Source organism: [Clostridium] aminophilum DSM 10710, assembly GCF_000711825.1.
In the GTDB taxonomy this organism is placed as follows: domain Bacteria; phylum Bacillota; class Clostridia; order Lachnospirales; family Lachnospiraceae; genus Clostridium_R; species Clostridium_R aminophilum.
This window is the reverse complement of record NZ_JONJ01000004.1, coordinates 57,672-173,014: the sequence shown is the minus strand read 5'-3', so window position 1 is coordinate 173,014 and position 115,343 is coordinate 57,672. Positions and strand designations below refer to the sequence as shown.

Here is a 115,343-nt window from a genome sequence, read left to right as displayed (position 1 = left end):
ATGGAGACCGGAAGGGTGATGCTGTATTTCTTCTCCATAAAAGAGAGAAAATGGACATCCGGGCACAGAATCGAGAGAACGTCGGAAGATTCCTCATACGCAACCGGTTTCATCGGCAGCAGCCATGTCTGGACGGAGACCTGACTGATCCCCTGCGTTTCGATCATATGGTCCAGAACATCCTGCCATTTCGAATTGATTTGTTCTAATTTTCCCATGTCTAACTCCTGACAATTTGAAATATACGAAATAAACGCAGGCTCCGGTTTCGGAACTGCGTGGGAGGACACTTACCCAATCTAACGAGTATTCTATCGTACTGTCCACAATTTTTCAATGAGTTTATCCACATTTTGGGGATAAACTGTGGATAAGTTGAGTAAAAAACGGTGGATTAATGGTGGAAACCCGCGAAAATAAATTATTTCTCGAAAGAGTGGATAATGTTAATACATTTCAAAAAAATGTGAATTCTGATGTGAAAAGAGGTGGAAGAATCCACCTCGTGTTATGTTAAGGCTAATAATACAAAAAGCAATGTTGCTATTTTTTAACATTGCTTTTCTCTCGGCTGATCTTTTCTGTTTTCCTTTGGAGCAACTATCAAGAATCTCCGTCGGTATCCGTTGGGGCTGTGTTAAATACATCACTTAGTATAGTCTTTGCTGAATCAAGCGAAACAGTCGGCCTATAAAGTGCCAGATAAGCTACCAAACTCGTTAAAGCACCATCTATCTCGCTCACATTCGATCCTACATTTTCAGAAATATACTCTACAACATCGTCGGATAATAGTATGTCGCGTTCATTCGCTTTCATTCGTATGACATTTTGCCTCATGGAAATGTCTGGAGCCTTGAGTTCCGCAATTAAACCACTGGACAATTGCGTTTTCATATGAGCGCTTACCTTGAGGGTTCTAGGAGGTTTATTTGCAGCAAAGACAAGTTGGTTCCCATCTCCTAAAATGCTGTCAATAGCAGATGAGAGTTCAGAAAGTGCTATCTCTTTTCCTATCAGGAATTGAAGATTATCAATCAAAAGAACGTCTTGTGTCCGATATAAATCCCGAATATCCGCCATGGCCCAAGAAATTCCACTATTTGTTGCAGCAATAATATCGTTATAAAATGATTCTGCCGTAACATACATAATGTTCATATCGGGAAATGATTTAGTAGCGAAATCTTCAATCGCTTTCAAGAGATGAGTTTTCCCCGTTCCGCCTTTTCCATATAAAAAAAGAGGATTATATGCGGTTTTCGGATTCCGCGCTACTATCTTTGACGCTTTAGCAGCTATCATGTTTTCATCAAAAGTGATAAACTTTTCAAAGCTGAAAACAGAGCTATTGAATGATTTATTCTTGTCTTCTAAAATATCCTTTGATTCCTTTAACATTTGTTAGGCCTCCTCTGTCCAATCGTCTTCTACAGGAAGCGGGTGCGTAGAGAGACTATAGCTGTATTTTTTCTCAATTATGTCTATAGCTTTGGTTTTCTTTTTCCATTGTCTGTTTCCTTTCGATTAAAGAATAACAAAAACTATGTGCTAAAAAATGCACATGGTTCAAAAAGGATAAAACTCAATACTACAGGGAGCTAAAATGACAAAGTGCGGGAAGATTAAGTTCTTTATTTAATGATTGACGAATCCGGGTATCTCCTATATAATTGGGAAGATGTTTAATCCGCAATAGAATAGAGAAAATATGTGGATATGACGCGAACACGCCCGGACTGAAGCAGAAATGCGCTTCAGTATATAAGGGGTGCGCGACAGTACGGCCGCCAGGGCCGGCGAAAGAGAAATATAAGGAGGTGTAAAACCCATGAGCAAGATGACATTTCAGCCGAAGAAGAGACAGAGATCCAGAGTCCATGGCTTCAGAGCAAGAATGAAGACTGCAAACGGCAGAAAAGTTCTGGCTGCAAGAAGAGCTAAGGGCAGAGCTTCTCTTACTGTTTAATCAGCAGAAAAAAGGGAATACATACGATAGGTCTGCTATCCCTGCAGGCCGAGCAACAAGAGGCCGCAATGAATCATTGTGGCCTCTTGTTAGTATAAAATGTAAAACAGGGAAAAAACGAAACGGGATAGAAACGGAAGGCACATGAACAGATTTCATTCAATCCGAAAGAACAATGACTTCAAAAAGGTGTACAGGACGGGCAGGTCATACGCAAACCGTCTTCTGGTGATGTATGTCCTTCCGGCCGATCACACGGAATCCAGAATCGGTATCTCCGTAAGCAAAAAAGTAGGTAACAGTGTTGTGCGTCATCACATTACCAGACTTCTTCGTGAAATTTTCCGACTCCGCGAGGATAAGCTCACGAAAGGATTAGACATCGTCGTGGTTGCCAGAGTGGCCGCGAAAGACGCGGATTACAGACAGATTGAGAGTGCATTCGAGCACTTATGCGGACTTCATAACATTTTATCAGAATTGTAAGCCGGGAGTGAAAGGAATATGGTCAGGAAAATCATGCTGGCGGCGATCCGGGGATATCAGCTCTTTATCTCCCCGATGACCGGACCTCACTGCAGATACACACCTACTTGTTCGCAGTATGCTATCGAAGCGATCCAGAAATACGGCGCTTTAAAAGGCGGTTTTCTTGCTTGTAAAAGGATATTGAGGTGTAATCCTTTTTCAAAAGGCGGTTATGATCCGGTCCCATAACAGGTAAAATCTGCCGCAGGCAGATAAAGAGGAGGTTCCCTTTGGAATTATTTGTAGCCACAAAGACAGGATCCATTCTTAGTCCGATTGCGACAATCTTCGGATATATCATGGATTTCCTGTTCAAAATCACCAGCAGCTTTGGAATTTACAACCTTGCACTGTGTATCATCCTGTTCACCGTGATCACAAAGCTGATTCTGTTCCCGCTGACCGTAAAACAGCAGGAATCCTCCAGACTCATGAGTATCATGCAGCCGGAGCTCAAAGAAATCCAGAAGAAATACAAAGGAAAGAAAGATCAGGCTTCCATGCAGAAGCAGCAGGCGGAGATGAATGCCGTCTATGCAAAGTACGGATACAACATGACGGCGGGATGTCTGCCAATGCTGATCCAGCTTCCGATCATCTTTGCTCTTTATCGTGTGATCTACAACATTCCGGCGTATGTTCCGTCCGTAAAGAGCATTTACCAGACCGTAGCGGATTCCCTCGGCGGAACTTCTGCCGCTCAGGCTCTGGTTGATTTTGCGAATAATAACGGATGGGAAAAGCTTCTGACGGGTCTCTCCAACCTTGGTCTGGATGATCCGGAAAAATACGGCAATACGGAAATCAACAATTTTATCATTGATTTCCTTTATAAAATGACGGACACACAGTGGACAGCTCTGAAAGATGCTTTCTCAGGCGCATTTGCATCCGCTGACGTTGCCGAGGCGGCTGCACACATCGGAGAGATGAACACCTTCCTCGGAATCAATCTGGCGGAGGCTCCGTTCCAGGGATTCACCGCCATCAGCCTTGCGTGGCTGATTCCGCTGCTTTCCGGTATTACACAGTACGTTTCCACGAAGCTGATGACAGCCAATCAGCCGAAGGCGGATCCGGATACTCCGGGAGCCGGTATGATGAACCAGATGACGGTAACCATGCCGCTGGTATCGGTATTTATCTGTTTTACACTTCCGTGCGCGATCGGTATCTACTGGGTGGTTCAGGGATTTGTCACTCTGATCCAGCAGATCCTCGTCAATAAGTACATGGAAAAAATTGACATCAATAAGCTGATTGAGAAGAATCTCGAGAAGACAAACCGCAAGAGAGCAAAGCAGGGACTGCCGCTTCTGAATGCAAACAGCAACGTCAAAGTCAGCGCATCCAGAAATGATTTCACGGAAGTTGAGAGACCGTCTCTTGCAAAGAATGCTTCCAAGAAGAATCAGAAGGATTCTTCCGCATATTATCAGAAGGGTGAAGCAAAACCGGGAAGTCTGGCTTCAAAGGCATCCATGGTGAAGAAGTTCAACGAAAAGAACGACGAAAACAAAGCGAAGTAATCAGGAGGCAGAAGCATGGATTTTATTACAGTTACCGCAAAGACGGTAGATGAAGCGGTCAATGAAGCCCTGATCGAGCTTCAGGTCACCAGCGATAAGATCGAATATGAAGTGATTGAAAAGGGAAGCGCCGGTTTCCTCGGTTTCGGTGCTAAGCCGGCAGTCATTCGTGCAAGAAAGAAGCCAGAATCGGACGAAGTGGAGAAAATCGAAAAAGAGATTCTGAAGAGTGTTTCCCCGAAGGCAGTCAATGATGATATTCAGGCAGAAAAGGCTCCGGCAGAGAAAGAGGAGCGGGCAGCATCCCCGAAGCCGATAAAGGAAGAGAAGAAGCCGACGGTTTCTGCTCCGGAAAAGAGAGAGGCCGTATCCGAGGAGAAGGCACCGAAGAGTGAGAAGCCGAGAAAAGCGGCAGATCCGGAGACCGTGATCCGTGATGCCGAAAAGTTCCTGAACGATGTGTTCCATGCGATGGGATTTACCGCAGAGGTGAAAGCGGAATTCCGTGCTGAGGAAAAGGAACTTGCGGTTCTGATCAGCGGCGATGACATGGGCGTTCTCATCGGCAAGAGAGGACAGACACTGGATTCCCTTCAGTATCTGGTAAGCCTTGTGGTAAATAAGAGCGGTCAGGAATACATCCGCATCAAACTTGACACCGAAAACTACCGCGAGAGAAGAAAAGAGACTCTGGAGACACTGGCGAGAAATATTGCCTATAAGGTAAAGCGATCCCGCAGACCGGTATCCCTTGAGCCGATGAATCCGTATGAGAGAAGAATCATTCACTCCGCACTTCAGAATGACCAGTACGTCATGACCAAGAGTGATGGCGAAGATCCGTACCGTCACGTTACCATCTTCCCGAAGCGGAAAGACCACGGCGACGGAGAGCGCGGCGACCGCCGCGACGGCCGTCCGGACAGAGGCGACCGCAGACCGAGAAGAAACGGGAATGGCGGACGCAGCTGGAACAATGCCGGAAGAAGAGGCAGCAGCTTCCGCGGCGGATATTCTCACAATGCCGCGGGCGAAACTCTCGAAAAGGATTCCGTTCCGGCTGAGCAGACCAAAGCGCCGGAGGTAAAAACCGCGCCGGCTGCGCCGGTAAAGAACGCAGAGGAAGAGATTCCGAAGTGGAAGAGAGATATGCAGAAATACGGAAATTCCGTAAAATCCAATTCCTGATCACTTAGACAGGGACAGGAGGCAGGAGCCATGCCGGTCACGGCATGGCTCTTTTCAGAAGGAAGGATAATATCATGCAGACGACACAGACGATCGCTGCCATTGCGACAGCATTGACCAATTCCGGAATCGGAATCATCCGCGTGAGCGGAGAAGACAGCCTGGAGATCATGGATCAGATCTTTCGTCCGGCAAAAAAGGATTTAAAGCTTTCCGAGTGTAAGGGATATACGGTTCATTACGGACATATCGAAGAGAACGGCGAAGTGATCGATGAGGTTCTGGTCATGGTGATGCGGGCACCTCACAGTTATACGACGGAGAATACCGCAGAGATTGACTGCCACGGAGGCGTTCTCGTAATGAAACGGATTCTTCAGGCCGTGCTGAATCACGGGGCAAGGCTGGCAGAACCGGGCGAGTTTACAAAGCGCGCTTTTCTCGGAGGACGGATCGACCTGTCACAGGCGGAAGCGGTCATGGACCTGATTGAGGCAAAAAACGATTACGCGATGGAGAGCTCGATCGCGCAGCTTCGCGGAACACTCTCGGAGAAAATCCGGAAACTCCGCGAAAAAATTCTGTATGAGACCGCATTTATCGAGACGGCGCTCGATGATCCCGAGCACATTTCGCTGGACGGATATCCGGAAAAACTGAGAAGCCGCCTCCTTCCGCTGATTGCGGAGATGAAAGAGGCGGAGAAGAATTTCGGCAGCGGCCGGGTGATCCGGGAGGGGATCAAAACCGTCATTTTAGGAAAACCGAATGTCGGAAAATCCTCTCTGATGAATGCCCTTCTCGGCGAGGAGCGGGCGATCGTTACCGATATCGCGGGAACGACGAGAGATACGCTGGAGGAAAATCTCCGTGTCCGGGGAATCAGCCTCAATATCATTGATACGGCGGGCATCCGTGATACGGACAACACCGTGGAGAAAATCGGCGTGGAGAAGGCAAGAGATCTGGTGGAAAAAGCCGATCTCATCCTTTATCTTATTGACGGATCGAAGGAACTCGACGATAATGACCGGGAGATTATTGAAATGATCCGGGACCGAAAGTGCATTGTGATCCTGAATAAGACGGATCTGGATCTGAAGATCACACAGGAAAGAGCGGAGCAGGAGACCGGACAGTGCGTGATTCCGGTATCGGCAAAGGAGAAGACCGGCATTGAGAAGATCGAAGACCGGATCGAGGAAATGTTCCTCTCCGGAGGAATTGATTTTAATGATGAGGTGGTCATCACGAATGTCCGCCATCAGAATGCGGTCCGTGAGGCGAAAAACAGCCTGGAAATGGTTGTGCGGAGCATCGATGACGGAATGCCGGAAGACTTCTTTACCATTGACCTGATGAATGCCTATGAGCAGCTCGGAACCATTCTCGGAGAAGAGTTGGGAGATGATCTGTCCAATGAGATCTTTGCCCGATTCTGTATGGGAAAATAATCAAAAATTTTTAAATAGACGAATAGAAGAAATTATTGATAAAAAGGAAATAGTCATGTCAAGTGTAGTAGAAGAAACCTATGACATTGCCATCGTCGGCGCGGGACATGCCGGCTGCGAGGCGGCGCTGGCCTGTGCCCGCATGGGATTTGAGACCATCGTCTTTACGGTCAGTGTCGACAGCATTGCGCTTATGCCGTGCAATCCCAATGTCGGCGGAAGCTCCAAGGGGCATCTGGTCCGGGAGCTGGACGCGCTGGGCGGTGAGATGGGAAAAAATATCGACAAGACCTTCATTCAGTCCAAAATGCTGAATACATCCAAGGGACCGGCGGTTCATTCCCTCCGCGCACAGGCGGATAAGCGCGAGTACAGCGAAGCCATGCGCACGACCATGGAGAATACGGAACACCTGACGATCCGTCAGGCGGAAGTTGCGGAACTGATCGTGGAGAACGGTGTGGCTGCCGGCGTAAAGACATGGTCCGGCGCCATTTACCATACCAGAGCGGTCGTTCTCTGTACCGGAACCTATCTCCGTGCGCGCTGCATCTACGGCGATGTCAGCAATTATACGGGGCCGAACGGACTTCAGGCGGCCAACCATCTGACGGAATCCCTTGAGAAAGCGGGAATTGAGATCCGACGCTTCAAGACCGGTACCCCGGCGAGAGTCGATAAGCGAACCATTGATTTTTCCAAAATGGAGATTCAGCCGGGAGACGAGCATGTTCAGCCGTTTTCCTTCTCGACTGATCCGGAATCGGTTCAGAAAGAGCAGGAACCGTGCTGGCTGACTTACACCAATGAGGAAACTCACCGGATTATCCGCGAGAATATCGACCGTTCGCCTCTCTATTCCGGCCGGATCAAGGCAAAGGGACCGAGATACTGCCCGTCCATCGAGGATAAGGTGATGAAATTCCCGGATCATGACCGTCACCAGGTGTTCATTGAGCCGGAGGGCCTTTACACCAATGAGATGTATGTGGACGGCATGTCCAGCTCCATGCCGGAAGATGTGCAGTATGCGATGTACCGCACGGTTCCGGGACTGGAACACGTCCGCATTGTCCGCAACGCCTATGCCATCGAGTATGACTGTATCGATGCGAATCAGCTGACCCCGGCGCTGGAATTCAAGAAGATTCCGGGACTTTTTGCGGGAGGTCAGTTTAACGGAAGTTCCGGTTACGAGGAGGCGGCGGTACAGGGATTCATCGCCGGCGTCAATGCGGCGAGAAAGCTTCAGAAAAAAGATCCGGTGATTCTGGACCGTTCCGAAGCCTACATCGGCGTTCTGATCGATGATCTGGTCACCAAGGAAAACTTTGAGCCGTACCGGATGATGACAAGCCGGGCGGAGTACCGGCTTCTTCTTCGACAGGACAATGCGGATCTCCGACTTTCGGATATCGGCCACGAGATCGGACTGGTCAGTGACGAACACTGGGAGCGCGTATGCGAGGAAAAACGGCAGATCGCGTCGGAGATCGCAAGACTGTCCTCCATCAAGGTGGGAGCATCCGCAAAGACCGGCGCCTTTCTGGAGCAGGCCGGAAGCACGCCGCTCTCCACCGCAGCTTCTCTGGCAGAGCTGATCCGCCGGCCGGAACTCAGTTATGAGGCGATTGCGCCGATTGACCCGGACCGTCCGGAGATCACCGATCCGGAGACCATCCGTCAGATCAATATCAACATCAAATATGAGGGATATATCCGCCGGCAGCAGCGCCAGGTAGAGCAGTTCCGGAAGATGGAACACCGGAAACTCAGCCCGAATATGGATTACAGTCAGATCAAGAGCCTTCGGATCGAGGCGGTACAGAAACTGAACGAGATGAAGCCGGAAAATATCGGTCAGGCATCCCGTATCGCCGGCGTATCACCGGCGGATGTGTCGGTCCTGATGGTATGGCTGGAACAGAACCACCGGAGTGGGGACCACGAGAACGGATCCGAAGAGTAAAGAGGACGAAGAAAGCAGAAGAGAGAAAAAGAGACCATAGCCCGGAAAACTCTCCTGTGATGAACAAAGAAAATTTCAAATATATATAAATAAAAATGAATCTTCTTGAATAAATATTCAACAATGACAATCCTTTTTTTGAAGTGATCCGTTGGAAAACGGATGAAACAGATCAACAAAAGACTGCAGAAGCGTCCCGCAGGACGACAGGATGAATCAATGAACGAAGAATTTGTGGCCCGCCTGAAGCGGGAAATGTCGGAGATGGGAATTTCGCTTACCGGAAAGCAGACAGAGCAGTTTTATCACTACTTTGAAATGCTGGTTGAGTGGAATAAGGTCATGAACCTCACGGCCATCACCGAGATGAACGACGTAATAACAAAGCATTTTACCGACAGTGTATCGCTGATTTCCGCCGTAAAGAACCCGGCGGAAATCAGCGGAAGTCTGGTGGATGTCGGGACCGGAGCCGGCTTTCCGGGTATTCCGTTAAAAATTGTTTTTCCGGATCTGGATGTGACACTGGTGGATTCTCTGGGAAAGAGAATCCGTTTTCTGGAAACCTGCGCCGAGGAGAACGGTCTTTCCGGAATTCGTGCCATTCACGCCAGAGCCGAGGATTTCGGACGGATGAAGGAACACCGTGAGGTCTATGATATCTGTGTTTCCAGAGCGGTTGCCAATCTTGCAACGCTGTCGGAGTACTGTATTCCGCTGGTGAAAAAAGGCGGATTGTTTGCTCCGTACAAATCCGGAAAACTGGAAGAAGAGATGCAGATGGCGGATGGTGCGGTGAAAAAGCTGGGAGGAAAAATCGAGAATATCACGGAATTCCGACTCCCGAACGGAGATGAACGAAAAATCGTGATGATCCGGAAGATGACTGCTACGCCAAAGATCTATCCGAGAAAGGCCGGAACCCCTTCCAAAGATCCGCTGCACTGAAAGCACTGGTTTCAGTAATTGCGCTGACAGGTGATTGAATATGTGATTAGATGTTTCACGTGAAACGTTCCTATGGTATAATCAATAAACATAGGGTAATGTTTCACGTGAAACATTTATTTGTTTCATGGGAAAATTCTCCGAAATTCCCTATGAAACAAAAACGCTCCGCGAGGATGCGCACGCCGCTGTAAGCAAATTCACTAAGCTCGAGAAAACCAGCCGCAGCACGCTATTTCACTAAGCAGCATAGCTACCAAGTGAAATATGTGTCGCTAAGAGCTTCGCCAAGGAAGCTGTCACCTAACGGTGACCAGCGGCGGCGCGCAAAGTCTCCGGGGCGCTCTCGGGATTGCGGAGATGAAGAAAACGAAGTACGCTTGCGGACGGCATTCTTTTACCGCAATGGACAGGAACACAGCAAAACTGTTCCGGGAAGACGAGCGGATCTTTTGAAATAACGGTTATGATTTTAAACGGATTAAAAAAAGTAAAATGCATAATATGCATAAAAGACGATGAGCGCGATTGAGCACGATATGTCTTTGAAAGAAAAAAGAGAAAAAAGAGATCCGAAGAGACAGTCGGAAGAAAAACAGAGAGAGAACGGAAGGATAACATGAGCAAGATCATTGCGATAGCGAATCAGAAGGGCGGCGTCGGAAAGACGACGACAGCGATCAATCTGTCGGCCTGCCTGGCAGAAAAGAAAAAGAAGGTCCTGGCGGTAGACATGGATCCGCAGGGAAACATGACAAGCGGCCTCGGTCTTCCAAAGGGAGAAATCGACAATACCGTGTATGAGTTGATGATGGGAGATGCTTCCTTTGAAGAGTGCGTGCAGAGGGGAGCAGAGGATTCTCTTGATGTCATTGCTTCTGACAGTGATCTGGCCGGTGCGGAGATCGAACTTCTCAGCACGGAAAAGAAGGAAAAGCGCCTGTCGGAAGTTCTGGAGAAGGTTCGGGACCGGTACGATTTCATTGTCATTGACTGTCCGCCGTCCCTGAGTCTTCTGACGCTGAATTCCCTTACCGCGGCAGACAGCGTGCTGATTCCGATCCAGTGTGAGTATTATGCACTGGAAGGTCTCTCCCAGGTTCTGCGCACGGTGGAACTGGTATCCAAAAAGATGAATCCGAATCTGAAACTGGAAGGAATTGTCTTCACGATGTTTGATTCCAGAACAAATCTGGCTTCGGAAGTGGTGAATAATGTGCACGAGAATTTCCAGGGACACATTTTCAAGACACTGATTCCGAGAAATGTACGGCTTGCGGAGGCACCGAGCTTCGGTCTTCCGATCAATCATTATTCTTCCCGATCCAGCGGCGCGGAAAGTTACCGCAGTTTGGCAAAGGAAGTTATCCGTCTGAACCGGTAATCACCCGGGAATTCAGCGAATTCTGATCAGAAAGTTATCGGAGAAAGGAAGGATCGGACATGTCAAAAAGAAGGGGACTCGGAAGAGGACTGGAATCATTTTTCGGAGATATTGAAGAAAAAAAGGCGGAGCAGCGCGAGGAAAAAGTCAATTCCGGGGAGAAAACGGAAGCGAAGGAAATAAAGAATGAAAAGAAGAATGAAAAGAAATCCGCTCCGGCCGTGAAAAAGGCGAATACAGAGCCAAAACGGAAAAAAACAGCGGCATCAAAAAAGAAAAATGAGAGTTCCTCTGCCCAAAAGACCGCAAAAAAAACAGAATCCGGCAGAACGGAACCAAAGAATATCGAGCCGGTTCTCACCGATCCGGAGATTCCGGTTTCGAAAAAAGAAAAAACTTCGGAGAGAACCGCGGAACCGCAGAAGAATTTTATCGGGCTGACGGAAGAGGGAATGGCACAGAAGGTAAGCCTTGCGCTGATTGATGCCAATTCGGAGCAGCCGAGAAAGAAATTCAATGAAGAGGAACTGGCGGAGCTGGCCGCTTCCATCCGTACCTACGGGGTACTGCAGCCGCTGATTGTCACCAAAAAGAATGAGCGGTATGAAATCATCGCCGGAGAGAGACGATATCGTGCCTCCAAACTGGCCGGACTGCGTGAAGTTCCGGTGATTGTGCGGGATTACAGCCGTCAGGAGATGATGGAGGTTTCTCTGATCGAGAATATTCAGCGGTCCGATCTGAACGCGATTGAAGAGGCAAAGGCTTATCATACGCTGATCACGGACTTCGGACTGACACAGGAGGAGATCTCCACCAGAGTGTCCAAGAGCCGTGTCGCGGTTACCAACAGCATGAGACTGTTAAAACTGGATGAAAAGGTTCAGAACATGCTGGTAGACGGTAAACTGACCGCCGGACATGCGAGAGCCCTTCTTGGGCTGACCGACCGCGAACAGCAGGCAGCGGTCGCGGAAAAGATCGCAGCAAAAGAACTCAGTGTTCGCGAGACCGAACAGCTGGTGAAGAAGCTGACGCAGCCGGAACCGGATACAAAGAAGGAGCCGGCTGAAAAAGAAAATGACAAACTGGGGATTTTTTACCGCGAGCTGGAAGACCGGCTGAAAGAGGCGATGGGGACAAAAGTTCAGATTCGCAGGAAAGAACAGGGCCGCGGCAGAATAGAGATTGAATACTACTCTGCGGATGAGCTGGAGCGGATTTCAGAGATGCTTCAGTCCCTTCGTGATTAAGGAGATATCGAAAAATGGAAAACAGCATTTTAAACCATTTTCCCGTTGATCCGGGAATTATTCTGATTACGCTGATGGTGATTACGGTGATCTCTCTGGTGATCATGGCCGGAGTAATCTTTCAGTACCGGAGACTTTACCGGCGCTATGACGTTTTTATGAGAGGAAAAGATGCCGAGACACTGGAGGATGTCATTCTGGATCTGGTGGATGAGACGGAGGATCTCCGGAATTCTGCCAATGCCAATCAGGAGAAGATGGATTATGCGATGGAGATCGTAAAGTCCAGTTTCCGGAAACTTGGCATGGTAAAATACAACGCATTTAAGGGAATGGGCGGAAACCTCAGTTTTGCCATCGCTCTTCTCGATGAAAACAACACCGGATTTGTTCTGAATTCGGTTCACTCCAGAGACGGCTGCTATCTCTATATGAAGGATGTTCTGGAAGGTCGGACGGAGGTTCTTCTCGGAAATGAGGAGAGAGAGGCCCTGGAGCAGGCACTCGGATATATCGGAAAACCGGGAAGAAGCAGAAGAAAGGAAAATCCGCAGGAGGAAGAAGAGGCGGAGGAGGAAATCTGAGTCACGCGAGTAATGATCTCCGGGGGTGCGCTCGCAGGGCCGCAGGGATTCTGATTTATGCGGCTGATCCGCCAAAGCCCACACCCCGGTGAGGCCCTCGAGACTGCCGCGAAACGATCAAAATCCGCGTAGCGTGTTTCGACTTGTGACTGCAGCAAAATGGTTTTTCTGCGAAAGATTTTCTAAGAAAGTTCTTTCGAGAATCCTGTGGTTGTTAAGATTTTTCCCGATACGGGGAAGAATGCAAGATATCATTTTGATGGTCACCCGTGAAATTGTCGTAGTGGAAGGAAAAGTATGCATAAGTTTCTGAGAACCATCGGTTTTTCCAATTACAGACGGGAAAATGAAGTGAAAGCGCTGTTGGAAGTCCTGTCCAGAGAATCGGACAATGCCCGTTTTTTCCAGACGGATCGCGACAGCACGCTCTGTGAGATCCGGAATGAGGTCGCACCGGGACTCGGCATCGCGATGTTCGGACAGATGAATGATCGGGATGAGCTGGATATCCGCTATTATTACCCGTATATTGAGAGCGGACTGGTTTCCTCCAAAGAGCAGTGTACGATTCAACGTCATGCCGAGAAGGAGACATTTGCAGGCATGCTGGACGAATATGCGGTCGGAGTGTCACTGATTTTTTATCTGCTGAATCCAATCGAATACCGGGATAAATTCATGAAATACGGTCCGCGTCTGGATGTTTCGGGCGTCCGGCTTTCCGCACTGGCGAGTGAGGGAACAATTCTTCTGCCGATTCAGTTTACAGAGAAACAGAAAGAGAAGGATATCATTCTGACATCCAAGAGAAATGAGATGCTGAAGGCGGCCCGTGACGGCGATGCGGAGGCGATGGAAGCGCTGACGTTCAGCGAGTATGATCTCTTTAATCAGATCATCAAGCGGGTGGAAAATGAAGATATCTATTCGATTGTCGATTCCACGTTCCTTCCGTCCGGTCTGGAGAGTGACCAGTATCAGGTGCTCGGCATGATCGAGGATCTGAAAGAAAAAAAGAACCGGATCACGGAGGAAATCGTCTATGATATGCTGATCCGCTGCAACGGAATCCGTTTCCGCGTTGCGGTCAACCGAGAGGATCTTCTCGGAGAGCCGGCAGTCGGCCGCCGTTTTAAGGGGAAAATCTGGATGCAGGGCATCGCGAATTTTACCGTGGCGTGATTTCGATGGAATGTGATTTGTTAATTTGGAGCTCAATTGGAGTTTTATTGGCGTCTTATTGGAACTTTGGAATTTAGTTTTTGAAATCTCCGGCCTTTATTTGACGGAAATATAAAAAGACAGTATAATAATCGGGTGGCTGCAGGAATTGCAGTCGCCCGATCATTTTCTTTTTGTTTGCGTAGCTCAGCTGGATAGAGCGTCCGCCTCCTAAGCGGAAGGTCGCGCGTTCGAATCGCGTCGCGAACAGGATTTACAGGCGGAATTTCGTTGAAAGACGGAATTCCGCTTTTTTACGTGGCTAACTCGCCAAAGCCTGTGCCTGCAGTCGCCGACCGGAAAATGCGGTCAAATATGTTTTTACTAAAGCTGCTTATGAAAGTACTTCTACTGCCGGTTATGCTGGTTCTCTTCGTGCTGAGAGTGCTTGTTAAGATCGGTATCGAACTTTCTTCCGTCATTGTTGGCGGATTGATTCTGATCATCCTTGGCTGTATCATCTACGTCATCGTTCAGCAGATGTGGCCGTCCATGTGGATCCTGATTGCCATGGTAGCCGTTCTGATCATGGTGACTGCCGGTGCCGGCATACTGGATGTACTTTTGGAGGAAGCCAGTATCAACCTTGGTTTATTGATGCAATCTTGAAGTTTTCTTGATCCTAACACACTTTGTTAATGATCTTGTGGTATGATTGCGGAAAAGTCAGAATGAAATGGTCCCGACAACTCGGGATTTGTAGGGGCTATGGATATGGACTGGAAAGACCGGGAGAAAAGCCAGGATCAGGATTCCTGATGATACAGAGCTAAGATTGAGATCGGATTAGGATTATTAGGAGAAAACAAAATGGACTATGAGTATGCTAAAGAGAAGGATATAAAAGAGCTGTATGATCTCCAGCTGCGTGCATTTGAAAGCGAAGCTGAGATGATCAACAGCAGGAATGTGCCTGCCCTGATGGAGTCGTATGAGGAGAACCGCGCAGACTTCATCAACTGGACAGTCCTGATCAAGCGGGATGATTCAGGGAAAATAATAGGTGCTGTAAGATGCAGGGAGAACGGCGATCACATCGAAATCGGTCGTCTTATGGTTGCGCAGGAACACAGGAACAGGGGTATAGCGACTGACCTGATGACAGCAGTTGAAGAACTGACACAGGCAAAAGCTTTTGAGCTTTATACATGTACAAAAAGCTATATCAATATCAACCTGTACGAGAAGCTAGGCTATAAGATATATAAGGTGGAGCAAGGTCCCAGCGATCTTTCATTTGCATATATGAGAAAAACGCTTGATTAGGCTGACAAATTCGAATTTATCAGAAAATGAAGAATAGTTGAAATGGAGGCGCTATAATAACATGAAGATTGAAGGGAACCAGAAAGAACTGGATGCAATGGTAGAATTTCATAAGGGAAACCGTGTCGAGGGACTGAGACTGCAAGAAGAATTTGCAGCGGAATTTCGTAAGGAGTATAAAGACAAAGATCACTGTCCTTGCCTGAAAGCCTGTCGTTATCACGGAAACTGTAAGGAATGTGTAGCAATCCACAGAGCGCATCAGGAACATGTTCCTAATTGTATGCGACCATTGATTAATAAAAAATTGAAATTGATGTCAGAATTAACAGAGCATACCTTGGCAAATGAAATAGAAGCTCCACATGAGATTTTAAGAAAATAGGCAAGTCAAATTCAAGTTTATGGAGAGTCACCGTTATGATTAGAGAATTTCAAAGGGAAGATATAAATAAAGTTGCAAATATATGGTTGGATACAAATATAAAGGCACATAATTTTATCCCCGCCGAATACTGGAAAAGCAATTTCCAATCAGTAAAAGAAGCGTTGTTACTAGCAGAGGTTTATGTGTATGAGTATGATACAGAAATACAGGGTTTTATAGGGTTAAATGATGAATATGTTGAGGGTATTTTTGTTTCTGGTGAAATGCAATCGCAGGGTATAGGTAAAATTCTGCTGAATTATGCAAAGGATAAAAGGAATAAGTTGCACTTGAACGTATACCAAAAGAACGCACGGGCAATATCTTTTTATAAGAGAGAAGGATTTGAGATTCAGCATAGTGGCTTAGATGAGGCTACCGGAGAAAAAGATTATGTAATGACATGGCAACACAAATAGAAATTCCAGTTTGTCGTCCTCTTAAAATGCATATGACTCTTACATAGCCAGGTGCTTACCCAGTGTCCTGGCTATTTTGCTGCCCTTTTCCTGCAGGTGCACATGTAGGTGAAGGGCTTTTTTTATTTTCCGCGGCTAACTCGCCAAAGCCTGTGCCTGCAGTCGCCGACCGGAAAAAGCGACTGTGAAATACAAATCAGATTTTGAGAAAAACCATCCCCGCAAGGATTCCCACGATCAGAACCGCAAAGAAGACGATATCGTACCATTTCACCGAAGGGATCCGGTAAAAGGTGCGGTTTCTTTTTCCGCTAAACCCCTTGGATTCCATGGACATGGCAACGGAGGAAGACCAGCGGATGCTGTTGACCAGCATGGTGAAGAGAGGCTTCATGGACAGCGGGCCGGCAGGAATCCCACGCACCGCAAAGGCAGTGCGAACCTGCTGATATTCCCGCATCATATGAGGCATGAGATTGTATGCGGCAAGAATGCTGTAGGCAAACTTCGGGGAGAGACGGCATTGATGCATCAGTGAAAAGATAAAGTCTTCCCCATTGGTCGACAGCGCAAAGAAAATGCCGAGGCCGGCAAAAGCGAGAAGTCTGGTCGACAGCTGCAGCGCCGTGCGCAGATTCTGTGACATGGCCGCGCGGACGGCGTAGGGAACACCGGAGATTCCGGTCAGTTCCGCATCCGTGACCGAATTTCCTTTTGCGTACAAAAGTCCCATCATAAACAGCCCGAACGCGGCAAGAAATGCCGGAATCAGGATCTTTCCGATCCGGGAAGGACGGGCGTCCGAAAAGAGCAGAAGACCGGCAAGGCAAAGCATAAAAAGAATCAGATTCAGGCTGATCAGATAGGAGAAAGAGAGCAGGATCGCGCCGATCATGACAGCCGCAGCCTTGACGGATGGGTTCAGGTTTTCCAGTTTCATTGAGTCATCTTTCCTTTCTGTCTTTATAACAGTGAGAGCGGATCCACCGGAAGAAGCCGGCGATCGGTCAGTTCATAAACCCGATCAGCGTACATTCCCGCAAGTGTCCGGTCATGGGTGATGAAAATGACGGTAAGGCCGTCTTCTTTTATCCGGTTTTCCAGATGCTCCATGATTGCCGCGGTTCCGCGATAATCCTGTCCATAAGTCGGTTCATCCAGAAGAAGGATTTTCTGCCCTCCGGTAAGAACGGAGAGAACGGCAAGACGACGCTGCTGTCCCTGGGAGAGCATATACGGCGAGTAGCGCATTTTGTCGGAAAGACCGTAGAGCTCAAGGAGTTTTTCTGCTTTTTCCTTTAATGACGTTTCGGAAAGTCCTTTATTCCAGATGCGGAGTCCTTCCACCACTTCCTCATAGACATTCTGGGTGATAAACTGGTTTGCCGGATTCTGAAAGACAATGCCGATTTTTTGGTAGAGATCTTTTTTCCGCAGCGATCGAAGCTCCCGCCCCTCAAGAACAATTTTTCCAAAGTAGGGATGCTGCTTTAGGACAGAAAGAAACGTGGTGGTCTTTCCGATGCCGCTTTTTCCGAGAACCGCGGTCATAGTGCCTTTCTCAAACGAAACGCAGGCATTTTCCAGAAGAAGGTGAGAATCCTCTCGAGAATACGGGATGGAAAGATCCTCAAAGCGCAGGATCGTTGATTCATCCGGTGCGGAGATCTGCGGAGAGAACGTCGGAGCGGAAGAACGGGGGGAAGAATCGAGAAATTTTGCATCTCCGGTCGGATCGGAGAAGGAACCGGAATGATTCTTTCTTTTCCGGTCCCGGATTTCAAAGAGTCCTTCCCGGTCAAAGAGATCCCGGAAAGAATCCAGATTATCCCGGTGGATGCCCCGTGCCAGAATCCGGGCGCCCTCTCCGAGGACAATGAATTCGTCGGCAGTGTCTTTCCAGAGATCAATCCGGTGATCGATGGCGACAATCGTAGTCCCCCTTTCCCGCAGGCGGCGGATGAAGGATAGAAGCTGCAGCGCATTTTCCCGGTCCACATTGGCAAAGGCTTCGTCGAGAACGAGAATCCGGCTTTTCAGCGCATCAATGCAGGCCAGAAGCGCGATCTGTTTTTCGCCGCCGGAGAGGAAACACAGCTTACGGTCTAAAAGATCTTCCACAGAGAAAACTCTGGCGGTTTCCTGAATGCGCCGGTCCATCTCTTCCGGTAGAATTCCAATGTTTTCCAGACAGAAGATCAGTTCCGAGCGGAGCGTATCCATGCAGAACTGTAAATCCGGGTTCTGAAAGACAAATCCGAGATATTTCGCCCGCTCATTCACCGCCAATTCCGATACTTCCTTTCCGAAAAGACGGATGCTGCCGGATTCAAGATAACCGCCATTTTCCGGATAGAGACCGGCGATGAGCGCCGAGAGGGTGCTTTTCCCGCATCCGCTGGCGCCCATGAGAACGGTAATCGTTCCTTCTTCAACGGACAGACGGGCATGGTCGATCACATTCCGTTTTCCATTCCGGAAATAGCGGAAAATGACATCGCTCAGATCGATTGCGGTGTTGGAAGTCGTCATTTGCTTCTCCTTATTGCAGTATGGCCCGCGACTGCGGAAGTTCGCAGTGCGGGCTGTTTACAGCAAAAGACCGGAAGTCATCTGCTGGGATAAGGAAAGAGAAAATGTATCGTGTTCTCCTTCCTGTTTTATCATGGAATATTCCGAAACTTATGCCAGCGCGTCCTCGTCATCGCAGATCGCATAACCGCGAAGAACCCCTGCCTTTGAGAGTCTGTCACCGAGGATCGGTGTGAGGATACCGCAGAAAAAGACGGCGCTGATGATGCGGACAATTAGCATTACTCCCAGAACCGGGAGGGCAATCATATTATATCCGCTGACAAAGCAGTTGTAGATCAGTGTGAGTACGGAGCAGACCACTGCGGACGTGATCATGACCGGACGGCTGAAAACGAGATATTTTTTCAGCGCGATCGGAAGTTCGATGCCGATGCCCTGAACGACACCGGACAGGATCACGATTGGTCCGAAGAAGTTTCCGAGGAGCGTTTCAATGATGGCGGCGAGAATCTCCGCGATCATGCCGGTTCCGGGTTTTCTCATGATGTAAATGCAGAATGCCGCCGGCATGAAATAGATTCCGTAGAACGGTTCATAGCCGAGCGAGCCCATTCCGGCCGGGGCAAGGAGACCGTACAGAATGCCGCCGGCGTAGGTCGCACCGAGAAGCAGGATGCCGAAGAGTACCGCGCAGATGGCGATCATCAGCGCATCTTTTAATTTCCATTCATTGTTCTTTGTCATGATCATCACTCCTTTGTCGGGCTGTTGCAGTTAACGGTAAAATGCAGAATATAATGGGGCACGGCGGATTCATCCATGAGAGCGCAGACATCCCGGAGATAGTCAAAGACCTCATGCACATCCCCGCTGATCCGTGTTGCGTAATGGATGGTGGTTGGCTCAAGGCCGCGGTCCTGTGCCATGTACCATACTTTGGCAATGTCGTCGATATAATTGCCGACGCCCATCGGATAGAGCGCAAGTTTGCATTTTACCGGAAAATGGATTCCTTCCGCCGATTTCGCATTCGGCGCTTCGCCATCCTTTTCCAGCAGGCTGTCACCGGCAATATCTCCCGGGCATCCCTTGGAGAACTGTCCTTCCAGCGCCATATGCACGCCGGAACGGTAGGCGTTGACAAACAGTGCTTTCACCGCATCTGCAACGTACGGAAGTTTTCCGCGGTAGACGGTCGAGAGAGCGTCTGTTTCGCTCCAGACATAAGAGGTATCCGTCTTTTCAAGAGAACCGAGAATGATGTCAACGTAGCGGTCCGTCATCGGATACAGTGTGAATCGGCATCCGGCGATCGGAAGATCGGTTCCTCTTCCTTCCCAGGGAAGATCCTCTCTTGTACTGCAGACATTGCATCCGCAGGAATTGTTATCCATGTGTTGTCTCCTTTCTTTCGGCAGGACCGCGTATTTTGCGGTCCGGTTGAGGTGATGAGTCATTGCAGCATTTTGAGAGAAACGCTATTCCGGTGAAGTAAAGTAAAGAAAAAAAGGAGCCTTCTTACTCGTAAGAAAGCTCCGAAAAATAGCCTGCGGCTGATATCGAATTTCTTCCCTACGCCGGTATTAGCCGGATCAGGTTCAAAGGGTCAGACGGTTTGTCCTCTCAGCTCCGAAGAGTTCCCCCAAAATTGCGATTCCTATAAAAAATGTTGCTTTTGTTGCATTATATTTTGAAATTTATGGATTGTCAACGCTGAAATCAAGAAATATAAAGAAAATTTAATGGAATTTTCTCATTTATTGATGAATAAAATATCATGTTGGAGCCTTGCGGATGAAACGAAAAAGGAGAGGAGTGAAAATACCAAAGAGGAGAAGGAAGCGGTTTCGAATGGTATAATAGCTTCTACTTAGCGAGCAAAGCGAGCTTAGTAGAACTAATACCAAACCCTTAACGAGATCAAGTCGGAGACGCAGATCGAGTTTAGTTGTTGTGGTAAAATAGAAATAGAGCAGAACCGGCTGAGAAAAGAATAGGAAAGATGCATCATCAGTCCGGAATAAATGACGGAAGAAAAGGTTGGAAGAAGATGAAAGAATACAAGGGGAAAAATCTGGAGTTTGACGGGCAGACACTGTTTATCGGATATCAGCTGGAATATGCCGGGAAAACAGTCCTTTCGGGCATCAATCGAAAAGCGGAGCGGCCAATGCCGATCTGGCTGGAGATCGATCCAGATGTGGAACAGAAGGAAGAAAGATCGAATTGTTTTGAACATAAAGAGAGCGGTGAGCGTGCAGAGAGTAGAGGGAACGGGAAGTTTCGCCTTATTTCTTCACCGCAGGAAATCCATGTGCTTCAGCTCTTTGTTATGAATGAGATGATTCAAAAAGGGGAGATTCCGGAGAACTTCTTTCAGAAACCGGATCCGGAGGATAAGATCATCGGAAAATGGATATCGTCCATCCAGTTCTGGAAGAAAGAAAAGAAACATACCGATGCCATGATCTTGAATCTTCGGGAGAATGGCACCTATGAGATGACATGGCAGCCGGAAATGATTCCGGGGGAATTTGCGATGGAGAGAGTCGGAGAGGCATTCCGGAAACCGGAGTCGGACCGGAGGATGGTGACCGGAAGATGGAGAAAACTGGACGATCATCTTCAGAGAGTAAAAAAGCCGGACCCATATGCGAACCGGGATTACCGGCTTATGGAGGAAGCGGACGCTCCTTATGGGAAGGTGCCGGTGGTGGCAGTTCTTCACAAAAGTCTGATCACGCATAAGCCGGCGCTCACCGTGACCTTCTATTCCGCGGAGGGAATGGAGGAGACGCTGCAGGTGACATTTTACCGTCCGGATATGGTTTGACGGAAGCGGTGACCCGCGGTTGGAGGAAAAAACGCTTATGCTTTTTCTTTTTCGGAGCAAGATGGAATCTTCATGGATCACACCATGCGATAGGGCAGTTTGAAGACATTACACAGAACATGAAAAAAGTGCTGTAAACGGCTTGACTGAGCGGCTTACAGCACTTTTTGGATTCTAAAATGGCGCGATTTTATTGCCTAAGGGGTGGATTTGTCCGGTTAAGAGGAAAAATATCGCGTCTGAGAGCCTGTTTGAGACGGAATATTTTCGTTCCGTCTGTTTATCATGAGATTGACGGCGGCACAGAGCAGGATGGTGATGACCATGTCCGGAAGCGTATTTCCGACAACAATATCCACCCGCATCAGAATGCGATACAGGATAAAACCGATCAGCCATAAAAACAGATTCGGAAGGTTGAAGGAGCGGTGCTCGTCTCTCTTTTTTAAAATAAAGAAATCCGCAATCTGGATCGCAATCATCGGAGCAAATACCGATCCGATGAAATAGAGGAATTCGGTGATATCATAAAGCGGAAGAAATATTGCGCCCAGAGTACCGATCACTGTGACGGCGATGGCAACGGCTTTTCCGTTGATTTTTCCGGGAAGCGATTCACTGGACACACCGGCAGAGTAGGCATCCAGAAAGGTTGTGGTAACGGTGGAGAATACGATGATCAATAGCCCCGCGATGCCGAGCCCCGCTTTCATCATGATCTGTGCCACGTCGGATTCAGCTGTGAAAATCGCAGCACCCATGCCGATCACATACATCCAGCAGCTCACGAGCCCATAGGTAACCGCACTGACGGCAGTTGCTGCAGCCGGCTTTTGAGCCTCACGGGTATAATCGCTGATCAGCGGAAGCCAGGACAGCGGCATGGCAACGGAAAGCTCGACCGCCGCACCAAAGGTCATATCTTCGCCGCTGACGTTCGGGACACTGCTGTTTTGAAAAATGACGAAGCAAAGCACAATGGTCAGAAGGAAGAGTGCGGTCATGGCGGCGGTATTCACCTTGCCGAGATTCTTGATTCCGATCAGAATCCAGAGAATAATCAGTGCGCCGATGACCGTACACCATATCCAGTTTCCGATGGGAAAGATCCCATTTACCGCGAGGGCTCCGTCAAAAATCATGATTGCTGTCCAGCCGGCAAGCTGAAGGATATTCAGAACGGAAAAGAGCAGGGCACCTTCCGTTCCGAAGCTCATCTTTGCGGTTTCCATTGCGCTTTTTCGCATGCTTCCGCCGATCAGACCGGCAAGAAAAAGCATGATGCATCCGATGACATGACCGATCAGAATGGCAAGGAGTCCCTTGGTAAAACCAAGGGGAGCCAAATACGTTCCGGTGATGATCTCCGCGATGGAAACGGCAGCGCCGAACCAGATTAAGCCGTTCTCAAAAACCGATGTGCGTTTCTCTTCCATCTATTTTCCCTCCTTTGCGAATTCACCTGTGAGGTCAAATGCATGGTTCATCGGTCCGGAACCGGCTCCCAGATTCAGCATGGCTGCCAGTGCACCGGAGATATAATCCTTTGCTCTTTGTACCGAGTCCGCAAGCGAAAAGCCTTTGGCAAGATTGGCGGCAATGGCACTGGAGAGCGTACATCCGGTTCCATGGGTGTTGGGATTATCAATTCGTTTTCCCTCAAACCAGATCAGTTTGCCGTCGGTATAGAGCAGATCATTTGCATCATTGATGCTGTGACCGCCTTTGAGAAGAACGGCGCAAGAACAGCTTTCTCCGATTTTCCGGGCTGCCGCCAGCATATCGTCCTTTGTGTGAATGGTCATCCCGGAGAGAACTTCGGCTTCGGGAATATTCGGCGTGACAAGGGCCGCGACGGGCAGCAGTTTTTCGGTCATGGTCATAACCGCATCCGTCTTCAGCAGAGAAGAACCGGAGGTTGCTACCATAACCGGATCCACAACGATGTTTCTGGCGTCATAATGCCGCAGCCGATCTGCAATCACACAGATCAGTTCGCTGGACGACACCATGCCGATTTTTACGGCATCGGGATAAATGTCTTCGAATACCGCGTCAATCTGCTGTTTCAAAAAATCAGGTGTGGATTCCTGAATGGCTCTCACACCGGTTGTGTTTTGTGCGGTTAAGGCCGTAATGGCACTCATGGCATAGACACCATTCATTGTCATGGTTTTGATATCTGCCTGAATACCGGCGCCTCCGCTGCAGTCACTTCCTGCAATGGTCAATGCTGTTTTCATGATCATTTTTCTCCTTTCGTTGTTTCAGCATCGTTTTCTATAGCGGCAGAAGGTGGTGCTCCCAATCTGTCGCTTGTGATAAGCCCGGGACGCATTTGGCGCCGCGGGCCTTTCATCGGATTTCGTTGTGGTAATTCTGTGTTTTCGTTTTGGCTGTTCATACTCTGCCGTTTGGAAACAGAGATATCAATGGCCTTATCTCGCATCGTTTTGCGGTTTTATGCATTTTAAACCGGTTGTCATATTAACTCATGGCCGGTCAAGTGTCTCCTGCATGGTATGGAGAATGCCGGCATGTTTCAGGCTGCAGATCAAAACCGCGGAGATTGCGGCTCCTCCTGCCGTGGAGATGAAAAACGGCAGGACAAATGCATAAAATGCAAGACCGGCTGCGCTCTGCCCCATAAATAAAACGGCGATCGGGTATGCGCACAGGCCGCCCAAAACGGCGGTGCCGAATACTTCACCGGCCAGTGTCTCGCCGGTTTTTTTCGTTTTGGCATAGATGACACCGCACACCAGTGCGCCGAACATGCTGCCGGGAAATGCCAGGAGACTTCCGAGACCAAGAAAATTCCGGATCAGGGAGGCGGCAAATGCGGCACATACTCCATAGACGGGGCCGAGTAACACCGCACACAGAATGTTGACCATGTGCTGAACCGGGGAACATTTGCTCCCGAAAACCGGGAACGAAAAGAGGCTCCCGACAACCGCAACGGCGCAGAATACACCTGCAATCGCTAATTTTCTGGTATTTGTCTTATTCATTCTTTTTCTCCTTTGATTTACGCGAACAACGGGTCAAAGTCTTTTATGTTTGGCACCTCGCGCTGATTATGGAAACGTCTGTTTCAGCGGCGATTCCTCGTGGCGCAGTGATTTGGCAATAACTGCATGGAAGTTCGGTCGATGCTTTATGGCATCCTCTCACGCCGGAACACGGCTTCCCATCGCTGATCTACAAGACTCAGGGCGCTCCCCCTCAGTCCGCCACAGATGTGGATTACGTTTCCTCCTTTCTCAAAGGATGAGCAAAACGGCAGATCCGCTAAGCTCGAAAACACAGTTTCCGCGATATTTCGCGGGTTTCCCCTCAGTGCCCCATGTTCTTACGGCCGGAAAATGTCGGTTCATGCAAGCATGACAGCCGCCTGCCGGTCTTTTGCAGCAAAAACAGGAGGATACCTTTTGCGGTATCCTCCTGTAACAGAGCGAAAGTGTTTCCTACGGCGGCATTATCCACATCAGGTATAAGGGTCGAAGGTGTTTCCTTCCTCTCAGCCTGTCCATACAAGCTCCCCTGAATTTATTTTTGGTCAATAGTACACCTTGATTTAAAGAAATACAATAGTTTTCAGAAAATCAGCAAAAAAACATCAACGCATGAGAAAAATAAATAAATCGATCTGCGGATGCTGCAAAATGACAAAGGTGGATTTCGTTCTGTTCCGCTGTGACAGGAAAAAGAGAACCAAAATGTTTCACGTGAAACATTTTAAGCAGACAGATGCACGGAAGAAAAAAATGGCATGCACGCATAATCTGTGTTAGAATCAACGCTGCGAATCAAAGAAAGAATGAAGAAAAAATCAAAAAGAAAGAATCAATTTGGAGGAACCATGTCAGAATACTCAATCGGAGAGGTCACAGCAAGTGATTCTTACAGCCGGGCAGCGGTAAAAGCGCTTCTGGAAAAAGAGGGAATCCGTCTGGATGCCAATCTGGATTACACCTGTGCCATGTATGATGAAGATATGAATGTCATTGCGACAGGAAGTCTTTTTATGAATACGCTTCGCTGCATGGCAGTGAGCAGCGATCATCAGGGAGAGGCACTGATGAATGAGATCGTGACTCATCTGGTACAGAAACAGATGGAGCGAGGAATGATGCATCTGTTTTTGTATACCAAATGCGATACGGCGAAATTCTTTGCCACGATGGGATTTTATGAGATTGCCCGGATAGAGGGACACCTTGTGTTTATGGAGAACCGCAGAGATGGATTTTCTTCTTATCTGAAACAGCTTCGCTCCGAGACGGAAGCGCAGCTCACGGAAAAAGGAGGAGAATTTGCCGGATGGGCGAAGGAAGATACGGACGAAAAAACGGAGAAAAAACGGGAAGATAAATCGGACGAAAAGCAGGACGAAAAGACAAAGAAGATTGCGGCGGTCGTCATGAATGCGAACCCGTTTACCCTCGGACACCGGCATCTTCTGGAAACGGCATCCAAAGACCATGATCTGGTACATGTGTTTGTGGTCAGTGAGGATGCCAGCCTCTTTCCATTCCATGTGCGGAAAAAACTGGTGATGGAGGGAAGCCGGGATCTTTCGAATCTCATCTATCACGAGAGCGGACCGTATATCATCAGCAATGCGACATTTCCCAGCTATTTCCAGAAGAGCGGAGAGGATGTTATCCGCGGACACGCGCTGCTGGACCTGAATATTTTCGGTCATATCGCGGAGGAACTCGGGATTACCGAGCGATTTGTCGGAGAGGAACCGCGAAGTCAGGTGACGGGAATCTACAATGAGATCATGCATGAAGAACTGCCGAAACTGGGGCTTCGATGTGTGGAGATTCCCAGACTCAGGAACTCCGAAACGGATGAGGTGATCAGTGCATCGGATGTCAGAAGTGCGCTGAAAAGCAGTGACGTTCAGTCGCTGGAGAGACTGCTTCCGAAGACAACACTCGATTATGTAAAGAGTGAGGATGCAAAGCCCGTGCTTGAGGCAATTCGCGGAGCACAGGATGTGATTCATTACTGATGGAAAGTCTTAAATGTAAAAAGATGTCATCGGGAAATGTCAGTTGAATAAAAAGATACAGAAAAGCGTCTGTCTGAGAAAATCGGGCAGGCGTTTTTTATGTCATAGGGAAGTGCTCCGCGAGGATCCGTGATGGAGCAGGATGGAGGCAGACCAAAAAGCATACATGGTATAAAAGACTACATAATGAAATAAAGATAACCGCAAAACATTGACACAATAGCCCTGATGAGTATAATACAAAAAGTAGTTAAAATATTTTAAATGAAATTCATTTGGGAAAGGACGCGATCACGGCGAGGAATCGTGCGTAAATCGCATTTTGGAGGCTGAACGAATATGTTGATTCGCGGTATCAATCTGGAAATTCCACTGATTCAGGGGGGAATGGGCGTCGGTGTTTCTCTTGGCGGGTTGGCGGGAGCCGTCGCCAGGGAAGGCGCGATGGGCTGTATCAGCACAGCGGATTCCGGCTATCTGGAGCCGGATTTTGACCGCAATCCGTTTGAGGCGAACATCCGCGGTCTTCGAAAGGAGATTCGGAAAGCGAAGGAAATCCGGGGAGAGAAAAAAGGGCTGATTGCGATCAATGCGATGGTTGCAACGACGCAGTTTGAGGAATCAGTCCGTGCGGCGGTGGACGAGGGAATTGATGCCGTGATCTCCGGCGCGGGACTGCCGCTGGAACTGCCGGCATTTGTTCCGGAGAACGGACCGCTGATCGCGCCGATCGTATCGTCTGCGCGGGCTGCCAAGGTTATTCTCAAATCATGGGAGCGCAATTACGGCCGGTATCCGGATTTTGTGGTTGTCGAGGGATATAAGGCCGGCGGTCATCTGGGCTTTAAAAAAGAGGATCTTTTAAACGGAAGCTGTGAGGAGAATACGGCGATTGTCCCGGCAGTCCGGGAAGTTCTGACCGCATATGAAGAGAAAAAAGGCTGCCGCATTCCGGTCTTTTCCGCCGGAGGTGTCTGGGATCACGAGGATTTTCTGAGAGAGACCGGAGCCGGCGCAGACGGTGTGCAGGCCGCAACCCGCTTTATCGGGACATACGAGTGTGATGCGGATCAGAAATATAAAGACGCCCTGATCCGGAGCGGAAGAGGTGATCTCCGGATTATCAAGAGTCCGGTCGGAATGCCGGGAAGAGCCGTGATGTCGCCGCTTCTTGAACTGGTGGAAAAAGACGGAAGAAAACCGCCGGTAAAATGCAGCCGGTGCATTAAAACCTGTGATCCGAAGACGACGCCGTACTGCATTACACAGGCGCTGATTGCGGCGGTAAAGGGTGATTGGGAGAACGGCCTGTTCTTTTCCGGTGACAACGCTGAACGGCTTACGCGGATGGAACATGTGTCGGATGTGATTCGGGATATTGTCTGCGGTGCGTAAGAAGTTTTTTTTGCACAGGAGAACGGCAGGCTTTTTGCGGGCCTATGCGGAGAAACGGTTTCGATCGGCACAGAATTATGGTATTCTCATGATAGTGGAGCACGAATTTGCTTCAAAAGGAGTGAGAAAAAATGATTCCGAGCCAGATTTTCTGCTGTCATTTTCAAAATCAGAATAACGGAGAACTGGAAGTCCGGGCGCTGGAAATGAGCCCGGACTATTTTTCGTTTCGTCTGAGCAGGAAGCGGGACGGAGAGGTTGGAAAAATGCAGCATTTTCCTGCAAAACTGATCTTTTATCGACAGGAAGGGTCGCAGGAAGGACTGCAGGAAAACCGGACGAATGAGCCGTGGGAAGGACTTCAGGAAAACCGGACAGAAGGGTCGCAGGAAGGACTGCAGGAAAACCGGACGAATGAGCCGCGGAAAGGACTGCAGGAAAACCGGACAGAAGGGTCGCAGGAAGGATTGCAGAAAAACCGGATGAATGAGCCGCAGGTAAATGAGCCGCGGAAAAGTTCACCGGAGAATTCTCAGGAATTCGATATTTTCCGCGAGGTATCTGTTGCAGAATACCGCATCATGAAGACTGCGGTGAAAGAATTCTGGACGGAATACCGGTTTGAAACATCCGATCCGGTGTACCGGATGGAGGCAACCCGGCTTCTGAAGGAGTACGGGTCTTATATCAGGCTGAGACTCGAGGAGACGGATGCAGAGACGGCGCGGGCACTTACCGGATATCCGGTGGATGAGACGAAGATTTCGAAGACATTTGCTTTGCAGAAGGCGGCATGGGCGGAAGGGCTGAAGAAAGCCGACGGAATCCGGGAGATTCTGGCCACGAACTGCGAAATCGGCTTCGCGCTCGCTGAACCGGCACTCTGGGAGGCATACCGGGATTCGGAATCATGGAACGAATTTGTCGAGTGGTACTGTCGGAATCGTGTGCCGGAAAGGGCGCCGGGGGAGAAGAAGAATCCGTTCCATCGAGAGTTATCGGACTTGCTGGCGGAAAAATGCCGCTATCTCTATGTCGGCAATTCCTTCTGCCCCCATCTATATCCGGATTCCGCCACATTGCAGAAGCTTCGGAAGCGGGCAGATCGGGATCGGAAAACGATCGTCTATGTATTCAGCACGATGAGCGAGCATATGATCCCGATCTATCGGGAACGGCTGGAAGAACTGAAGAGATGGCCGGCTGCGGACCTGCAGAGGAGCCGGTATATCGGAAATCATCGGAATGAAGATGCATGGAGCGAAAAGAGAGAAGCGGACCGGATGAACACCGGACAACAGACCGGGATATCAAATGACGATGAGCGGAATAGAGAAAACGCCGATGGATGTCCGGAAATTGTGGTCAATGATGCCGGTATGCTGTCCATGCTTCGGGAAAGCGGAGAAACCCGGCTTTTCCACATCACTTACGGTGTTATCCCCATTCGGAGGCGGAAAGACCCCCGGCTTTTGTGGAAAAAGGAGCCGGAGCGGTGGAAAATCCACAGAACAACGGTGAATGACGGAGCATTTTTAAGGGAATTACAGGAAGCCGGCGTGGACCGGCTTTCGTTTGAAACCTGCGGCTATGTGCCAGATCTTCCGAAAAATAGCGGAGAAAAGACGCAGAGGGGAAACATTACGGTGTATTTTCCGTATTATCAGATGAACACATCCACCTGGTGCACAACCTACGCGATGTGTCATAACGGGAAGAGAGGACGGCAGGAGGAAGCGGAGCGCTGCCCCGGTTACTGCAGGTCGGAGACATTTCTCTATCCGGATGATCTTCATATGGTCGGGCGGTTCAATTCGCTGTTCGGATTGGATTATGAGGCGATGGAAAGCGTTGATCGGATCAGGGATTTTGTGAGACAGGGAGCAGACCGGATCGTACTGAATTTTCTGTAGGATTCGGTCTGCCTGCAATTTCACCGCATTTATGCGGAAAGATTACGGAGGAGACGGGATTATGACAAAGAACATCAATTCATCCATGAAAATTACCGTCGGTCTCGGATCCATCGATGATTATCCGGATTTTGTGCGCGCCGGCGCGGATGAGGTATTCTGCGGATACATTCCTGACGTTTGGATGAAACAGGAAGGGACGGACCAGCCGATGAACCGGCGGGAAGTCCGGTATGTCAATGTTCAGGCCGGATCCTGGTCGGAGATGGAGATTCTGGCGGATATGCGGAATGCACTCGGTGTTCCGGTGACAGTCACGATGAATTCGCCCTGTTATGACCCGGACGGATATCCGGTCATTATGGAGACGATGATCCGGTGCGCGGACATCGGCTTTGATTCCTTTATTGTGGCGGATCCGGGCCTGATCGGTTATCTGAACCGGAATCTGTCCCCGTTTGACCGGACAAGAATTCACCTTCATCTGAGCGGGGAGACGGGAGAGATCAACCGGTATGTGATCGCGGATGCGCGGAAAGCCGGCATTTCCAGAATCATTTTTCAGAGAAAATGTTCTCTTTCGGATATGGAAGTGATGATCCGGAATCGGCCGGAGAAAAGTATCTGCGATACAGGAAGAATCAGCAGATTTCCCGGCATTTCCGGAAAAAATGAGGCGGATTCGAAAAACACAACGATGGAATTTGAAGCCTTTTTGCTGAATGAAATGTGTGAGTTCAGCGGCTGTTACTGCAATACACTTCACTGCGATGAATTTGCTCCGGCATGTCGGATTCCGTACCGGATGGAGAACGGAAACATCGGAAGAAAGGAGCACCTTACCTTTGAGGACGGTTTCGAAGGCACTGTGAAAGGGATGCGGAACCCGAAGGAGAAGTGGAACCCGGAAGAGATGCGGAACCCGGAAGAGATTCAGAACTCGGAGGAACTTCAGGATCCGGAGGACAATGTCATCGGTGCGGGCGGCTGCGGACTCTGTGCGCTATGGGAGCTGCGGGATATCGGCGTAAATGTTCTCAAGATTGTATCCAGAGGAAATTACACAGAGAATACGATCCGCGATATCCGGGCGGTAAAAAGAGCATTGGAGATTCTGAAAGATGCTTCGAATGAGCCGGAATATATCCGGCGGATGAAGAGGGAGCTTTTTCCGACCGGCTGCGGAGGTTCCTGCTACTACCGACAGAGTAAAAAAGAATAACGGATGTTTCACGTGAAACATTAGCCGTACCGCTGTCTGGTAAATGTCATTTTACGGTGACCAGAGGTGGCGCAAAGCAAAAACCAACGAAAACAGTTCATAAAATAAACACAAAATAAACAATTTTCTAACACACATCATCGATATACTCGGATTCATCAAACAGAACAGCAATCCGGCTCTGTTTATCAAAACAGCAAAACGCGTTCATTTTTTTTTGAATGTTGATTGCCGAACCGGGAGCCATCGCCACAGGAAATCAAGTCAGAACATGGACATTTAAACTTGATTTATCGTTTCCGACAGGCGGCTGAGATACGGGGTTTGAGAAAACATGAAAAAGAATCTGAAGATGGAGGAAGATCGATGAGAAAAAATGTGTTAGTGCTTATGACCGCAGCGGGACTGGCAGCAGGAACCGTTACGGCGTGCAGCAATGCGGGAGTAGCTGAGGTGACCACGGCGGCATCGACTACTGCGGCGGAAAAGAAAGAGTACACGAATGCCGAGGACGGCGGACATGCAATTTTAGAAGACGGTACGACGGCGGAATACAATAATATTACAGTCAGCAAGACCGGTGATTCGGAGGGGGATGAGGCTGATTTTTACGGCGAAAATGCGGCGGTTCTCGCACAGAACGGCGCAACTCTGAAAATCACCAATGCCGACATTCATACCGACGGAACACATGCAAATGGTGTATTTTCCTATGGTGAGGGAACAACCGTGGACATTTCGGATTCCACGATCAATACCAGCTCCAACTGCTCCGGCGGTCTTATGACAACCGGCGGCGGAACCATGAAGGCATCCAACCTTACGGTAACGACGCAGGGACGGTCTTCCGCGGCGATCCGTTCCGACCGCGGCGGCGGTACGGTTACCGTAAACGGAGGAACCTATGAGACGAGTGGTATGGGCTCTCCGGCCATTTATTCCACTGCGGATATTACGGTAAAGGATGCAAAACTGAAGGCAAACACCTCCCAGGGTGTTGTTGTAGAAGGAAAAAATTCTGTCGAGCTGGAAAATGTTGATCTGACCTCGAATCACACACAGAAAAATAGCGACAAATCGGATCAGTACCAGGCGGTAATGCTGTATCAGTCCATGTCCGGCGATGCGGATGAAGGTGTTGCGTCCTTCACCATGAGCGGAGGCTCCATAACGAACAAGAACGGCGGTATGTTCTATGTCAACAATACGGTAGCGGAAATCAGTCTTACCGATGTTGCGCTCACCTATGCAAACGATGATTTCCTGAGAGTTGAAAAGGCAGGATGGGGAAATGAAGGCTCAAACGGCGGTCAGGTTACGTTTCAGGCAGTGAACCAGAAAATGGAAGGCCTAACGACGGTCGACGCCATTTCCACTCTGAACCTGTATCTGAGCGATGGATCCGCCTATCATGGCGCGATCAATACAGACGGAGAGGCCGGCGGCGTCTATGTGGAGATCGACGATGATTCGACATGGACACTGAGCGCGGATTCCTACATCAGTTCCCTGACCTGTGATGTGGATGCCATCGATCTGAATGGCCATAAGCTCTATATTAACGGCAAAGAGTATACGGAGGGCACCGCTTCTGCAGGAACCGCTGTAGAGGCTTATAAGGGCACTTCCGCCGCTTCAGACAGCAGCAACGGTAAACCGGACGGAAAACCGGGAGAAAAGCCGAATGGTGCGTCAAAGGACAAAAAGAACGAATCCTCTCAGAAATCCGACCGGCAGGCCCCGCTGTTCAGGTCGAACGGCAGTGAAAAAGGATCCTCTCAGAAGGCTGACGGTCAGACCCTGCCATCGAAACCGGATGGCGATGGGAGCGGATCCGGACCGAAGTTTGACGGTCAGACCCCGCCGTCCAAACCGAATGGCGCCGGAAAAGGCGAGAAAGGACCGGACGGCGCAAATCCTGCAGCAGAGACCGCTGCAGCGAATTAAACATCAGGATTCGGATTCATCCACATATTTCCGAAGCGTTGTTCGGCTGATATTCAGCCGCCGGGACGCAGCCGCCTGATTTCCCCTTTCTTCATTCAAAACTTCCAGAATAATACGCCGGGTGATGTCATGGAGAGACCCCTCCAGAGAGATCACCGGCGTATTTTTTTTGGCCGGTTCGGGAACATACTGTTCCGGAGAGATCGCGCGGATGAGAAAGAGGCTGCAGTCCGGGTAATCTTCGGATTGCATAAGTCTTCCGGATATGTGAAAAGGTTTTCCGGCGACCATGGTGGTGCGTTTTGCCTCTCCGTTTTCTGTGACGAGCTGTGACATGTTCCGGAGAAGAGTTTCCATCTCCGGGGTAAAGGCTTCGGACCGGTAAATCATGGAGCCGGTGTGATCACATACGGCAAGCGGAGATGGTGCAGTATGGATAATATCAAGGAAAAAGCGGTTGAAGCGGAGAAGATCACGGCTGGTTTCGAAAAAGTCTTCTACGAAGTCAAGAAGATGGTTGACGGTCTCTTCACCGGTTTCAATCAGAATACTGCGCATTCCCATAATACTGGCGTAATTGTGCGTCCTCAGATCTCCGAGAACGAGCGTATATCCGGCATTCCGGATCTCATTCAGGCGTCGCGGGAGTTCTTCCGAATCGCTGACGGTGAAGACATCCGGTGTTTCATCAAAAAATCCCCGCAGCAGAGCCGTATAGTGGATAATATTGTGAAAGCCGATGACACAGATCTTTTCGTGTCGGCCTGAAGTGCGGCGAAGCGTACGGAGTACGTCGTAGAGAGATACGCCGACATCGATGATCCGTCGGTTGGGGATCAGAGACTGCAGGACTTCCGCCGTTTTTCCGCGGGAAATGATAACGTCATACTGGTCGATGGAGATGGTGCGGATCGTCTCGCGCACCTGAACAGAATCTGCCTCCAGCGCGGTTAGTAGCATATTCGGGCGGTCATAGAGCGCATCATCGAAGACATGCACCAGATTCGCATAGGGTGCGATCAGGAGAAGCCGTATGGTGTCCGGTGAAGCGGATTTCGGAAGAATAATCTGTTCCTGAAGCGGATCGTTCACTCTTTTTTTTACAGTGTTTTTTTCGTTCAGTTCTGACATGAATCGCACCTCCGGTCTCGTATCAGAGGAGAGAGAAGATCCTCTGAAATCATAGATCTATCATACCATTTTTTGGCTTATTTGCGCGAAAAAACGGAGACGGTTATAATAAGATACTTTATTATAACCACTCTAAATCAAAATTTATAAATATACATTTATAATGTATTTATATTTACGACTAAAATGAAAAGCCAAAGACTCCTTTTTGATGAAGAAATCCGGCCGGTTCGCCGGATACATTTGGCAGGCATCCGACAAAATGAATGAATAGTTCAAAAAGTTATTTTTTGTAGTTTTGTTGAAAAAGGGTGAACGAGTGGTAAAAATCAAGGAATTAAGCCGCAAAAAACGGTCCAAAATGGCGAAAATTTGACATTAGTGGGGATTGTTGCTATAATTTCCCCAATAAGACGGTCTGAAAAGATGCTGAGGACAGCGACTGGTAAGTGGGGATACGGTTTTGCTGTCAGATGGAGGGAGTGATTCGCCGAAGCCGCGTCAGTGTGCGGGAACGGCGGGCACAGCGAACACAGCATATCGGACGGAAGCCCGGAAGAGGTTGTCCGTTCCGATGCAGAGACCGGGGAGAACGATAATGAGACGCAGAAGAAGACAGCGTAATAACTGGAAGCAGGCCGCTGTCCTTGCTGCCGTGTGTGTCTTCATGGTTGGAGGAATCACACTGGCGCTGGGAGGGGTCCGTGCAGCCAGACGCAGGAGGGCTGAAGCGACAGAGGCATCGGAAGCGGCGATTCGCCGTGCCGAGCTTCAGCAGCGTCTTGCGGAGATGGAGACGTCGCCGGAGAATCTGATTTCCATTGATTCTGATTCGGTTCCGACGGAGACATCGCTTACGGCTCAGAATGAACAGGAACTGACACCGTTGCAGAAGTCCTGGCTGAATTACATCATGCCGCGGGCGGAAGAGTACATCAATGTCCGCAAGGACCGGAATACCGACAGTGAGATTGTCGGAAAGATTTTCAACGGAGACCGTGCGGAAGTCCTTGAGAAAGGCGATGAGTGGTCACTTGTTGCATCCGGAAACGTGAAGGGGTATGTCAAGAACGAGTACTGCCGTTTCGGACTGGATGCGCTGGAATGGGCAAAGAAGAACTGCGATGCCATCTTCCGGGTTGAAGGGGAAGGCCTTCGGATCCGGGCGGAGGAATCGGAAGATTCCGTGATCATCGGAGTGGTGACCGAAGGAGATACGCTGACCATCGATTCCACCGTAGAGAAGGTGAAGGAAGGCTGGCGGGCGGTTTATTACAATGATCAGACCGGATACGTCAAGGCGGATTACGGAGAACTCGCATACCGTACCGGTAAGGGAGTGACGATCGAGGAGGAAGAAGCCGCCATCCGCGCACAGAAAGAGGCACAGGAAGCTGCCTCGAGGGCTGCGGAAGAAGCCCGGAAAGCCGCAGAGGCTGCCGCGAAGGAAAAACAGCGGAAAGCCGAGGAAGAGGAGAAACGGAGAAAAGCGGAAGAGCTGGCGAAATCCAAGGACGCGAAGCTTCTGGCATCCATTATCCAGTGCGAGGCCGGAGGAGAATCCTATGAGGGTAAAGTCGCGGTCGGAGCGGTAATCATGAACCGGGTGAAGAGCAAGAGCTTTCCGAACAGTATTTCCGGCGTTGTATACCAGAGCGGTCAGTTTACGCCGGTTGCGACCGGCCGTCTTTCCAATGTTCTCGAAAACGGTCCGACAGCATCGTGCCGGAAGGCTGCGCTGGAGGCGCTTCAGGGAAGAGACAACACCGGCGGCGCGCTGTATTTCGGTACAAAAGCACATAGTCCGGCCAAAGCCACAATCGGAGGGCACACCTTCTATTAAAATAGAAACAGCATCGCAGAAAAGACATTTCATAACAGAATGCGGATTCATCCCGGAGAGCAGACGGCTCTCCGGGATGTTTTATGTGACAGAAATACTTTTAAAATACTCTGTAAAACTCTGTTTCATAAAACGATCTTCGCGGACGGATACGCCGTGGAGCGGCAGACCGCAGCTTATTACACCGGAAGGTCATTATACCGGAAGGTCATTAAACAGACCGTTGGTCTTTCGGGGGGTGGAGATCAGGATAGAGATTAGGATAGAGATCAGGATTGAGACCAGGCCGGAGACTGCGGCTGACAACGGAAATCTTATTCGAGTTGCAAAGAGAGCCCTGAAATGATAAAATAGCTCTACTAATTTTACACAATCAAATTGCACGGAGGTATTCATATGAGTGATCGGTATGCGGCGCTGAAACTGGAAAATCAGCTCTGCTTTCCTCTTTATGCATGCGCAAAGGAGATCACAAGACAGTATAAACCGTTTCTCGGAAACATTGACCTGACCTATACGCAGTACATCGCAATGATGGTTCTCTGGGAGAATGAGTCCATCGGGATGAAGGAGCTTGGAGAAACGCTGTTTCTGGATTCGGGAACGCTCACGCCGGTTCTGAAGAAACTGGAGGCAAAGGGATTCATCACAAGAAGACGTCTCGAGGGAGATGAACGGGAAGTACAGGTAACGCTGACGGAGGAAGGAAAGGCGCTTCAGGAAAAAGCGCTGGATGTTCCGGAAGAGATGCGCACCTGTGTTAAGCTGGATCCGGAAGAGGTGAAGATGCTGTATCGTCTTCTGTATAAGCTACTGGAAGGGATGGAAAACGCAGGCCGGTAAAGGCAGGCGCAGAAATTCCGGACAAATAGAATGAATATTTATGCATTTTTGCCGGGGCCGGCCTTTTTGTGCCCGATCTGCGTTGAATATGCGGTGATCGCGCGGAAGTGATCAGGGATCGATCAGAGATGACCCGATCATGGGGAGCATGAGACGAAGGTATACGGAAAGACCGGCGGGCGAACAAGGAGTTTGGAAATGGATAAAAAAGCGGTTGCGGAGATCAAGAAACTCATCCGCAGGACGAACTGCCGCCTCGATCAGATGAGAGGCTGCTACGTCAATGAGAACAAAGAAAAAGTATTTGAGCTGAAGGAAATGTTCCTGGCGCTGGAAGATAAGGAGATGGACCGGTACTGCGAGATTCTCCGCAAGACCCTTTCCGGCCGTCTCGGAAAAAATCTCTTTAATACGGAATTTCCGCTGGAAGAAGAGGCGGCAGGCGGAAAGCAGGCGGTTCTGATGGCGCTGCGGGACAGCTGCCTGAAAGATGACGATCTGGTGGAGGATTTCTATCAGAAGGTGATTGAGACCTATGACTATCCGGGAAAATATCTGATTCTTCTGGTACACGGAATGTATGATATCCCGGCCAAGACCTCCGACGGTCTGGCGCTGGATGAGGCTTCGGAGTATGTATACAGCTTTCTTGTCTGCTGCATGTGTCCGGTGGAGCTCCTGAACGAGGGCCTCTGCTATGACGGCAGTATTCAGAAGTTCCTCTCCCGGAGCAGTGATTACGGCGTGAAGAAGCCGACGGTCGGATTCCTCTTCCCGTCCTTCAACGATCGTCAGCCGGATATTCACGAGCTTCTATATTATGCAGCCAAGGGGGATGCCCGGCACGAGGAACTGGCGGCGTCTCTTCTCGGCTGTGAACTGGATCTTGCCGAGAAAGAGCAGCAGGATACGTTCCATCGCGTGATTGAGGAAGGTCTCGGCCGCGGCTGTGATTTCGAGATGGTCAAGAATATCACCGATGCCGTGAACGAGCTGGTCGAAGCGGCCAAGGACGATCCGTCGCCGGTTCAGGTGGACAAGGGAGACATGGTCCGCATTCTTGAGGACAACGGGGTTGACGAGGACACGATCAATCAGTTTAAGGCAGTCTACGATGAAAATGTCTCCGACAGTGATATTCTCATGGCGGAAAATGTGGTCGATACCTCCAAGATCGAGGTGAAGTCCGCGGTGATGAAGGTTTCAGTGAAGAATGAGGCAACCGGCCTTCTGCAGACCAAGATTATCGACGGCGTGGAATATCTTCTGGTTCCGTTGAATGATGATGTGGAAGTGAACGGAATCCGCATCAGGAGAACGCAGGAGACACCGGAGAGCGTGATCAATACAAAAGCGGAATAACAATATAAAAAAGCCGTACCGGGCAGGTGATTTGATCATCACCGCCACGGTACGGCTTTTTTATAACAGGGAATCATTAGGGGATTCCAGATGAACCGGTCATGCCGGATTATTTCTTTCCCTTCTTGCTGAGGGATTTACCCTGCGCCATTTCCAGGTCAACGCCGGTCTTGTTCGGCGCATCGTTCTCGAAGCGGTAATCCTTTCCCGGAAGGATTGCGTTCAGAAGGATACCGATGAGAGAACCGGTTGCGAGACCGGAGAAGGTGAGGGTGATCTCACCGGCCGGGAAGCTGAGTGCACCGGCGGAAGAGAAGTTGATTCCGATGGAGAGAACCATGATCATCGCAGCGATGATGACGTTACGGGTCTGAGAGAAATCAACCTTGGTCTCGACAACATTCCGGATTCCGACTGCGGAGATCATTCCGTAGAGAACCAGTGAGATGCCGCCGACGATGGAGCTCGGCATGATCTCGATGACTGCCGCGAACTTCGGGCAGAAGGAAAGCAGGATGGCGATGCATGCCGCCAGACGGATTACCATCGGGTCGTAAACCTTGGTCAGCGTCAGAACACCGGTGTTCTCGCCGTAGGTGGTATTGGCCGGAGCGCCGAAGAGAGAGGCCAGTCCGGTTGCGACACCGTCTCCGATCAGGGTTCTGTGCAGTCCCGGATCACGGATAAAGTTGATTCCTACGGTGGAGGAGATCGCGGAGATATCTCCGATGTGCTCCATCATGGTTGCGAAGGAAATCGGGACAATGGTGAAGATGGAAGTGATCAGCAGTGCGGTATCCGCATTTCCCCTGGTGAAGATGGCGAATACGGTGCGGCCGTAGTTTACCGGGAAGCCGATCCACGGTGCGTCGGCAACCGGCGAAAAATCAATGACACCGGCCAGCGCCGCGACGATGTAGGAACCGATGACACCCAGAAGGATCGGGATGATTTTTACCATTCCGCGGCCCCAGATGTTGCAGCAGATTACGATCAGAATCGCAACCAGAGCGATGGGCCAGTTTGTGGAACAGCTGTCAATGGCGGATTTGGAAAGATTCAGTCCGATGGCAATGATGATCGGGCCGGTGACAACCGGCGGGAAAAACTGCATTACCTTATTGGCACCGAAGGTTTTGAAAAAAACTGCAAGAATGAGATAGGCGAGACCGGAAACCGCAACGCCGAAACATGCATAAGGAAGAAGATCCGGTTCTTTGTTTGGAGCGATGGCCATATAGCCGGCAAGAAAAGCGAATGAAGATCCGAGGAAAGCCGGAACCTTGTTTTTGGAAATCAGATGGAACAGCAAAGTTCCGAGACCGGCAAAAAGAAGTGTGGTGGAAACGCTGAGTCCGGTCAGAAGCGGAACCAGAACGGTGGAACCGAACATGGCAAACATGTGCTGGATTCCAAGGATCAGTACCCGCGGTTTTCCGAGAACGGATGCGTCAAAGATGGCATCATCACCGATCTTAACTTTTGGATTACTCATATTTTTCTCCTTCTGGATCAGGCATGAGCCGGTTGTATCTGCGCTCATATCTGATCGTTCAATTGTTTGAAAGTTTTCTCTCAAACTTTCCCCCTGTGAATGTGCGATACAGACGGCCGAATCTCCGAAAACGGCGGAAATTCAGGCTTTCTCTGTACATTATTATGCAGACAGCCACCGGAGACCGGCACACTGTCTGCAAATTTCCTATATATATTAGCGACTCTTCTTCCTTCCGTCAAGAACGATCGATAATAAAATAACTATTTTTGACAAACTTTTTTTGAAAGATGGATTTCATCATAGTATACTGAAGGGTAAGACTTTATTCTATGAGTAATCTGTGAAGCGGATTGCGAATATCTTTGACGTGATCACAAGCAGGGAGGTACGGCAGTGAAGTGGGAATATCTCTTTGACGACGACATTCTCGCCCGCGGAAGGCGATATCTTCGGGACGGACGGGTCGGAACGGTATGGCAGTCCGGGTCGGAATATAAGGGCACTGTGCAGGGAAGCCGACGCTATTCGGTGAGCGCACATTTTCTTGAAAACGGCAATCTGGAACGGGTCGGCTGCAGCTGTCCGTATGCGCACAAAGGACATTTCTGCAAGCATATGGCGGCACTCCTCTATGCCATCGATGCGGGAATGGTTCAGGAAGAGGAGACGACGGGCGCATCCGACGGCAGCACGATCTGGAAAAACTCCCGGATTCTGGAAAGCGAGCTGACCGGGATAGAGGAAATGTTTTCCGACCGGTACTATTTCTTTGATTATCCGGCAATGATCCGGAAGCTCCGTCTTCGGCAGGCAGTCTGGAATCAGGGAAAAGCACTGGCCAAGAGCGGTGCGGTTCGCTGGAAGAGTTTTCAGATTTTGGGATCCCACGATCAGACGGTATTGACCAAGGGGGAAGTCAGCGCATGGGCGGTCGGTGAGATCGTGCGCGAGCATCAGGCGGCTCAGGTGGAGGTTGTGTTCTCTCAGAATGAGATCACGCGCATGACATGCGGAAACTGGAGCTGTCCGGAATCGTATTTCGCGCTTTCAAACAGTGACCGGATCTGCGAACATGAGGCGGCTCTCCTCTATCTTCTCGGGGAATACATCCGGGAACACAATCCGGGTGATGCGACGGATGAATCCGGAGAACTCCTTCTCCGCGGAATTGAAAATCTGAGAACGGGACCGGAGGAATCCGATCTTCATCTGGAACTGACCGGCGGAACCCGGCAGAAACCGCTGATTCTGGAGCCGTTTTTTCGCGGCGAGCCGGCGGGAGATGCGCCGCTTCTCGGATTCGGCATCGGTGAGAGCAAGATATATAAGATCAAAAATCTCTCGGAATTTGCCGCGGCCATGGAGCGGGGCAGCGCATTTCCGTTCGGTACAAAGACGATGCTGATTCTGGGGGAAGATCGGCTGGCGGCCGAGTCCGGGCCGCTCTGGAAAATGATCCGCAGCGCGGCGGATGAACTTCGGGAAGCGCGAAGACTCGGCGTTTCCGGGAACATCTCTCCGGATCTGGGGGAGACGATTCCGCTTTACGGCGAACGGTTTGACCGGTTTTTCGAGATCATGAACGGAAAAAGCGTGGAGATGCGGATTTCCCAGGGGCGGAAACGAATGCTCCGACTGCGGGATGCGGAACTGACGGTCCGGATCGATATTACCGGAAATGTCGACGGGAACGGCGTGTTTCACGGGCTCAGCGTGGAAGGCACGCTGCCACAGATTTACCGCGGACTGGAGCACGCTTATTGTTTTGACGAGGGACATCTGAACCGGATCGCCGGAGACGAGATACGGGAAATGGAACCGCTTCTCCGGATCGCGGAAGGCGGCGAGATCCATTTCCGGATCGGGAGAAAGAATCTTTCTTCTTTTATGTATGACACGCTTCCATGGCTGGAGAAACATGCGGAGGTACGGTTCCCGGACCGGGAGACCGCGGAGCGGTGCGTTCCGCCGAAGGCCGCCTTTGCCTTTTATCTGGATGCCGACGGGAAAAGCGCGGTCTGCACGGCGAAAGTCTGCTACGGGGAAAAAGAGTATCCCCTCACAGGAATCCCGTATGAGGCGGAAGCGGTCTCCGCATGGGATCCGGATTCGGTCCGCGACCCCGATCGGGAACAGATCGTCATCGGGCTCCTCCGGCAGTATTTCCCGGAGATGACGGACGATGGCGCACAGTTTTCTACCGGAAAGAAAGAGGAATTTGTCTATCTTCTTCTGGAAGAGGGCGTGGACCGGCTCATCGCGGCGGGGGAGGTATCCTCGACGGATGAGTTCCGGAGACTGGCGATCCGCCGGAAGACGACATTTACCGTCGGTGTCTCTCTGCAGAGCAACCTTCTGACCATGCATGTCCAGGGAGATGAACTCAGCTCCGACGAGCTGATCGAGGTTCTCGCGCATTACGACCGGAAAAAGAAATTCTACCGCTTAAAGAGCGGGGATTTCGTGAATCTGGATCAGGAAAACATCGCGGAACTGGAGAAGATGATGGAATCCCTTCATCTGTCGCCGCGGGAATTTGTGGACGGAAAGATGAATATTCCGGCCTACCGCACGCTCTATCTGGACCGCATGCTGGAAAATGTCGAAGGTCTGTATGCGGACCGCGACCGCCGGTTTAAAACGCTGGTAAAAGAGTTCAAGACGGTCAGTGACGCGGATTTTGAGGTGCCGCAGGCGATGAAGGGCGTCCTCCGGAAATATCAGAAGACCGGATACCGCTGGATGCGGACCCTTGCACAGTACGGATTCGGCGGGATTCTGGCCGATGAGATGGGACTCGGCAAGACGCTTCAGACCATCGCGCTGATTGAGGCAAAACGGGAAGAAAATATGTCGGCTCCTTCCGCGGATTCCCCGCCGGTGATCGCGCTCATCGTGACGCCGGCTTCCCTTGTATACAACTGGGGAGAGGAACTGGAGAAGTTTGCTCCGAATCTGAGGGTCCAGCTGGTTACGGGCAGTCAGGCCGAGCGGGCGGAGAGAATCCGTTCTGCAAAAGACTATGATGTACTGGTTACGTCGTATGACCTCTTAAAGCGCGACGCCGCGGAATATGAGGGGATCGAGTTTGACTATGAGGTCATCGATGAGGCGCAGTATATCAAAAATCACACGACGGCAGCCGCCAAGGCGGTCAAGCTGATTCACAGCCGGAGCCGGTTCGCGTTGACCGGAACACCGATCGAAAACCGGCTGAGCGAACTCTGGAGCATCTTCGACTATCTGATGCCGGGATTTCTGTTCCGGTATGAAGATTTCCGCCGTCAGATTGAACTTCCGGTGGTGAAGGAGGGGGACACTGCGGTAAGCGAGCATCTGAGCCGCATGGTTTCGCCTTTTATTCTCCGCCGTTTCAAGAAAGATGTGCTGACGGATCTTCCGGAAAAACTGGAGGAGGTCCGCTATTCGGTGATGAGCGGGGAACAGAAGAAGCTTTACGATGCGCAGACGGCCCACATGCGATCCATTCTGCGCACTTCCGACAGCAAAGAGGAATTCAACCGGAACCGGATGCAGATTCTGGCAGAACTGCTCCGCCTCCGGGAAATCTGCTGCGATCCGGGGATGTATCTGGAGAATTACCGCGGCGGCTCCGTAAAGCGCGAGGCGTGCATGGACCTGATCCGGAGCGCGATCGACGGAGAACACCGCATTCTGGTATTCTCGCAGTTCACTTCGATGATGGAGCTGTTGGAAGAAAGTCTCCGGGAAGAAAAGATCGCCTATTACCGGCTGGACGGGCGAACCCCGTCGGAGGAACGGCTTCGCCTGGTAAACCGGTTTAATGCGGGGGATGTTCCGGTCTTTCTGATCTCGCTTGGCGCAGGAGGGACCGGTCTGAATCTGACCGGCGCGGATGTCGTGATTCACTATGATCCGTGGTGGAATCTTGCGCGCGAGGACCAGGCGACGGGACGAGCACACCGGATCGGCCAGAAACGAAAGGTCACCGTGTATAAGATGATCGTGAAGGGAACGGTTGAGGAGAAAATCCTCGAGATGCAGGAGGCAAAGAAAAAGCTTGCGGAAGACATTCTCGGGGCGGAAGGTGCCGGTTCGGCATCGCTCACGAGGGAAGATCTGCTGGAGCTTCTTCAGGAGTAGGGCGGAGTGCCCGAACCGGAGATTCCGGGAACGGGTCGAAACACGATCCGCGAGTTTCGAGCGTTTCGCGGCAGCCGCCATGGCCGCGGCACGCTATTTCACTAAGGCAGCACAGTTGCCAGGTGAAATAGGCGTCGCTAAGTGCTCCTCTAATAAGAAACCAACAGGACTGCCGATTCAAAGGGAACCGGCAGTCCTGCTGTTTTTAAAATGTCATATTCTGTTTATTCGTTTTCTGCTTCCAGTTCCAGCTCACCGTTCAGATAGTCCACCACTTCATCGGCGTTCATGCCGTGAACCATGCACGCATCGTTCAGCGACTCGGTGAGAGAAGACGGGCAGCTGATGCAGCCCATGCCGCACTGCATGAGAAGCGCAGCGGCACCTTCGTGTGCCTTCAGGATATCACCGACGATATCCGTGCCCTTGATCGGTCTTTTTGCGGCTGCCGCGGCCTTTTCTTCTTTGGATTTAAAAATATCGGATAAACTCATGTCATTGACCTCCCGGATTCAGAGTGTAGTTTTCTGTTTCAGCGGAAGCGGATATCGGGTCCGTACCCGCCGATCATCGCGAACATAGGGGCAAAGCCCGTGTCCGGGCCTGCGCAGGGCTACTGCCGCGATCACGAGAGAAAACATCGAAACAGATGATGTCTCGTGTAATTAGTATACTATACTCTGTCAACTCAGACGGAGGAATCGCTCATCCGCATACTGCTTTCTATGAGGAGACTCCTCCGTCTGAGCCGGAATGTTATGAGGGCGGCTCCGGGTGCAAAAACTGACATTTCCCGGTGAGGACTTCGGATCAGGCTCAGAATGCAATGCTCTTATACGGTTTTCCGTCGGAGAGCATATGGAGGCCGAGGTGAGAGGAGAGATACTGAATCACTTTTTCTCCGCCGACGCTGTTGCCCTTCTTGTTGAGTTTCGGCCCGAAGACACCGATTCCCATGCCGTTCGGCGCGACTGCGCAGATTCCGCCGCCGACGCCGGACTTGGACGGGAGACCGACTTTCACCGCGTACTCGCCGGACTCGTCATACATACCGCACAGGAGCATCAGTGTCTTGACGACGCGGACAATATCGGGGGTAACGATCTGTTCGCCGGTCGTCGGATCGACGCCGTCATTTGCCAGAACCATGGCATAGTGCGCGAGATCTTTTGCCGTGACCATGACGGAGCACATCCGGAAGTAGAGATCAAGAATATCCTCCACATCCTCCCATTCGCCGTCGAGAATGTGGTCATTCATCAGGATGTAGGCGATGGCGCGGTTTCGTGTTCCGGTATGTTTTTCGGATTGATAGACACGTTCATTCATCGCGATGGAGTCATTGGCACAGAGTTTGCGCACAAGCTTCAGAAATTCCCCGAACGGATCTTCCGCGCGAATGCAGCTGGAGACCACGATGGCACCGGCGTTGATCATCGGATTGAAGGGGTGCCAGTCTTTTAATTCGAGCTGAAGAATGCTGTCAAAACGGTCTCCGGTCGGCTCCATTCCGACTTTGCTGAAGACCCGGTTGAATCCGGCCGTCTGAAGTGCGAGGATCAGAGAAAATGTCTTCGAGATGCTCTGCATGGTAAATGGGATATCATAATCACCGGCCGCATATACGGTGCCGTCCGGCTTGATGAGGCATCCGCCGAGATTTCCCGGCGCGGCCTTGGCAAGCTCCGGAATATAATCCGCAACCTTTCCCTCATAGAGAACCTGGCGTCCTTCCGCGATGGCGGCTTCCAGAACTGTCTGAATATCTAACGTTTCATCCATACGATAACCTCCCTGGGACAGAAGAAATAAGATGGGTGCGCTTCTGCCATATCTGTCAGATCAAGAATATCATCCAGTCCGGCATCTGTATAATATTTCCGACAGATAACGGTTATCCGTATCGCAAATAACCAAGATGTCAATAATCTCACAAAAACAGGATCAAATCATGTATGATATTCGGGAAGAAATGTACAAAGGTACAGATAAGTCATCCGAAGAGAGATTGAAATGGGGGAACCGAAATGGATGCAAACAATATCCGGTATTTTGTGGCGGTTGCCAAGTATGGCTCGATCAATCAGGCAGCCAAGGCAATGTTCATTTCACAGCCGCAGCTGAGTCATATTATCCGTTCGCTGGAGGAGGAAGCGGGAATGACGCTTCTGCGCAGAACAACGCAGGGAACCAGACTCACGCACGAGGGAGAGATCTATCTCCATCACTGCGAGATCATATTGAAAGAAATGGATAATCTGAACAGTTATATCCGGGGATCCCGCAACGAGATGACGCGGCTGTCGGTAAGCATGACCCGCTTTTCGCACACATCCGAGTGTTTTAATGAAATCTGCCGGCGGTATCAGGATGTTCCGGGCATGACCTTCAAGCTGTATGAGGATTCTTCGCTGAATGTCATTGAAGATGTGACCGTCGGGCGGTCCAGCATCGGCGTGATCCACTTCCTGTCGCAGAACGCGGAGATCACGCAGAAAAATATCGAGAGCCGCGGACTGGAATTTATCCCGCTTGCGGCATTTCGGCCGTATGTATGTTTGTCCTCGTCGCATGAACTGCTGCAGGAGAACGGCAGAAAGGGACTTCACATCGAACAGCTGAAAGATTATGGATTTGTGCGTTATATCGGCCAGTATGAGGATTTTATCTATCACATCGAGACGATGAAGGGACCGGTGGATCTGAATGATTCACAGAAGATTGTCTATGTCACGGACCGGCAGGGGCAGATGCGTCTGATTTCCGCGACGAATTTTTACACGATCGGAATTTCCGAGTTCAACGGGCAGGATTCCATGTATAAGGTAATCTCCGTGCCGCTTCTTGACTGTGTGGAACATCTGAAATTCGGAATTATCCGGAAGAAAAATGAACACCGGCTCGAGATCGAGCAGGAATTTGTCGATCTCGTATGCCGGCGTTATGCGGGTCTTCAGAAACAGGAGAATCAGAGAAATCAGCCCTGACCCGGACCTGCCGGAGCCGGTACGGCCGGAGCCTGGGTTTCGGCCGCAGGTGCCGGCGCTATCGGCGCCGGTGCGGCATTGGTTGCTTCGGCTGCCGGACCGGCCGGTCCGGAAGAAGCCGGTGAGGTCTGGGCTGCAGTCTCGGCAGCTTCGGCTGCGCGGGATGCCTCTGCGGCCGCTTCCGCAGCCTGAGAGGCTGCAGCTGCCTCTGCGGCTGCTTTGGAAGCTGCTACAGCCGCAGCAGCGGCGTCATTGGCTTCCGTGTGTGCTTTATAACGGCTCACATGATCCTGAACTCTCTCGATGGTGTTGCCGTTCTTCTTGGTGATCTTATATACCGTCCATGTGCTTCCCGCAGCGTTGGCACCGGTTTTCTGGCATTCCAGTTCCAGTGTCACGCCGTCTTCCAGAACCGGCACGCCGTAGATTTCGGCGGTTACGGTCCGGTTTTCATAATGTTCCAGAACACAGATCGGATACTCGGATGTATTTTTAAATTTATAGTTCGGTCCGCCCCAGGATACGGTGGCATCACGGCCCGGAGTGACATAACTCGGTTCAAAGGTATGGGATGAACGGAGAGTTGACTCGAGACCGGCGTAGAATACCGCGTTGTAGAGCGTCGTGGAAACCTGGCAGACACCTCCGCCGACTTCCTGTACGACCTCGCCGTTGGAGTAGGCACCGGCCGGACCGTAACCCTTGGCGGTGGTGCGCTGGCCGACGACATCGTTGAAAGAGAATTCCTCTCCCGGCTGCAGGATCAGACCGTTGATCGCCTCGGATGCAAGGCGGACGTTGGTATTTCTGACATTGTTTGCGGTTGTATGAGTCGTAAACGAGCCAATGATGCGGTATTGATCTTCCATGGAGCCGGCAGCGTCCTCGGCCTTACCGATCGCTTCGACGTTTGCCGTGAAGTCGCGGGCTTCACATGCCGACAGGATGGCGTTTCGCGTTGCCGATTCATTGAGCTCATATCCTCTTACCGCCGGTCCGAACTGGAATTGACCGGTGGTCTTATCATATCCGGTCAAAACACCCGGAGTCGCTTTTTTATTCCATTTTTCTGCCACATCCGCAAGAACGTCTTCCGCTTCGCTCCGGAAATCCGGGAGAGACAGGACATAGTCTCCCTTGTGGTCGCTGGTGCTCTTTCCGCCCTCTTTTTCGAAAATGTCGTCGAGCTGTTTCCGGATGGATTTTCCGATCAGATCCTCCACGGCATAGCTTCGTCCCTGATCGGAGACCGCCTTGTAAGATGCGCTTCCGGAGGAAGTGCCCGCCGGTTTTACGACTGTCTCCGCCGGATTGCTCCCGGATTCTGCTCCGTCCGGTTCTCCATCCGCATCATCCACATAGGAGTTATCGATCAGATGCATATCCCATCGGTAGGAACCGCGCAGTCTTTCCTCGACTTCGGCGCGGGTGAGACCTTTCAGGGCAATTCTGGAGGCGTCGGTCTTTTCGTTTCCGGCGATGGCAGAATAATCAAGGTAAAGGTCGCTTCCGATCGTATCTTCCGGAATGATGGAAATCGAATCCGTAGAAGATGCCGGGGCGGATGCCTTGGTCAGAAAATCTGATTTTCCGCAGCCGCTGATCACTGCCGCGGATGCCGCCGCGCAGATGAAAAAGGATGCGGAAAGCAGATGATAACGGAATGTGCTGTTCATGTTTGTGTTTCTCCCCTGGTATATTGAACGATATAGAAAATAGAATCGGGACCTCCGCATGCTGACCGCGCAGCGGATAGACCGGACTTCCATTATAGCAAAGATTGGCTGAAATACATGGTATTTTTTTCATTATTAAAGGAAATGTCAGGAGTTGAAAGGTTATCGCATGGCTCGTACTTTTCGTTGTATAATAGAAGACAGGAAAGCGGACCGCCAGGGATAATGCGTGGCCCGGTCTGAAAGAAAAAAAGGAGGGAGACATGTCCAAGAATGCATTTGCCGATGTGGCGGCCGTGCCGGGCTGTGCGCAGTGGGAAGCGCTGATCCGCAGAGAGACGGGACTCTACCACAGAGATGACGAGGTTCGTTCGGAGTTCGCGCGGGATTATACAAGACTGCTGCACTCGCTTGCCTACCGGCGGCTGAAACATAAGACACAGGTTTTCTATAACATTGACAATGACCATGTGTGTACGCGGATGGAGCATGTGGCCCATGTCGAGTCCGTCAGCGGAACGATTGCGAAGTTTCTCGGCCTGAATACGGAACTGACGAAGGCGATTGCGACCGGACATGATGTCGGACACGCCCCGTTCGGCCATCAGGGGGAACGGATTCTGAATGAGCTGAGCCAGAAATATCTCGGGACGGCATTCTGGCATGAACGGAACGGGCTTCGTTTTGTGGACAAAATCGATCTTCTGGCGAACAGCTACAACGATAAGAAAAATCTGGATCTCACCTACGCGGTGCGGGACGGGATCATTTCCCACTGCGGAGAGGTCGATGAGAACGGCCTTTTTCCCCGGAAGGAACTGATCGATCTGGAACGGGAGTTTACGGCTCCGGGTATGTTTCAGCCGGCAACGTGGGAGGGCTGTCTTGTCAAAATTGCGGATAAAGTGGCTTACATCGGCCGGGACATCGAGGACGCCAAAAGACTCGGCTTTCTGAACGGCGAGGCGGAAGAGCGACTGCAGGACATGGCGAGGATCGATAATGAGAGGGTTCTGAATACAACGGTCATCATGCACAACATGATCATCGATATCTGCGAGAACAGTACGCCGGAGCGGGGAATCTGTCTCAGCGAACGGTTCTTCGGACAGATGACGGAACTGAAGAAATTCAATTATGAATACATATACCGCCACAAACGGTTCCGGACGTATTCCAAGTATTCGGCGATGGTGATTCATGAGCTTTTTGACGCTCTCTATGAGCAGTTTGACGGAAAAGCAACCTGGATGAAACTGGAGAAAGAGGCGAAATACTGCCCGGAACTCTTCCGGAATTTTCGAAAATACCTCTCGAACTATGTGAATCCGGATCAGGTGCCGGAGGAATTCTCGCGGGAAGTGTTCCGGTACCGAAATGAGAAAGTATACGGAGATCTCGATACATCGGAACAGTATGTTCAGGCAATCATTGATTTCATTTCCGGAATGACGGACCGGTACGCGATCGCGGCTTTCGAAGAACTCCTGAAATACTGAGGATACCGGTGGATATTGTGAAAAGCTTTTGAAATACTGAGATGCCGGTGGTTACCGGAAAAAACTTTTTGAAATACCGGGAACACCGGACGGAACCGGTCAGCGAAACCATACGGAAACAGACAGAGAAAGGAAGATACTTATGTCACAGATTAATGCGAGAATGGATTTATCGGACGGACACAGCATTCCGACCATCGGATTCGGGTGCTATGACGGATACGGAGAGGAGATGGTGCGGGCGGTCCGCACGGCAGCGGAAACCGGATACCGGTATTTTGACTCCGCCGAGCGCTACCGCAATGAGAATGAAGTCGGGAAGGGACTGGCGGAATCGGGCGTGCGCCGGGAAGATCTCTATATTCTGTCCAAGATCTGGCCGTCTTCGTTCGGACAGACAGAGGAGGCGTTTGATCAGACCCGGAGAGACCTCGGGACCGATTATCTGGATGCGTATCTGATCCACTGGCCGGGACAGGATACGGCGGCCCGTCTGAAGACGTATGAGAAGATGATGGATCTGCGCAGTGCGGGCAAGATCCGGTCTCTCGGTGTGTCGAATTTTCTTCCGGAACAGATGGAAGAGATCAAAGATGAATTCGGGGAGTACCCGGTCATCCATGAGATGGAGTGCCACCCGAGCTACGGACAGCGGGAACTGATCTTCCGGTGCCGTGCAAGAAAGATGCAGCCGATCGCCTATTCCCCGATCAACCGATCTGTGGATCTGGATAATGAGACCATTCGCCGTCTGGCGGAAAAGTACGGCAGAACACCGGCACAGATCGTGCTCCGCTGGCATCTGGAACACAGTGTGATTCCGATTCCGAAGTCCGTTCACGAGAACCGGATTCGCGAGAATTTCGATGTATATCATTTTGAACTGGATGTGCCGGATATCATTGCGATCGACGAGCTGGAAGCAGGAGCGAGAAGCGGCAAAGATCCGAGAACATTTCCGGAGATCTGATCCGCGCGGAGAAGGCATGGACAGAGGCTTCCAGAAAAAACATGAAACCTGTTTCATATCGTTGGACATTTCACTGAAAATGAGATAAACTGAGGGTCTATCTTATTCGAGGGAGATTTTCCATGTTAGAGCGTATCTTTAAACTGAGCAGATGCGGTACGAACGCACGCACGGAAGTGCTGGCGGGATTTACGACATTTATGACCATGGCATATATTCTTGCGGTCAATCCGATGGTGCTCGGTGAAACCGGCATGAATGCGGGAGCAGTGTTCACCGCGACGGCACTGGTTTCCGCACTGGCCTCTTTCTTTATGGCTTTTGCGGCGAACCTGCCGTTTGTTCTTTCATCCGCAATGGGACTGAATGCCTATTTTGCCTATACGGTAGTGAAGGGAATGGGATATTCCTGGGAAATGGCACTGGCGGCGGTTTTTACCGAGGGAGTCATTTTTATTGCGATGTCACTGTTTCACATCCGTGAGGCAATCTTCAATGCCATTCCGTCCAATCTGAAACAGGCGGTATCGGTGGGCATCGGCATGTTTATCTGTTTTATCGGTCTGCAGAACGCACATATTTCGGTGGCGGCATCGACGCTGGTGACCGGGTATTCGTTCCACCAGTCCATTGCGTCCGGCAATTTTCATACAGAAGGAATTACGGTTCTTCTCGCACTGATCGGCATTCTTGTGATGGCGTTTCTGGTGATCAAACAGGTGAAGGGCAATATTCTTGTCGGTATCCTGATCACCTGGGGAATCGGCGTGGTGTGCCAGCTTCTCGGAATCTATCAGCCGGATCCGGCGGCGGGATATCAGAGTCTGATCCCGACCGGCATCATTTCCGCCCCGGCATCCCTGGAACCGACGTTTATGAAGATGGATTTCAGCGCGCTGACGGATGGACGGATGCTGGATTTTGTGGTTGTTATTTTTGCATTTCTGTTCGTAGATATGTTTGACACGCTCGGAACGCTGATCGGATGCGCATCTAAGGCAAATATGCTGGATAAAGACGGAAAGCTCCGCGGCATTAAGGGAGCCCTTTTCGCCGATGCGATCGGTACACTGATGGGAGCCTGCGTCGGAACCTCTACGATCAGCACCTTTGTCGAGTCCTCTTCCGGTATCGCGGAAGGCGGAAGAACCGGACTGACTTCGGTGACGGCAGGAGTTCTGTTCCTGTTCGCGCTGTTTTTCTCGCCGATATTCCTTGCGATCCCGTCCTTTGCGACGGCACCGGCGCTGGTTCTGGTCGGCTTTTTCATGATGCAGCAGGTGACCCGCATTCAGTGGAATGACACGCTGGAAGCGCTTCCGTGCTTTATCTGCATTTTTGCGATGGCGTTCATGTACTCGATCTCCGACGGAATCGCGTACGGAATCATCAGCTGTACCGTTCTGAATACATTTGCGGGACGCCGTAGCAGCGTGACACCGCTGATGTATATTCTGAGCGTGTTATTTATCATAAAATATATTTTCATCTGACGGATGTCGTAGAAGATACGGCGAAGCAGTGGGATCACGTCCGGGGGCAGACTGCCCCCGGCGTTTTTTTCGATCCTATTAAGAATTCATTTTCACAGTGCAGAAAGTAACAACTTCGATTATAATAAATTCGTATTTTGTGATAATACGGAAACCGTTTTCAACGCGCGGCATCACCGGAGCGGATGTGCGCGGGAAAAACGGTTCCGAGACTGCCGGACAGCAGGATAGAAGCATGGCTAAAGGAGACAGAACAATGGCAGAAAAAGAGATAATCGCCAACACAGGGTGGGGAAAGATTCAGAACGGAGTCCGGGAGACCGAGCGCCTGATCGGTCACAAAAGATATAATGAGGCAATGATCTGTTCCAGAGAGACACTGGAATTCATGGTGGCATGTCTGTGCGTCAGAAACGGGATTGAGAGCAGCAGCCTGATCGCAAGGATCGAGGCGCTGTACACCAGAGGCATCATCGACAAGATGACCTATGAGCACTACAGCCGGATCCGCATGATCGGCAGCAAGGCGATCCATGATGCGGACAACAGCGCCTACAATGCGAATCTGGCGCATCACCTTCTCTCGCAGGAGGTTACGGTCTTTGCGCATGACGAGGAAATGATGAAGACCGTGGAGCAGGTTCTGCCGCAGGTAAATGAAGATCTTCAGGGAAAGTATGCCGATTTCCGCGGATCCGTGCTGAACGCATCGCCGGCGACGACCTCCGCGGAGCGTCTGAATCCGCTTCCGGAAGAAGCGGCGGTTCCGCAGGAGAATGCGGCGCCGGTTCCGGAGGAAACGGAGATGATGCAGGAACACACAGACCGGATTTCGGAAGAAGACGCTCTGCGTGAGGAGACCGATCCGGCTTCGGAAGGAGAACCGGTTCCGGAGTATGAGGCGGAAAACGGCCCGGAATACGGGGAGGACAGTCCGCAGGAAGAAGAGCGGTTTGAAGAGCCGGATCCGGACATCGAGGAGATTCCGGAGGAGGCAATTCAGGAGGAAGCAGCGGAAGAGAATATTGCACACCGTCCGTTTGAGCGGAAGCGATTCCGCGGTGAGGAAGGCATGCTCAGCGATACGGACCGCGCGGTCGGCGGATTTATGCAGGGTGAGGATTCCGGCCGGATGCCGCATGAGGATCGCCGCAGACCGGCGCACCGCAGTTCTGGTATCGATCCGCAGATGCTGATTAAGCCGTTCCTTTTGATCCTGATCATTATCGTTCTGGTGGTTATCATTGTGCTGATCAAGCCGGCAGATGAGAAGAAGGATGATGCCGCAAAGATGACGGAGGTTCCGACAACCGCAGCGGTAATGGAAGAGACTGCTGCAGAAGAGAGTGCGGAGGAAGCATCGGCAGCAGCGGAAACACCGGTTGAGGCGGAAACGACCGCAGCGGAGACCACGGCGGCGCAGACAACCGCAGCGGCGCAGACGACCGCAGCGGCGCAGACGACCGCGGCGGCACAGACAACCGCAGCGGCACAGACGACCGCGGCGGCACAGACAACGGCAAAGTATTATACCAATGATACGGTCCGCGTGCGCAAGAACAGAAGCACCGAAGAGTCCAGCGTGATTCTGGCAAATCTGGCTCCGGGCGAGGCTGTTGAGTATGTTCGCGATGCCGGTGAAGGCTGGGCAGAGATCGTATACAAGGGACAGAAGGCCTATGTGGCAAGCCGTTATCTTGTAAAGAAATAAGACAGGAGAAATCCGGCACAGGCTGAGGGATACCCGGCCTGTGCCGGAATCTTGAGGATAAAGTTTGAAAGTAAACTTTCAAACTTTGATTGACGGCTCAAATAGACAAGCAAGCTTGTCTGCTTGAGCCTAGAGGACAAAAGTATGAAGAAACGATTCAGCCGGCTTCTGGCGACAGCCGGACTTGCGCTGCTGCTTGCGGTCACACCGGCCGCGTCACAGCTCGGCAGTCCGGACTGTGTCTATGCGGAAGTCAACTGGCCGTCGGACTGCACGATCCGTGCGGACGCCGGTATCGTGATGGATGCGGCGACGGGAACGGTGCTGTATGGAAAAAACATCCATTCGGTTTACGCTCCGGCATCCATCACCAAAGTTCTCACGGCGCTCATCGTTCTTGAAAGATGCAGTCCGGATGATACGGTTACATTTTCCTATGAAGCGGTTCACAACGTGGAGGATAATTCTTCCAGCGCGGGGTATGACACCGGAGACAGGGCAACCGTTGAGACACTGCTGTATGCGCTTCTCCTGAAATCGGCGAACGAATCGGCAAATGCGCTTGCGGAATATGCGGGCGGATCGATCCCGGAGTTTGTCGGGCTTATGAATGAGAAGGCAAAGGAACTTGGCTGCGAGGATTCCCATTTTGCCAACCCCAGCGGTCTGAATGATCCGAATCACTATGTCAGCGCGTATGATATGGCGCTGATTACCCGGGCGGCTCTGGAGAACAGTGAATTCCGGAAGATCGTCTCGACGCCGTATTATGAGCTTCCGCCGAACTCCAGATTTCCGGACGGACAGGGGATCTCACCCGGCAATAAGATGGTAAAGTCGAACTGGAAGGAACAGTTCCGGCCCGACTGTATCGGCGGCAAGACGGGGTATACCTCGCTTGCGCTGAACACGCTGGTCAATGGCGCTGAGAGGGATGGTTTCCGGGTGGTGACCGTCGTTCTTCACAGCGACGACACCCAGTATCAGGATACTTCCGCCATGATGGATTTTGCGTTCCGCAACTTCCGTCAGGTCCGGATCGCCGATTACGGCGGAAAACTGGCGGAGCTGGGAAAGGACCTCTCGATTGCGGGACTGTCCGTGGAACGGGCGGCGCTTCCGAGTCTTGACCGGGAGAGCCGGATGGTGCTTCCGAAGGGCGTGCTCCCGGAAGAAGTCACGACGGAGATCCGTTACGATCTGCCGGACGACGCGCCGGCGGATGCCGCCGCGGTCGTGAACTGCATGCTGGACGGGAAAACGGTCGGAAAAGGATATCTTAAGCTCGAAGTGCCGGAAGAGAGAACGGCTGATCAGGCGGTGGACCGGCAGGTTGCATCGATCCTGAAGTCGGAGAGCCGGTCGGGAACCGACGCGGCGGAGATCAATGTGCTCGGTTCCGGTCCGGCGGAGAAAGAGACCGGCGCGGCCGCAGCGGTCTCCGCGGGAGCAAAGGAAGTATCTCAGGCGGCAGAATCGCTGAATGACGGGATTCTGCAGGACATCCGGGATGCATGGGACGGAATGCCGATGCGCTTTCGCGTGATCATGAGCGTGGTGACGCTGCTGATTGCCGGCATTCTGGGATATCATGCATACAGTCAGAGACGGAAAAAGCGGGAACGGGCAGCAGCGGAAGGACGAAGACAGCGGAGGGAGGAACGACTGAAGGAAGACGGTCTTTCCGCTTCGGATATTCAGCTGATGACGGCAAAAAGACTGAAGAAGACGGAAAAGAGGATTCTTCGGAGCGATGATCCGGATCTTCCGGAAAAGGAATAAAGAAATACCGGAATAAAGGAACAAAGAAAAATACGAAAAAAGAGCGCCCATCGGCGCTCTTTTTTCGTATTTGGAACACCCGGCAGGAGATCTTCGGCCTTCGTGTGTTCCATGGAAATCCGCCGGTAAGGAATGACTTGGTCTGGCGGATTTGCCTATCGGTCCATGATTTTTCTGCGGCTGGACGACCGGTGTGACTGATTCGCGGACTGTGCGGCATTTTCATCGAGACTGTGCAGTTTCAGGCGCTTTGCGCGCTCGGAACGTTTCCGCCGTACATCTTCTTTCTTGCTGATGACAAGATCGATCCCCGACTGATCGGTGATCTTCGTTGTCTTGACAGCAAAGACGCCGCCGTCCTCAGCTTTTTTGATCCGGATCTTCCCCTTGACGTATCCGTGTTCCGGACATACCGCAAGGCAATAGTAGAATCGCTGATTGGATGAGAACCAGCGGATTTTTTTGCGGAGCGCTCTCTGACACTGACAGCAGACAACCTGCGTCAGTTTACGATCGGCAAGCGCTTCTTCGCGGGTTTCATACGGATGGGTCACGAACTTGTCGTATTCCGGGAAATGCAGGACGAATTCCGATTTCGGCTCGGGAAGCCGGTAATAATCGACGGAAACATATTTCGACCGGGAGAAGAAATTCATCCGCTGCATCACGCAGGCGGTATACCATGCGTCATCCAGCGCATGGTGAAACGGTCTCACCGTGTCGATATGAAGTTCCGCAACGGCAGTATCCAGAGAATCCTTGGTACGCTCGCCTTTGATCAGACTGTAGATCTTTTGCAGATCGTAGTAGAGAAACGGCAGATCAAAGGGAAGTTCGATTCCGTGATATACCATGTTTCTCTGCAGTTCGGTCAGGTCCATGGATCCCCAGGTACAGAAGACCGGATCGTCTCCGCACCAGTCCAGGAACTGTGTGATGGCGTCGCGGAAGCGGATGCCCTTCCGGTCAAGCTCTTCCATACTGATATGGGTCACTTCATATATTTTCTTATGCATTTTCCGGTACACACAGGGCCGGATCAGCCGATCGAATTCCGATTCGATCTCCAGCCGGTCGTTCAGCCGTACTGCTCCGATCTCGATGATCTCAAACGGAAGAATCTCATCATCTCCGGATCGCCGGTGAGGATTCTGGTTCCATTCGAGGTCAAGAATAATATAATGGCTCATATGGTTGCACCTCTCATTTATTGTAGCATACTATCGCAGAATCATCGAGAAAAAGGTTATCATTATGGTGTTGACAGAATCGCGTTCGCAGACTAAGATATCACTATGCACTTTAACGTGCTAATATGATAAAGCACACGAGAGGGAGGAAGCAGATGTCGTCTTACATGAACAGCCGTTTTCGGAATCTTTCCCCGTATACGCCGGGAGAACAGCCGCAGGGACGGAAATATGTGAAACTGAATACCAATGAGTCACCATTTCCGCCGTCCAGGGGAGTTTTGGAAGCCGTGAACCGTTCCGAGGCCGAACTGCTTCGTCTGTATTCGGACCCGACGTCGGATCCGGTGAAAACGGTTCTGGCGGAGCGCTACGGGGTAGAGCCGGATCAGGTGTTTGTGACCAACGGCTCCGATGAAGCGCTGAATTACGCTTTTATGGCGTTCGGCGAGGACGGAATCGCCTACGCGGATGTGACCTACGGGTTTTACGGTGTCATCGCGGATTTTAACGGTCTCACGAGCCGTATCATTCCGCTGGAAGAAGATATGACCCTTGATCCGGACAAATATAAAGGAATCCGCATGGCGTGCGTTATCGCGAATCCGAATGCGCCGACGGGACTTATGGTTCCGGTGGACCGGATTGCCGACATTGCGGCATCCGACCCGTCTCATGTAGTGATTGTCGATGAAGCCTACGTTGATTTCGGCGGCGAGTCGGCGATCCGTCTGATCCGGGAATATAAAAATATTCTCGTCGTTCACACCTTCTCCAAATCCAGAAGTCTGGCCGGCGCGAGAGTCGGCTACGCCATCGGCGATGAAGCGCTGATCCGCGATCTGGAGACACTGAAATATTCCAGCAATCCTTACAATGTCAACCGGATTTCCATGGCGGCTGCGGTCGCGGCGGTCAGAGACGGGGAATACTATCGGAAAAACTGCCGGACGATTATGGAAAACCGCGCATGGACGGTGGCGGAACTTCGAAAGCTCGGGTTCTTCTGCCGGGACTCACTGACGAATTTCGTCTTCGCGGAACACCCGGATATGGACGGCAGAAAGCTGTACCTAGATCTGAAAGAGAGAGGAATTCTGGTCCGTCATTTTGACTCGGAGCGGATTTCAAACTATAACCGTATCACCATCGGAACGAGGGAACAGATGGAATTTTTGATCTCCACGATCCGGGAACTGCAGGGCTGATACGGCGCAGAGATTCCGAAAGCGCCGATCGTTTTCGGAAAGTTTTGGTAGCCGGATGCATCACATGACATAATGAGAGGACATATATGAGAAAGACAGAATTACACCGTACTACGGCGGAAACGGATATCGTTCTGAAAATGGATCTGGACGGAGACGGCGCGGCGTCGGAGATCGCGACGGGCGTTGGATTTCTGGATCACATGCTCACCCTTTTTTCGAGACACTCCGGAATATGGATGAAGCTGTCCTGCAAGGGCGATACCTGGGTCGATGATCATCACAGCACCGAGGATATCGGGATTGCGATGGGATGCGCGGTCGCAGAGGCGCTGGGCGATAAGCGGGGAATCCGGCGCTATGCGTCGCTGACACTGCCGATGGATGAGAGCCTGATTCTCTGTGCAGTCGATATTTCCGGCCGCGGAGGGTGCTATCCGGTGCTGGATTTTCCGTCCGAGAAGATCGGCACTTTTGATACAGAGCTGGTGGAGGAGTTTCTACGGGCATTTGCGGTCAATGCGGGGATTACGCTTCATGTCAGGAGAATCGCGGGAAGCAACTCGCATCATATTGCGGAGGGATGCTTTAAAGCGCTCGGACGCGCGATGCGCGAGGCCGTCTCCATTGACCAGAGGTTCCGCACTGCGGTTCCGTCCACGAAAGGTGTATTGTAAACCATGAACAGCCAGAAATTTAATGATCTTTACCGGGCCTACGGATATCGTAAATTCAAAATGTCCAAGTTTGAACCGTATGACCTTTACTCCGATTACCGTGATTTTCTGACCAGCAGTCAGATCATCACCTTCAGTGATCTGGACGGCACACTGCTGGCGCTGAAGCCGGATGTGACGCTCTCTATCATGAAGAACAACAACGGTGGAGAAGAGAAGGTCTATTACAATGAAAATGTCTACCGCGCAAAGAACCACCATTACCGGGAGATTCAGCAGGTCGGCGTGGAATGCGTCGGGGAGATTGACGCCTACTGTGAGGCGGAGATCCTGATGCTGGCCGCCAGATCGCTGTCGCTGATCTCCGGACGGTATGTCCTCCGGGTTTCGGATGCCGGTTTTCTGCAGAAATTTCTCACGGCCATGCGGCTTCCGAAGAAGACGGCAGATCAGGTTCTCGGGCTCTTCTCCACCAGAAACGGAGCGGGACTGGAGAAACTCCGCGCGGAGGGCAGCATATCCGATGCCGCGGCGCAGCAGCTTCGGGAGATGATGGATCTCTTTCTTCCGATGGAGCAGGGAATCGATGCGATCCGTCGCTATGACATCATCGGCGATACGGTCCGCCACCTCGAAGAAGTTGCGGAGACGCTGAAGGCGTTTGACGTGATCGACAACATTTATCTTGATTTTTCGCTGGTGAACAGCATGGATTATTATAATAAGATCATTTTCCAGGGCGCTGTGCCGGAGATTCCGTATGAGATCCTGTTCGGCGGCCGCTATGACCGGCTTCCGCAGAATATGGGGAAAAATGTCGGCGCGATCGGTTTTGCCGTGTATATGGATGAGATCGACAACTACATCTCACATCGAAAAAAATTTGACGTCGATTATCTGATTTTCTACAGCGGCGAGGGCGACACCATTGCCCGCATGGCATCGGTCAGCGCAAGACTCACGGCGGAGGGGCTGTCCGTCCGCACGGTGCGGGAGAATCTGAGGGATGCCATGCAGCAGAAACCGCGCGCAAAATATGAACTGAGCCTGGAAGAGGCAGAAGCGGAGGTCGCGAAATTATGATCAATGTGGCATTGCCGAAGGGCAGACTGGGAGACCGGGCGTATGAGATTCTGGCAAATGCCGGATTTGAATGCCCGGCGATCCTTGAAAAGAACCGGAAACTCGTGTTCGAGAATCCGGAGAAAGGCGTTCGCTACTTCTGGGTGAAGCCGTGGGATGTGGGCGTGTATGTGGAGAGAGGCGCCGCGGATGTCGGCATCTGCGGAAGGGATATTCTCCTGGAGAACCGGCCGGATATCTATGAGCTGGTGGATCTCGGCATCGGAAAATGCCGTATGTGCGTGGCGGGACCGGCGGATTTCTACGATGACGGTCTCCGGACTCTGCGCGTGGCGACGAAATTTCCGAATATTGCGACGGATTACTATGAGAAGGTCGGACGGGATATCGATATCATCAAACTGAACGGCTCCATCGAGATCGCACCGATCCTCGGGCTCTCCGATGTGATCGTAGATATCGTGGAGACCGGGAACACACTTCGGGAAAACCATCTGGCACCTCTGGAGACGGTATTGGGGATCAGCGCAAGGTTTGTATGCAATAAGATCAGCTTCCAGTTCAAGTATGATGAGGTCATGCGGATGAAGAACGGGCTCGAGGAATATGTGGCGGCACAGGAAGCGGAAAAGTCAGAAGGAAAGGCATAATATGGTTGCGATTATTGATTACGGGGTGGGAAATCTGTTCTCTCTGAAAAGTTCTCTTGCCCTGATCGGAAAAGCAGCGGTTGTTACCGGTGACCGTGAATTGATCCGCAATGCGGATCATGTGATTCTTCCGGGGGTCGGCGCCTTCGGTGACGCAGTGAAAAAACTCCGCGAGAGCGGACTGTTTGACGTGGTGAAGGAGATTGCGGAGGAAGGGAAACCCCTTCTCGGGATCTGTCTCGGTATGCAGCTTCTGTTCGACCGGTCGACAGAATACGGGGAGCACGAAGGTCTGGGCCTGATTTCCGGAGAGGTGCGCAGCATTGAGCCGGTTCTTCCGGAGGGAAGCGACGTGCCGCATATGGGATGGAATTCTCTGACCTTCTGGAATTCATGTCCGATATTCCGGGATCTGAAAGAAGGGGAATTCGTATATTTTGTTCACTCCTATGCCGCATTTGACTGCGAGAAGAGTCTGGCGGCGATGACGGAGTACCACGGGATTCCGCTGACCGCGGCTGTCTGCCGCGGAAATGTCTTCGGCTGCCAGTTCCATCCGGAAAAGAGCGGGGAGGCCGGACTGAAGATCCTGAAGGCTTTCTGCGAAATCTGATCCGGAAGCGCCGGAATATTATCATCCGGTGCGGGCCGGCGGCGCAGCTTAAAACACAGAACAGGAGAGTGCAGCATGTATATCATTCCTGCAATTGATCTTTACGATAAGAAGGTGGTTCGCCTTCTCAAAGGCGACTACGAAAAGATGACTGTCTATTCCGACGATCCGGCCGCGGTGGCCTGCGATATCGCATCACAGGGGGCGCGGATGCTTCATGTGGTGGATCTGGAAGGGGCAAGAGACGGACAGACTTCCAATTATGATGCGGTTCGCGCGATCTGCGCTGCCACCGGTATGGAGGTGGAGATCGGCGGCGGAATCCGTGATATGGAAACGATCGAAAAATATCTTTCCGCCGGCGTAAAACGTGTCATTCTCGGCACGAAGGCGGTCGAGGACGATGACTTTCTCCGGGAGGCCGTGAGGAGATACGGCGGAGACCGGATCGAGGTCGGCGTCGACGCGAAAGACGGAAAGGTGGCTGTCAGAGGATGGACGCAGGTGCTGGATGTTGATATGATCGATTTCATAAAGCATCTGGAAGACATCGGAGCAGAGCATGCCATTGTGACCGACATTTCCCGTGACGGGGCGATGCGGGGGACCAACCTTGAACTCTATCGGACGCTAACGGAGATCAGCGAACTCAGGATCACGGCGTCGGGCGGAATCTCGAATTATGAGAATATCGAAGCCCTGGCGCAAATGAATGTCTGGGGCGCCATCATCGGAAAGGCCATGTATACCGGGGATATCCGGCTGGATAAGGCGATCGCTATGACGTAACAGCCATAAAGGCGGATGACGGAAGAGGAAGAAAATCCTCCTGCGGACAGGCAGGAGAGCACCATCGGGAGAAAATGTGCAATGATAACGAAGAGAATTATTCCATGCCTGGATGTGAAGCACGGAAGAGTGGTGAAAGGTGTAAACTTTGAGGGACTTCAGGATGTGGCCGATCCGGTGGAAATGGCGGCCATGTATTCAAAGGCCGGTGCGGATGAGCTGGTGTTTTACGACATTGCCGCTTCTGCGGAAGGGAGAAGGCTGTTTACAAATGTTCTGACCCGGGTGGCAGAGAGCATCTTTATTCCGCTGACGGTCGGCGGCGGGATCAATTCCGTTGAGGATTTTGACCGTGTGCTGAAATGCGGCGCGGACAAGGTGTCCGTGAACTCCGGCGCGATCCGGAATCCGAATCTGATCTCGAAGGCGGCGGAAAAATACGGCAACCAGTGTGTGGTGCTGTCGGTCGATGTCAAGCGGGTGGACGGGGCATTTCACGTGTTCCGCAACGGCGGCCGCATTGACACGGGCCTGGATGCGCTGAACTGGATCCGCTGGGGCGTGGAGCACGGCGCGGGTGAGGTGGTGCTGAATTCGATGGATACCGACGGCGTGAAGAAAGGATTTGATCTGGAAATTCTCGAGCAGGTCAACCGGATGGTGCCGGTGCCGGTCATTGCATCCGGCGGCGCGGGAAGCATCGAAGATTTTGTGGAGCTCTTCCGCCGGATCCCGAATTTATCCGCAGGGCTTGCCGCGAGCATTTTTCACTTCGGAGAGGTGTCGATTACGGATCTGAAAAAGCGGCTTCGCGAGGAAAACATCCCGGTCCGCCTGTGACCGGAAAGCAGCCGGAAACAGGATTCCGATGAACCTGTGACCGGAAACGGCCGGAAACAGGATTCCGATGAACCTGCGACCGGAAAGCAGCCGAAACAGGATTCCGGTGAAACTGCGAACGGAAACGGCCGGAATCCGCGGAGAAGACGGTAACGGAGAGAGCGGAAACGCTGATCCAAGAAGGAGAAAAACCGATGATGACAGAAGAAGAGATCTATGCAGCCGCGGATCGGGCGGGAAAACCCGGAATCCGGACGGGAAGTTTTGAGATTGACCGGATCCGGTTTGACGAAAACGGGCTGGTCCCGTGTGTTGTTCAGGATGCGCAAACCGGACGCGTGCTGACCGTGGCCTACATGAACCGAACGTCTCTGGAGATCACTCTTTCCAGGGGCGTCACCTGTTTCTGGTCCCGATCACGGCAGGAACTGTGGCTGAAGGGAGAGACCAGCGGACATTTTCAGCACATTGTATCCATGGAGGCGGACTGTGATGCGGACGCGATCCTCGTCCGGGTAAAAAAGGACGGGCCGGCCTGCCACAGAGGCACGGATTCCTGCTTTGACACGGATCTTCATGTGGAATTTGCGGCGGAGTGATCCGGGGCCGGAGACTCTAAAATGCGGCGAAAGCCGGCGGAGAACGGTTCCGGAGAAGAGAAAGGTCGAAACCTTTCGGAATTGAAATGACGGAAATACGGAAAGAGAACGTACAAAGAGGACGGACAGATGCAGCTTTTGGATAATTATCATACGCACTGCACTTTCTGTGACGGGGAGAATACCGCAGAGGAAATGGTGCAGGAGGCAATCCGGCTCGGATTTGAACGGATCGGCATGTCGAGCCATGCGGACACATGGTTTGATCCGGAATACCGGCTGGATACCGCCGGATATCTGGCGGAGATCGCCCGGCTCCGGGAAGTGTACCGCGGCCGGATCGATGTGATCGGCGGCGTGGAGGCGGAGAACCTTGGCGCGGAGGATCCGGCGGGAGGCCGGATTCATCTGGGAGAGGTCGATGCGGCAGGAAAAGCGGAATACCGGATCGGATCGACACACTATCTTCATGTCGGAGACCGCTATGTCGCGGTCGACAATACGGAGAGCGAATTCCGATTTCTTGCGGAGGAATATTTTCATGGCGATTATTACGCGCTCAGCCGCGCGTATTACGACCTGGAGTCGAAGGTGGTCGAAAATACCGAGTGCACGTTTATCGGGCATTTTGACCTGATTACACGCTTTAATGACACCCTCCGCGTGCTGGATGAGACGTCGAAAGCGTATCTGGATCCGGCGCTGGAGGTCATGCGGGCGCTGACCGAGACCGGTATCCCGTTTGAGATCAATATGGGAGCGTTTGCGAGAGGGAGAAAAAAAGAACCGTATCCGTCGCGTTATCTTTTGAAGAAACTTCACGAATTCGGCGGAAGGATTGTCATCAGTTCCGACGCGCACAGGAGAGAACTGCTTTCCGGCGGTTTCCGGGAGGCGCAGGAAGCGGCAAAGGCGTGTGGTTTTACGCACACCAATATTCTGGTCCGTGAAGGAGAGGGACTTTCCTGGAAAGAAGTGGCGTTAGACGAATAAGCAGAAAAATACCGCAGATCCGCTCATCAGGCGGAGCTGCGGTATTTGTAATATTACTCTGCGGGGATGCGCATGCCGCTGAGTGGAAAATGTCACCTTGCGGTAACCGTCGGCGGTGCGAAAAGTCCGCGAACTCCCCCGCAGATAAGGAAGGGAAGTCGCGGACTTTGTTCTGTGTTATGTGAGAAGAAAAACGTCAGTGTTCGTTTTTCGGAAGTGCATACCGGTCACTGAACTTCTTGACGAGAAGCTCGAATTCCGGACCTTCTTCTTTCTTGACCATCTCGAGATACTCATGGGTATCAAACTCATTCGTGTCATCCAGCAGAAGATCGATGCCGATGTTGCTGCAGTGATCGCCGACACGCTCCAGATCGGTCGCGAGATCCGAGAGATCGATGCCGAGATCGACGGTGCACTCACCGGTCTTCAGACGGTTGACGTGGCGCTGACGGATCTCAATGGTGAGGGCGTCGATGACTTCCTCGAGGGGCTCGACGCTGCGCGCAAGATTCCGGTTGCCGGTGATAAAGGCGTCCACGGAAGTATTGACGATCTCGAGGACGGCGTCACAGTAGGTCAGAAGCTCATCGGAAGCCGCGGAAGAGAATTCCCTCTTGCCTTCATGCATCCGGATTGCGATTTCCTGCACGTTCAGCGCGTGATCGCTGATTCTCTCCAGATCGCCGATCGTGTGAAGAAGAACGGAGAGATCCTGATTGTCTCTGCTGGAGAGCTGGCTTCCGTTGATTTTGACCAGATAGGTTGCCAGTGCGTCGTCATAATGGTCGACGCGGTCTTCCAGCATAGCCACTTTGTCTGCCGTCTCCTGGTCAAAATCGAAAATCAGGGAAATGGCGGCGATCATACTTTCTTTTGCGTAGCCGGCCATCTCACGGGCGGAAACTCTCGCCTGCTCCAGCGCAAAAGCCGGGTTGGGGAGGAAGCGGTCGTCCAGGATTGCCAGTGCCTGCTCGGATTCGCGGATTTCTTTTTCCTTCGCGTCGATCGGAATGGTCAGAAGCGCAAGCTTTGCGAGAATGCCGGAGAACGGAAGCATGATCGGGGTTCCGATCAGGTTTACCAGTGTGTGGATTCCGGCGATTCCCACCATTCCCGCCGCAGAGGAGAGGAAACTGAAATGGAATACCGCGTTCAGGCTGTAGAAGATGATCATGGCACTGGATGCCTTGATTATATTGAAGTACAGATGCATCAGAGCGGTGCGCTTACCGTTCTTCCCCGCTCCGAGGGAAGAGAGGATGGCGGTGATACAGGTTCCGACCTCGGCGCCGATAACGACCGGAAGTGCGATCGCGTAGGTGACGTGGACGGAAAGTGAGAGCGCCTGCAGAACACCGATGGTTCCGGCGGAGCTCTGAATCACCATGGTGAACAGCAGACCGACCAGAAATCCGATGACCGGATTGCTGAAGCTCATCAGAATCTCGACAAAAGATTCGGAGTCCTTGAGCGGGGCAACGGCATTGGACATGTTCTGCATACCGAACATCAGCACCGAAAAGCCCAGAAGGATGGATGAGATATTTTTCTGACGGTCGGTTTTGCCGAACATCAGGAGTCCGATTCCGGTGATGGCCAGAAACGGGGTAAATGTGGCCGGCTTCAGCATATTCATGAGCAGGTTGTCACTGCTGATGGCATTTAAGCTGAGGAGCCATGCCGTGAACGTCGTTCCGAGGTTTGCACCGAGGATGACATTGACTGCCTGATGCAGGGACATGATGCCGGAGTTTACCAGACCGACAACCATGACGGTGGAGGCGGAAGATGACTGAACCAGTGCGGTCACGCCGATACCGAACAGGTAGGCGATGATTTTGTTTTTCGTGATCTTTGCGAGGAGTGTTTCGAGACGTCCGCCGGAAGCCTGTTGAAGACCCGCGCTCATGATGCTCATTCCGTAGAGGAAGAGCGCCAGACCGCCGATGAGGCCACCGACCAGCTGGAGTAATTCGATAGAAGTCATTGTTCTTTATTGTTCCCCTTTTTTCATAAACTCATTCGTTTGTAACCTTATTTAATATATCTGAAAAAATCGTGAAGGGCAATGCGCGGAACATAGAAACAACGGAGAAAGTTTGGTTAAAATTCGGAGCAATTTTGCAAAAACGGAGAGACGGACAAAAGAAGAGGAGAAGAATACCGGGAAAACAGGAAAACTATGAAACCGATAGGATTAAAAGATTTTCGAGATAAAAATAAAGCACCGACCCCGGGGCTCTTACGTCCTCAAAATCGGTACTTTCGTGCGCCTTCAGGGACTCGAACCCTGGACAAATAGATTAAGAGTCTACTGCTCTACCAACTGAGCTAAAAGCGCATTTCTTAAGTTGTTTGCCGCTCGCTCTCGCGAACAAGATGTATTCTAATACCGGGGGATACAAAAGTCAAGCATAAATTATAAAAAAATAAATTTTCTGCTCAAATGCGACAAATTCGGATGGGATCTTTGCCGGAAAATGGCCTGAATACGCGAAAAACTGCAACCATAAAAAGACCGGGCAGCCGGCGGTTGAAATTCCAGCCGGCCGCCCGGAGAGTTTTTTCTCAGCGCGGAACCGCAATCATTTTACAGATCGGATTTCCCTTGGAGGAAAATTTTTCTTCGTATTCGGTCATTACGTTGCCGATTCCCATGGTGCTGTGATGCAGATCATAGGTCAGCGCGGTGAAATTCCAGCCGGAGGCCGGGACACTGGTTACAGAGTAGTCGAAGAGTCCCCGGTTGTCGGTCTTGAACTCAAGGTGTCCTTTCGGGTCAAGGATCTTCCGGTAGACATCCATGAAATCCGGAGAGGTCAGACGTCTCTTGGCGTGGCGGTCTTTCGGCCATGGATCGGAGAAGTTCAGGTAGATGCGGTTTACCTCGCCCGGGGCGAAGGATTCGGCGAGAAGGCGGGCGTCCACGCAGATGAAGCGCAGATTCGGCAGCGGGTCCGCCTCCATTTTTTCAATGGCCTTCAGAAGGACGGTGGGATAGCGCTCGATTCCGATGTAATTGATGTCCGGGTGCAGACGGGCCATATCCATGATAAAGCGGCCCTTTCCCATGCCGATCTCGATGTGGAGCGGAGCAGCCGTTCCGAAGAGATCCGACCAGGAGGCGCGGTGGTTTTCCGGATCGTGAATGACATAGCAGCTCTCGGCGATGCGCTCCTCGGCACCGGGGATATGACGAAGTCTCATAGTATCGTTCTCCTTCTATAATTAATAATTCTGATGGTAAAACGGCTGTTTTTTTCGTCCCACTGTAAAGGGGGGAAAAGGACAGCGATAAAATAAAATTTATGATTTTTATTTTGATTGTCGATGATAACTGAAGTACAGAATAACAAATCGGCAGCAGCAGATGAATCATACATGAAAGAAGACCAAACTGCAAGTGCCGGGCTCTCGTATTCTTGATTTATTATTTTTTTATGATATACTCAAAATGTGATAATCATAAAATGTATCATATTTGATAGCATGATTGCAAGGGAGAGAGTGCCAAAGTTACAACCGTGCGTAATCGGCACGGATAAGAAAGTTAGAAATGAGGTAGTTTTATGACCGAACAACCAGCAGTAATCGAGATCCAGATGCTGGGTGGCTTTTCGCTTCGATATAACGGCGAAAGGGTGACGGTTGGCAGAAACAGTGCCCCCCGTTTCATGCAGCTGCTCCAGCTGATCTGGGTTAAAGGGGAGGAGGGAATCTCCCGCGATAAGTTGATGGATTCGTTATATGAAGATAACGGTCTGGCAAACCAGAACAACAGTTTCAACAATCTGATCTATCAGATGCGCAAGCAGATGAGAGCCGCCGGGCTCCCGGATGCCGATTATATTGTAAAAAAAGGTGGTCTGTTCGTCCAGGATCCCAATGCGCCGGTCCGGGTCGATGTGCAGGAATTCCGCGAGCTTTTAAAGCAGGGAGATGCGGAGATCGAGGCAGACAGACGGTATCCGTATTATCGAAAGGCAGCATTGCTCTATGCCGGAACACTTCTTCCGGGTCTGACCAAATCGCTCTGGGTTATTTCCGAGAGTATTGAACTGAAGAATCTCTATACCCGATGTGTCCGTTGGCTTTGTGAATACTGCCGCAGAAGGGATAATTTCAGTGAATTGCGCAGTATTGCGGCATCGGCAGCCGTCATTTATCCGGATGATGACTGGCAGGCCGTTCATATGGAGGCACTGACGGGTCTTGGCCGCTATCGCGACGCCTACAAAGTGTACACACAGGCAAGTCATCATTATACCGATGATCTCCAGCTCCCGCCGTCTGAGAAACTCACAGAGGCATACCGCGTCCTGAGCGAGAAGATGAATCACGAGGCGGGCAATGTTCAGACACTTCGCGAGGAGATCCGCCGGGACGGAGAGAAATACCGTCTTCAGCTGAATGATATCAACGGTGCATATTACTGTCCGTATCTCAGCTTCCTGGATGTCTACCGCATTCTGTGCTGGAACATGGAACGTATGGGCCGTCCGGTTATGCTGATGGTATGTACGCTGACCGACCGTGAAGGAAATGTTCTCCAGAATGAGGAGAAGATCAAGCGGGTATCGGATTCCATGCGCAAGGCACTTCATAAGAGTCTGCGAAGAGGCGATGCCTTTACGAGTTATTCCAATCTTCAGTCGCTTGTTCTTCTGGCAGGCGCCCATCAGGAGGACTGCCACACGATTGCAATGCGTATTCGCCGTGAGCTTCGCGAGATCGCGGGACAGAACACGTATTTCCGCTACACCGCAAGCGCAGCGGAAGAGCTGATGAAGAAGATTGAGATCGAGCACGAGATCGGCAAACGCGCCGGCTCGGATGAGATGGACAATGTGGACGGAGGAATTACAGCATGATTATTCTGGCATCCGGTTCCCCGAGAAGGCAGGAACTGATGCGCCAGGCCGGCTTTGAGTTTGCGGTCCGTCCGGCGGAAGTGGACGAGACCAATACAGATCCGTCCCCGGCAAAGAGAGTGGAAGAACTCTCCGCCCGGAAAGCAAAGCATGTATACGAGAGCAGCCGTGAGATCGAGGACTGCATTGTCATCGGCTCAGATACGCTGGTCGCGTCCGGGGAGACGATCCTCGGCAAACCGAAAGACCGTGACGAGGCGATCAGGATGATCCGGCAGATTGCCGGTACCACGCACGAGGTCCACACCGGAGTGACCGTGATGTGGAGAGAAGACGGAAAAGACCGCAGCTGCACCTGGTCGGAGACCACGGAGGTTGAGGTCTATCCGATGACGGATGAGGAGATCGCTTCCTACGCCGATTCCGGCGAGCCGTATGACAAGGCAGGAGGATACGGAATTCAGGGCGCATTTGCGGTCTATGTGAAGGGGATCCGCGGAGATTACAATAATGTTGTCGGACTTCCGCTGGCGAGCCTCTGGCAGAAAATGAAGCAGCTGGGTCTTCTGAAGAAGGTCATGGCAGAGCGGTTCGACGCCGATCGATGACCGGTGCATAGAATGGGATCGAAAGACGTTTAAAAACGATCAACGATCGAAGAACAAATCAGACGGGAGATCCGTCCGTAAAACAGATGATGATTGAGAAGCAGGATATTCGGTGCAGGGCGCCGGATGTCCTGCTTTTGTAGTACAGGGAATTTCGCCGAAATTCCCTGTACTACAAAAACACTATGATTTGGGAGTGAGGAGGCGGAAATCCTTGCCTGCCCCGGCGAAAACCGGCCGACAGGACGAGATATCCACCGGTAAAAGATAGTTATATACACATTTTTGTGGATATGTGGATAAAAATGTGGGTGAACGAGTGGTCGAAAATTCAAAATCAGACTACAAGATATTGTTTTTCCACTGTTTATCGACCAAGATTTGGGGATAATGTGGAAAAAAAGTGGATAACCCATCCGGATTATCCACCTGTGAATCCAATATTCGGAAAAAAGCCGGTTAAGCCGGCAATGTGGTCAGAATTGCTCAGGAACGATCAGATTTCGATATAGACACTGGCGCGGAACTGATGATGGTCGTACTCGAATTCCGCACTTCCGCCGTGTTTTTCCGCGAGTGACCGGATCGAGAGGATTCCGGTTCCCGGACCTTCCCGCTTGGAGGAACAATAGAGACCGTGTTCCGTCTCCTGCGGGGCAGTCAGACAGCTGTTATCCGCCGTGATGAAGAGCATATTTCCCTGAACCAGTGAATGGAACCGGATAAACCGCGGCCCGATGCCATCGTGATTCTTTGCCGGTTTCGGTACAGGCTTCCCATCGGTTTCGGGGAGCACCGCTTTGGTGACCGGAATGCGGTTGCAGGCTTCGACGGCATTTTCCAGAAGGTTTCCGACGATGATGCATATCGTGGAATCGGCGACATGCTCCAGAACGGACGGAATCTGTGCCTGAATCTGAATATCGATGCCGGCCTCTTTCGCGAGGGCGCTGTAGTACGAGAGGATCGAGCTGACGGCCGGGTTATCACAGTACTGTTGGACATTTTCCAGCGGGACAGCGTCGGAGACAGAGCTCAGATACGCCCGGAGATCGGGATAGCGCTTATCCTCCAGCATGGCGGACATCGTCCGCAGATGATGACGGAGATCATGCCGCTGTTTGCGGACTTCTTCGGTGTGCGAGAGAAGAAGGTCGGTACGGGCCCGCTGAACGTCGATGGTGCGGTTCTGCAGACGGACTTCATTCTGCAGCATCATATTCCGGAACTGCAGTTCGTTTACGCTGTTGTAGTACTGGCCCGCGAGCACGCCGAGAAGGAGCGAAAACAGAATGTATCCGATCTGGAAGAAAAAGGTGTTCCGATCGCTGAAATGCAGATAATAGTTGAGACCTTCCATATAGGCGCTGAGGGTCAGAGCAAGGTATGCCGCGGTAAAGAGCCACAGCTGGGCGGAGCGTCTGGCCAGGGAGTGCCGGATCAGAACAACTGACATCATGGTGATTCCGAGGACAAGGGTAATGTGGAAATACGTCATTAACCGGTGGAAGGGCAAAATGCCCATGACCTGCAGGATGGTGATCCCGAGCAGCGAAACCGTATAGTAAGAGGCGGCAATCCGCGGAAAACGCCGGTTGTTCATCCCGGTCAGGGTGTCAACCGCGAGAAAGAGCGGAATGACCAGGAAATAAAGGCCGGAGTAGGCCATGATGTAAAAGAGCGAAGGCTTCTGAAAGAGATATATGGCAAATTCGTTCTCGGCGAACTGCCAGCAGCCGACGCTTGCCATCGAAAGTCCCGGATAGAGCAGGACTTTGCTGCGGTCGATGTCCCGGAAGACTATCGGCGTGATCAGGATCAGGCCAAGGCCGGAGATGATAAAGACCAGAGAGAACAGCATCGGAATCGCGTGATGACGGATGAGCGTCTTAAAAACACCGACCAGCGATCCGGCCCGGATATCATGAATGGTCAGTGTTTTCGCCATCTGCGGGACATGATATCTTATACAGATCCGGCCGCCGCTCCGGTTCGGAGTGGCCGGGATCGGGCGAAGGCGCACACTGATATAGTTTGACGGAGGATCGCGGAAGATGGACGGATAGGTTCCCTCCATTCCGTATTCATATAGTTTTCCCTGTTCATCGTATACTTCCAGAGGACTGTGGATGCTGCTGAAATACAGCACCGACTCTGGATCCGCGTCCACGCTGAACGATACCTCTACCGTGGAACCCGGATCGAGTCCGGTCAGATAGGCCGGGAGAGCCATATCGCGGGTTTCGCCGTTTATGGTGACCTCGGCGTTGGGGATTCGGACGGAGGTCTGGCTGAACAGCGCTCCCGGAGAATAATTGAGGGCGGTATTCAGCAGATACAGTACCAGCAGTCCGAACAGCGTCACAGAGGCAGTAAATAACAGGGGAAGAGTTTTCCTGAGTGTCATGACAAATCTCCTCTTGCACGGCTGAACATATAACTTTTCAGCACGTCTTTGGCTTCCTTTAAGGTGTTCCGTCGGATGTACGCGGCGCCGCCGTCTGACATCTCAAAGAGCAGAAGCTCCGCGTTCAGCTTCTGCACATGGGACAGATTGGCGATGAAGCTTTTGTGGCAGCGGAAGAAAGGCGGAAACGGAAGCATTTTCTCCAGATCATCCAGCCGGAGAGGGATCCGCTTCATTTCCCCGCCGGTCAGAAAGACTTTGGAGGAACGATTATCCTGTTCGATATAGGTGATCCGGGCGAGCGGAAGACTCAGATCTCCGCCGTCCGTGCGGACGGAGAGGGACGGCCGCCTGCGCTGTTCTTTTACAGCGAGCTCGACGGTTTCCCGGACTTCCGATGGATCCAGCGGTTTATGCAGATACCGGTTAACGTGGAGGCGATATCCCTCCAGTGTGTAGTCGAGGCTGGTTGTAATGAACGCGATCGGGACTTCTCTGTCGATCTCGCGGATTTTTGAGGCTGCATCGACACCGTTCATGCGGTTCATGAAGATGTCCATCAGAAGAAGATCATACTTTCCGGGGTAATACGCATGGAGCAGTTCATCGCCGTCACGGAACCATTCGGCAGAGCAGGGGATTTCACTGTACTGCAGAATGTCTGACAGGCGGCGATACTCTTCTTCGTTGTCTTCGCATATAGCAATCAGGATGGTATTCATAGGCAGTTTGGACGGTTATAACCGGTTTTGGACTGTGGTTGACGGAAGCGGTTGCGAAAATGGTTCAGCCCGGTCAGATGAGGACATCCCGGCGGCTGCGGAGTTCTACGATGCGGTCCCGGTACTGACGGATCAGCATGTCGCGGAAGTCGGCGGCGTATCCCGGCAGATACCGGTTTTCACCGGAAATAATGTCGACCCGGATCTTCGAGGAGAGTCCGCGAATGATCAGGGGACGGACACATTCCTCCGGATCGCCCTGCTGGCTGGAGATAAAATTATGCTCGATCAGGAAACTCTCCGGGCAGAAGAAGGCCGTCTCGTGATTCTGACAGAGCATGAGCTGCGTGAGATAGTCGCCGATCTCGCAGACATAGTTTGCGCGGACGTTTTTCTCCGTGAGGAAAGCTCCCATATGCCTTGTGACGGCACAGGTGAAGGAGGTGCAGGTGAGGGGAAGCCGGCTCAGACTGTCGGCGTCGATCCAGGCCTGACCGGGAACCCGATCCGGAAGATACTGCTTCAGGAGCTTTTCGGTTGCAAACAGGTAGACCGGTTCTTCCAGAATCATATCCTTGCGGTATCCGTTCTGCGGAGGAATGTCGAGGCCAAGCATCATATCCAGTTTTCCGGACTCGAGATCCTGCAGAAGCTGCGGTGTCTGTTCGGAGATGAGCGTGACACGGACATTCGGATATTTCTGGTGGTATTCCCGGTACAGCGCGGGAAACAGGAGGTGGGCCCGCTCGACGTGGATGCCGACCGAGATGGTTCCGCTGACATCGGCAGAGTTTTTGCTGATTGCCCGCTCGAGGTTGTTTTCGATCTTCTGGATCTCCACGAGGGAAGCGTACAGGATTTCTCCCGCCTGGGTCAGCTTCAGGTGCGGGGTCCGGTCAAAGAGTTTGACATCGTAGCTTTTTTCGAGCCGGCGGATGTGATCGCTCAGGCACTGCTGTGTGACAAAGGCTTTCTCCGCAGCGCGGGTAAAGTTCATTTCTTCGACCGCATACAGGAACATCTGCTGATTGGTTGTCATGAAAACCTCCGAATAAATAAAACTGGGAAACACCACCACATCTCACTTGTTTTTTCGGATATACAAGAAAGTGCGGATAGCAGTAAATAATGCAGAATGGTTGTGCATCTTGTATTTTAAAGAGAATCGTATAAAGATGTTGTACCTTAAAATTACCAAATAGACAAGTATTATCTTGTACCGTCATCCAAAAAGACCTGTTTTGAAAAAAAGAGGTCCAATGATATTCTGTATACACATCAGAGAGATAAGTACTCCTTATACTTAAACCTTCTTTAATGCAGACTGTTCGGGCCCGGTGTCCGGTACAGCCATAAAACTGCGGATCTGCTCCGGTACCCCCATACCGGGCAGAAGAACCCCGCAGGATTCTGAATACAGCAGTTACTATTTTTTTCGATAAACTCCATCATCTTGTTTTACGGGAAAAGCCCCGGTGCGAATGCACCGGGGCTTTTCCTGTCTGTCCGCTTGCAGAACACCGGGCACGAAATGCAGATTCCTTTGCGCCATCCGGCAGCAGTCACACTGCCGGATGAAAACAAGACCTGCGCTTCGGGCCGGGGCGGATTACTCTTCGCCGCCGAATTCATGCTCGATCAGCTCGATGATCTCGTCTGCGTCCATTCCATGTACGGCCGCAGCCTCCTCTAAAGTCTCATACGTGGAGGAACCGCATCCGATGCAGTGGAGTCCGCAGGACATCAGCAGCGGAACAACATCCGGATACTGACGGACGATATCGCCGACCAGCATGTCTTTGGTGACGTGAATCTTCTCGGAGAAGGATTTTTTGGTTCCCTCGATGTCCTCGAAGAAGATCTTCATGTCATCTTCTACGGTTCCGATCCCGGCGATGCCGAAGTTCTTTACGAGAACATTGGCCACATTCGGGGAGAGGAACGCCGGAAGTGTCGGTCCGAGGTGGATATTCTTTACGCCGAGGTAGAGGAGCGCGAGAAGAACGATAACCGCCTTCTGCTCATACCAGGCAATGTTGTAGACGATCGGCAGATCGTTGACATCCTTTACGCCGAAGATGTCCTTCAGCTTCAGCGCGATCAGCGCCAGGGAGTAGGAGTCATTGCACTGGCCGGCGTCCAGAACTCTCGGAATGCCGAGGATATCGCCAAGCTGGAGTTTGTTGTACTTGTACTTTGCGCAGCCGGCAGTCAGGATGATGGTTCCCTTCGGCATCTTCTCCGCAAACTCGGTGTAATAGTCTCTGGACTTCATGCGGCCGTCGCAGCCCGCCATGACAACGAATTTTTTGATGGCGCCGGAGCGGACGTTGTCGGCAATCATGTCCGCAAGTCCCGCGACCTGCTTGTGCGCAAAGCCGCCGACGATATAGCCGTCCTCAAGCTGTGTCGGAGCCGGACATTTCTTTGCCTGCTCGATGATGGCGGAGAAGTCCTTATGACCGTTCTCATCCGCCTCGATGTGTCCGCAGCCCGGGTAGCCTGCCGCGCCGGTGGTCCACAGGCGGTCACGGTAGCTGTCCTTCGGCGGAACGATGCAGTTTGTGGTCATCAGAACCGGTCCGTTGAAACTCTCAAACTCTTCTTTCTGCTGCCACCATGCATTGCCGTAGTTGCCTGCAAAGTGAGAATACTTTTTGAACGCCGGATAGTAGTGTGCCGGGAGCATCTCGGAGTGGGTGTATACGTCGACTCCGGTTCCCTCGGTCTGCTGAAGCAGCATTTCCAGATCCTTCAGGTCATGGCCGGAGATGAGGATTCCCGGGTTCTTGCGGACGCCGGTCTCAACGCGGGTGATCTCCGGATTGCCGTATGCCGCGGTGTTGGCCTTGTCGAGCATTGCCATACCGTTGACGCCGTATTTACCGGTTTCCATGGTGAGGGCGATGAGTTCGTCGACAGAGAGGGAGTCGTCCAGTGTCTTGGTCAGGGCTTTCTGGATGAAGGCGTCGACTTCCGGATCGGACTGCTGAAGAACGTTGGCATGCTTGGAATAGGCGGCAAGTCCCTTGAGTCCGTAGGTGATGAGTTCGCGGAGGCTTCGGATGTCCTCATCCTCGGCGGACAGAACACCGACCTCATCGGATGCGGCTTTGGCGGCGTAAGTCTCTTCGCCGCCGTCCCAGGTGGAAGCGTCCGGCAGAAGCGCCGTGTTCTGAAGGCGGGCAAAGAGGGTTCTCTTTGCGTTCTGTGTCTCGGTGATCCGCCGGATGATGGCATCTTTATCGAAGTTTGCGTTGGTAATGGTCGTAAAGAGGTTGGTGGTCACCATACGGTCAATGTCCGCAGAAACCGTGCCGCCCTCTTCGCGAAGGCGACAGGCGATAGCGGAAAGTCCTTTGGTTACATAAACCAGAAGATCCTGCATTGCTGCGAGGTCCGGTTTCTTTCCACAGACACCGACAACCGTACAGCCGGTTCCCTTCGCGGTTTCCTGACACTGGTAACAAAACATTTTCTCGTCCATAATGTATCTCCTCATATGAATGAATGGTTAAATTGGTATCACCCGGCAGGCACCCGGTTTCAGGCACCCGCGTCGGGATGTATTATATTGTGCCGGCCGTTTCCGGCGCGGTAACAAACGTTACATCTGGTTTCTGTCATCGATTCTTTCTCCGAAAAATCCATGATGCAGGGGATAAAGTCTTCTCCCGGGAAGGCGGGATGAGACCGGAGTCCGACGGTGTGCGCTGCGCTATGGCAGGATGTCGAAGGTCACTTCCGCCTTGAAGAGGTCCCCGTCGATCACGATGCGGAAATCTCCGTGCATCAGTTCCGTGAGGCTCTTTGCGATGGAGAGTCCGAGTCCGCTTCCCTCGGTAGTGCGGGAGACGTCGCCGCGGACAAATCGCTCGGTCAGCTCATCCGGATTGATGTTCAGCTGGGAAGACGAAATGTTCTTGATCGTAAAGACGGCGCGGTCCGGCACGGCAACCGGACTTCCCTGTTCGGTTGCGGCCTCGGCGGCTGCCTGCAGCGTCGCAAGGTCCGCATGTCTGCGGGTCAGATCGACGTAGACGCGGCTGGAATCCAGCGCGTATTTGCACACATTGGTAAACAGGTTCTCGATGACGCGCCACAGACTTCTTCCGTCCGCGCGGATCATCATGTGCTCGTCCGGCGCATTCATAACCAGTGTCAGATGGCGCTGGGCGAAGCGGTCCTCAAATTCGCCGCTGGCCTGCATGACGAGTTCGACGAGATCCAGTTCCACCATATCCATGCGGATGTTTCCGCTGCTTGCCTTGGACGCTTCCACCAGATCTTCGGTCAGCGTCTTGAGCCGCTGCGATTTCTGCGTCAGGATCTCGAGATATTCGAGGATGCGCGGATCGGTGATATTTTCCCGCTTGATCAGATCCACATAGTTGATGATGGATGTGAGCGGCGTCTTGATGTCGTGCGAGACATTGGTGATCAGATCCGCCTTCAGGCGTTCACTCTTGACTTTTTCACGGACGGCTGTCTCCATGCCGTCTCCGATATTGTTGATCCCTTCGGCGAGGAGAAGCTCCCGGCCGTCAAAGGTCGACGTGTCGATCTTGTAGGTGCTGTCACCGGCGGCAAGACGCTCCACGGCATCGGCAATGCGGTCCAGCTCGGAGTAGCGGCGCATCAGAGCGCCGAGAACCCAGAGGTTGAAGACGGCGATCGCCCCGAATACGGTAAAGAGCAGCGCATGGGTGATCGATCGCGGAAGCAGAATGCGCTCCCGGATAAACCAAAACAGCAGAATCAGTGCGGCATTGACCATCAGATAGAAGAGGAACGATGCGGTCAGTCGTACACGGAAAGGCCGGTGCACGGCTGCCATGGCCATCCGGTCATGCCAGATCCGCAGAAAGCTGTTCGACCAGATAACTCTGGCCTTGTACCGCCTGAGCAGGCTGAAAAATGTGAACAGAATGCAGAGATAGCCGGCAGCCATCAGGATGGACTGATCGGCCATGTACCAGGACTCCTCCGGCAGCGTCAGATGCGCGATGCGGCAGACGACGATGCGGCAGACCGCGTATGCGAGAACGGCGAGGACGCAGCTGATCAGAAGTCCGGTCTCGGTTCTGGTCTGGTCAATGCGGTGAAGAAAAATCTCATTTGTTCCGTCGTGATGTCCGGACACCATGATCAGGTAGAGCAGGGTGACGAGCGACACCAGGGACCCGAGGATCATCAGGACAAAGCCGCCGATGTAGTATTTCTGCATGGCGCGGTAATCCGACGACTGCTCGGAGTAGATGTCACGGACCGGATAGGTCGTGTCAACCGCCGCAATCATATAGAAATTGCTTCCGCTGTACGGATTGACCGCCGCGAGCGCCGGGATCGTGTTGAGCGGAATATCCGGAATGTTCGTGTCAAAGAAGACCGAGTTGCCCGGAAGGATGGCGTATTTTTCGTACTGCTTGACATTTTCCTCCGTGAGCGACGGATCGTTCTCGTAGACTTCCGTCTCATGTGTGGCGGGATCCGCGTAGACGATGCGGAAATGCAGGTTGCTCGGAGAAGCGATCAGCCGCTGATAGGTTGTGTAATATACATGGAGCGTGTCCATGATCGAGAGCGCGGTCTCATTCAGGGTTCCGCGCCGGGAGTCGGACGCTCCGGTGCTGGTCTCGTCGGGATTGATGGCCGTCCAGAGAATGTAGCCGCTTTTGTCATGGGGATCGATCCCAGGTACAGTGCTGGTTTTGACATAGGAAAAGTCTTCATTTAACTTATATCCCGATGACTCCAGCTGGTGGATCAGGTCTTCGAGCGTGTAGTTTTCCGTATCGGAAGGACCGAACATCATGGAGACCATGCGTTTTTTCAGGCTGACGGAGTCGTCCGTGCCGAAGGTGTCGCGGTACTTGATGTAATGGAAAATGTTGGTCATATCCCGGTTGAACTGCTCGTTGAAGCCGGAGGTATCCTCATAGGCGGTATCCGAGATCCGGACGATGCCGACGCCGAGATTGTCGTTCATGTACATCGTGCCGATGCCGAAGAGCGTGATCACCAGAAAAAACAGGTGAAGGAGGCTCGCTGTCAGTTTTTTTACGGACATCGGAAGGCCCGATAAATTCTGTAAGGTATTCATAGGCTGTCCTCAGCGAATCACTGCTTTTCAATCTTGTATCCGACGCCCCATACCACCTTGAGATAGCGCGGCTCCCGCGGGTTGATCTCAATCTTCTCACGGATGTGACGGATGTGGACGGCGACGGTGTTGTCTGCGTCGATCGGTTCCTCTTTCCAGATTTTCTGGTAGATCTCGTCGATGGAGAAGACTTTTCCGGTGTTGCGGACCAGAAGAAGAAGGATATTGTATTCAATCGGCGTCAGTTTGACCGGCTTCTCATCGACGGTGACTTCCTTGTTGTCATCGTTGATCTCCAGACCTCCGCATCGGAAAATGTGGCTGTCATCCTGGGAATCCAGATTGCCGAGCTGTGTGTAGCGGCGGAGCTGGGATTTCACTCTGGCCACCAGTTCCAGCGGATTAAACGGTTTGGTGATATAGTCGTCGGCGCCGATATTGAGTCCCAGAATCTTGTCATTGTCCTCGGATTTGGCGCTGAGGATGATGATCGGAATACTGCTGTTTTCACGGATCTTCATGGTGGTGCGGATTCCGTCGAGGCCGGGCATCATGACGTCGAGAATGATCAGGTTCACGTCATTCTCCTTCAGGACTTCAAGCGCTTCTTTTCCGTCATAGGCCTTCAGGATGCGGTATCCTTCGCTGCTCAGATAGATTTCGATCGCCTCGACGATCTGTTTATCATCATCACAAACAAGAATTGTCTGCATTGTCATACTCCCTTCGGTGCTTTCTGTCGTTTTACTTATATATAATAGAAGATATAGTTTATTTTTACAAAGAAGATATGGTTTATTGTACGATAGCGGGGTATAAACTTCAAGCGACAGGAATCTTAACGCGGGCCGGTCCCTTTCCGCGGAGAAAAGTGAGGATGGGAGTCTGACACAAAAAGATGAAAAATCTGTGAAAAGAATCTTAAAAGAGGATTTTGCGGTTGTGGGAAAAATGCCGTTGTAGTATAATTCGTACACGTTTGGGAAAAAATAATCAGGCAATGAACGATACAGGAGGAAGAAAACGATGAAAAAATTTGCAAATCTGGCAGCAGGTCTTGTTCTGACCGCAGCGCTGGCCGTTTCCGTGACCGCATGCACACCGACCAAGAACAATCCGGCACAGGCAGCAGCGCAGTCGGCACATGATCAGGAACGTGAACCGTCCACGACACCGGACGGTGCGGCAGTTGAGACTGTCGACGGTGCAGAAGAGAAGAAGAATATGGTTGTGACGGAAGATCCGGCAGTGACCGTATGTGTATACAGCATGAAGGATGACCATTCCGGTCTCAAGCAGAACATGGACACCATCGACGGCGAGGAACTGGATGCGCAGAAGCTGATCGACAAGATGGCGGAGCTTGGCGTTCTTGAAAAGGATATCAAGGTGAACTCTTTTGAGAATAAGGACGGTGCGCTGACACTGGATCTCTCCTCTCTGGAGAAGAAGGATGACCGCCTGCTTCTTCTGGCACTCAGCAACACCTTTATCCAGAACTATGACGCAAAGACACTGACGCTGAAGGTTGACGGCAAGGAAGTCGGCGAGATGGAGTTCGTAAAGAAGTGGAAAGAGATCAGCGCGGATCAGCTGAAGTAATTCTGACAGAAAACATGAAGAGAAAGCAGATGCCGGGGCCGGGTGCGGTCGCCGGCATTTGTTGTGTAAAAGGCCGTCAAACGGCTGGCGTGTCTGCATGAGACCGGGCGTCTGCCGCGATAACGCGGCGAAGCCGGTGAAGCATGTTTTGCCCGTTGGCGGAGAGAAGGGGCGCGCGAAGTTCGCCGGCGGACTTTGTTGACAAAAAAAGCCGGAGAGAATAGACTTGTTCTATATAATTTGGTCGAGTTATGCCCGTTTCCCGGCAGTCTTTGGATATGCGCGCAGAACGCGGAGGAAAGACGGGATTTCAGGCTGAACGATAGAGGAATGGAGGAGTTTGTCATGACAGAGAAAATCAGAAAGCCGTATTACATCACCACGGCGATCGCATACACATCCGGAAAGCCGCATATCGGCAATACCTACGAGATTGTGCTTGCAGACAGCATTGCCCGTTTTCGCAGGGAAGAGGGATATGATGTCCGCTTCCAGACCGGAACCGATGAGCACGGACAGAAGATCGAGCTCAAGGCTGCGGAGGCCGGAATCACACCGAAGGAATTTGTCGATCGCACGGCAGGCGAGATCCGCCGCATCTGGGATCTGATGAACACCTCCTATGACCGTTTCATCCGCACCACCGACAGCGACCACGAGGCTCAGGTTCAGAAGATCTTCAAAAAGCTCTACGATCAGGGTGATATCTACAAGGGTTATTACGAGGGCTGGTACTGTACGCCGTGCGAGTCGTTCTGGACAGAGTCCCAGCTCGTTGACGGCAAGTGCCCGGACTGCGGCCGCCCGGTTCAGAAGGCAAGGGAAGAGGCGTATTTCTTCAAGATGAGCAAATATGCGCCGCGCCTGATCGATTACATCAATGAGCATCCGGAGTTTATCCAGCCGGTTTCCCGCAAGAACGAGATGATGAACAACTTCCTTCTTCCGGGACTGCAGGATCTCTGCGTATCCAGAACCTCCTTCACCTGGGGAATTCCGGTATCCTTCGATCCGCGTCACGTAACCTATGTATGGCTGGATGCGCTGACCAACTATATCACCGGCATCGGCTTTGACACCGACGGCAATCACGGTGATCTCTACCGGAAATACTGGCCGGCAGACCTTCATCTGATCGGCAAGGATATCATCCGCTTCCATACGATTTACTGGCCGATCTTCCTGATGGCTCTCGGCGAGCCGCTTCCGAAGCAGGTATTCGGACATCCGTGGCTGCTGCTCGGAAAAGGAAAGATGAGCAAGTCGAAGGGAAATGTCATCTACGCCGATGATCTGGTTGACCTCTTCGGTGTGGATGCGGTCCGTTATTTCGTTCTGCATGAGATGCCGTTTGAAAATGACGGCGTCATCACCTGGGATCTCATGACCGAGAGAATGAACTCCGATCTGGCGAATATTCTCGGAAACCTGGTGAAGAGAACCATTTCCATGACCAACAAGTACTTCGGCGGCGTGGTGGAGAACCGCGGCGCGGCGGAGGAAGTGGACGAGGATCTGAAGAAGACCGTTCTGGAAGCCGTTCAGACCGCAATCACCAAAATGGGTGAACTTCGCGTGGCCGATGCGCTGACCGCGATCTTCGACATTTTCCGCAGAAGCAACAAGTACATCGACGAGACCTGCCCGTGGGTTCTGGCAAAGGATGAGGCCGGACAGGACAGACTGGCAACGGTAATGTACAACCTCACCGAGTCCATCACGATCGGCGCGTCTATGCTGGCATCCTTCATGCCGGAGACTTCGGAGAAGATTCTCTCCCAGCTGAACACACAGAAGCGGACACTGGATGAGATGAAGGAGTTCGGTCTGTATCCGAACGGCACAAAGGTTGTGGAAGATCCGGAGACGCTGTTTGCCCGTGCCGACATCAATGAGATTCACAAGAAGGTTGAAGTGATCGAGGCAAAGCAGAGAGAAGAGGCGGAAAAGGCGGCAGAGACCGAGAAGGAAGTGGCAAAACTCGGGGAGTCCTCTGATTCGGAGGATGCTTCCGGAAATAGTGATGCGGTAGTGGATGTGGAGAAGAAGGCGGAGATCGTTTATGACGACTTCGCGAAGGTTCAGCTCCGCGTCGGAAAGATTATCGCGTGCGAGGCGGTGAAGAAGTCAAAGAAGCTTCTCTGCTCCAAGGTTCAGATCGGAAGTGAAGTGAAGCAGATCCTCTCCGGAATTCATCAGTTCTATGAACCGGAAGAGATGGTCGGAAAGCAGGTTGTGGTTGTGACCAACCTTGCACCGAGAACCATGGCGGGACTTCAGTCCGAGGGCATGCTGCTTTGCGCGGAGGATGCGGAAGGAAATCTCGCGCTCCTCAAGCCGGAGAAAGACATGCCGGCCGGCGCCGAGATCGGTTAAGACAGGGTTTTTAAACATTCATGGCATATATTTTTGATACACATGCTCATTACGACGACCGCGCGTTTGACCGGGACCGGGAGGAGGTTCTCTCCTCCCTTTCGGCGGCGGGGATCGGCCATGTGACCAATATCGCCTGCGATCTGCAGTCGATCCGGACCACACTCGATCTTGCGCACCGGTATTCCTGGATGTACGCTGCGGTCGGTGTTCATCCGGAATATGCGGAAATGCTCACGGAAGAGAATTTTCATATCGTGAGGGATGCACTCAGGGATGAGAAGACGGCGGCGATCGGAGAGATCGGCCTCGACTATTACTGGAAGAACAATCCGGAGCATCCAACCCAGCGGTACTGGTTTGCACGTCAGCTGGATCTGGCCTATGAGACCGGTTTTCCGGTGGTCATCCATTCCAGGGAAGCGGCGAGGGATACGGCCGATATTCTGAAAGCGCATCACGGGCCGGACATCGGCGGTGTGATTCATTGTTTCGGATACTCGAAGGAGATGGCCCGCGAGTTCCTGAATATGGGATTCTATATCGGGATCGGCGGCGTCGTGACGTATAAAAACGCGAGAAAATTGAAGGAAGTGGCGGAATACGCGCCGCTGGACCGGATTCTGCTGGAAACGGACTGTCCGTATATGGCGCCGGAACCGCGAAGAAGCGACCGCAACGACTCCTCCCGGCTTCCTTCTGTGGCGAAGATGATTGCGGAGATTCGCGGAATTTCAACGGAAGAGGTCATCCGGGTGACCGAGGATAATGCGTTTCGGATGTACCGGATCCGGAGAGAAGAATGAAAGGTACTTATGGATAATCTTGCCATACCCAAAAATACGATAGAGATAATACAGAAATACAACTTTGCGTTTCAGAAGAAATTCGGACAGAACTTTCTGATCGATCCTCGTGTTCTGGAAAAGATCGTTGTATCCGCCGGGATCGGCAAAGAGGATGCGGTGCTCGAGATCGGCCCCGGGATCGGAACCATGACGCGGAGACTCTCGGAGTCTGCCGGCCGGGTGATCGCGGTGGAGATCGATGACCATCTGATTCCGATCCTTCAGGACACACTGTCGGATCTGGACAATGTCACATTGATCCACAATGACATCCTGAAAGTCGATATCGCGAAGCTTGCGGAAGAATACAACGGCGGCCGGCCGATCTGTGTGGTGGCGAACCTGCCGTATTACATCACCACTCCGATCGTGATGAATCTGTTCGAGAGCGGCGTTCCGTTAAAGACGATCACCGTTATGGTTCAGAAGGAAGTGGCGGAGCGCATGCAGGCGGGACCGGGCACGAAAGACTACGGCGCACTCTCTCTTGCGGTGCAGTATTATGCAGAGGCGGAGATTGTGGCCAATGTACCGCCGAATTGCTTCATGCCGAGACCGAACGTCGGCAGCGCGGTCATCCGTCTTACGCGGCATGAGAAGCCGCCGGTGGAGGCACAGGATTCAAAGGAAATGTTCCGCCTGATCCGGGCGGCCTTCGGACAGAGAAGAAAGACTCTGGTGAACAGCGTCTCGAACGCACCGGAGCTGTCGTACTCGAAAGAGATGATTCAGGCGGCGCTCGGCGAGTGCGGATTCTCCCTGACCGTGCGCGGAGAGGCGCTTACTTTATCGGATTTTGCAAATTTACAAAAAAGTTTGCACAATATGATTGACAAGTAACGTAAACTTTGATATTATATCACCGTTGCCGGTGAGCACAGCGCTTACGGACAGCGGAAATGCCTAGATAGCTCAGTTGGTAGAGCGGAGGACTGAAAATCCTTATGTCGTTGGTTCGATTCCGACTCTAGGCACCATGCAGGTGTAGTTCAGTGGTAGAACACTAGCCTTCCAAGCTAGATATGTGGGTTCGATTCCCATCACCTGCTTTACTTTATAGGATGCTTAAGAGATGAGAGAGCACACATTTTCCTACAGGGAGATGTGTGCTCTTTTTTTATTTCATAGGAAATTTCTCCGAAATTCCCTATGAAATAAAAACGCTCCGCGAGGATGCGCATGCCGCCGAAAACAGGAAATCACCTTGCGGTGACGGGCGTCACCGCAAGGCGTCCGAAAACCGCTCTTCCGGATTGCGGGAAGGGGAGTTGAAGTACGCATGCGGCCGTTGTTCTGCTAAAATGGAATCAGGCACGGGGGAGACCGCGCCGGAAAAGAAGGGAGGAACAACTCATGTGGACATGGTTTATAGAAACAGCAAGGGGATGGAGCGCAGCCGGAATTCTGATCCGGCTTGCCTTTTCGCTTCTCGTGGGAACTGTGATCGGGATTGATCGCGGACTCAAGCACCGCGGCGCGGGAATTAAAACTCATGCGCTGGTCTGCCTCGGATCGGCGGTGGTGATGGTGACCAGTGAGTATGTCAGTATGACATTTCCGGATATCCGGGCCGACATGGTCCGTATGGGAGCGCAGGTCATCAGCGGCGTCGGCTTTCTGGGCGTCGGAACCATCATGGTGACCGGACGTCATCAGATCCGAGGACTGACCACGGCGGCGGGACTCTGGACCTGCGCCTGCATCGGCCTGGCGGCCGGCATCGGTTTTGTGGACGGCGCATTCTACGCACTTCTGATGGTTGTGTTTATTTTCAAAATTCTGAATCGTCTGGACGGTTTTGTGCGCGACCATGCGAAAGTGCAGGACTACTATGTGGAGTTTGTGAACGGATCCAGCGTCGGCCTGTTTATGGAAGAGATGCGGAACCGCGGAATCCATATTTCGAATCTGGAACTGGTCAAGAGCAAGATCAAGGGCGAAGGACCATCAGCCGTGATGACGCTTGAGATTGAGGACAAGCAGGTGCGGGACCGGATTCTGGGCGATATCCAGAATCTGGAATACGTTCGCTTTGCGGAAGAAACCTGAAACAGCGTGCGATAATCGGAAGCGGAACCGTTTTTAAGCCAGAGCCGGATACATAGAAACAATCCGGATCCGGAGATTATGGGGGCCGGCGCGAATGCGCCGGGAAGAGAACAGGCCGGAACGCCGTGAAAGGGCACGGCGTTTCATATAGAGTACAGGAGGAGAGTTTGAGATGAGTGAGAAGACTTACGATGTGGTGGTAATCGGCGGAGGCGTGATCGGTTCCTCGATTGCCAGAGAGCTTTCCCGCTACCAGTGCGATGTACTGCTGGTTGAGAAAGAAGAAGATGTATGTTCCGGGACTTCCAAGGCGAACAGTGCCATTGTCCATGCCGGATTTGACGCCAAGCCGAACACCCAGAAGGCGGAGATGAATGTCAGAGGCAATGAAATCATGGGCGAGCTCTCCGAGCAGCTGGATTTTGCGTTCCGCAGAAACGGCTCCATGGTTCTGTGTTTTGACAAAGAGAGCGAGCCGGCGCTGAAGGAGCTGTATGACCGCGGTGTGGCAAACGGCGTCAAGGGTCTGGAACTTCTCACCGGTGATCAGGCGAGAGCAAAAGAGCCGAATCTGGAGGATACGGTGACGGCAGCGCTCTGGGCTCCGACCGGAGGTATCGTCGATCCGTTTGAACTCACCATTGCCATGGCGGAAAATGCGGCCGATAACGGCGTGGAGTTCCGTTTCAACACCGAGGTTCAGAATGTCGAAAAGACCGCGGACGGATACCGCCTGACCACGAACAGCGGCGATATTTCCACAAAGTATGTGGTCAATGCAGCCGGCGTCTACTCCGACCGGATTCACAACATGGTTTCCGAAAAGAAGCTCTCCATCAAGCCGCGCCGCGGCGAGTATATGCTTCTGGACAAGAATGCGGGCGGTCTCGTGGACGCGACCATTTTCCAGCTTCCGACCAAACTCGGAAAGGGAATTCTGGTGACCCCGACCGTACACGGCAATATTCTTCTGGGACCGACCGCGGTGGATCAGGAAGACAAGGAAGCGACCAACACCACACCGGAAGGTCTGGAGGATGTGCAGGCAAAAGCCGCGCTCTCCGTAAAGGGCATTCCGGTCCGTCAGGTCATCACGTCATTCTCCGGTCTGCGTGCACATGAAGCCGGCGATGACTTTATCATCGGCGAGTGCTCGGATGCGGAAGGTTTCTTTGATGCCGCCGGCATTGAGTCCCCGGGACTGACCTCTGCGCCGGCGATCGGCGAGTATCTGGCAAAGCTTGTAGCGGAGAAGGAGAATTTCTCCAAAAAAGCGGATAAAGACTTCATTGCGACCCGCAAGGGAGTGATTCACGCGGCAAATCTCTCTCCGGAAGAGAGAGCGGAACTGATCCGCAAAAATCCGGCGTACGGCATGATGGTATGCCGCTGTGAGATGGTCAGCGAGGGTGAGATCGTCGATGCGATCCGCCGTACACTCGGCGCGAGAAGCATGGACGGAATCAAGAGAAGAACCCGTCAGGGCATGGGAAGATGTCAGGCCGGTTTCTGCACGCCGCGTGCCATGGAGATCCTCTCCAGAGAGACCGGAATTCCGATGGAAGAAATCTGCAAGAACCGCAAGGGTTCCGAGCTGATCAAAGGCTGAAGGGGGAGAATGTCATGAAAGAGTGTGATGTAGTAATTATCGGCGGCGGTCCGGCAGGTCTCGCTGCGGCAGCTGCGGCAAGAAAAAACGGCGTGGAAGATATTCTGATTCTCGAGAGAGATTCCCGCCTCGGCGGAATCCTGAACCAGTGCATTCACAACGGTTTCGGTCTTCACACCTTCAAGGAGGAGCTCACCGGACCGGAGTACGCGGCGAGATATATCCGGGAAGTTATGGACATGAAGATCCCGTTCCGTCTGAATTCCATGGTTGTCGATATCAATGACAAAAAACAGGTCACGGTCATCAACCGGGAGGAAGGGCTGGAAGTGATCCAGGCAAAGGCGATCATCCTTGCGATGGGATGCCGTGAGAGACCGCGCGGCGCCCTCAACACACCGGGATATCGTCCGGCGGGCATCTACACCGCGGGAACCGCGCAGAGACTGATGAACATTGAAGGATATATGGTCGGCAAAGAAGTGGTCATCCTCGGCTCCGGCGATATCGGTCTGATCATGGCAAGACGTCTCACGCTGGAAGGTGCGAAGGTCAAGGTGGTCGCAGAACTCATGCCGTATTCCGGTGGTCTGAAGAGAAATATCGTCCAGTGTCTGGATGATTACGGCATTCCGCTGAAGCTCAGCCATACGGTAACCAATATTGAAGGCAAAGAGCGCATTACCGGCCTGACCCTCGCTGAGGTCGGCCCGGACAGAAAGCCGGTTCCGGGAACAGAGGAGCATTACGACTGCGATACGCTTCTTCTCTCCTGCGGTCTGATCCCGGAGAACGAGCTCAGCCGCAGCATGGGCATCGACATGAATCCGGTTACCAGCGGTCCGATGGTCAACGACCGTCTGCAGACCGGACTGCCGGGTGTATTTGCCTGCGGCAACGTCCTTCATGTACATGATCTCGTGGACTATGTATCCGAAGAGGCGACCAAGGCCGGCGAAAATGCGGCAAAATATGTCCTCGGTCATGAGGCACAGGCAATCCATACCGTGACGCTGAAAGGGGAAAACGGTGTTCGTTATACCGTTCCGCAGACACTCAGCCCGGAGGCGATGGAGGATCTTCTGACCGTCCGCTTCCGCGTAGCCGATATCTATAAGAACCGATCCATCGTGGTATCTTTTGACGGCAAAGAGGTGCAGCGGATTCCGAAGAGAATCATGGCGCCGGGAGAGATGGAACAGGTTATTCTTCAGAAGAAAAAGCTTGCGGAATTCCCGGATCTGAAGGAAATCGTGATCCGCACGGAAGAGGAGGCATAAGTCATGGCTGAGATCAGAGAACTTACTTGCATTCAGTGCCCGATGGGGTGTCAGCTGAGAGTCACAATGGAAAACGGTGAGGCGGTAAACGTCGAGGGCAACACCTGCCCGCGGGGCGAGATTTACGGAAAGAAGGAAGTGACCAATCCAACCCGGATCGTGACCAGCTCCGTTCCGGTTGAAAACGGCGAGATTGCCCGCGTATCGGTCAAGACGGCGAACGATATTCCGAAGGGAAAGATCTTTGACATCATGAAGGAGATCCGCGAGGTTACCGTGAAGGCTCCGGTTCATATCGGTGATGTGATTATTGCCGACGCGGCGGGAACCGGTGTGAAGATTATTGCGACCAAGGATGTCGAGAGAGTCTGAGGCAATCGGCCGGGATCTCTCCGGGAAGGCGTCCATGCTGAATGATCTTGTCGGTAAATTCAAACTGGACAAACAATAATAAAATAGAAACAGGAAAGCATTTTGTGATAAAACGCTGCAGTTTAGCGGGTCGGGATCAACATCCCGGCCCGTTTTTTTACGCAAAATGTGATTTTTTTTGCAAATATTTGACTGAAACTGAGAGAAAAGGCATTCGGCGCCGAACAGATTTATGCAGAGAGGTGTCTTGAACAGGGAGACCGGTATGGAAAATGACGAAGCACGGAAAAAGCGGTCACACCGAAAGGTGTAGATTGTATACAAAGGAAAAGAGAGAGCATACAGTCTTGTCATGAAATGTGCCGATATTGAAAAAATGGCTTGAAACAAGGGTTTTCAAGCCATATAGTGGGTAACTGTGTCAAGAAAAGAATGTGAATTAGTTGACAAGAAAAAGCGGAGGTAGTAAGCAATGCATTTGGATAACGAAACATCGTCGCGCCGTTCTGGCTTCCGGATGAGCATCCGGACCAAGATCCTTCTTCTGGCAATCTGCGCATCCCTTATTCCGCTGATTACCAGTGCGGCAGTCAGCGCGGTTATGTCGAAAAAGACCGGAAAAGCCACGGCGATCCGGACCGTCGAGACGCTGACGGAGAGCATTTCCAATGAGGTATCGGAGTATATCGGAAAGAGTTATGCGGTTGTCGAGTCATTGGCAGCATCCGGCGATATGCTGGGTATGGACCCGGTTCAGCAGGATAAGATCCTGAAAGTGACCGCAAAGAACAACCCGTATTTTTCGCTGCTCTATCAGGTGGATCTGACCGGAATGCAGACCGCAAGAAGTTCCGGCGAGCCGGTGGACCGCAGTGACCGCTGGTGGTACAGGGAAATGATGGAGAAGCGCAAGTCGTTCGTTTCCAAATCATTTTTCAGCGCGACCGATGGCATTGCAACCAGCTCCGTTTATTTCCCGGAATTTGATGATGCCGGCAATATGTGCGGCATCCTGGGGGCAAACCTCTCCCTGGATCAGATTCAGAAAGTCGTTTCGTCCTATGATTCGGAAGGTACCTATTCTCTGATCGTGGACGGTGAAGGTGTCTGCATCGCCCATCCGGAACCGGAGTATGTATCCCAGAGCTACAACTATCTGGACGGAACCCGTTTAAGGACCGGAAGCACCACCGAGCGTGAGCCGTTCAATGAGACCGAGTTATTCCGGAACCTGACAAAAGATGCGCTGAACGGCATGAGCGGCGTGACAGAGGGAACAAACCGTAAAGGCGAGAATGCCATCTATTCTTATCGGCCGATCTCCATTCCGGGAACCTCCGATCAGTGGGCGGTTGTGACGATTCAGAAGACCTCGGCCGCTTACGCGGACGTCAACGCGATGATCCGTTTCTTTATCGTCTTTACGGTTGTCATGGGCGTACTGGTTGCCGTGCTGGCGGTTCTGATGGCGAACCGGATTACGCGTCCGCTGAAGAAACTGGCTGCGGCGGCGCAGGAGATTGCGGACGGCAATCTGAAGGTTGAGATCAATGCGGAGTCCAATGATGAGACCGGCGATGTGGCGAGTGCAATGCACGAGACGGCAACGATGCTGAGTTCCTACATCGATTATATCCATGAGATCACACAGGTTCTGAACCAGATCTCGGAGGGCGATCTGACCTTCAATCTGAAGTACGATTATGCAGGAAACTTTGCGGAGATCAAGGATGCGCTCTTCAATATCCGAAGCACCATGACGGATACCATGTCCCATATCCTTCATGTCGCGGAAGAGGTCAACGGCAACGCATCCACCCTTTCTTCCGGAGCACAGTCTCTGGCCCAGGGTACCACCGAGCAGGCGTCTTCCATCGAGGAGCTTTCCGCAACCATCGCGGATATCTCCAACCATGTGAAAGTGACCGCGGAAAATGCGGACAATGCGGAGAAACTCTCCGAAGATGCCCGGGTTGAAATCCAGAAGGGCAATGAACATATGCAGGAGATGGTGAAGGCGATGAAGGACATTTCCGACAGCAGCAAGGAGATCGGAAAGATCATCAAGACCATCGAGGACATCGCATTCCAGACCAACATCCTGGCACTGAATGCGGCGGTCGAGGCGGCGAGAGCCGGCGCGGCAGGAAAGGGCTTCGCCGTGGTTGCGGATGAGGTCGGCAACCTCGCAAAGAAGTCTGCGGAGGCGGCGTCGAACACCACGCATCTGATTGAGAAGGCGGTTCAGGCGGTTGAGCACGGCATCACCGTTGCGGATGAGACGGCGAAGAGTCTTGACAGCATCGTGGAAGGCAGCGAGAAGACCGCAAAACTGGTTCAGGAGATCGCGGAGGCGTCCGGCAGACAGTCCGATGCGATTTCACAGGCATCCATCGGTATTGATCAGGTATCTTCCGTTGTTCAGAGCAATTCCGCGACGGCGGAGGAATCTGCGGCAACCAGCCAGGAACTCTCCGATAAGGCTTCTGTTCTGAATGAACTTGTCGGCAAATTCAAACTGAATCCGTAAAGAACGGTGAGTGAACCCGGTAGGGTTTTTCGGATAAAAACAATCCGGAGAGGAAAGCATAACCGTATATTGGAACATTGGAACAACGCGGGTCGAGGGAAACTTCGGCCCGCGTTTTCTGCTGTAAAAGGAAATATCTGCGAAAATCCCTGTTAAAAGTCGGGCCGCGAGGATGCCGTCTTGCGGGTGACCGGCGGCGCAAACGCCCTCCGAAAAGAGGGGATGGAAATGGTCATAAAAACGAAACGGTTTATGAATATGTGATAAAACAATGCGGTGATGACACTGAAAAATCAGAAATATTTTTTAATGAAAGAATAACAGATAGAAGATGTTATGTTTCCGCGTTCCGGTCAAAAACGTGTGAAGAAAGGAGAAAGGAAGAAAATGGAATCATATATAATTCATAACAGAAAGAGGATAATGAAAATTATGATGTGAAATATGACGATCACGCGAAAATGCTGCTAAAAGAAAGAGAATGATATTTTATCCGATCACGCCGACTATAGAAGTCGGGCTAAACCCCGATAATGGAGGAAAAAAATGAACAAATCAAGCAGCAATTCAACGAACCGATCCGGTTCATTTCGGATGAGCATCCGAACGAAGATCCTGATGCTGGGACTCAGCGTGGCGATCATTCCGTTAAGCCTGAGCGCGGTGGTGAGTTCTGTAAAGTCAAGACAGACCGGACGGGACAATGCGATCGCGACGGTTCAGAATCTGACCAGCAGCATTTCCAGCGAAGTATCGGAATACATTAATAAGAGTTACGCGGTTGTTCAGAGCCTTTCGGTCTCCGGAGATATGCTCGGCATGGATCCGGTGCAGCAGGATAAGATCGTGAAGGCGACGGCAAAGAACAATCCATACTTCTCTCTGGTATATCAGGTGGACAGCACAGGTATGCAGACCGCGCGCAGCAGCGGTGAGCCGGCAGACCGGAGTGACCGCTGGTGGTATAAGCAGATCCGGGAGCAGAAGAATCCGTTTGTATCCAAATCCTATGTCAGTGCGACCGATGGAGCGGCGACGACATCGATTTTCTTCCCGGAGTTTGATGAGGCGGGCGAAATGACCGGTATCATCGGTGCCGATCTCTCACTGAGCAAGGTACAGGAAGTGGTATCCAGCTATGACACAGAGGGAACCTATTCTCTGGTTATTGACGGAGAAGGCATCTGTATCGCACATCCGGACAGTGATTATGTGACCTATGCCTATAACTATACGGACGGCACAAAGCTGAAAAGTGCGGGCGACACCGCGCGGGAGGCGTTTAACGAAACCGATGACATGAAAAAACTGGTTGCTGATCTGATGAACGGCGGCAGCGGTGTTCGTGAGTTTGCCAACCGGCAGGGTGAGGCGGCGATCTATTCTTACCGTCCGATTGCTATCCCGGGTTCTTCGGAGCAGTGGGGCGTTGTGACCATCCAGAAGGAGTCGGCAGCGTATGCATCGGTCAATGAAATGATCCGCTTCTTTGTGATCTTTACGATAGTGATGGGAGTTCTCTCTGCGGTGCTTGCCATTCTGATCGCGAACCGGATCACCCGTCCGCTGAAGAAACTGGCGGGAGCAGCGCAGGAGATCGCGGATGGCAATCTGAAGGTTGAGATTTCCGCGGAAACCAACGATGAGACCGGCGATGTGGCCAGTGCAATGCACGAGACGGCATCGATGCTGAGCTCCTATATTGACTATATCAATGAGATTACGGAGGTTCTGAACAAGATTTCCATCGGTGATCTGACCTTTGATCTGCAGTATGATTATGCCGGCAACTTTGCGGCAATCAAGGATGCGCTCTTCAACATCCGCACTACGATGACCGATACCATGTCCCACATCCGTCAGGTTGCGGAAGAGGTAAACGGCAATGCGGCGACGCTGTCGTCCGGCGCACAGTCACTGGCGCAGGGTACCACCGAGCAGGCGTCTTCTATCGAGGAGCTGTCCGCGACGATTGCCGACATTTCCAACCATGTCAAGGTGACCGCGGAAAATGCGGAAGATGCGGAGCATCTTTCGGATGAGGCCCGGGTTGAGATTCAGAAGGGCAATGAGCATATGCAGGAAATGGTTCGCGCGATGCAGGATATTTCCGACAGCAGCAAGGAGATCGGAAAGATCATCAAGACCATTGAGGATATCGCATTCCAGACCAATATTCTTGCGTTGAATGCGGCTGTTGAGGCGGCGAGAGCCGGCGCGGCCGGAAAAGGTTTCGCAGTTGTAGCGGATGAGGTCGGAAACCTGGCCAAGAAGTCCGCGGAAGCGGCATCCAACACGACGCAGCTGATTGAGAAGGCGGTTCAGGCTGTAGAACACGGAATCCGGGTTGCGGATGAGACGGCCAGAAGTCTTGACAGCATTGTAGACGGAAGCGAAAAGACGGCAAAGCTTGTTCAGGAGATCGCGGAAGCATCCGGACGGCAGGCGGATTCCATCGCACAGGTAACGGTCGGCATCGACCAGGTATCCTCCGTCGTACAGACCAACTCCGCAACTGCCGAGGAGAGTGCGGCAACCAGCCAGGATCTGTCCGAGAAGGCGTCGAGGCTGCATGAACTGGTAGGCAAGTTCAAACTGAACTGATTTCAGACAGGAAAACGTAAAAACGAACGGAAAACTACAAAATAATAATAGTTATTCCAATGCCCTTCTGCAGCTTGCGCAGAAGGGCATTTTCCGATTACCGAGAATGGCAGACGGGAGAATATGAATAATACATAACTTGCGGAAGAATAATATTGATTATTAAGAGAACGACAAAAAAAGACAAAAAAGATAGGAAAAAAATCTCATAATACGTGTCATATTTTGTTATGTATCGTCGATAATACAAGCGAAACACGATGAGGAGAAAGTTCTCCGTAACAAACCAAATGGGGGCAACTAAATTGGGAAAGAACAGCAGTAGTTCTCCGAGAAGGAGAGGCCAGATGAGAATCAGCATTGGATTCAAAATCCTGGCATTGGCAATTACCGTTGCACTGATTCCGCTGATTTTAAGCAGCGTTCTCAGCGCGTACATGTCATCAAAAACCGGACAGAAAACCGCATACGAAAAGATCCAGGACCGCACCAATAGTATCTCCGCGGAAGTATCGGAGTACATCAATAAAGGTTACGCGGTTGTTCAGGGACTGGCAATCGGTGATGATATCGTTTCGATGGATCCGGAAAAGCAGCATAACATTCTGGTAAAGACGAAAGAGAACAATCCGTATTTCATCCTGTTCTACGAGCAGGGAATGGACGGAATGCAGACCGCCCGAAGTTCCGGTGAGCTTGCAAACAGAGGAGACCGCTGGTGGTTCAAACAGGCTGTGGAACAGCGTCAGCCGTTTGTATCCAAGTCTTATTTTGACATCAACACCGGATCTGCCGTTACATCCATCATCTATCCGGTAAAGGATGCCGCGGGTTCCATGATCGGCGTATTCGCATCGGATCTGGATCTGTCCAAACTCCAGGAGATTGTAGACAGCTACAATTCCTCCGGAACGTATACCATCCTGATCGACGGCGAAGGTTCGGTTATCGCGCATCCAAACAAAGAGTATGTAGAGCAGCTCTACAACTACAAGAAGGGTACCAAGACCAACAAGGATACCAAGGCAGAGGAGCCCATCGCGGAGACCGATGGCTTTAAGGCGATGATCTCCGAACTTCTGGCCGGCGGAAGCGGAACCAAAGAGTTTAAGGATGATGACGGCAAAGATGCAATCTATTCCTATAAACCGATTCAGATTCCGGGTCAGTCAGCGAACTGGGGTGCAATTACGGTTCAGCTGAAGGAAGACGCGTTTGCGGATGTCAACACCATGATCCGTTTCTTTGTAATCTTTACGATTGTGATCGGTGTTGTTTCCGCGCTTCTCGCAGTGCTGATCGCAAGAAGAATCACCAATCCGCTGAAGCGTCTTGCGGCATCCGCACAGGAGATCGCGGATGGCAACCTGAAGGTTAAGATTGAAGTTGAGTCCAACGATGAGACCGGTGATGTGGCTTCCGCAATGCATGAGACCGCGTCGATGCTCAGCTCTTACATTGATTACATCAATGAGATCACCGAGGTTCTGGACAAGATCTCGGCCGGCGATCTTACCTTTGATCTGAAGTACGATTATGCAGGAAACTTTGCAGCGATCAAGGATGCGCTCTTCAATATCCGCAGCACTATGACCGATACGATGTCACACATCCGTCAGGTTGCGGAGGATGTAAACGGAAATGCATCCACGCTTTCCTCTGGAGCGCAGTCTCTGGCACAGGGTACAACCGAGCAGGCATCTTCGATTCAGGAGCTCTCTGCGACGATTGCCGATATCTCCAATCAGGTTAAGATTACCGCAGAGCATGCGGAAGATGCGGAGAAGCTTTCCGACGACGCACGTACCGAGATCCAGAAGGGTAATGAGCACATGCGCGAGATGGTTCAGGCGATGCAGGACATCTCCGAGAGCAGCAAAGAGATCGGAAAGATCATTAAGACGATCGACGATATCGCATTCCAGACCAATATTCTGGCTCTGAATGCAGCCGTTGAGGCGGCAAGAGCAGGATCTGCCGGCAAGGGCTTCGCTGTTGTTGCGGACGAGGTCGGCAACCTTGCGAAGAAGTCCGCAGAGGCGGCTTCGAACACCACGAACCTGATCGAGAAAGCGGTTCAGGCGGTTGAGAACGGTATTACCATTGCAGACGAGACCGCCAAGAGTCTAGACAGCATTGTAGAAGGCAGCGACAAGACGGCGAAACTGGTTCAGGAGATCGCGGAGGCATCCGGCCGTCAGGCAGATTCCATCGCACAGGTAACGATCGGTATCGACCAGGTATCCTCCGTTGTTCAGACCAACTCCGCTACGGCAGAGGAGAGTGCGGCAACCAGCCAGGATCTCTCGGAGAAGGCTTCGACGCTGAACGATCTTGTCGGAAAGTTCCGTCTGGACAGCAGAATGTAATACAGTATGAAATGATCTGCCGGCTCACCGGAAACGGTGTGCGGTGGGTGAACGGGCCCCGGGGAATTTCTCCCCGGGGCTTTTCTGTTATGGACTTGCCGGTTTCTTTCTGTTATATTTAGGCATATGGTCAGAGAAAGGGGAATTGCCATGAACATGATCGATCTTTTGGAGACTTCGCCGGTAATTGCGGCGGTGAAAAATGAATCCGGACTGGAAAACTGCCTGAAGACAGACTGCAGGGTGGTATTTCTCCTGTTCGGGACGATCTGTGATGTGGCAGAACTGGTGGATCGCGTTAAGGAGTCGGGCAAGATTGCCATTGTTCATGTGGATCTGATTCAGGGATTGAGCTCAAAAGAAGTCGCCGTGGATTTCATTCGCCGGAATACCCGGGCAGACGGCATTATCAGCACCAAATCTCCGATTGTGAAGCACGCGAAAGAACTCGGAATGATCTGCATTCAGAGAACGTTTGTGGTGGATTCCATGGCGCTCTCGACACTGAAAAAGCAGATTGAGTCGTTCCATCCGGATGCGATTGAGATCATGCCGGGAGTGATGCCGCGTGTGATCCAGAAAATCCGTCAGGAGACGGAACTTCCGCTGATTGCGGGAGGACTTCTCTCGGATAAGAAAGACATCATGGCAGCTTTTGAAGCCGGAGCGGATGCGGTGTCCACGACGAGAGAGGAATTGTGGTACGTGTGACACGTTCCGAATCGTTAGAATTGAATATTCTAAACAAAAAATTTCAAAAAGTCATTGCCTTTTAACGAAGGCTGTGGTAATATAGTCTCCGTCAGAACGAAGGTCTGACGTATGCGCGAGTGGCTCAGTGGTGGAGCACCACCTTGCCAAGGTGGGGGCCGCGGGTTCGAATCCCGTCTCGCGCTCGCTATCATAAAGAAAAGGGGCATCCGTAAAGGATGCCTCTTTTCTTTATGACCGGAGCGTATAGTGATTCGAAGTTCGAATGTCTCCGCTGCCGCTCCGGTCGGCGCAAAACCGAGGTCCACTGGACCTCGTGCGCCGTCTCGCGCTCTTATCTCGAAAAAACCAGTAAAGGATGTCCCTTTTTTGTCGTTGTTCGAGCACGGCCGTGCTCGAACCGTTCGAATGTCTCCGCTGCCGCTCCGGTCGGCGCAAAACCGAGGTCCACTGGACCTCGCGTCTCGCGCTCTTTGCAGCGGGCCAAAAACATCCGTGAAGGATGTCCTTTTTTGTCGTTGTTCGAGCACGGCCGTGCTCAAACCGTTCGAAAGTCTCCGCTGTCGCTCCGGTCGGCGCAAAACCGAGGTCCACTGGACCTCGTGCGCCGTCTCGCGCTCTTGTTTATAATTCCTATAAGCGTTACCTGTCTGTGACATTTGCGTAAGTATGTTATAATGGTCAAAGGTTTGGGCTCAGAGAAGGGAAAAAGTGATGGTGACATTTTTTAACGCCGTTTCCGCTGTGTTCATGATCTTCAGCATCATGGCGGTCGGCTATCTGATGGGAAGGGCCGGATGGATGACCGGCACCGAAAAAAAATTTATCAGCCGTTTTGTGGTCAATATTGCTGTTCCGATGAACTGCATTACCGGCGTTCTTCAGAATCTCAAGCGGGATGATCTGTTCGATATGGGACCGCGGATTCTGGTTCCGCTTGTCGGAATTTTTATCTGCCTGGTGATCAGCGATCTCGCGGCAAGATGGCTTCGGCTCCCGAGAAAGCGTTACGGAATCTTTATCGCGATGGCGTTTATCTCAAATACGCTTTTTATCGGGCTTCCGATCGCAAATGAATTGTTTGGGGATGTCTCGATCCCGTATGTCATGATGTACTATATGGGAAGTACGATTTACACGCAGACGGTTGCGGTTATGCTCTGTAAGAGCGCCGGAGAGATGTCAAAGGAGAAAAAGAAGTGGTCGGCCGTGATCAAGGATATCTTCACGAAACCGCCGGTTTTGGGACTCATCGTGGCATTTGGGCTTCTGGCGCTTGACATTCGACCGCCGCAGATTTTTATGAGTTTTGCAAAATACATGAGCAATACGGTGACACCGCTTGCACTGATGTACTGCGGCTTTATCGTTTATGAGCTTGGAATCCGCAACATTCGTCTGGAACGCGGAATTCCGATGATGCTGCTGATCCGGCTGATCATCGCGCCGGCGATCTGCACGGGACTCTGTATCCTGTTCGGCGTTCACGGCCTCAACCGGAGTGTCTTCATCATCGAGGCAGCGCTTCCGGTCGTATCCCAGATTACCGTTATGGCGGGGAACTACGGAGCGGATGAAAAGTATGCCGCCACGGGATCGGTTCTGTCCATGCTCGGTATCTTTATCACCGTGCCGATCCTGATGGTGATTCTGACCTGATCGAAAGAAAATATAACAAAAGAAAAGATGTCAACGAGTCGAAACACGCTTTGCGAGTTTCGACTCGTTTTTCTTATGCTTTCTGCGCACTGATCCGCCACAGGGAAGTTCTGCTGACACCGATGCTCTCGGCCGCCTTTGCATTGGTATATCCGAGGAAATGCTTCATTTCATCGGCAGTCCGCAACAGACGGGACCGTGTTCCCTCTTCGGTTTCTGCGGACGGGACGGCTTGCGGGCTTTCCGGCTGATGCCGTCTCCGGATAAAGTCCGCGAGTTTTTCCTCACCGATGGCATGGATCAGATGGCTGTGGACGGTTTTCGGTGAGAGCCGCGTGCTGGCAGAGATCGTGGCGGAGAAACGGTCGCTGACCGCCTGCATTTCGGCCGCGTTGCCCGGCCATTCGTAAAAGCACAGAAGTTCGCAGGAAGCGGGGTATTTGCGGATATCGAAATTCTTCTCATACCGGTGACTGACAAAGCGGTTGAACATCATCGGCATGTCTTCCCGGCGATCGCGGAAAGCGGGAACACGGATGGTCTGCGTTGTGAGGAGCGAGAGCAGATCCGGCCGGATGTTTTCGGTTCCGTCTTCGAGATTGAAGAGGGTGATGAAGCGGACATCGGATACTTTCGGGGCAATGCTGCCCACAGGAAGATACTGGTTTCGCGAGATGGCGTCCATCAGGCAGGACTGAACCGCGCGGTTTGCGTACTGGATATTCCGAAGAATGACGGTTCCCCGGTTTGCGTGCTCGATCAGGCCCGTGAACGGGGCGAGGGTGTCAGCGCTTCCGAACAGGCTCCGGCCGGCTTCCGTCTCCGAGATGGCAGAGAGATTGATGATGATCAGCGGCTGCTGGGCACGGTCACTGCAGGAATGCAGACACTCGGCGATTCGATGTTTGTTCGTGCTGTATTCTCCGATCACCGCAGTCGGAAGCGTGTTCATGGAAAGCCGGTTTCCGAGAGAGACGAGCTGTTTCATGGCCGGCGAATCTGTAATGAGATGTTTCCACTGGGTTGCCTGCATGGAAGAGGCCGCGGCGGGAGAAGAGGACTGTTTCCGGTTATCAATCCGGAGTGTGGTGAGAGTTCCGATCTCCTGCCCTTTGATCTGGATGCGGCGCTGGGTGCAGCGGAAGCGGATTCCGCCGATGATGCGGAAGGCCTCCTGTTCGACAAGACCTTTTTCGGAGAGATAGGAAGGATCCAGATTTCTGGCAACATCGCGCAGATGCCGGCTTTTCAGCATGATGCCGGGGATGCCGATGTAACTGCTGGCCAGATTGTTGATGGTGGTGATGATGCCGTCCTCGTCGGTGATGATGATGCCGATCGGCGTATCCCGGATCAGTGCGTCGGTGATTGCGGAGAAACGGTGCTCTTTCCGCAGTTCCACGGCAAACTGTCTTGCCTCGGCGATCGTGCGGCGGATGGAGTCTGTGCCGACATAGACGAGCATACTTTCGCGGCCGAGATCTCTTGCCGTCTCGCAGGTCTGCGATGCGCCGATGAAGACATCGTAGCGGGATGTGCGGATGGCTTCCCGAAGTTCATTGCCGTCGGAAAAGGTCAGAAGACCGATCTCGGTGTCGGTAAGCCGGCTGAACAGCTCGACATTGGGCGGAACCGCCAGGCTGTGCTGCACAATACAGGGGCGTTTTCCCTCCCGCAGTGCCCGCCGGATCGCGATCAGATAATCGGTATTGTGCACCGCAAACCGCCGCAGATGCACTTCGCTGTATTGTGAGAGGATGGCGGCATTGGCTCCGCCGGCGATGAATACATCATAATCTTCGCTCAGGATGGCGGAGATGTTATAGGGCAGTGTGTCGGCACTGCTCTCAATGACAGTGATCTCGGTGTCGTCAAACTGAAGACTGGACAGTGCCTCCCGGACCAGCGTGGTCAGCTGCTGATAGACCAGGATGCAGAGACGGTAGGTCTGGCTCATGGCTTCTCCTCCCTTCCATGAATGCTGTATATTGCGGAAATAATCGCAATTCATGTTCTGCAAATAAAACAAGACGGATTATTGTGCAGTATTTACAAAAAGAAAAGAAATATGACAAATATATGCGTCAAATCGTATTGCAATCGTAGCATATGGTTCAAAAAAATGAAACATATTGAGGCAGAAATGTTTCAAACAGATTCTGCATTCATAAAATGAAACATTCTTTGCCGGTTTTACGATTCCATTTTCAGGATATTGAGGTCGGTTTTTGCAAACTGTTACAATTTGGACAGAAAAAAGGAAAGAAATTGTGCACATTTCCCCTTCATTTCCGCCTGAGCCGCCAGCGGCAGCAAAGGCTTCTGACAACAGAATTAGGAAAGGACGGAACGAGATGAGTAAGGGATTACTGGATGGAGTCGTCGTGCTCGATCTGACCAGAGTACTTGCCGGTCCGTATTGCGGGATGCTCCTGGCAGATATGGGAGCGACTGTGTACAAGATCGAGCAGCCGGGAAAGGGTGATGACAGCCGGGCGTTCGGACCGTTTAAGAACGGTGAGAGTGTCTATTACATGAATTTCAACCGAGGTAAGATCGGATGCACCCTGAACCTCAAGGAGGAAAGGGGAAAAGAACTTTTCCGGGAAATGGTGAAGAAGGCGGATGTGGTGATCGAAAATTACCGCCCCGGCACCATGGAAAAACTGGGACTCGGGTACGATGAGCTGAAGAGAATCAATCCGAAGATCATATACGGTGCGGTATCGGGATTTGGACACACCGGTCCGTACAGCAGAAGGGCCGGTTACGACATTGTCGGCCAGGCGGCCGGAGGTCTTATGAGCACGACCGGATGGCCGGGAGGCGCACCGACCAGAACGGGAACACCGATGGGAGATGTTCTTGGGGGACTCAGTCTCACGATCGGTGTTCTGGCGGCGCTGGATCATCAGCACCGCACCGGGGAAGGTGAGAAGGTCGATGTCGCGTTGGTTGATTCCGTCGTATCCGCGATGACAAACATCAACATGATTTATCTGGCGGACGGCCGAATCCCGCAGAGAATCGGCAATCGCTATGAATCGACGTACCCTTATGATTCCTTCCGGACCAAAGACGGAGACGTCATTATCGGAGCGGGCAACGATAAGCTCTATTCGCTTCTCTGCAAGGAGATGGGACAGCCGGAGCTGGCGAAGGATCCGCGGTTCCTTACCGTGTCGGACCGGGTCAAAAACCACGAGGCGATGAAAGAGGCTGTGGAAGCATGGACCGTCACGCAGACTGTTGATGAGGTGGCGGACCGCCTGAACAGAATCGGAGTACCGTCGACACCGATCAACACGATTGACCGTGTGGTCCGGGATCCGCAGATTGCCGGGGCAAGGAACATGTTCCCGGAGATGGATCATCCGGTTGCCGGAAAGATGAAGCTGACCAACAATCAGCTGAAATTTACCAATTGCCCGGCCGATCCGGTTCATCCGGCGCCGACGCTCGGACAGGATAATGAGGCGGTTTATGAGAATTTCCTCGGTATGGACAAAGATGCCGTGGAGACACTGAAAAAAGAGGGAATCATCTGATTCGCGGTTTTACTGCAGAGTCAGAGGTTTCGGCAAATGTCTCTGCAGCGTCCTTGGGACGGGGAGACAATCATGGAAAAGAAAGTAGATATTATCGAAGTCGGTCCGCGCGACGGGTTTCAGAATCTGAAGGAGTATCTTCCGGCGGAAAAGAAGATCGAGATCATCCGGGAACTGATTGATTCGGGTGTGAAGCATATGCAGATCACGAGTTTCGTCAGCCCGAAGGCGATTCCGCAGATGCGGGACGCGGCGGAGGTGGCAAAGGCGATTCTTCCGGATTATCCGGATCTGGATCTATTCTGTCTGGTTCCGAATTACCGCGGCGCAGCCAATGCCGCCGAGGCCGGATTCCGGAAAGTGGCCAATGTGATCTCTCTCAGCCGGAGTCATAACATGGCGAATATCCGCCGCACACACGATGAGAGTTTTGCGGAGCTCGGAAAAATCATCGATGAGTACCCGGAGCTGACGGTGTGCCTGGATGTTGCAACGGCATTCGGATGCCCGTTCGAGGGAAAACAGCGGGATGTAAAAAAACTGATCGATTTCGAGCGGAGAGGATATGACCTCGGGGTGAGACTCTTCAACCTCTGTGACACGGTCGGTATGGCTGATCCGAAACAGGTGCGGGAGTTTGTCACCGCCTCCAAAGAGGCGTTCCCGGATGCCCGCTTTGAGTGCCATATTCACGACACCAGAGGCATGGGCATTGTCAATACGCTGGCGGCAGTGGAAGCCGGAGCGGACGGGGTACAGTCCACGCTCGGAGGACTCGGCGGATGCCCGTTTGCCCCGGGGGCGTCGGGCAATACCGCAACCGAAGATCTGGTATTTATGTTCAACGAGATGGGGATGGAGACCGGAATCAGTTTTAAAAGTATTCTTGCCGCTGCAAAAAAAGAATTTGCGGAGATCGAGGGAAGTTATTCCGGAGCAAATCTGCACGTGGAACATACCATTGACGAGCATGTGGAAAATCCGTGCTTAAATTGAATAAAGAGATATTTTTAACTAAAAAGTCAAAAAAATATCCGCAGCTTAGACGCCGGAGCGCGGAGAGGACAAAACGCGGCGAACAGAAAGGGAAGGGTAATCTTATGAGAAAACAGACTGGAACACGGATCGCATCGATGCTGCTTGCAGGAATGATGATGACTTCACTGGCGGCCTGCGGCGGTTCTGCGGCGGCAACGACAGCGGCGGCAGCGGAGTCGAAAGCGGAGTCCAAGGCTGAGACCGCGGCGGAAGCGGCAGAATCCAAGAGTGAGGAGACAAAGGCAGCGGATGCCGGCTCCGCCTCACTTCCGGACGCATCCGGTGATCCGCAGGTCACATTCCAGGTAACCAATACGCATGCCGGCGCGCAGATTCAGGATAAGACGATGGATATGCTGATCGAGCTGGCGGACAAATATTCCGGCGGAACCATCAAGGGGACCAAGATTGAGGCCGGATCCCTTGGCGGCGAGCGTGAGGAGACGGAAATGATCCAGCTCGGCACGCTGGAGTGCGGACTGATCTCCGATATGGGTATCGACTCCGCCATCGGCGGACTCGGATGGGCATGGCTGCCGTATATGCTGACGGATTACGATCAGGTTGACCAGTATTATATCAACGGATGGATCGGCGAGGAGCTGACCAAACAGATGGCCGCGCAGGGCATTGTCCGCGTCGCTGCCACCGAGAATGCTTTCCGTGAGTGCGGAAACGTGAAGAAGGCAATCAAATCCATGGATGATATCAACGGCATGAAGATCCGTGTTCCGGAGACCCAGGCGGTTCAGGATTTCTACACCGCAATCGGAGCAATCCCGGCGGCGATCGCGACATCCGAGACGCTGGCGGCACTGGAGCAGGGCACGGTTGACGGCGTGGACAACTCCATCTCCAACATGGATTCTATGGGCGTTATGGAGCGGCTGAAATACATCACGATCATGAACTATATGTATTCCGGCGCGTCCATTGTTACTTCCGAGGATTTCTGGAACGGAATGACCGAGGCTCAGCAGGCATGTTTCCGGCAGGCAGCGACCGAAGCCGGTGCATACATGCGCAAAGAGATGCGTGCGGCAACCGATAAGATCCTCGAAGAGGGTCAGAAGAACGGTTCTTTTGAGGTATTCGAAGTAGAAAAGGGAAGCGATTTCTACAATGCGCTGAAAGAGAAAGCGGTTGCCCTCTGGGATTCCTATTCCAAACAGTATGATGCATCCATTATCGAGAAGATCAAGAAAGATTTCTCCGTCTGATGAGTATGGCCCCGGAAGTCTGCCGGGCGGGAGGTTTCCCGGCCCGAGGATTTTCTGACAATATGCTGCACAGACAGATAATTTGGGGGAATGGCTGCACGGCAGCCGGAACTGCGCTCATGATCCGCTCTGCCGGGTCATGAGCGGGTATCCGATGATACCGTACGGAGGGAAAGGAAATGAAGATGGCAAAATATGATTCGGCCCGGAAGTTCGAGCATGGCATCACGAAACTGGAAGATGTCTTCCTGTTTGCCGCGCTGATCGTTCTGACGGGAAGTATCCTGATTCAGATTATCGGGCGATATGTTCTCCGGATTCCGACGCCATGGTGCGAGGAACTGGCCCGGTATCTATTTATCGCGCTGACTTATGTGGGTTCCGGCCGCGCATTTATCAACGGCGGACACATCGGAATTGATCTGGTAGACACTCTCGTTGAAAATCATTCGAAGGATCCGGCCGGATTCATGAAGAAATTCAACCGGGTTTCCGTTCTGGTGACGGAGGCGTTTATCATCTGCTTCGGCGTCATTTACATCCAGTATCTTCAGAAAATCGCGGCGAGACCGCAGGTATCGGCCAGCATGCATATCAATATGCTGATCCCGATGAGCTTTGTACTGATCGGAATCCTGCTGATGATCTATCACAATATCTGCAGATTGTTCTATGACTATGAGGCTGCGGAAAAAGAGAAGGAGGGAGAGGAAGCATGAGTCCGTTTGTATTGTTACTTCTCTTCATCGCAGTGTTTATCGGTTTTGCGATGTTTGTCAAAGTACCGGTCGGATACGCCATCGGTACCGCGACGCTGATCGTTATTCTGGTCGATAAGATTAAACTGGAGGCCATGGGTACGGTCGCATTCTCCGGTCTGGACAGTTTTCCGCTTCTGTCGGTTCCGCTGTTCATCTATGCCGGCATCATCATGCAGCACAGCGGCATTGCCAATGCGCTCGTCAGTTTTATCAATTCCATCGTCGGTCGCCTTCGCGGATCGCTCGGCGCGGTCACGATTCTGACCAGTGCGGCCTTCGGTATTCTGACCGGTTCCTGTATGGCGACCATCAGCTGCATCGGCGGCATTATGATCCCGGAAATGAAGAAAAAGGGTTATTCTGACAGCTATTGTGCGGCTCTGGCGGCCGCCTCCAGCTTCCTCGGAATCCTGATCCCGCCGTCGGTTCCGGGCATCATGTACGGTCTGTGCGCGTCGGCCAGCATCTCGGCGGTATGGCTGAGCACGGTCGGCCCGGCGATCCTCTGCATCCTGTTTTTCATGACCATCAACTACGTGAAGCAGGGACGCAGAGAGGAACGGGATACCAGTCATATCACGGCTTCGCTGTATTTCAGGAACATCGGGACCTCATTTACAAAGTCGCTTCCCGCTCTGGTGATGCCGATCATCATCTTCGGCGGTATCTACGGCGGAATCTTTACGGCGACCGAGGCCGGCGCCGCGGCAGTCGGATACGGTCTGATCTTCTATTTTGTAAAATTTCTCATCAGGAGAGAGGATCTGGATTCCAGTTTCTATAAGATGACGGTCGCAGCAGCGGTTTCTACCGCGACGATCTGCATCCTGATCGGTTTTTCGAACTGCTCGGGACGTATCATCTCCATGATCGGTATTTCCACCGCGATCAAGAATTTCGTGACAGCGCATATCGCCAGCCCGTACATCTTCCTGATCTTTGCCAATGTGATCTTCCTGATCTGCGGCATGCTGATCGACATTAACGCGGCGATTCTTCTCATCGTGCCGCTTCTTCTTCCGACCGCGACCGCAATGGGCATTGACACCATTCATTTCGGTGCGATCATCCTGGTCAACCTGAGTGTCGGCTTCATCACTCCGCCGTTCTGCTCGTCGGTATTCATGGCGCAGAAGATTGCGGGAGCGAGATATACGGACATCATCAAAGATGTACTCCCGTTCGTATTCGCCGCGCTCATCGTGGTTATCCTCACGACTTATGTTCCTGCTGTTTCCACCTTCATTCCCAACCTGGCAGCAGGATGATAAGTACCTCATAAGAGCACCCATATGCAGAACGCCCCTGTGCCGGAAACCGGTACAGGGGCGTTCACGTTATGTCGCCGGAAAAACGGACGAAATGCAGTTCCGTATTTGGAACAGACGAAATGCTGCTCCGTATTTGAAACAGATGAAATGCAGTTCCGTATTTGGAACGGATGAAATGCTGTTCCGTGTTCGAAAAGGAGAGATTACCAGGAGAGAACCTCGTGGCCGTCCTCGGTGACGAGAACCTGAATCTCCCACTGTGCGGACGGAAGTCCGTCTTCGGTGTAGACGGCCCAGTTGTCGCCGTCGCTGGTGTATACATCTGCGCGGCCCATGTTGACCATCGGCTCGATGGTGAACATCATGCCCGGAACAAGGAGCATGCCGGTGCCGCGTCTTCCGCGGTAGCCGACCCACGGATCCTCATGGAATTCCAGGCCGACGCCGTGTCCGCCGATCTCGCGGACGACATTGAAGCCGTTGGATTCAACGTGCTTCTGAACGGCTTCCGCCATATCGCCCATGAATCCCCACGGTTTTACCTGCTCGAGGCCCTTATAGACCGCCTCTTTGGTGACTTCCACGAGCTTTTTCTTTTCCGGGGAAACCTCTCCGATGCAGAACATGCGGGAGGAGTCGGAAAAATAGCCGTCCAGGATGGAGGAGCAGTCAACATTGATGATGTCGCCGTCTTTCAGGATGATGTCTTTGGACGGGATGCCGTGGCAAACCTGCTCGTTGATGGAGGTGCAGACGCTCTTCGGATATCCCTCGTAGTTCAGGTCGGCCGGAACCGCGCCCATGTCGTATGTGATCTTGTTGACCCAGTCGTTGATCTCTTCGGTGGAGATGCCGGCTTTAATGTGCTGCTCGACGTAGTCGAGAACGGCGATATTGACCTTGCAGCTGGCCTTGATCTTTTCGATCTGCGCCGGCGTCTTCAGCAGTTTGTGATCCGGAACAAGAAAGCCTCTGCGCTCAAAATCCTCGATCTTCTGATCGAAAGCCAGATGGCACTGCTTGTATTTTTTGCCGGAACCGCACCAGCAGGTATCATTTCTTCCCGGTCTGTTCATGGTGTTCTTCCTTTCTTCTCTATGCGGATGACGGTATTGATTTTGCGATGACAGGATGCGCACCGGTGACGGATGCACCGTGAATCGGTGTGATCGGTCGCTTGTAATAGTCCAAAACGGTGGTATCCGGCGGAAAAACGACTGCCGGAATGCGGCAATCCGTCGGATTTCCGTGAAAGAGTCTAACACAGAGATACCAAAAAAGCAACGAAACGCAGGCCCGGAGCGGCTTCCGATTTTGAGCGCTTCTGTGTATAATGAGGAAAGTATGTGAAGTCCTCGGGACGCACCTCGGGAACGGGGGATGGGATCGAACTCCAAAACCGGCCTGCGGATTTTGATTTGCGGGAAACCGCAGTGGGAAATATTTTTCAGGAATACGAAGGATACCGGGGATCGCAGATCGAAAGGCGGGAGACAGATGAACAGGTCGGAAATGCGGCATACGGAGGAAGAGAAACAGCAGAGAGAATCCCGGCAGGGCAGGGAAAACGGGAACCGCGCAGCAAAGACACCAAACCCGGTCATCCCGTCGGAGGAACCGGAGACGGGCACCGCCCGCGGTCCGCTCCAGCAGCTGATCTACAAGATGTTTGTCACCATTCCGCCGATCATTGAGCGGATGAACGGCTGGTGCGTCGCCTTTCTTCTTCTGGTGGCGGCGACGGCGGTGTCGGCATTTTTCTTTGAACACATGGAGAATCCGACGGCCAACATCGCGCTGGTCTATGTCGTGGCAGTCTTTTTTGTCGCCCGGACCACGAAGAATTACCGCTACGGGCTTGCTGCCAGCTTCGCGGCGGTCATCGCCGTAAACTACTTTTATACCTTCCCGTACAATCAGATCAACTTTACGATGACGGGATATCCGATGACCTTCCTCGCAATGTTCTCGATTTCGAGCGTGACGAGCGCCATGATCACGAATATGAAGGAACAGGCGCAGGCGCTTCAGGACCGGGAAAAGAAGCTGATGGAAGCGGAGAAAGAGCGCATGCGCGCGAATCTTCTCCGGGCGGTCTCGCACGATCTCAGGACACCGCTCACCAGTATTATCGGTTCCAGCACCGTCTATCTGGAAAATGGCAGCGACATGACGGAAGAACAGAAGAATGAGCTGATCCGTCACATCCGGGAGGATTCGAACTGGCTGCTGAACATGGTGGAAAATCTGCTTTCCGTCACCCGTATCAACAGCGACAATGCGGCGAAGGTGAATAAGAAGCCGGAACCGGTGGAAGAGGTGCTGGAAGGAGCCATTGCCCGTCTGAAAAAGAGGATTGAATGGGCGAAGGTGCACGCACAGCTGCCGGATGAGTTTTATATGATCCCGATGGATGCCATCCTGATCGAGCAGGTCCTGATCAATCTGATGGAAAACTCCATCGTTCACTCCGGAACAAGGCACCCGATCGACGTGACCGTGGAGTCCGACGAGGACGGCATCATTTTCCATGTGAGGGATTACGGCGTGGGAATTCCGCCGGAGCGGATCCGGACCATCTTTGACGGCACGACATCGGAGCCGAACAACACCGGGGATGTGCGGAAGGGAATGGGAATCGGCCTCTCGATCTGCAAGGCGATCGTGCGGGCCCATGACGGCGAGATCTGGGTGCGAAATATGGAACCGGGGGCGGAATTCAGCTTCCGCCTGCCACGGGGACAGTATAAGACAGATGAGGATGATAGATCATGAGTCAGAAACTGGAAGTACTTATCGTAGAAGATGAGAAGAATATATGCGATTTTATCGCGACCTTCCTGAATGCGGAAGGGTGCCACACAGAGACGGCAACGCGGGGAAAAGAGGCGGTGTCCATGATCGCCTCCCATGCGCCGGATGTGGTCCTGCTGGATCTCGGCCTTCCGGATATCGACGGAATGGAAGTGATTGAGAAAGTCCGCGAGTGGAGCAGTGTTCCGATCATTGTGATCAGCGCGAGAACACAGGAGGACGAAAAGGTCCGCGCTCTGGACGCGGGAGCGGATGACTATCTCAGCAAGCCCATCGGAACGGGCGAACTGATGGCCCGGATCCGCACGGCACTCCGCCACAGCAACCGGCTGAAGACAGGTGCAGAGCTCTATACGAAGCCGTTTCATGCCCGGGATCTCACGATCGATTTCGAAAAGCACCTGGTGCTGAAGGGGGATGTCCCGATCCATCTGACACAGATCGAGTTCCGGATTATTGCCCTCCTCGCGCAGAACGGCGGGAGAGTGATGACGTATGACGCCATCATCCGGGCGATCTGGGGACCGTATGCGGACGGCGACAACAGCATTCTCCGGGTAAATATGGCACACATCCGCCGCAAACTGGAGAGCAATCCGGCCGAGCCGGAGTACGTCTTCACGGAGATGGGGATCGGATACCGTATGATTGAGGATGAGTCGGCCGTGTGATATAATACGGTGGATGTTTTGGGGGCGGCCGGAGTGAAGACCGGGATCGCGGGAAAACCGCGATGACGGGAAAACGGATCGTCAGCCGAAACAGGACGGACGAGGTTCCGAATATAATAATCGAGGAAATATTACCATGAAAGATACAGCACTTGTGATTATGGCTGCGGGGATCGGAAGCCGTTTCGGCGGAGGGATCAAGCAGCTGACTCCGATGGGCCCGAACGGCGAGATTATCATGGATTATTCGATCCATGATGCAATCGACGCAGGGTTCAACCGGGTTGTGTTTATTATAAGAAAAGACCTGGAAGCGGACTTCCGGGAGATTGTCGGTGACCGCATCGCGAAGATCATTCCGGTTGCCTATGCCTATCAGGAGGTGGATGATCTTCCGGAGGGATACACTGCACCGGAAGATCGGAAGAAACCCTGGGGAACCGGTCATGCGGTTCTGGCGGTCCGCGGCATTGTCCACGAGCCGTTTCTCGTGATCAATGCGGACGATTACTACGGAAAAGAAGGATTCCGTCGGATTCATGACTATATGGTTCATGAGATGGATGAGAACGCGGAATACATCGATATGTGCATGGGCGGTTTTATGCTCAAGAACACGCTCAGCGAGAACGGCGGCGTGGCCCGCGGTGTCTGCGAGGTTCGGGAGGACGGAACCCTCGCCAGAGTGACGGAGACATACAACATCCGCCGGACGGAAAACGGCATGGAGGCGACGGACGCGGAAGGCAATCCGGTTACGGTGCGGGAAGACCAGCACGTGTCCATGAATATGTGGGGCCTGACACCGCGTTTTCTGGATGTCCTTGCAGAGGGATTTCCGAAATTCCTCGACGGTCTGAGCGAGGAAGGAAGAAAAAAGGCGGAGTATCTTCTGCCGGCAATGATCGATGAGCAGATTCAGAACGGAACCGGAAGAGTCCGCGTGCTGGAGACACCGGACCGGTGGTTCGGCGTAACCTATAAAGAGGACAGGGAGAGCGTAACGGCGGCATTTGCCCGGCTGATCGCCGAAGGCGTCTACCCTGAAAAACTGTATAGCTGATGGAGAAAAAAACTCAGATTGTGCTTGCCGCGGCCTGCGCGATTTCAGTGGCAGCTCTCGGAGCTGCGGCTTATGTGCGCGGGGCGAAGTCCGACAGCCGGAATAAAGAGAACGGAGCTATCTTTACTTCGGTGGCCGGCGGGCAGGTACCGGTGATCAGCTTTCAGTCCTGCGGCAGAGAAATGAACCCGACGTGCGGGTACACGGATCGGGAGCGGGCAGATTCGGGACGGCCGGATCTGACGATTCTGCCGGAAGACCGGAACCTGAAAATCTGGATCGACGGGCAGGATAACGCAGTCACGTCCGCCCGCTATGAGATCCGCGAATCGGGTGTGGATCACCTGGTTGAGCGGACGGATATCAAAGAGATCACCAAAGACGGAGACGGCCGGCTCACGGCGTCTCTTCCGATTGAGAATCTGATCGCGGCCGGAAAAGAATACGATATGACGGTTATTCTCACCGGAAACGGCGGACAGGAGATCTACTACGGTACAAGAATTCTGCTTCCGGAGAAGACGCCGGAGCAGGAAGAGGCCATGGTGAAACTTGCCGCGGATTTTTCGGAGAAGACGTTTGACAAGACGGCGGCGACTTCCCTGACCACGTATCTGGAGGCAAATGAGATGGCGGACAATTCCTCTCTCGGCCACCAGACCCTGAAGAACAATTTTGATATGCTGACCTGGCACAATACCGGAATGCAGCGTCCGGAGAAGGTGAATCTCCATCTCCGTGAACTGGCCGGAAACTTTGGCGTGGTCAGTCTGGATTATACCTCCTCGATCTCCGGCGATTCCGGTACCCGGTATTATGACGTGGAGGAGAGTTTTACCATGCGTCAGGGGACGGAGCGTGTCTACATGATGGATTACGACCGCACCGTCAACCAGGTGTTTAACGGCGCGGAGAGCGCGTTTTCCGATTCCAGAATCTCTCTCGGAGTGTCCGACGGCACCGGGATCTCGGCGAGAGCCAGCGAATCCGGAAAGGTCCGGGCATTTACGGTCAACGGCACGCTCTGGCTGCAGAATGCGGACAAGAGCAAGACCACGCAGGTCTGGAATTCCCGCGAGAAGGAGGAGAGCCGTCAGACCGGCGACGGGAATCATGCGATCCGCATCCTGAACGTGGATGATAAGGGAAATGTGGACTTTGCGGTTGCGGGATATATGACCGGATACGGCCACGCAGGCAGCGTCGGCACCGGCATCTATCATTACGATGAGAACCGGTCTCTGCTGACGGAGCGCGTCTTCATCCCGTCCAATGAGGACACGGACGATCTTCTGGAGGACACCGGCAAGCTGATGAATCTTCCGGACAGCGACAGCCTGTATTTCCTGATGAACGGGACGCTGTATCATGTCGACTGCAGTGAGGGCACAAGTGAGGTCGTTGCGAACGGCCTTGATTCCGATAATTTTGCCGTGAGCAGCGATTCCTCAAAGATTGCATGGCAGAACGGCGACAATTCCTGGTACGGCGACAGTCTGACCGTCATGAATTTTGCAAACGGCGAGAAGACACAGAAAGATCCGGAAGACGGCAGCGTGATCCGGCTCGTCGGCTTTGTGGGAGATGATCTCGTCTACGGACTCGGAAAATCGACGGATCTCCGGAAGTCGGACGGACGAATCATTGATTTCCCGCTCTATGCGGTAGAGATCGTGAATGACCGGATGGAAGTGGAAACGCGGTATCAGAAAGAGGGCATCGCCATGACGGGCGTCTTCATTCAGGACAGCCGCGTGCACCTGCAGAGAGCGCAGAAGACGGCGGAAGGTCTCACGCCCATTGACGAGGACACGCTGGTCTCGAACTCTGTCGAGAGCGGCGCCGGCGCCGGTTTTGGAACCTACAATGACGGTGTTATGGGCCGGAGCTACTATATTTCGGTCACCCGGGGAAGCGCATGTGTGAAGATCCGGAAACCGGCGAAGCAGGAGGCGCGCAGCACAAATGTTGCCGCACCGGAATCGAACGCGGCACGGAAAGATGTCTGGTATGCGTATGCATGCGGAAAACGTCAGGGCGTGTATGTGAACTTTGCCGACGCGGTTAATGCGGCCTGGGACAGAATGGGACTTGTGACCGACCCGCAGGGCCGGATTCTCTGGGCAAGAGCGAACAGGAAGTCCTCCGCGTCCATTTCCGCCTCCGGCGGAGCGGTATCTGCCGCAAAGACGCATGTGGAAGACTTTATCAAGGGAAACCGCGGGGCTTCGGACGGCACAGTCTACCTGGACGGACGGGGGCTTTCCCTCGGACAGGTTCTGTACTTTGTGTCGAAAGGGCAGCCGGTGGCGGTGATCAGTCCGGACGGAAGCGTAGGCTTCATCATTGCCTACGACCAGTTTGACAATGTGACCTATCTTCGCGGGGCCGGTACGGAGAGTGCGACGGCGGAGAAAATGGGAATCAACGATGCCACGCACTACTTCAGCACACTCGGTAACAATTATATTTGTTTTGCAATTCCCTGAGGATTGTTATATAATACCCACCGAGTATACGCTTACAGAGGTGAAAAATGGGTCAATATATAATGAAAGGCGGCATTCCGCTCGTTGGTGACGTTACCATCAGCGGCGCAAAGAATGCTGCGCTCGGCATTCTGGCCGCGGCGGTCATGACGGATGATGATGTCCTGATCGAGAATCTGCCGGATGTTCGAGACATCAATGTCATGATTGAGGCATTGGCTGAGATCGGAGCGGGGGTTGATCGAATCGACCGCCATACCGTCCGCATTCATGCGGGCACGATCCGTCAGTTCAGTGTCGATGATGAATATATTCGTAAGATTCGCGCGTCCTACTATTTCCTGGGAGCTCTTCTCGGTAAATATAGAAGTGCGCAGGTTCCGCTTCCGGGCGGCTGCAATATCGGAAGCCGTCCGATCGATCTTCACTTGAAGGGTTTCCGGGCGCTGGGCGCGGAAGTCCGGATCGAGAACGGCATCGTGTTTGCGCAGGCAGACGAACTGAAGGGAAGCCATATTTACCTGGATGTCGTGTCGGTCGGTGCGACCATCAATATCATGATGGCGGCAGCACTGGCTGTCGGCGAGACGATCATTGAGAACCCGGCGAAGGAGCCGCACGTCGTTGATGTGGCGAACTTCCTGAACAGCATGGGTGCCAATATCAAGGGCGCCGGTACGGATGTCATCCGCATCCGCGGTGTAAGATCTCTTCACGGAACGGAGTATTCCATCATTCCGGATCAGATCGAGGCCGGAACCTTTATGTGTGCGGCGGCAATCACCAGAGGTGATGTCACCGTTCAGAATGTCATTCCGAAGCATCTCGAGGCGATCAGCGCGAAGCTCGTTGAGCTTGGCTGTGAGGTCACGGAATTTGACGAGGCGGTCCGTGTGGTCGGCCGTTCCAGACAGAATCACATGAATATCAAGACGCTTCCGTATCCGGGATTTCCGACGGATATGCAGCCGCAGATCACGGTGACGCTGGCACTCGCACAGGGAACCAGCATCGTTACGGAGAGCATTTTCGAGAATCGTTTTAAGTACGTGGATGAACTGGCCAGAATGGGCAGCAACATCCATGTCGAGGGAAATTCCGCGATCATTACGGGCGTGGAAAAGCTGACCGGCGCGGATGTCATCGCACCGGATCTGCGCGCGGGCGCAGCCC

The 115,343-nt window shown here is 52.2% G+C and carries 91 protein-coding genes, 5 tRNA genes, 1 pseudogene and 2 riboswitches (2 of these 99 cut by a window edge); of the genes and pseudogenes, 71 read left to right on the top strand and 26 right to left on the bottom strand.

Annotated features, from left to right (window positions below; all coding sequences use genetic code 11):
* Together dnaA and BR86_RS0105775 are read right to left on the bottom strand one after the other, a co-directional pair.
* A protein-coding gene (gene dnaA / locus BR86_RS0105780) for a chromosomal replication initiator protein DnaA (protein WP_031472059.1) crosses the window boundary here: on the bottom strand, positions 1–218 show its beginning. The gene continues 1,168 nt to the left of window position 1, outside the view; only the first 218 of its 1,386 coding nucleotides appear in the window; the start codon lies at positions 216–218; the stop codon falls past the left edge of the window.
* Positions 219–603: 385 nt separating this feature from the next.
* Complete coding sequence (locus BR86_RS0105775) at positions 604–1,401, bottom strand: DnaA/Hda family protein (protein ID WP_031472057.1); 798 nt, start codon at positions 1,399–1,401, stop codon at positions 604–606.
* A 430-nt stretch (positions 1,402–1,831) separates the two neighbouring features.
* Here BR86_RS0105775 and rpmH point away from each other — a divergent pair, with 430 nt between their 5' ends.
* From rpmH to BR86_RS0105685, 17 genes and pseudogenes are all read left to right on the top strand, one after another.
* On the top strand, positions 1,832–1,969 hold the full coding sequence (gene rpmH, locus BR86_RS0105770; RefSeq protein WP_031472055.1) for a 50S ribosomal protein L34: 138 nt from the start codon (positions 1,832–1,834) through the stop codon (positions 1,967–1,969).
* Positions 1,970–2,113: 144 nt separating this feature from the next.
* Positions 2,114–2,455, top strand: coding sequence for a ribonuclease P protein component (gene rnpA, locus BR86_RS0105765; RefSeq protein WP_031472053.1), 342 nt, complete (start codon positions 2,114–2,116; stop codon positions 2,453–2,455).
* A gap of 18 nt (positions 2,456–2,473) precedes the next feature.
* Complete coding sequence (gene yidD, locus BR86_RS15595) at positions 2,474–2,686, top strand: membrane protein insertion efficiency factor YidD (protein WP_075034434.1); 213 nt, start codon at positions 2,474–2,476, stop codon at positions 2,684–2,686.
* 41 nt (positions 2,687–2,727) lie between these two features.
* Positions 2,728–4,026, top strand: coding sequence for a YidC/Oxa1 family membrane protein insertase (locus tag BR86_RS0105760; RefSeq protein ID WP_031472051.1), 1,299 nt, complete (start codon positions 2,728–2,730; stop codon positions 4,024–4,026).
* Between the two features lie 15 nt (positions 4,027–4,041).
* Positions 4,042–4,887 (top strand): annotated as a pseudogene (jag, locus tag BR86_RS0105755) (RNA-binding cell elongation regulator Jag/EloR); the annotation flags it as partial.
* Positions 4,888–5,288: 401 nt separating this feature from the next.
* On the top strand, positions 5,289–6,668 hold the full coding sequence (gene mnmE / locus BR86_RS0105750) for a tRNA uridine-5-carboxymethylaminomethyl(34) synthesis GTPase MnmE (RefSeq protein ID WP_031472047.1): 1,380 nt from the start codon (positions 5,289–5,291) through the stop codon (positions 6,666–6,668).
* Positions 6,669–6,723: 55 nt separating this feature from the next.
* Entirely contained in the window at positions 6,724–8,637 is a 1,914-nt protein-coding gene (gene mnmG, locus BR86_RS0105745; RefSeq protein WP_051684615.1) for a tRNA uridine-5-carboxymethylaminomethyl(34) synthesis enzyme MnmG, read from the top strand.
* 219 nt (positions 8,638–8,856) lie between these two features.
* Entirely contained in the window at positions 8,857–9,585 is a 729-nt protein-coding gene (rsmG, locus tag BR86_RS0105740; protein WP_031472043.1) for a 16S rRNA (guanine(527)-N(7))-methyltransferase RsmG, read from the top strand.
* 619 nt (positions 9,586–10,204) lie between these two features.
* Positions 10,205–10,969, top strand: a complete 765-nt coding sequence (locus BR86_RS0105725) for a ParA family protein (RefSeq protein ID WP_031472041.1) — start codon at positions 10,205–10,207, stop codon at positions 10,967–10,969.
* Positions 10,970–11,313: 344 nt separating this feature from the next.
* Positions 11,314–12,222 (top strand): ParB/RepB/Spo0J family partition protein, encoded by a 909-nt coding sequence (locus BR86_RS0105720; protein WP_051684620.1) that lies wholly within the window; start codon positions 11,314–11,316, stop codon positions 12,220–12,222.
* Between the two features lie 14 nt (positions 12,223–12,236).
* Entirely contained in the window at positions 12,237–12,806 is a 570-nt protein-coding gene (locus tag BR86_RS0105715) for a DUF4446 family protein (protein WP_051684614.1), read from the top strand.
* Positions 12,807–13,103: 297 nt separating this feature from the next.
* Positions 13,104–13,988, top strand: coding sequence for a DUF3881 family protein (locus BR86_RS0105710; protein WP_031472035.1), 885 nt, complete (start codon positions 13,104–13,106; stop codon positions 13,986–13,988).
* Between the two features lie 175 nt (positions 13,989–14,163).
* Positions 14,164–14,237 (top strand) — tRNA-Arg (locus BR86_RS0105705).
* Positions 14,238–14,363: 126 nt separating this feature from the next.
* Complete coding sequence (locus tag BR86_RS15590; RefSeq protein ID WP_143099321.1) at positions 14,364–14,636, top strand: hypothetical protein; 273 nt, start codon at positions 14,364–14,366, stop codon at positions 14,634–14,636.
* A gap of 201 nt (positions 14,637–14,837) precedes the next feature.
* Complete coding sequence (locus BR86_RS0105695; protein ID WP_031472030.1) at positions 14,838–15,293, top strand: GNAT family N-acetyltransferase; 456 nt, start codon at positions 14,838–14,840, stop codon at positions 15,291–15,293.
* A gap of 61 nt (positions 15,294–15,354) precedes the next feature.
* Positions 15,355–15,678, top strand: coding sequence for a hypothetical protein (locus tag BR86_RS0105690; protein ID WP_004613237.1), 324 nt, complete (start codon positions 15,355–15,357; stop codon positions 15,676–15,678).
* 35 nt (positions 15,679–15,713) lie between these two features.
* Entirely contained in the window at positions 15,714–16,139 is a 426-nt protein-coding gene (locus tag BR86_RS0105685; protein WP_031472027.1) for an N-acetyltransferase, read from the top strand.
* A 196-nt stretch (positions 16,140–16,335) separates the two neighbouring features.
* Here BR86_RS0105685 and BR86_RS0105680 read toward each other — a convergent pair whose 3' ends face one another.
* From BR86_RS0105680 to BR86_RS14575, 4 genes are all read right to left on the bottom strand, one after another.
* The gene (locus BR86_RS0105680) at positions 16,336–17,079 is read right to left on the bottom strand and encodes an energy-coupling factor transporter transmembrane component T (protein WP_051684613.1); all 744 of its coding nucleotides are present in this window, start codon (positions 17,077–17,079) and stop codon (positions 16,336–16,338) included.
* 23 nt (positions 17,080–17,102) lie between these two features.
* Positions 17,103–18,671, bottom strand: coding sequence for an ABC transporter ATP-binding protein (locus BR86_RS0105675; protein WP_031472023.1), 1,569 nt, complete (start codon positions 18,669–18,671; stop codon positions 17,103–17,105).
* 150 nt (positions 18,672–18,821) lie between these two features.
* Positions 18,822–19,418 (bottom strand): ECF transporter S component, encoded by a 597-nt coding sequence (locus BR86_RS0105670; RefSeq protein ID WP_031472021.1) that lies wholly within the window; start codon positions 19,416–19,418, stop codon positions 18,822–18,824.
* 5 nt (positions 19,419–19,423) lie between these two features.
* The gene (locus tag BR86_RS14575; protein ID WP_081844145.1) at positions 19,424–20,068 is read right to left on the bottom strand and encodes a YkoF family thiamine/hydroxymethylpyrimidine-binding protein; all 645 of its coding nucleotides are present in this window, start codon (positions 20,066–20,068) and stop codon (positions 19,424–19,426) included.
* Positions 20,069–20,226: 158 nt separating this feature from the next.
* A riboswitch (TPP riboswitch) is annotated at positions 20,227–20,328 on the bottom strand.
* A 396-nt stretch (positions 20,329–20,724) separates the two neighbouring features.
* On the opposite strand from BR86_RS14575, the gene BR86_RS0105655 reads away from it, so the two are divergent.
* Positions 20,725–21,507: a hypothetical protein gene (locus tag BR86_RS0105655; protein ID WP_143099320.1), complete on the top strand. Its 783-nt coding sequence runs from the start codon at positions 20,725–20,727 to the stop codon at positions 21,505–21,507.
* Between the two features lie 218 nt (positions 21,508–21,725).
* On the opposite strand, the gene cytX is transcribed toward BR86_RS0105655, so the two are convergent.
* From cytX to thiW, 3 genes are all read right to left on the bottom strand, one after another.
* Complete coding sequence (cytX, locus tag BR86_RS0105650; RefSeq protein ID WP_031472015.1) at positions 21,726–22,943, bottom strand: putative hydroxymethylpyrimidine transporter CytX; 1,218 nt, start codon at positions 22,941–22,943, stop codon at positions 21,726–21,728.
* On the bottom strand, positions 22,944–23,750 hold the full coding sequence (thiD, locus tag BR86_RS0105645) for a bifunctional hydroxymethylpyrimidine kinase/phosphomethylpyrimidine kinase (protein ID WP_031472013.1): 807 nt from the start codon (positions 23,748–23,750) through the stop codon (positions 22,944–22,946).
* 249 nt (positions 23,751–23,999) lie between these two features.
* Positions 24,000–24,521 carry an energy coupling factor transporter S component ThiW gene (gene thiW, locus BR86_RS0105640; RefSeq protein ID WP_031472011.1) on the bottom strand — a complete coding sequence of 174 codons (522 nt, stop codon included), beginning with the start codon at positions 24,519–24,521 and terminating at the stop codon, positions 24,000–24,002.
* A 436-nt stretch (positions 24,522–24,957) separates the two neighbouring features.
* Positions 24,958–25,065, bottom strand: a riboswitch (TPP riboswitch).
* Positions 25,066–25,372: 307 nt separating this feature from the next.
* Between thiW and BR86_RS0105630 the strand changes: the two genes are divergently transcribed.
* The 5 genes from BR86_RS0105630 (at position 25,373) to BR86_RS15135 (ending at position 33,010) form a co-directional block, all read left to right on the top strand.
* Positions 25,373–26,533 (top strand): [citrate (pro-3S)-lyase] ligase, encoded by a 1,161-nt coding sequence (locus BR86_RS0105630; RefSeq protein WP_031472009.1) that lies wholly within the window; start codon positions 25,373–25,375, stop codon positions 26,531–26,533.
* 339 nt (positions 26,534–26,872) lie between these two features.
* Positions 26,873–27,928 (top strand): NAD(P)H-dependent flavin oxidoreductase, encoded by a 1,056-nt coding sequence (locus tag BR86_RS0105625; RefSeq protein ID WP_031472008.1) that lies wholly within the window; start codon positions 26,873–26,875, stop codon positions 27,926–27,928.
* A 131-nt stretch (positions 27,929–28,059) separates the two neighbouring features.
* A complete protein-coding gene (locus BR86_RS0105620; protein ID WP_031472007.1) occupies positions 28,060–29,841 on the top strand; it encodes a hypothetical protein in 1,782 nt (593 codons plus the stop codon).
* A gap of 61 nt (positions 29,842–29,902) precedes the next feature.
* The gene (locus tag BR86_RS0105615) at positions 29,903–31,063 is read left to right on the top strand and encodes a U32 family peptidase (RefSeq protein WP_051684611.1); all 1,161 of its coding nucleotides are present in this window, start codon (positions 29,903–29,905) and stop codon (positions 31,061–31,063) included.
* Between the two features lie 366 nt (positions 31,064–31,429).
* Positions 31,430–33,010, top strand: a complete 1,581-nt coding sequence (locus BR86_RS15135; protein WP_051684610.1) for a hypothetical protein — start codon at positions 31,430–31,432, stop codon at positions 33,008–33,010.
* 3 nt (positions 33,011–33,013) lie between these two features.
* Here BR86_RS15135 and BR86_RS0105605 read toward each other — a convergent pair whose 3' ends face one another.
* Entirely contained in the window at positions 33,014–34,141 is a 1,128-nt protein-coding gene (locus BR86_RS0105605) for a PrpR N-terminal domain-containing protein (RefSeq protein ID WP_031472004.1), read from the bottom strand.
* Between the two features lie 598 nt (positions 34,142–34,739).
* Between BR86_RS0105605 and BR86_RS15130 the strand changes: the two genes are divergently transcribed.
* The 4 genes from BR86_RS15130 to BR86_RS0105580 all read left to right on the top strand — a co-directional run bounded on the left by BR86_RS15130 (position 34,740) and on the right by BR86_RS0105580 (position 38,189).
* Positions 34,740–35,984 carry a cell wall hydrolase gene (locus BR86_RS15130; RefSeq protein ID WP_051684609.1) on the top strand — a complete coding sequence of 415 codons (1,245 nt, stop codon included), beginning with the start codon at positions 34,740–34,742 and terminating at the stop codon, positions 35,982–35,984.
* Positions 35,985–36,069: 85 nt separating this feature from the next.
* Complete coding sequence (locus BR86_RS16050; protein ID WP_143099319.1) at positions 36,070–36,330, top strand: hypothetical protein; 261 nt, start codon at positions 36,070–36,072, stop codon at positions 36,328–36,330.
* Positions 36,331–36,380: 50 nt separating this feature from the next.
* Positions 36,381–36,827: a MarR family winged helix-turn-helix transcriptional regulator gene (locus BR86_RS0105585; protein WP_031472001.1), complete on the top strand. Its 447-nt coding sequence runs from the start codon at positions 36,381–36,383 to the stop codon at positions 36,825–36,827.
* 198 nt (positions 36,828–37,025) lie between these two features.
* A complete protein-coding gene (locus tag BR86_RS0105580; protein ID WP_031472000.1) occupies positions 37,026–38,189 on the top strand; it encodes a DUF4317 domain-containing protein in 1,164 nt (387 codons plus the stop codon).
* 109 nt (positions 38,190–38,298) lie between these two features.
* On the opposite strand, the gene BR86_RS0105575 is transcribed toward BR86_RS0105580, so the two are convergent.
* The gene (locus tag BR86_RS0105575; RefSeq protein ID WP_031471999.1) at positions 38,299–39,684 is read right to left on the bottom strand and encodes a uracil-xanthine permease family protein; all 1,386 of its coding nucleotides are present in this window, start codon (positions 39,682–39,684) and stop codon (positions 38,299–38,301) included.
* A 396-nt stretch (positions 39,685–40,080) separates the two neighbouring features.
* On the opposite strand from BR86_RS0105575, the gene BR86_RS0105570 reads away from it, so the two are divergent.
* On the top strand, positions 40,081–43,812 hold the full coding sequence (locus BR86_RS0105570) for a DEAD/DEAH box helicase (protein ID WP_051684608.1): 3,732 nt from the start codon (positions 40,081–40,083) through the stop codon (positions 43,810–43,812).
* 224 nt (positions 43,813–44,036) lie between these two features.
* Here the strand turns inward: BR86_RS0105570 and BR86_RS0105565 are convergent, their stop codons facing one another.
* Together BR86_RS0105565 and glsA are read right to left on the bottom strand one after the other, a co-directional pair.
* Positions 44,037–44,306 carry a DUF1858 domain-containing protein gene (locus BR86_RS0105565; RefSeq protein ID WP_081844141.1) on the bottom strand — a complete coding sequence of 90 codons (270 nt, stop codon included), beginning with the start codon at positions 44,304–44,306 and terminating at the stop codon, positions 44,037–44,039.
* Positions 44,307–44,628: 322 nt separating this feature from the next.
* Positions 44,629–45,594: a glutaminase A gene (glsA, locus tag BR86_RS0105560; RefSeq protein ID WP_031471996.1), complete on the bottom strand. Its 966-nt coding sequence runs from the start codon at positions 45,592–45,594 to the stop codon at positions 44,629–44,631.
* A 245-nt stretch (positions 45,595–45,839) separates the two neighbouring features.
* Between glsA and BR86_RS0105550 the strand changes: the two genes are divergently transcribed.
* On the top strand, positions 45,840–46,799 hold the full coding sequence (locus BR86_RS0105550; RefSeq protein WP_031471995.1) for a LysR family transcriptional regulator: 960 nt from the start codon (positions 45,840–45,842) through the stop codon (positions 46,797–46,799).
* Here the strand turns inward: BR86_RS0105550 and BR86_RS15125 are convergent.
* Positions 46,790–48,475, bottom strand: coding sequence for a VanW family protein (locus BR86_RS15125; protein ID WP_051684607.1), 1,686 nt, complete (start codon positions 48,473–48,475; stop codon positions 46,790–46,792). The genes BR86_RS0105550 and BR86_RS15125 overlap by 10 nt on opposite strands.
* A gap of 263 nt (positions 48,476–48,738) precedes the next feature.
* Between BR86_RS15125 and BR86_RS0105540 the strand changes: the two genes are divergently transcribed.
* From BR86_RS0105540 to BR86_RS0105515, 5 genes are all read left to right on the top strand, one after another.
* Complete coding sequence (locus tag BR86_RS0105540) at positions 48,739–49,974, top strand: deoxyguanosinetriphosphate triphosphohydrolase family protein (RefSeq protein WP_031471993.1); 1,236 nt, start codon at positions 48,739–48,741, stop codon at positions 49,972–49,974.
* 142 nt (positions 49,975–50,116) lie between these two features.
* Positions 50,117–50,944, top strand: coding sequence for an aldo/keto reductase (locus tag BR86_RS0105535; protein ID WP_031471992.1), 828 nt, complete (start codon positions 50,117–50,119; stop codon positions 50,942–50,944).
* A 122-nt stretch (positions 50,945–51,066) separates the two neighbouring features.
* On the top strand, positions 51,067–52,437 hold the full coding sequence (locus BR86_RS0105530) for an NCS2 family permease (protein WP_031471991.1): 1,371 nt from the start codon (positions 51,067–51,069) through the stop codon (positions 52,435–52,437).
* A gap of 256 nt (positions 52,438–52,693) precedes the next feature.
* Positions 52,694–54,148 (top strand): DUF4145 domain-containing protein, encoded by a 1,455-nt coding sequence (locus BR86_RS16310; protein WP_051684606.1) that lies wholly within the window; start codon positions 52,694–52,696, stop codon positions 54,146–54,148.
* A 144-nt stretch (positions 54,149–54,292) separates the two neighbouring features.
* Positions 54,293–55,930, top strand: coding sequence for a D-alanyl-D-alanine carboxypeptidase family protein (locus BR86_RS0105515; protein ID WP_051684605.1), 1,638 nt, complete (start codon positions 54,293–54,295; stop codon positions 55,928–55,930).
* 155 nt (positions 55,931–56,085) lie between these two features.
* Here the strand turns inward: BR86_RS0105515 and BR86_RS0105510 are convergent, their stop codons facing one another.
* Entirely contained in the window at positions 56,086–57,120 is a 1,035-nt protein-coding gene (locus BR86_RS0105510) for a 3'-5' exonuclease (RefSeq protein ID WP_051684604.1), read from the bottom strand.
* A 155-nt stretch (positions 57,121–57,275) separates the two neighbouring features.
* On the opposite strand from BR86_RS0105510, the gene hisC reads away from it, so the two are divergent.
* From hisC to BR86_RS0105460, 9 genes are all read left to right on the top strand, one after another.
* On the top strand, positions 57,276–58,328 hold the full coding sequence (gene hisC, locus BR86_RS0105505) for a histidinol-phosphate transaminase (protein ID WP_031471987.1): 1,053 nt from the start codon (positions 57,276–57,278) through the stop codon (positions 58,326–58,328).
* A gap of 86 nt (positions 58,329–58,414) precedes the next feature.
* A complete protein-coding gene (hisB, locus tag BR86_RS0105500; protein ID WP_031471986.1) occupies positions 58,415–59,005 on the top strand; it encodes an imidazoleglycerol-phosphate dehydratase HisB in 591 nt (196 codons plus the stop codon).
* A gap of 3 nt (positions 59,006–59,008) precedes the next feature.
* Positions 59,009–60,088, top strand: coding sequence for an ATP phosphoribosyltransferase regulatory subunit (locus BR86_RS0105495; RefSeq protein WP_051684603.1), 1,080 nt, complete (start codon positions 59,009–59,011; stop codon positions 60,086–60,088).
* Positions 60,085–60,738, top strand: a complete 654-nt coding sequence (gene hisG, locus BR86_RS0105490) for an ATP phosphoribosyltransferase (RefSeq protein WP_031471984.1) — start codon at positions 60,085–60,087, stop codon at positions 60,736–60,738. The genes BR86_RS0105495 and hisG overlap by 4 nt, the downstream gene beginning before the upstream one ends.
* A gap of 1 nt (position 60,739) precedes the next feature.
* Positions 60,740–61,351 carry an imidazole glycerol phosphate synthase subunit HisH gene (gene hisH, locus BR86_RS0105485; RefSeq protein ID WP_031471983.1) on the top strand — a complete coding sequence of 204 codons (612 nt, stop codon included), beginning with the start codon at positions 60,740–60,742 and terminating at the stop codon, positions 61,349–61,351.
* Positions 61,352–61,426: 75 nt separating this feature from the next.
* A complete protein-coding gene (gene hisA / locus BR86_RS0105480) occupies positions 61,427–62,140 on the top strand; it encodes a 1-(5-phosphoribosyl)-5-[(5-phosphoribosylamino)methylideneamino]imidazole-4-carboxamide isomerase (RefSeq protein WP_031471982.1) in 714 nt (237 codons plus the stop codon).
* Between the two features lie 81 nt (positions 62,141–62,221).
* Positions 62,222–62,980 (top strand): imidazole glycerol phosphate synthase subunit HisF, encoded by a 759-nt coding sequence (gene hisF / locus BR86_RS0105475; protein ID WP_031471981.1) that lies wholly within the window; start codon positions 62,222–62,224, stop codon positions 62,978–62,980.
* Between the two features lie 194 nt (positions 62,981–63,174).
* Positions 63,175–63,579, top strand: coding sequence for a phosphoribosyl-AMP cyclohydrolase (gene hisI / locus BR86_RS0105465; RefSeq protein WP_242841570.1), 405 nt, complete (start codon positions 63,175–63,177; stop codon positions 63,577–63,579).
* A 129-nt stretch (positions 63,580–63,708) separates the two neighbouring features.
* The gene (locus tag BR86_RS0105460; RefSeq protein ID WP_031471979.1) at positions 63,709–64,572 is read left to right on the top strand and encodes a histidinol-phosphatase; all 864 of its coding nucleotides are present in this window, start codon (positions 63,709–63,711) and stop codon (positions 64,570–64,572) included.
* A 196-nt stretch (positions 64,573–64,768) separates the two neighbouring features.
* Here the strand turns inward: BR86_RS0105460 and BR86_RS0105455 are convergent, their stop codons facing one another.
* The 3 genes from BR86_RS0105455 to trmB form a co-directional block, all read right to left on the bottom strand.
* Positions 64,769–66,562 (bottom strand): Na/Pi cotransporter family protein, encoded by a 1,794-nt coding sequence (locus BR86_RS0105455; protein ID WP_031471978.1) that lies wholly within the window; start codon positions 66,560–66,562, stop codon positions 64,769–64,771.
* Positions 66,563–66,843: 281 nt separating this feature from the next.
* Positions 66,844–66,916 (bottom strand) — tRNA-Lys (locus BR86_RS0105450).
* A gap of 227 nt (positions 66,917–67,143) precedes the next feature.
* Complete coding sequence (gene trmB, locus BR86_RS0105445) at positions 67,144–67,782, bottom strand: tRNA (guanosine(46)-N7)-methyltransferase TrmB (protein WP_031471977.1); 639 nt, start codon at positions 67,780–67,782, stop codon at positions 67,144–67,146.
* Between the two features lie 362 nt (positions 67,783–68,144).
* Between trmB and BR86_RS0105440 the strand changes: the two genes are divergently transcribed.
* Both BR86_RS0105440 and BR86_RS0105435 read left to right on the top strand, forming a co-directional pair.
* Positions 68,145–69,446 carry an AfsR/SARP family transcriptional regulator gene (locus tag BR86_RS0105440; RefSeq protein WP_081844125.1) on the top strand — a complete coding sequence of 434 codons (1,302 nt, stop codon included), beginning with the start codon at positions 68,145–68,147 and terminating at the stop codon, positions 69,444–69,446.
* Entirely contained in the window at positions 69,443–70,054 is a 612-nt protein-coding gene (locus tag BR86_RS0105435; protein WP_051684601.1) for a Maf family protein, read from the top strand. Before BR86_RS0105440 ends, BR86_RS0105435 begins: the two co-directional genes overlap by 4 nt.
* Positions 70,055–70,550: 496 nt before the next feature.
* Here BR86_RS0105435 and BR86_RS0105430 read toward each other — a convergent pair whose 3' ends face one another.
* From BR86_RS0105430 to BR86_RS0105405, 6 genes are all read right to left on the bottom strand, one after another.
* Positions 70,551–72,461: a GHKL domain-containing protein gene (locus BR86_RS0105430; protein ID WP_031471974.1), complete on the bottom strand. Its 1,911-nt coding sequence runs from the start codon at positions 72,459–72,461 to the stop codon at positions 70,551–70,553.
* Complete coding sequence (locus BR86_RS0105425; RefSeq protein ID WP_031471973.1) at positions 72,458–73,183, bottom strand: LytR/AlgR family response regulator transcription factor; 726 nt, start codon at positions 73,181–73,183, stop codon at positions 72,458–72,460. The genes BR86_RS0105430 and BR86_RS0105425 overlap by 4 nt, the downstream gene beginning before the upstream one ends.
* A 73-nt stretch (positions 73,184–73,256) precedes the next feature.
* A complete protein-coding gene (locus BR86_RS0105420; RefSeq protein WP_031471972.1) occupies positions 73,257–74,222 on the bottom strand; it encodes a LysR family transcriptional regulator in 966 nt (321 codons plus the stop codon).
* 570 nt (positions 74,223–74,792) lie between these two features.
* The gene (gene hcp, locus BR86_RS0105415) at positions 74,793–76,670 is read right to left on the bottom strand and encodes a hydroxylamine reductase (protein WP_031471971.1); all 1,878 of its coding nucleotides are present in this window, start codon (positions 76,668–76,670) and stop codon (positions 74,793–74,795) included.
* Between the two features lie 231 nt (positions 76,671–76,901).
* Complete coding sequence (locus BR86_RS0105410; RefSeq protein WP_051684600.1) at positions 76,902–79,286, bottom strand: HAMP domain-containing sensor histidine kinase; 2,385 nt, start codon at positions 79,284–79,286, stop codon at positions 76,902–76,904.
* Between the two features lie 17 nt (positions 79,287–79,303).
* Positions 79,304–79,999, bottom strand: a complete 696-nt coding sequence (locus tag BR86_RS0105405; RefSeq protein WP_031471969.1) for a response regulator transcription factor — start codon at positions 79,997–79,999, stop codon at positions 79,304–79,306.
* Positions 80,000–80,312: 313 nt separating this feature from the next.
* Between BR86_RS0105405 and BR86_RS0105400 the strand changes: the two genes are divergently transcribed.
* From BR86_RS0105400 to BR86_RS0105320, 16 genes are all read left to right on the top strand, one after another.
* Positions 80,313–80,888 (top strand): GerMN domain-containing protein, encoded by a 576-nt coding sequence (locus BR86_RS0105400; protein WP_031471968.1) that lies wholly within the window; start codon positions 80,313–80,315, stop codon positions 80,886–80,888.
* A gap of 345 nt (positions 80,889–81,233) precedes the next feature.
* Positions 81,234–83,264, top strand: coding sequence for a methionine--tRNA ligase (gene metG, locus BR86_RS0105395; protein WP_031471967.1), 2,031 nt, complete (start codon positions 81,234–81,236; stop codon positions 83,262–83,264).
* Positions 83,265–83,284: 20 nt separating this feature from the next.
* On the top strand, positions 83,285–84,070 hold the full coding sequence (locus BR86_RS0105390) for a TatD family hydrolase (protein WP_031471966.1): 786 nt from the start codon (positions 83,285–83,287) through the stop codon (positions 84,068–84,070).
* 9 nt (positions 84,071–84,079) lie between these two features.
* Positions 84,080–84,952, top strand: a complete 873-nt coding sequence (rsmA, locus tag BR86_RS0105385) for a 16S rRNA (adenine(1518)-N(6)/adenine(1519)-N(6))-dimethyltransferase RsmA (RefSeq protein ID WP_031471965.1) — start codon at positions 84,080–84,082, stop codon at positions 84,950–84,952.
* Positions 84,953–85,013: 61 nt separating this feature from the next.
* Positions 85,014–85,089, top strand: a tRNA-Phe gene (locus tag BR86_RS0105380).
* Between the two features lies 1 nt (position 85,090).
* Positions 85,091–85,161 (top strand) — tRNA-Gly (locus BR86_RS0105375).
* Positions 85,162–85,465: 304 nt separating this feature from the next.
* Positions 85,466–86,161, top strand: a complete 696-nt coding sequence (locus tag BR86_RS0105370; protein WP_031471964.1) for an MgtC/SapB family protein — start codon at positions 85,466–85,468, stop codon at positions 86,159–86,161.
* Positions 86,162–86,333: 172 nt separating this feature from the next.
* Positions 86,334–87,770, top strand: a complete 1,437-nt coding sequence (locus BR86_RS0105365; RefSeq protein WP_031471963.1) for an NAD(P)/FAD-dependent oxidoreductase — start codon at positions 86,334–86,336, stop codon at positions 87,768–87,770.
* 14 nt (positions 87,771–87,784) lie between these two features.
* Positions 87,785–89,050: an NAD(P)/FAD-dependent oxidoreductase gene (locus tag BR86_RS0105360; RefSeq protein WP_031471962.1), complete on the top strand. Its 1,266-nt coding sequence runs from the start codon at positions 87,785–87,787 to the stop codon at positions 89,048–89,050.
* Between the two features lie 3 nt (positions 89,051–89,053).
* Positions 89,054–89,422, top strand: a complete 369-nt coding sequence (locus BR86_RS0105355; protein WP_031471961.1) for a DUF1667 domain-containing protein — start codon at positions 89,054–89,056, stop codon at positions 89,420–89,422.
* Between the two features lie 472 nt (positions 89,423–89,894).
* Entirely contained in the window at positions 89,895–91,952 is a 2,058-nt protein-coding gene (locus BR86_RS15115) for a methyl-accepting chemotaxis protein (protein ID WP_051684599.1), read from the top strand.
* A 546-nt stretch (positions 91,953–92,498) separates the two neighbouring features.
* The gene (locus tag BR86_RS15110) at positions 92,499–94,556 is read left to right on the top strand and encodes a methyl-accepting chemotaxis protein (protein ID WP_051684598.1); all 2,058 of its coding nucleotides are present in this window, start codon (positions 92,499–92,501) and stop codon (positions 94,554–94,556) included.
* Positions 94,557–94,903: 347 nt separating this feature from the next.
* Positions 94,904–96,925, top strand: a complete 2,022-nt coding sequence (locus BR86_RS15105; RefSeq protein WP_051684597.1) for a methyl-accepting chemotaxis protein — start codon at positions 94,904–94,906, stop codon at positions 96,923–96,925.
* Positions 96,926–97,075: 150 nt separating this feature from the next.
* Positions 97,076–97,636, top strand: coding sequence for a glycerol-3-phosphate responsive antiterminator (locus BR86_RS0105330; protein WP_031471957.1), 561 nt, complete (start codon positions 97,076–97,078; stop codon positions 97,634–97,636).
* Between the two features lie 113 nt (positions 97,637–97,749).
* Positions 97,750–97,821, top strand: a tRNA-Gly gene (locus BR86_RS0105325).
* A gap of 529 nt (positions 97,822–98,350) precedes the next feature.
* Complete coding sequence (locus BR86_RS0105320; protein ID WP_031471956.1) at positions 98,351–99,295, top strand: AEC family transporter; 945 nt, start codon at positions 98,351–98,353, stop codon at positions 99,293–99,295.
* Between the two features lie 73 nt (positions 99,296–99,368).
* On the opposite strand, the gene BR86_RS0105315 is transcribed toward BR86_RS0105320, so the two are convergent.
* A complete protein-coding gene (locus BR86_RS0105315) occupies positions 99,369–101,252 on the bottom strand; it encodes a PrpR N-terminal domain-containing protein (protein WP_031471955.1) in 1,884 nt (627 codons plus the stop codon).
* Between the two features lie 397 nt (positions 101,253–101,649).
* Here BR86_RS0105315 and BR86_RS0105310 point away from each other — a divergent pair, with 397 nt between their 5' ends.
* The 5 genes from BR86_RS0105310 to BR86_RS0105290 all read left to right on the top strand — a co-directional run bounded on the left by BR86_RS0105310 (position 101,650) and on the right by BR86_RS0105290 (position 107,130).
* Positions 101,650–102,843 carry a CaiB/BaiF CoA transferase family protein gene (locus tag BR86_RS0105310; protein WP_031471954.1) on the top strand — a complete coding sequence of 398 codons (1,194 nt, stop codon included), beginning with the start codon at positions 101,650–101,652 and terminating at the stop codon, positions 102,841–102,843.
* Between the two features lie 72 nt (positions 102,844–102,915).
* Positions 102,916–103,839, top strand: coding sequence for a hydroxymethylglutaryl-CoA lyase (locus BR86_RS0105305; RefSeq protein ID WP_031471953.1), 924 nt, complete (start codon positions 102,916–102,918; stop codon positions 103,837–103,839).
* Between the two features lie 104 nt (positions 103,840–103,943).
* Positions 103,944–105,101, top strand: a complete 1,158-nt coding sequence (locus tag BR86_RS0105300; protein ID WP_031471952.1) for a TRAP transporter substrate-binding protein — start codon at positions 103,944–103,946, stop codon at positions 105,099–105,101.
* A 179-nt stretch (positions 105,102–105,280) separates the two neighbouring features.
* Positions 105,281–105,820, top strand: coding sequence for a TRAP transporter small permease (locus BR86_RS0105295; RefSeq protein ID WP_075034430.1), 540 nt, complete (start codon positions 105,281–105,283; stop codon positions 105,818–105,820).
* Entirely contained in the window at positions 105,817–107,130 is a 1,314-nt protein-coding gene (locus BR86_RS0105290) for a TRAP transporter large permease (RefSeq protein ID WP_031471950.1), read from the top strand. Before BR86_RS0105295 ends, BR86_RS0105290 begins: the two co-directional genes overlap by 4 nt.
* Before the next feature lie 206 nt (positions 107,131–107,336).
* Here BR86_RS0105290 and BR86_RS0105280 read toward each other — a convergent pair whose 3' ends face one another.
* Positions 107,337–108,209 (bottom strand): methionyl aminopeptidase, encoded by an 873-nt coding sequence (locus tag BR86_RS0105280; RefSeq protein ID WP_031471949.1) that lies wholly within the window; start codon positions 108,207–108,209, stop codon positions 107,337–107,339.
* A 589-nt stretch (positions 108,210–108,798) separates the two neighbouring features.
* On the opposite strand from BR86_RS0105280, the gene BR86_RS0105275 reads away from it, so the two are divergent.
* The 5 genes from BR86_RS0105275 to BR86_RS0105255 all read left to right on the top strand — a co-directional run.
* On the top strand, positions 108,799–109,908 hold the full coding sequence (locus BR86_RS0105275) for a sensor histidine kinase (protein WP_051684618.1): 1,110 nt from the start codon (positions 108,799–108,801) through the stop codon (positions 109,906–109,908).
* The gene (locus BR86_RS0105270) at positions 109,905–110,618 is read left to right on the top strand and encodes a response regulator (RefSeq protein WP_031471947.1); all 714 of its coding nucleotides are present in this window, start codon (positions 109,905–109,907) and stop codon (positions 110,616–110,618) included. Before BR86_RS0105275 ends, BR86_RS0105270 begins: the two co-directional genes overlap by 4 nt.
* A gap of 136 nt (positions 110,619–110,754) precedes the next feature.
* Positions 110,755–111,681 carry a nucleotidyltransferase family protein gene (locus BR86_RS0105265; RefSeq protein WP_031471946.1) on the top strand — a complete coding sequence of 309 codons (927 nt, stop codon included), beginning with the start codon at positions 110,755–110,757 and terminating at the stop codon, positions 111,679–111,681.
* Positions 111,681–114,170, top strand: a complete 2,490-nt coding sequence (locus BR86_RS0105260; RefSeq protein WP_051684596.1) for a hypothetical protein — start codon at positions 111,681–111,683, stop codon at positions 114,168–114,170. Before BR86_RS0105265 ends, BR86_RS0105260 begins: the two co-directional genes overlap by 1 nt.
* A gap of 47 nt (positions 114,171–114,217) precedes the next feature.
* Positions 114,218–115,343 carry the 5' portion of a UDP-N-acetylglucosamine 1-carboxyvinyltransferase gene (locus tag BR86_RS0105255; protein ID WP_031471944.1) on the top strand. 167 nt of this gene lie beyond the right edge of the window, so only the first 1,126 of its 1,293 coding nucleotides appear in the window; the start codon lies at positions 114,218–114,220; its stop codon lies beyond the right edge, outside the window.

Excerpts from the sequence above, each read along its gene's own strand:
- BR86_RS0105775 (WP_031472057.1), bottom strand. The coding sequence starts at position 1,401 with ATGTTAAAGGAATCAAAGGATATTTTAGAAGACAAGAATAAATCATTC.
- rpmH (WP_031472055.1), top strand. The coding sequence starts at position 1,832 with ATGAGCAAGATGACATTTCAGCCGAAGAAGAGACAGAGATCCAGAGTC.
- rnpA (WP_031472053.1), top strand. The coding sequence starts at position 2,114 with ATGAACAGATTTCATTCAATCCGAAAGAACAATGACTTCAAAAAGGTG.
- yidD (WP_075034434.1), top strand. The coding sequence starts at position 2,474 with ATGGTCAGGAAAATCATGCTGGCGGCGATCCGGGGATATCAGCTCTTT.
- mnmE (WP_031472047.1), top strand. The coding sequence starts at position 5,289 with ATGCAGACGACACAGACGATCGCTGCCATTGCGACAGCATTGACCAAT.
- mnmG (WP_051684615.1), top strand. The coding sequence starts at position 6,724 with ATGTCAAGTGTAGTAGAAGAAACCTATGACATTGCCATCGTCGGCGCG.
- rsmG (WP_031472043.1), top strand. The coding sequence starts at position 8,857 with ATGAACGAAGAATTTGTGGCCCGCCTGAAGCGGGAAATGTCGGAGATG.
- BR86_RS0105725 (WP_031472041.1), top strand. The coding sequence starts at position 10,205 with ATGAGCAAGATCATTGCGATAGCGAATCAGAAGGGCGGCGTCGGAAAG.
- BR86_RS0105715 (WP_051684614.1), top strand. The coding sequence starts at position 12,237 with ATGGAAAACAGCATTTTAAACCATTTTCCCGTTGATCCGGGAATTATT.
- BR86_RS0105710 (WP_031472035.1), top strand. The coding sequence starts at position 13,104 with ATGCATAAGTTTCTGAGAACCATCGGTTTTTCCAATTACAGACGGGAA.
- BR86_RS15590 (WP_143099321.1), top strand. The coding sequence starts at position 14,364 with ATGAAAGTACTTCTACTGCCGGTTATGCTGGTTCTCTTCGTGCTGAGA.
- BR86_RS0105695 (WP_031472030.1), top strand. The coding sequence starts at position 14,838 with ATGGACTATGAGTATGCTAAAGAGAAGGATATAAAAGAGCTGTATGAT.
- BR86_RS0105690 (WP_004613237.1), top strand. The coding sequence starts at position 15,355 with ATGAAGATTGAAGGGAACCAGAAAGAACTGGATGCAATGGTAGAATTT.
- BR86_RS0105685 (WP_031472027.1), top strand. The coding sequence starts at position 15,714 with ATGATTAGAGAATTTCAAAGGGAAGATATAAATAAAGTTGCAAATATA.
- BR86_RS0105680 (WP_051684613.1), bottom strand. The coding sequence starts at position 17,079 with ATGAAACTGGAAAACCTGAACCCATCCGTCAAGGCTGCGGCTGTCATG.
- BR86_RS0105675 (WP_031472023.1), bottom strand. The coding sequence starts at position 18,671 with ATGACGACTTCCAACACCGCAATCGATCTGAGCGATGTCATTTTCCGC.
- BR86_RS0105670 (WP_031472021.1), bottom strand. The coding sequence starts at position 19,418 with ATGACAAAGAACAATGAATGGAAATTAAAAGATGCGCTGATGATCGCC.
- BR86_RS14575 (WP_081844145.1), bottom strand. The coding sequence starts at position 20,068 with ATGGATAACAATTCCTGCGGATGCAATGTCTGCAGTACAAGAGAGGAT.
- BR86_RS0105655 (WP_143099320.1), top strand. The coding sequence starts at position 20,725 with ATGAAAGAATACAAGGGGAAAAATCTGGAGTTTGACGGGCAGACACTG.
- cytX (WP_031472015.1), bottom strand. The coding sequence starts at position 22,943 with ATGGAAGAGAAACGCACATCGGTTTTTGAGAACGGCTTAATCTGGTTC.
- thiD (WP_031472013.1), bottom strand. The coding sequence starts at position 23,750 with ATGAAAACAGCATTGACCATTGCAGGAAGTGACTGCAGCGGAGGCGCC.
- thiW (WP_031472011.1), bottom strand. The coding sequence starts at position 24,521 with ATGAATAAGACAAATACCAGAAAATTAGCGATTGCAGGTGTATTCTGC.
- BR86_RS0105630 (WP_031472009.1), top strand. The coding sequence starts at position 25,373 with ATGTCAGAATACTCAATCGGAGAGGTCACAGCAAGTGATTCTTACAGC.
- BR86_RS0105625 (WP_031472008.1), top strand. The coding sequence starts at position 26,873 with ATGTTGATTCGCGGTATCAATCTGGAAATTCCACTGATTCAGGGGGGA.
- BR86_RS0105620 (WP_031472007.1), top strand. The coding sequence starts at position 28,060 with ATGATTCCGAGCCAGATTTTCTGCTGTCATTTTCAAAATCAGAATAAC.
- BR86_RS0105615 (WP_051684611.1), top strand. The coding sequence starts at position 29,903 with ATGACAAAGAACATCAATTCATCCATGAAAATTACCGTCGGTCTCGGA.
- BR86_RS15135 (WP_051684610.1), top strand. The coding sequence starts at position 31,430 with ATGAGAAAAAATGTGTTAGTGCTTATGACCGCAGCGGGACTGGCAGCA.
- BR86_RS0105605 (WP_031472004.1), bottom strand. The coding sequence starts at position 34,141 with ATGTCAGAACTGAACGAAAAAAACACTGTAAAAAAAAGAGTGAACGAT.
- BR86_RS15130 (WP_051684609.1), top strand. The coding sequence starts at position 34,740 with ATGAGACGCAGAAGAAGACAGCGTAATAACTGGAAGCAGGCCGCTGTC.
- BR86_RS0105585 (WP_031472001.1), top strand. The coding sequence starts at position 36,381 with ATGAGTGATCGGTATGCGGCGCTGAAACTGGAAAATCAGCTCTGCTTT.
- BR86_RS0105580 (WP_031472000.1), top strand. The coding sequence starts at position 37,026 with ATGGATAAAAAAGCGGTTGCGGAGATCAAGAAACTCATCCGCAGGACG.
- BR86_RS0105575 (WP_031471999.1), bottom strand. The coding sequence starts at position 39,684 with ATGAGTAATCCAAAAGTTAAGATCGGTGATGATGCCATCTTTGACGCA.
- BR86_RS0105565 (WP_081844141.1), bottom strand. The coding sequence starts at position 44,306 with ATGAGTTTATCCGATATTTTTAAATCCAAAGAAGAAAAGGCCGCGGCA.
- glsA (WP_031471996.1), bottom strand. The coding sequence starts at position 45,594 with ATGGATGAAACGTTAGATATTCAGACAGTTCTGGAAGCCGCCATCGCG.
- BR86_RS0105550 (WP_031471995.1), top strand. The coding sequence starts at position 45,840 with ATGGATGCAAACAATATCCGGTATTTTGTGGCGGTTGCCAAGTATGGC.
- BR86_RS15125 (WP_051684607.1), bottom strand. The coding sequence starts at position 48,475 with ATGAACAGCACATTCCGTTATCATCTGCTTTCCGCATCCTTTTTCATC.
- BR86_RS0105540 (WP_031471993.1), top strand. The coding sequence starts at position 48,739 with ATGTCCAAGAATGCATTTGCCGATGTGGCGGCCGTGCCGGGCTGTGCG.
- BR86_RS0105535 (WP_031471992.1), top strand. The coding sequence starts at position 50,117 with ATGTCACAGATTAATGCGAGAATGGATTTATCGGACGGACACAGCATT.
- BR86_RS0105530 (WP_031471991.1), top strand. The coding sequence starts at position 51,067 with ATGTTAGAGCGTATCTTTAAACTGAGCAGATGCGGTACGAACGCACGC.
- BR86_RS16310 (WP_051684606.1), top strand. The coding sequence starts at position 52,694 with ATGGCAGAAAAAGAGATAATCGCCAACACAGGGTGGGGAAAGATTCAG.
- BR86_RS0105515 (WP_051684605.1), top strand. The coding sequence starts at position 54,293 with ATGAAGAAACGATTCAGCCGGCTTCTGGCGACAGCCGGACTTGCGCTG.
- BR86_RS0105510 (WP_051684604.1), bottom strand. The coding sequence starts at position 57,120 with ATGAGCCATTATATTATTCTTGACCTCGAATGGAACCAGAATCCTCAC.
- hisC (WP_031471987.1), top strand. The coding sequence starts at position 57,276 with ATGTCGTCTTACATGAACAGCCGTTTTCGGAATCTTTCCCCGTATACG.
- hisB (WP_031471986.1), top strand. The coding sequence starts at position 58,415 with ATGAGAAAGACAGAATTACACCGTACTACGGCGGAAACGGATATCGTT.
- BR86_RS0105495 (WP_051684603.1), top strand. The coding sequence starts at position 59,009 with ATGAACAGCCAGAAATTTAATGATCTTTACCGGGCCTACGGATATCGT.
- hisG (WP_031471984.1), top strand. The coding sequence starts at position 60,085 with ATGATCAATGTGGCATTGCCGAAGGGCAGACTGGGAGACCGGGCGTAT.
- hisH (WP_031471983.1), top strand. The coding sequence starts at position 60,740 with ATGGTTGCGATTATTGATTACGGGGTGGGAAATCTGTTCTCTCTGAAA.
- hisA (WP_031471982.1), top strand. The coding sequence starts at position 61,427 with ATGTATATCATTCCTGCAATTGATCTTTACGATAAGAAGGTGGTTCGC.
- hisF (WP_031471981.1), top strand. The coding sequence starts at position 62,222 with ATGATAACGAAGAGAATTATTCCATGCCTGGATGTGAAGCACGGAAGA.
- hisI (WP_242841570.1), top strand. The coding sequence starts at position 63,175 with ATGATGACAGAAGAAGAGATCTATGCAGCCGCGGATCGGGCGGGAAAA.
- BR86_RS0105460 (WP_031471979.1), top strand. The coding sequence starts at position 63,709 with ATGCAGCTTTTGGATAATTATCATACGCACTGCACTTTCTGTGACGGG.
- BR86_RS0105455 (WP_031471978.1), bottom strand. The coding sequence starts at position 66,562 with ATGACTTCTATCGAATTACTCCAGCTGGTCGGTGGCCTCATCGGCGGT.
- trmB (WP_031471977.1), bottom strand. The coding sequence starts at position 67,782 with ATGAGACTTCGTCATATCCCCGGTGCCGAGGAGCGCATCGCCGAGAGC.
- BR86_RS0105440 (WP_081844125.1), top strand. The coding sequence starts at position 68,145 with ATGACCGAACAACCAGCAGTAATCGAGATCCAGATGCTGGGTGGCTTT.
- BR86_RS0105435 (WP_051684601.1), top strand. The coding sequence starts at position 69,443 with ATGATTATTCTGGCATCCGGTTCCCCGAGAAGGCAGGAACTGATGCGC.
- BR86_RS0105430 (WP_031471974.1), bottom strand. The coding sequence starts at position 72,461 with ATGACACTCAGGAAAACTCTTCCCCTGTTATTTACTGCCTCTGTGACG.
- BR86_RS0105425 (WP_031471973.1), bottom strand. The coding sequence starts at position 73,183 with ATGAATACCATCCTGATTGCTATATGCGAAGACAACGAAGAAGAGTAT.
- BR86_RS0105420 (WP_031471972.1), bottom strand. The coding sequence starts at position 74,222 with ATGACAACCAATCAGCAGATGTTCCTGTATGCGGTCGAAGAAATGAAC.
- hcp (WP_031471971.1), bottom strand. The coding sequence starts at position 76,670 with ATGGACGAGAAAATGTTTTGTTACCAGTGTCAGGAAACCGCGAAGGGA.
- BR86_RS0105410 (WP_051684600.1), bottom strand. The coding sequence starts at position 79,286 with ATGAATACCTTACAGAATTTATCGGGCCTTCCGATGTCCGTAAAAAAA.
- BR86_RS0105405 (WP_031471969.1), bottom strand. The coding sequence starts at position 79,999 with ATGCAGACAATTCTTGTTTGTGATGATGATAAACAGATCGTCGAGGCG.
- BR86_RS0105400 (WP_031471968.1), top strand. The coding sequence starts at position 80,313 with ATGAAAAAATTTGCAAATCTGGCAGCAGGTCTTGTTCTGACCGCAGCG.
- metG (WP_031471967.1), top strand. The coding sequence starts at position 81,234 with ATGACAGAGAAAATCAGAAAGCCGTATTACATCACCACGGCGATCGCA.
- BR86_RS0105390 (WP_031471966.1), top strand. The coding sequence starts at position 83,285 with ATGGCATATATTTTTGATACACATGCTCATTACGACGACCGCGCGTTT.
- rsmA (WP_031471965.1), top strand. The coding sequence starts at position 84,080 with ATGGATAATCTTGCCATACCCAAAAATACGATAGAGATAATACAGAAA.
- BR86_RS0105370 (WP_031471964.1), top strand. The coding sequence starts at position 85,466 with ATGTGGACATGGTTTATAGAAACAGCAAGGGGATGGAGCGCAGCCGGA.
- BR86_RS0105365 (WP_031471963.1), top strand. The coding sequence starts at position 86,334 with ATGAGTGAGAAGACTTACGATGTGGTGGTAATCGGCGGAGGCGTGATC.
- BR86_RS0105360 (WP_031471962.1), top strand. The coding sequence starts at position 87,785 with ATGAAAGAGTGTGATGTAGTAATTATCGGCGGCGGTCCGGCAGGTCTC.
- BR86_RS0105355 (WP_031471961.1), top strand. The coding sequence starts at position 89,054 with ATGGCTGAGATCAGAGAACTTACTTGCATTCAGTGCCCGATGGGGTGT.
- BR86_RS15115 (WP_051684599.1), top strand. The coding sequence starts at position 89,895 with ATGCATTTGGATAACGAAACATCGTCGCGCCGTTCTGGCTTCCGGATG.
- BR86_RS15110 (WP_051684598.1), top strand. The coding sequence starts at position 92,499 with ATGAACAAATCAAGCAGCAATTCAACGAACCGATCCGGTTCATTTCGG.
- BR86_RS15105 (WP_051684597.1), top strand. The coding sequence starts at position 94,904 with ATGAGAATCAGCATTGGATTCAAAATCCTGGCATTGGCAATTACCGTT.
- BR86_RS0105330 (WP_031471957.1), top strand. The coding sequence starts at position 97,076 with ATGAACATGATCGATCTTTTGGAGACTTCGCCGGTAATTGCGGCGGTG.
- BR86_RS0105320 (WP_031471956.1), top strand. The coding sequence starts at position 98,351 with ATGGTGACATTTTTTAACGCCGTTTCCGCTGTGTTCATGATCTTCAGC.
- BR86_RS0105315 (WP_031471955.1), bottom strand. The coding sequence starts at position 101,252 with ATGAGCCAGACCTACCGTCTCTGCATCCTGGTCTATCAGCAGCTGACC.
- BR86_RS0105310 (WP_031471954.1), top strand. The coding sequence starts at position 101,650 with ATGAGTAAGGGATTACTGGATGGAGTCGTCGTGCTCGATCTGACCAGA.
- BR86_RS0105305 (WP_031471953.1), top strand. The coding sequence starts at position 102,916 with ATGGAAAAGAAAGTAGATATTATCGAAGTCGGTCCGCGCGACGGGTTT.
- BR86_RS0105300 (WP_031471952.1), top strand. The coding sequence starts at position 103,944 with ATGAGAAAACAGACTGGAACACGGATCGCATCGATGCTGCTTGCAGGA.
- BR86_RS0105295 (WP_075034430.1), top strand. The coding sequence starts at position 105,281 with ATGAAGATGGCAAAATATGATTCGGCCCGGAAGTTCGAGCATGGCATC.
- BR86_RS0105290 (WP_031471950.1), top strand. The coding sequence starts at position 105,817 with ATGAGTCCGTTTGTATTGTTACTTCTCTTCATCGCAGTGTTTATCGGT.
- BR86_RS0105280 (WP_031471949.1), bottom strand. The coding sequence starts at position 108,209 with ATGAACAGACCGGGAAGAAATGATACCTGCTGGTGCGGTTCCGGCAAA.
- BR86_RS0105275 (WP_051684618.1), top strand. The coding sequence starts at position 108,799 with ATGTTTGTCACCATTCCGCCGATCATTGAGCGGATGAACGGCTGGTGC.
- BR86_RS0105270 (WP_031471947.1), top strand. The coding sequence starts at position 109,905 with ATGAGTCAGAAACTGGAAGTACTTATCGTAGAAGATGAGAAGAATATA.
- BR86_RS0105265 (WP_031471946.1), top strand. The coding sequence starts at position 110,755 with ATGAAAGATACAGCACTTGTGATTATGGCTGCGGGGATCGGAAGCCGT.
- BR86_RS0105260 (WP_051684596.1), top strand. The coding sequence starts at position 111,681 with ATGGAGAAAAAAACTCAGATTGTGCTTGCCGCGGCCTGCGCGATTTCA.